Below are 115,343 nucleotides of genomic sequence, written 5' to 3'. Positions count from 1 at the left end.
ACTATTGGTTGGGGTGAAAGAAATAATGTGACCACCACCAACACATTTTACCAGGCTATTCTGACACTACGTAACGCGCTGGCAGACGTGGGGTTGCCTCGTGATACGGTGAAAACTATTTCCCGACGCGGGCTCAGATTAAATGAAAATACGCAAGTAGAGACAATAACGCTTCAACAGAGTGAAGTTTCCCCGCCACCGGTTATTGAAGAAATCACACCCGCAAAGATAATTCCTTCAACACCACAACAAACGATGCAGATACCCTGGTTTGAGGTTTTATTTAGCGCCAGTGTCGTGATTGCCACGCTGATCATCTGGCTGGTGTGGTATCAAACGCGCCCTGTTATGCCGTTTAGTAAATTTGTCCCGGTCTCTATGCAGACCCCTTCGCGGCAAAATTGCAAAATCTATTACTCACCAAATGAACACGACCAGCAAGGCTATTTCAATCTGATGCAGTTACATCCCTATCTCTGTGAAAACAACAAACATGTTTTTCTTTCCGGCTACAGCAAAGCAGAGAGAATCGTAGCATTTGTCTGTGATAAAGATGCACGGGTGGATGCTAACGCGTTTTGCACTACTCATTATTACTGGATGCGCGGGCAATGAAAAAAACACACCACCTTATTTTGCTCGTAATCGGTCTTGCGATATTGCTCGGTTCAGGTGGGTGGCTATGGTATTCACGCTATGCCGACAAGCCGCTGAATTGCATCGGTAACATGGAATGGAACATTGGCAGCAATCGCTTTACCGGTACGTTATCGTTTCGGATGTACAACAGTGAAGGCCTGGCCACCATTACCGGCAAACTGTACGGGCGTAATACCTCAGATATCAGCAGGAACATCTATTTTAACTACACCCAAAAACGCGATGCGCGAGTGCTACAGGCGATGCAGGTCGTCAAAACCTTCGCCGACACCGCTGATGAAGCGGATATTAACAACACATTACCTGGATTTTATCGTCAAAGCGGACGAAGCCTGAGCCTGGTCATGGAGGAGTATAAAGGTGCATGGATTTTTGCCAGCTCCAATGTGCCCTCGCTGTATTGCCGCAAAAGGTAGCGTCATATCCGGAAACAAAAAGTACAGCCCCTCAACGAAATTCACATTTGTCATCATTAACTTACGCGACATGGGTCACTGAATCCACACATAACCCATTGCTATTCTTCATCGCGAATCAGGAAACATCCTGAATATCACAATATCCGTTGCGTAATAATTAAGCGAAATGGGCGTTTTATTTTGCTCAGAAGACTTCAACCTACGGATGGGTATTTGGAGAAGACGTGGGCAGGGGCGTTTATCTCTCTCGCGAGCAATGTCTGAGCATTCAGGCGTTATCGCATTTCAGGAAACGATGTGTTTCCGGTGTATTTTTGGCGTACATATGAGGGATACGTAATGTTTACTTTTAAAAAGTGCCTGATTGCACTTTCTATAAATTTGGCCGTTGTTTCATCAGGTTTTGCGTGTACGACCCTGCTGGTCGGCAACGAAGCATCAGCGGACGGCTCCATGCTGGTCGCCCGTAGCGCAGACAGCGATGCCCTGAAAGCACAGCATTTTGTCATTCATCCGGCAAAGCAAAATCAAACCGGGATATACAGCACCAAAGCACATAATGGTGCGAATGATTTTACCTGGCCACTGCCGAAAAACTCTCTGCGTTATACCACTGTCCCAAACTGGAAAACCCAACTGCACGGCGCGACCGGATTTAACGAGCTGGGCGTTGGCGTGAGCGGTACAGAATCCATTTTTGCCTCACCAAAAGCGCTGGCTGCCGACCCGTACGTTGAGGATAAAGGGATCACCGAAGACGATATCCCGGATATTCTGCTGTCGCAGAGCAAAACCGCGCGTGAAGCCGTGGCGCTGTTGGGCCATATCGTTGAGACCGTCGGCGCAGGCGAAGGTTTTGGCGTTGCCGTCGTCGACGATAACGAGATCTGGTACCTGGAAACCGGTAGCGGCCACCAGTGGATGGCGCAGCGTCTGCCGAATAACCAGTATTTTGCCACCGGTAATCAGGGCCGCTTACAGGATTACGATCCTAAAAATCCGGACATGATGGCGTCAAAAAACCTGATTCAATTTGCGACCGAAAAAGGTCTGTACGATCCGGCGAAAGATGGCAAATTCAACTTCTCCAAAGCCTATACCCGTGATGACGAGCGTGACCGCACGTATAACGACCCTCGCGTATGGACCATCCAGAAAGAGTTTAATCCTTCCGTAAATCAGGATATGGCCAAAGGGCGCGAATTCCCGGTCTTCATGACGCCAGAGAAGAAAATGACGCTGGACGATGTGAAGGCCGTACTGCGTAGCCACTATGAAGGCACCAGCCATGACCCATACACCAATGGTTTGAACGGCAAAGAGCCATGGCGTCCAGTTAGCGTTTTCCGTACCTATGAAGCGCACGTTATGCAGGTCCGTCCGTGGTTGCCAAAAGAGATTGGTGAAACGACCTACATTGGTCTGGGCATGGCTGACCTCACCGCCTTTGTTCCGTACTACAGCGGCCTGAAAGCGTATCCGGCAAACTACACGATGGGTAGCGATAAAGCGGACGATCAATCCATTTACTGGAAATACCGTAAGTTACAGACGCTGACGATGACCGATTATCCGAAGCTCGCGCCGATCGTCAAAAAAGCCTACAAAGCGTGGGAAGATAAAGTAGCGAAGGAGCAAAAAGAGGTCGAAGCAGAGTATCTGAAGATGGCGAAAACCGATAAACCTGCCGCCGATAAGATGCTGAATGACTTCAACCTGCGCATCATGGCCGATGCTGAGAAGCTGACAGAGGACCTGACAAATCAGCTGTTTACCATCCGCACCAAAGACATTCAGTCTGATATCTTCTTCGCTAACGCCGCGAAGAAAGACTGAGTAACGACACGATAGTATTCTGGCGTAAAGCGCTTATTAGCTTTGCGCCAGCATTTCACACCGCGCCTTCACCGCGTCGTGCAGCAGACGAACCGCCGTTGAAAGCTGCTTCCGATGCGGGCAAATCATATTCAGCGGAACTTTCTCTCCCTGATAATCCGGCATCAGCAGTTGTAATCGACCGTCACGCACATCCTCGCTGACATCCAGCCACGACTTGTACGCCACACCTTCTCCGGCAATCGCCAGGCGTCGGATCACTTCCGCATCGTCGCTCATAATGGTGCCGTTAACCTGCACACTACTGACCTCGCCGTTGCGCGTAAACGTCCAGCGATCGTGCAGGCGGCCGCGTAATACGAAAGTCATGGCGTTGAGCTGTGTTAAATCATCCGGTTTTTGCGGCGCGCCGTTTTGCTCAACCCATTCCGGTGATGCCACCAGCACGCGTCGGTTACCCGGTGCAACGGGCAGCGCAATGTAAGACGCGTCTTCGGTGTTGCCATAGCGAAACGCAACATCGACGGGGTCTTTAAAGACATCCGTTACCTGGTCGGAGAAAAAAATCCGCAGGCGCAGCGCGGGATAGCGGCGTCGAAACGACTGAAAGACCGGCAGCAGCAGGTTACGACCAAGATCGGAAGGCACGGCTATTTGCAGCGTGCCTGAAACTTCATCTTCCGGGGTCTGAATTTTTTGCAGCCCGGCATGCATCACGTCCAGCATCTGGCGGGCATAGGGTAACCAGACCTCACCTTCTGGCGTCAGGCGCAGGCTGCGCGTGGAGCGGGCGAACAAGCGGATAGCCAACGTAGACTCCAGGCGCTTGATAGCAGAACTGACCTGAGCAGGCTGAACGCCGACTTCGCGCGCAGCATCACTAAAACTATTCAGCGCCGCGGCGCGGACAAACAACGTGAGATCTTCAAGCCGGAACATTTTCACTCCCCGAGTATAAGTCCTGTCGCCATAGGGCTATTTTTCCCGTTCTGTTACCGGTTTACCATCGAATTATTCAACTGATTCCTGTGACCGGAGAGAATATGAAAGCCATCGCCATTACCCGCGCCGCGACCGACGGTAATAACATTGAATTTTTACAAGAGATTGACCTGCCCATGCCAGTTGCTACCGGGCACGATCTGCTGGTTGAAGTGAAAGCCATTTCCGTCAACCCCGTGGATACCAAGGTCCGCGAAGGTTTTAACGCTGATGTGCCGCGCGTACTGGGCTGGGACGCCGTTGGCGTGGTGAAGTCCGTGGGTGAATCCGTCACCCTGTTCGCACCTGGCGATGAAGTCTGGTACGCCGGAGCGCTGGGCCGCGCTGGCAGTAACAGTGAATTTCAGCTGGTTGATGAACGTATTACCGCGCTGAAGCCAAAAACGCTGGATAACGCTTCCGCTGCGGCGCTGCCGCTGACCGCCATCACCGCCTGGGAAATGCTGTTCGACCGTCTGGGCGTTGAGGAAAATGGCAATGAAGATGATGTGTTATTGATTGTTGGTGCGGCTGGCGGCGTCGGTTCTATTCTGACGCAACTGGCCAGTAAGCTGACCAAAATGACCGTCATCGGCACCGCATCACGTCCGCAGAGCCAGAAATGGGTACGTGAAGCGGGTGCTCATCATGTGATTGATCACAGCAAGCCGTTGACGGAAGAGCTGGCACGGATAGGCATTAAAGAGGTGACGCACGTTGCCAGCCTGAACAATACCGAGCAGCACTATTCGCAAATTATTGCTGCCCTGGCGCCGCAGGGCAAACTGGCGCTGATTGACGATCCGCAAACTCTCGATGCGCGTCCGCTGAAGGCCAAAAGCATTTCGCTGCACTGGGAGTTTATGTTTACCCGTTCGATGTTTACCACCCACGACATCATTGCGCAGCATCAGTTACTGACCCGCGTGGCGCAGCTGATCGATAACAACACTCTTCGCACCACGCTGGGCGAGCATTTTGGTGCTATCACTGCGGCAAATCTGCAAAAAGCCCACGCGCAAATTGAAACCGGTCGCTCGGTCGGCAAGATTGTGCTGGAGGGGTTTTAACATGTCTGATTCTGACGTGATTTCAATTATTGCGGTACTGAAAGCCAAACCAGGGAAAATCGATGCACTGAAGCAGGCGCTACAGGCTCTGCTGCTGCCCACGCACCGGGAGCCGGGCAATATTGAATATGCCCTGTTCCAGTTACGCGACACGCCGGATGTGTTCTACGTGCGCGAATCCTGGCGCGGTCAGGCCGGTCTTGACGAGCATATCGCTCTGCCACATTTCCAGGCGTTCATTCTGCAAATGAACGATCTGCTGGCCGAACCGCTACGGCTGGATTATCTGACGCCGATTGCGCCTTAATGTCTCGACGCTCCCCCGCGGCTATGCGGGGGATTTACATCAGATATTCCGCCCGGCCATAACACCACCATCCACATCCCAGACAGCACCGGTCACCCAACCCGTTTTATCAGACAACAGGAAGGCGACGGATTCAGCCACATCACACGGCGTACCGATCCGACCAATCGGATGGAAACTGTCAAAGCTGCTCATCACACCTTGTATGTCTTCTTTCGGGATAAATCCTTCGTAGATAGGTGTATGCACCACTGCTGGCGAAACCGCATTGACGCGAATCCCATTCGCCCCCAGCTCGATGGCCAGATTTTTAGTTAATGCATGCAGGCCTGCTTTTGCCATTGAGTACGCTGAAGAAGGTGTTGCGCCAATTGCTTGTTGTGCCCACATCGAACCAATATTCACAATGGCACCCTGGATGTTAGCCGCCACCATATTACGCACGACATCGCGGGTAATAAAAAACGTCGCGCGGTTGAGGCTCATGTACAGCTCATAATCTTCAACTTCATGATCAGTGAAAGGTTTTGGGAAGAAAACCCCAGCGGCATTGACCAACAGGTTGATGTCTTTGTGCTCAGTATTCACCGTTGCCATCACCTGCTTAACGCCCGCTTCTGACATCAGATCCGCCACAATGACGGAGACGTCACCCAGCTCCACCAACGCCCGACGAGCCCGTTCCGCTTTCTCGGCACGATTGCCAACCAACACCACTCGACCACCACCCTGGAGGATTAGTTTTGCAGTTTCAAATCCGATACCACTGGTGCCGCCTACCACTAACAGTTTTTTACCGACAAATAATGTGTTCATCGCTAGCCTCGTTTCACGTATTCGTTAATGCGCTAACAATGCCACTCCCCTGAGGCGCTGACGAATGAGAAGAAATAGCGATCCGAGAAAGAAAATCTATCTCGTTGACATATACTGAGGATATTCACAAAACGGGAAATGATCTGATGCGATCGCTGAATCGGCTTAAATGGTTACACGCTTTTGAGGCCACTGCCCGCCACGGCAGTTTTACCGGGGCGGCACAGGAACTGGGGGTCACTCCGGCTGCCGTTGGGCAACTGGTACGTGCGCTGGAAGACTGGGTTGGCCACCCGCTGCTGCATCGTACCCGTTCAGGCAAAGAGCGCCTGACGCTGGTCAGCGAAGCACAGGACGCGTTGCGTGAGATAACCCAGGGACTGGATAGTCTGGAATCCGGGCTGAACAAGTTACGCGGTCGGCGGGCGCGCTCGGTGGTGATCATCACGGCCTCTCAGGTACTGGTGATGAACTGGCTGATGAGCCGCCTCAACCGTTTCTCACAAGCGCATGAAAACATAGAATTACGCCTGAACGTGACGGAAAAGCTGATGGATGTTGCTCATGGCGAAGCGGATTTGGGCGTACGTTGCGGCAAAGGCGACTGGCCTGGGGTAAATAAAACCTGGCTGATGGATGAAGAAGCGGTTCTGGTCTGTAGCCCACGTATTGTGCCAGTAGATAAAATATCCTGTGGTGAATGGTTGGCCGGACAGAAGCTTATCCATGATGACACTCCCCACCCCGGCGCCAATTTCCCGGACTGGAATGATGTCCTGACCGCCACCCAGGCACCTGTCGTTCGCGACAGTGGATTGCACATCAACTCTACCTCCGCGGTGATTCTGGCGGCGCTCAGTGGTCAAGGTGTCGCCATTGTGCGCAGGGCATTGGTGCAGCAGCTACTGACAGACGGGCAACTGGTTCAGCTTCATCCCAACACCCGCTGGCCTCTGGCATGGTCTTACTACATTGTTACGCCGCAGCACGCGGTAATGCGCCCGGAGGTAAAAGTCTTTAATGACTGGCTGATTGCGGATGTGCTGGCAGAAATCACAACCATCTCTGCTATGATGCCTGCACACAAATAAAACAAAACAACATGCCGAGGGAAAGATGAGTTCCACCAGAAGAGGGATGATGAATGTCCTGATTGCCGCAGTATTGTGGGGAAGTTCAGGCGTTTGCGCGCAATACATCATGGAGCAAAGCCAGATGTCATCGCAGTTTCTGACCATGACGCGCCTGATTTTCGCCGGGCTCATTCTGCTGATGCTCTCTTTCGTTCACGGCGACAAAGTGTTCTCCATTATCAAAAATCGCAAAGACGCCATCAGCCTGCTGATTTTTTCCGTGGTTGGCGCACTCACCGTACAGCTAACCTTTCTGCTGACCATTGAAAAATCCAACGCCGCCACCGCGACGGTGCTGCAATTTTTGTCACCGACCATTATCGTGGCGTGGTTCTCCGTGGTGCGCAAAGCGCGACCGGGGATTTTAGTGCTGACCGCGATCTTCACCTCGCTTATCGGCACCTTCTTGCTGGTCACCCACGGTAACCCGACGTCGCTGTCTATCTCACCTGCCGCGCTTTTCTGGGGAATTGCCTCGGCGTTTGCCGCTGCGTTCTACACCACCTATCCCTCAACGCTTATCGCGCGCTACGGCACGCTGCCGGTCGTCGGCTGGAGTATGTTAATCGGCGGCATGATCCTGCTGCCGTTTTATGCCGGGCAGGGCACTAATTTCGTAGTGAATGGCAGTTTGATTCTGGCGTTTTTCTATCTGGTGGTCATCGGCACATCGCTGACATTTAGCCTGTATTTGAAAGGCGCGCAGATGATTGGCGGACCGAAAGCGAGCATTTTAAGCTGCGCAGAACCGTTGAGCAGCGCGTTGCTGTCCCTGCTGTTGTTAGGTATTACTTTTACCCTGCCAGACTGGCTGGGCACGCTTTTGATCCTCTCTTCGGTAATACTTATCTCAATGGACTCACGTCGCCGCGCCAGAGCGGTTTAGCGCCAACCGGCGCGGCAAAGGGTCATGATTACCAGCCCGGAACCGCGCCGCCGTTAAAGATAGTTTCTGCCGCCTTCGCCACTTCAGGTGACTGATAAGATTGCAGGAATTCTTTCACATTCACGGCATCTTTGTTGTCTTCTCGCGCCACCAGAATGTTCACGTACGGTGAGTTTTTGTCTTCAATAAATACGCTGTCATGTACCGGGGAAAGCCCGGTTTGCTGGATGTAGGTGGTACTGATAATCGCCACATCCACTTTCTGATCGTCCAATACGCGCGGCAGCTGCGCACCTTCCAGTTCCATAATTTTCAAATGCCGCGGATTATCCGTAATATCCAGCGCTGTTGGCAGCAGGCCAGTATCCGCTTTAAGGGTGATTAACTTCTCTTTTTGCAGTAGCAGCAGCGCCCGACCCAGATTGGTCGGGTCGTTAGGTATCGCTATCGTTGCACCGTCTTTTAGTTCGGCGACAGTTTTGATTTTCTTCGAATAACCAGCCATCGGGAACACAAAGGTATTGCCCACCGCAACCAGCTTATAGTCGTGTGCTTTATTATCTTGTTCGAGGAACGGACGGTGCTGGAAGACGTTAGCATCCAGCTCACCATGATTGGTGGCATCGTTGGGCAGCAGAGAACCGCTAAACCCCACCAGCTCCACCTCCAGGCCATATTTTTCTTTAGCGACTTTCTTCGCGACCTCCGCCACATCCTGCTCTGCGCCGTTAATTACACCCACTTTTATATGCTTTGCATCACTGCTCTGTTGATCGCACCCTGCCAGCAATAATCCCGCCAGTAATACCGCCGCCCCGGCCCCGAAATAAGGTATCTTCAGCTTCACGTTTTATCCTTTTGCAATAACCGCCTGATGAGTAATGAAATGACTATAGCGGGAAGGTCGCTGCGGTTTAAAAAACGAAAAAGCATCAGCAAGAAGAAAAAAGCATAACGAGAAAAGAGATAATTAGCCGGAATACGCCGTTAGCTCATCAATGGAAAGCCCGGTAATAACTAGCACCAGTTCACGATCGATCCCCTTCTCAAGCATGGCATGGGCTATCCGCAACGCTTCGTCCTTTTTGCCCTCTAGCAAACCCTTTTGCAGTCCCTCCTGCAGGCCACTGCGATGACCCGACTCACGTAAGCATTCTGCAATCGTCATTAATCTCTCCTTATGCTGTGGAACGCGCAGGGCAACCTGTCGAATAAACGCCTCAAAACGCGATGCGCTGCCAGACTGCACCAGGTAATTAAATAGCGTTTCTACCTGACTGTCATTAGCGTGTCCCTTAATCAATAGGGCAACCAGTTTATCGACCAGCACCATCAAATCGCGCTCGCGTATATGCTTCTGGACAAGTTCCAGGAGCGCCACTCGCCGGTGCTGCATAATCTCATCATCAGAGACCACTGTGATATCGACCAGCGGGAAGGCCGCGCCATAAAGCTGCCGCGCAGTTTCTGGATCGTCAAATTCATCCAGCCAGCACAGTGAAAAAGGGTACGGACTGGCGATGCCATGATAAAAAAGTATCGGAATCACCAGCGGCAGCGTTTTGTGCCCGGCATCAAGGTGATTCTGCATCGCGGCAATGGCGTAACGCATCATCCGAAATGCCATATGGGCATCCGGTGAACTCTGGTGTTCAATCAACGCGTAGATATAGCCTTTACCGGTTCTCGTTTTTAGCGACCACAGAACATCGGAATAACTGGCACGCAGGTCTTCCTCAATAAAGCTCCCTGGCTCCAGCTTCAGTGTGTTCAGATCGCAAAGTTCACGTAATGGTGCGGGGAGATAGCTATCAAGAAAATCCCGTGCCGTTTCTGGATGACTTAAGAATTTTTTAAATACCGCATCATGCGGCGTAGAAGTTGTTGGTTTTTTCATGGCGGTCCGTCACCAGAAGAACAAGATGACGGAACCTTACTCGCCAGTCGCACACACAACATCTGGGAACTTTTCTATCTGCGAGGCGGCTTGGCGGATAAATACATGCTTTTGCAATGTATTCATTTTCAGGGAATAGCGTTCGCAAAAATGCCCGGTAAGCGTGATCACCTCCGGGCATTTTTTATGAACCATCCGGCAATGGCGACATCACACCAGGGCTTTGACTATCTCCATCAACCTGACGACATCTGCAGGCCGGGTCTTGCCTGTCTGTGGGTCGATAATCGAGCTGTAAACATGCGGCATGACGCGCGGTACTCCCGCCTCCAGACAGGATTGCAGGATAACGCCGAAGTTATCGAGATCGATACCGCCGGTCGGCTCAATCAGCGTCATGCCGTTACGTGCAGCGGTCGTCGCCAGTGCGTACAGCTCTGGCAGCGACTGCTCACCGCCCATCGGGAAGAACTTCGCCGCATGGGCTCCTGAATCCAACATCATACGGACCGCTGCATCGCAGGAAACGCGGGCTGGCGTGCCCTGGCTGCTGCTGACCCCGGTCGAGATCAACACTTCCCCCGGCGTGCCCGTGGGACTGACTAACGCGTTGATATGGGTCTGTTCACCACCCGTTGCCGCCAAGGCGCCTGCCGCAAACCCACAGCCGGTAAAGGTCTGGTTGACGTGTGCCGGATGGACCTGTGAGGCAATCATCGCCGCTTTGTAATACTGCGCCGGATCGCCCGCCCCCAACCCCACGGAAATCGACGGCACGTCGGCCATCCAGCGTTTTACTTCCTTAACCCCTTCCTCAACCGAGGAGAACTGTGCCGAAAGAATGCCGATCACCGCGTGGCCTTCGGCAGCATCATAGATTTCCCGCGCATTGGCGATATCCTTCGCCAGCACGTTAATAGCCACTTTATTGCGATAAAAATTAATGTGCTGCATGTTCTGCAATCTCCTTTAGTCGGGCCACGATCAGCGCCATTTCCCCTTCTGCGACCGTACGCGGGTCAAGACTAAATACGCCCTGATGAAGGTTGTAACGGCGAGCGTAGATCGCGATAGCGCCCTCTCGCAGTTGCGTTTCTACGGCGTAAGCATCCATTCCCAGCACCTGCGCATTCACCCGAATACGAATCCGCCAGATGGCGCGCCCGGCTTCGTCCTGCTCAATATCCGCATCCAGTCCGCGAATCTCTGAAATCGCCTGCGCCACAGGGTGGAGCGCTTCGGCAGTGACCACGGTTTGTCCCTGATGGTAGTTTTCCAGGGCATACACCAGTCCAACCATATTCTCTTTGCCGATTTTCATCGCACGGGCAATCCCGTGGTGCTGTGCTTTACACGCGGCAATCCACTGTTTCTTCCCGGTGATAAATCCGGAGGTCGGCGCGTTAAAAGCTTTTGCCCCGCTGTAGACCACCATATCCGCCCCGCTCGCCACCCAGGCGTGTAAATCTTCCTCGGCGGCGGCATCGACAATCAGCGGTAGGTTGTGAACCTGCGCGACCTGCACAAAATCCGCAATGTTCAACATCCCTTTCTGCACGCAGTGGTGCGACTTCACGTACAGCAGCGCGGCGGTGTTGTCGGTAATCGCGCTCTCCAGCTGCCAGCGGGCCGCCAGATTACTTGAGCCAACCTCCACCACCCGCCCACCGCCCAAACGGATGGCGCTGGTAATGGGTGCACCGTAGTCAACGTTATGCCCGCGCAGCATAACCACTTCATTGGCCATACCTGAGCTATCCGGCATCAGCGTGACTCGCGCCTGGTCACCACGAGTAATAGCGGCGGCAACAGCAATAGCAATACCCGCCGATGCACAGGAGGTGACATAGCTGTCTTCAGCCCCGGTGTAGCGGGAAACCAGTTCTCCGGTGCGATCCACCAGTCGATCAATTTCAACAAAGGCTGAAGCAGCTCGCGCGGTGGCTTGCATCACTTCCGGCGCCACGCTGGAAACGCCCAGAATCGTCATCTTGCCGCAGGCGTTAATGACCTGTTTTAGCCCCAATTGTTGGTAGATGTTCTGTGTCATGGCTTACAGCACTCCCAGCAGCGAACAGACCACGCTGAGCGCGACAATCGACAGTAAAATCGTGGTGTAACGCGGTCCTTTCTTCACCAGATAGAAATAAATGGCGAACACCGCCGCCAGCGGCAACAGGCCGGGGGCAATAGAGTCGAGGATTTGCTGAACCACCACTTCAGAGCCTTTCAGGGCGCTAAGTTTTAACGGCGTGGTGATCTTGACGTAACTTGCCGACAGCGCACCCATCATGATCAAGCCCAGCACGTTCGCGCCGTAGATAAGCTCCTTTATTCGCCCTCCCTGCAGCAGCCCAATTATCGAGTCACGCCCCAGCGTATAACCTTTGTGCACCATACCGTAGCTGATTGCCAGCGTAATGGCGGGGTAGAGGATTAACGGTACAATTCCGCCCATCGCGCTGCCATTGGCGGCAAACGGGATGAAAATAGCAATTAACAGCGGCATCACGGCGGCCCAGATAATGGAGTCCCCCATCCCGGCCAGTGGACCCATCAAGCCCGTTTTTATCCCGGTAATTGAGGCGTCACTGATTGGCTCGCCGCGCGTTTTCTGCTCCTCCATCGCGATGGAGATCCCCTGAATCACCGCCCCGAACGTCTGCTCTGAGTTGAAGAAGTTCAGATGACGTTTCAGTGCTTCCACCTGCTCCTCTTTTTGCGGGTAGAGTTTTTTGATGATCGGCGTCATCGAGGCGCAGAAAATCAGGCTTTGCAAACGCTCATAGGAGCTGGAAACTTCCGCGCCCAGCCAGTAGATAAACCAGGCTTTGGTGATGTCTGCTTTGGTCAGCGTGCCGCTTTCGCGCGCGCGCTCCACCAGTTCATGCTGCATTACGTCGCTGCTCATCATGCTGCTCCTTCATTTTTCGCCAGACCTTTAATCAGGAAGGCCACGCAGGTACCAAAGATTGCCATCGCCATGATGTCTACCTTCAGGTACAGCACCGCAAAGAAACCGCCGATAAACCATGGCAACAGGCTCTTTTTACCGATCACCATAATGGTGATGGCGAAGCCCAGCGCCGGCAGAATGCCGCCCATAATTTCAAAGGAGTGCGTCAGCCAGTGCGGCATCAGCTTAAGGAAGCTTTCCACAACGTCCTGACCAAAATAGTTAGCGGCGAAGACCACCGGGAAACGCAGTACCAGTCCGAGCAACGCCGGGTAGAGAAACGCACAGCGCATAATGCCCGCCATGTTTGCCGTTTCCGCATGCTTGTCGGCCATATGCACCCACGCTGCGTTTAACGTGCGGCGCAACTGGTCGAGGAACACGCCGATCACGCCAAACGGGATCGCCAGTGCGATAGCCAGGTTCGGGTCCATTCCGGCCTTCACGGCGATAGGAATTGAAATGCAGGCAGCCAGCGCCGGATCCGACGGGACGTTGCCGCCTGGCGTGGAGGTCACGCCGAGATAAACCAGCTGCATACCTGCGCCGATGATCATTGCCGTTTCCATGTTGCCTAACAGCAGGCCAACGAATACAGCAATCACGACGGGTTGTAGCAGCATGGCGGAGAAGGTGTAGCCAAGGCGTAATCGGGCAAACCAGTAATACAACCCCATCAGGCTTGCGAAGACTAAAGTATCCATAATTAAGTACCCTGTTATCAAAGAATTAGAATTTTTTCAGGATATCGTCCAGCGACTGCGGCTTATCTTCCGGGATAGTCTGGAAGAACACCTGAATCCCACGATTTTTCAGGTCGCTCAGGATGCCGACGTCTTTATCATCCAGCGTAATGTTCTGGAATACTGCTTTGCGGTTTGGCCCACCGCCCAGCCCACCGACCTGAATGGTGGTGACATCAAATCCCAACTGAACCGCTTCCTGAACCGCAGCCAGAGAGGGGAACAGCACCAGCACTTTGCCGTCACCAAGCTGGTTTTCTTTCCAGGCTGCCGCAAAACTTTGGTTACCGAAACAATCCACTTTGATATTCGGCGGCGCGGCCATCAGGTAGATATTTTTCATAAATGGATCGGCATCCAGCTCATCGCTGACCACCGCAATCCGGTTTGCCTGAGATTGCCCAACCCATTTGGTCACCACTTGTCCATGAATCAGACGGCTATCGATACGACATAAGACGATGTTTGCCATGATGTTTATTCCTTATTGTGATTGTTGTAATTGACGTACGTGGGCAACAACGTCCAGGCAGCTGCTACGCCCGGCCTCGACCAGTTCGGCCACGCAGGTGGTCAGTTGGCCATGCTCGCGTTTGTCGAGCGCCTCCAGTAACAAAGAGGCGTTGAGCCCGGAAATGACAGCCACCGGGTAATCGGCGCTCAGCCGTGCCGCCACGTTAGACGTGGTGCCGCCAATAAAATCGGTCAGGATCAGTGAGCCTTCCGGCATAGCTTTCACTACGGCTTCGACGCGCTGATAAAACTCGCCGAGCGTATCAACAGGCATCAGGGCAATTTCCGTCACGCCTTTGATTTCACCCATCACCATGCGCAGGCTGTTGCAAAGCTGTTGCCCCCAGCCGCCATGGGTCAGCAGCAGGATCTGGGGCAAGGATTCAGTGGTAGTCAAAATGGCCTCCTGGCTCGATTACATAGACATAGGTAAACAGAGCAAAGGCTGTGCCAGAATTTGTGTCACGCGGGGGAGTTGTGGATGCAGGCGGGGCGCAAAGCCCCACCGGGCAAGGGATTAGCTATACAGCAATTCGTAGATATAAAAATATTCCGCGTCCGATAAGCGAATGGCATAGGCCTCTTCAATCGGCAGGAAAGCAGATTTAATGACACTAAACGCGCGAACATCCAGATCCGGCTTGTTCTCCAGCGCCATCTGTAACGGTTTGCGGTTAATCACGATACGCTCGACCATACAGCAGCAGTGGATCAGGAAGCGCAGTGTCACCTGGCGGCTCGGTTTCAGCGAAAGCGCGGTGGTCAGATGATTCAACACGCCTTCCATCTCTTTCAGAATACGCTGCGGGTTGAGCACCGAAATATGATTAATGATGCTCTCCATGGTCAACGCGCTGATAAAGCGCATCGCGCTGCGCTCCATTTCCAGTCGGCGCTCGCTGCTGGAGAGATCTGGCGTCAACAGGCTGAGCACCAGCTCAGGGCCTTGCTCAGAGAACAATTCTTCGAGCGAGATAAACGGAATATCCGGCAGTCCCGGCTGGAAAGTACCCACTATGCCTGCCAGACGCTCACTGGCGTTAATCGCCTGCTGAACGCGCTCCAGGCTGCGAACTTCGTTGTAATCGAGGATCACCATCCGCGTATCCTGCGACATCAGTTCGCCGAAGCTCTCTTCCAGCACCTTTTTGATTTTTTCTGCCGTTCCCATCCCGGTGATGCAGGAGATAACCAGCACTTTACCGCTGTTTTCCTGCTGCGGCGTACAGAGCTGACAGGGAATATTTTTGCTCTGCATCAACGCCGCCAGCTGCGGTAAGTCACTGGTTTCGTAGCTCAAATCCAGCCCTATCTCCAGCAGACTGGTGAGCGTGATATTGGGCATCAGCAGAACGTCTATCTGGAATAATTTGCTGATCGTACTGCCAAAATGGACCAGTGAGCCAATATCCACCATCAGGATCAATCGGCGATATTGCCGGGTCTGGATCATCTGCGTCAGGGCCTCCAGCGTGTCATGCACCGACTGCTCGAAAGGCATATCAATAGCGCTGAACACCTCGCGCTCCAGCACGCGATTCACGTACTGCGCCTGGCTTGTGGCGGTCGTCGCGCCGTGGGCAATCAAAATCACCCCGCAGTCCGGACTGGCGTCAATCCGTTGGCGATAATGACGGCACTCTTTGAGGAACAGGCACAGCCAGACCACTTCCGTCGCCGGACACTGAATATGCAGCAGTTCATTGATTTTTCGGCATAACAGCGTGGCGTTTTCATATTCATCTTTGCAGCGATCGAGGATCAGGCTGGAAGAATAAAGTTGCGGAATAAGGCCGCGCTGCACGTAACCAATCAGCGCCAGAAAGTGTTTACGCAGCGGGTTAACCAGATTTTCCGGCAGCGTAAAACCAAGCACCTGCTCAACGCAGCCGATCAGCAGCGTGACCCGCTCTTCAATCTGATCGCCATAGCGCGGGGGATGCGCCACGCTATCGCGGCTATAGAGACCATATTCAAAAATCGAGCTGAGTTTGTTTTTGAGGATTGCCAGCGTTTCGGCTGGCGGTACGTTGCTGTTACGCAGGTTGATGTATTCCCGGGTCAGGAAGCTGTAAAAGAGATCGCTCTCCTCAATTTCAGCTCCGGTGGCCAGCGAATTTTTCAGTGCCGGCAACGTGCGGGCATCAATGCTCAGGTGTTCTTTGCCTTCGAACAACGCCCCAACCAGCAGACGTTGTTCCGGCGTGGCGTTAAAGGGGATCTCGGTCAGACGTTTATCCAGCTGTAGCGTATCGCTGTGCTCCGTCATCCCCGAGGCCCAGGCCTGGGCGCAGAGAAACTGAATGTCGCTCTTGAGCTGACCAATATTGCCTTCCAGCGGCTTATTCAGCAGCCAGAGCAGCAGGGTACGGTCGATGCTTATCGTACGCTCGATTTTGCGGCTCTCACGCTGTAAGAAACCAACAATCAGTTCAACCTGCTCTTCCACCGAACGCTGGCGGATACCGGGGAGATCGATACATACCTGAATACGTCGCTGGAAGGTACGCAGCAACGCCGAGCTTACCGGTTCGGTGGTCGCACATATCAGGCGAACTGAAATAGACCGCGCCACAGCGCTTGAACCCAGCGGCCGGTATTCGCCTTTGTCGAGAATAGAAAACAGCTTTTCCTGACCTTCATACGGCAGGCGATGCACTTCATCAAGCAGCAGATAGCCGCCATCAGCCTGTTCGACCAAACCGGGTTTATTCTCGTTTGCGCCGGTAAACGCCCCCTGTCGATGACCAAACAGGTGCGAAGAGAGCAGTTCCGGGTTATGCGCATATTCCGCGCAGTTAAAATAGACCAACGGTGGAGGCGTTCCCGCTGCACGTTCACAGGCGAAACGGTGCATCAGTTCGGCAAAAAAGGTTTTGCCCACGCCGGAGGGACCGGTCAGCAGAACATGCAGTCCGTGGGGATACAGCACCGCCGCGCGGCCTTTTTCCACCGCATCACGCAGGCTGCGATCGTAACCAATCAGGCCGGAAAAGGGGTCGTCTGTTGCCTGGTTTTCCTGAACAGGCAACAGGTCAGCAACGGTTTACACTTCACGCTCTGACTCATCCAGTTTGCGCCCCAGCAGCGTTTCAATTGCCTGACGATGCAGAAAGAATACCGGACGCCCGCGGCTTTTAATCGCCAGGCCGTCGTTCCAGAGCTGATTGAGATCTTTACTGACTGAGTTGCGCGCCAGCCCGAGGTTAAAGCCGATGGCCTCCGCTGTGAACGCCGTTTCCTGCGCCAGATGGGCAAGATTCAGTCCTCGCGTCAGCCGTTCCAGCTCTCCCAGTATTATCTCAATCCGTCTCATCTCTTTACCGCTTAAGAAATAAATGATTGTTCAGAACATACACTATTCTGCTACGCAAGAAAGTGAGGCGGCATCCAGACCTTCCGGTCATCAAAACGTTTTCGACAAATAATGGCGTGCGGAACCGGTTTCCGGGAAGTTATCGAGGGTCATTTGCAGCTGATAGCCGTTTTTCTGATAAAACGGCAGCGCCTGGAAACTCATGGTATCCACCAGCGCATGCAGGCATCCTCTCTCACGCGCCGTCTGTTCGGCGGCCTGCATCAATTGTGTGCCATAACCGCCTTTACGCAGCGAGTCATGCATCCACAGAAAATCTATACACAGCCATTCACCTTTGATTTTGCCGATCAGCCCACCCAGAATTTCATTGCGATCATCACGCCAATACACCGCCAGGTCACCAAAATTGGTGGTTCTCAGGAACTGGCGATTGTAAGCACGCAATCCGGCAAGCAGGGCATTTTGATCATCTTCGGTAATCGTATCTGTAATCTGAATTTGCATCCTATCCTCCTGAAATAACTACAACTTCTGGCTGATTTATTTTTAGACATTAACACAGGGTGCTGAGTGAATCGTATGCCGTCTACACTTACTCTTGAGATGATGCGCATAGACAACAAGGATTATTATCATGAAACAAATTATTTTTCCGATTATTGCCGTCCTTTTCACGCTACCCAGTCTGGCGCAAGCCGACTCGGCTTATGGCAGTCTGCAGGCTGTACACGAAAAGAATACTGTTATGAAGGACTTGCGCAAGATTTGCACCCCGCAAGGGTCGCCATCTGATGAGGTGTGGGAAAAAACGATTATGGCTGATACGCGTAATCAGCAGCACATCCGCGAAGCCATTCTGGCAATTCAAAGAAACAATCAGAACAACTACTGGGAAGCGCTTGGCAAAGTTGAATGCCCGGATTTATAGGCATCTGGTTGAGAAATGAGTACTGTAACCGGTTTCTGTATCGCAAAAACACGTATTGTTGCCAGAACGTATAAATAGCAATGGAGCAACAACAATGCGATACCGTTTTCCAGAAAACTTCTGGTGGGGCAGTGCCTGCTCGGCACTGCAAACCGAAGGGGATAGCCTGAACGGCGGCAAAAGCCAGACCACGTGGGACGTGTGGTTCGATCGTCAGCCAGGTCGTTTCCATCAGGGCGTTGGCCCGGCAACTACCTCGACCTTTTATCAGCACTGGAAACAGGACATCGCACTGCTCAAACAGCTGAAGCACAACAGCTTCCGTACATCTCTGAGCTGGTCGCGCCTGATCCCGAACGGTACGGGCGAGGTTAATCCTGAAGCCGTAGAATTCTATAACAACGTCATCGACGAGCTGCTGGCACAAGGCATTACGCCATTTATCACCCTGTTCCACTTCGACATGCCGATGGTGATGCAGGAGAAAGGCGGCTGGGAAAACCGTGAAGTGGTCGAGGCGTTTGGCCGCTACGCACAGACGTGTTTTACATTGTTCGGCAACCGGGTGAAGCACTGGTTTACCTTTAACGAGCCAATTGTCCCGGTTGAAGGCGGTTATCTGTATGACTTCCATTACCCTAATGTGGTGGATTTCAAACGTGCAGCCACCGTGGCGTATCACACCGTACTGGCACATTCGATGGCGGTTCGGGCATATCGCGCTGCAAACCTTGACGGTGAAATCGGCGTGGTGTTGAATTTAACGCCGTCCTACCCGCGATCGCAAAATCCGGCGGATGTGAAAGCCGCACACTATGCTGATCTGCTGTTTAACCGCAGCTTCCTCGACCCGGTGCTGAAGGGTGAATATCCAGCGGATCTGGTTGAACTGCTGAAAGAGTACGATCAATTACCGGCATGCCAGCCAGGCGACAGCCAGTTAATCGCCGAGGGCAAAATCGACCTGCTCGGCATCAACTACTATCAGCCACGTCGCGTGAAATGTCGCGATAGCGCCGTAAACCCGGATGCACCGTTTATGCCGGAGTGGCTGTTTGATTATTACGAAATGCCGGGGCGTAAAATGAACCCCTACCGTGGCTGGGAAATTTATGAGCCGGGTATTTACGATATTATTACCAATTTGCGTGATAATTATGGCAACCCGCGCTGTTTTATTTCTGAAAACGGTATGGGTGTCGAGAATGAGCAGCGTTTTATTCAGCAAGAGCAAATCAACGACAGCTACCGTATTGAATTTGTTTCAGAGCATCTTAAATGGCTACATAAAGGAATTAGCGAAGGCTGTAATTGTCTTGGCTACCATATGTGGACCTTTATTGATAACTGGTCATGGCTCAACGGATATAAAAACCGCTACGGTTTTGTTCAGTTAGATTTAGCAACGCAAAAACGCACGGTGAAAAAGAGCGGCGAATGGTTTGCCCATACCGCCGAAAATAATGGTTTTAATTAAAACCAACCAGGATACCGGATAGCGATCCGGCATACCGTGCTTTAGTTTATTGCATATCTTTTATGCGAACTTTTGCGGCCACCAGAAGCGCCGTCAGCAGCATCAGGCTACCGGAAATCATCAGGGGCGACAGCAGTCCGAGGGTATCGAGCGCATAGCCTCCCACCGCTGCCCCGCAGGTATTGGCAAGCTGGATCACGGCGACCTGGACGGATCCGGCTTTTTCTGCCTGATCGGCAAGCGAACGGGTGATCCACGTCGACCAGCCGACCGGTACCAGCGCAAACAACAGTCCCCAGATAATCGCAATACCCGCCGCCACCACTTTGTCGCTGCCCCACAGGATCAGGACCAGCGCACTGAGCGCCAGCACCAGTGGCGCACCGGCTAACGCCAGTTTGACCGAACGCTTCAAAATCATCGACGAGAACGACGTACCGACAAAGCTGGCAATACCGAAGCTCAGCAGCACCAGCGTCAGGCCATCAACGTCAAAACCCGCCAGATTCATATAGATCGGGCGAATATAGGTAAAGAAGGCAAACTGCCCGGCAAAGGACATGAAGATGGCAATCATCCCGGCCATCACCCCTGGACGCTGCAACAGGCTGAACATGTTTTGTTTCTGATGCGAAGGTTCGCCAGGCAGCGAAGGCAACGCTCTCACCACCCAAATCGTGCACAGCACGCCCATTACAGCCGCCGCATTAAACACGTTGCGCCAGCCGATAATGCCGCCCAAAAAGCTCCCCAGCGGCGCGGCAATTACCAGCGCGATGGAGACCGCGCCAAAAATAACCGACAGCGCTTTCGGCACCGTACGTGCAGGTACCAGACGCATGGTCAGCGACGCCGACATCGCCCAGAAGCCGCCAAGCGCCAGACCGAGGCAGGCGCGGCCAACGAGCAGCAGCGAAAAAGAGTTAGCAAAGGAAACCAGCAGGCAGGAGAGCGTCAGTAGCACTGAAAACAGGATCACCACATAACGACGATCGGTCGCCTGAATAATTTGCGTCACAAACAGGCTGGCGAACATGGCGACAAATGCCGTCACGGTCACCGATTGCCCCGCCACACCTTCAGAAATCCCCAGATCCTGAGCCATCGGCGTTAACAGGCTAACGGGGAGAAATTCAACGGTTATCAGGCAGGCAACGCAGAACGCCACGGCAAATACCGCCGACCAGTTAGGTCGGGAATTTGCCTCAGCGCGGGATTTTTGTTCAACAGCTTCACTCATTTTGTTACCTGCGTGGGGTTATTGTAGAAAAGTTACGCAGTGTAACATTAAATTTGTGACGCATTTAACGTTTCAGCAACTGTTTATCGCCGGATGGCGACGTCGTCTTATCCGGCCTACGATGGGACACTGCGTTAGGCCTGATAAGCGTTGCGCCATCAAGAGGACTATCAGTGCAGCCAATGCACGCCATCTTCAGGCTGGAAAAAGGCGTTATAGCGCATCTGGAACGCATTAAGCTCCTGCATATCCGGCTCCATCTCGCGTAGAAAACCGAGCGCCAGACGCACCTGCGCGTCGGTAATCGGTGCAGCCAGCCGGGCCTTTTGCAGCCAGCGGTGCCATTGCAACAGGTTCTGCTCACTGCCGTCGACAATAACGATTTGCCAGATCAACAGCACCTGGGCAGCATTTTGTAGATGCGATTCATCAGGACGGTGGAGGTACTGTAAAAAAGCCTCACCCTGTACTTTTCCCATCTGATCGATCATCGATTCTACCGGCACGACATCAATGTTCAGTCGCTCGCTCAGACGACGAATTGCCCGCCGCGACCCGGACGTTAGCACCCGAAATCCCACCACAAAAACAACCACCAGCGTGGCCAGCATTATCCAAATCATGCGAACATCCATTACCAGACAGGACGCCCATCATAGCGGCAAATTCACCTCTGTCGACGACTGAACGTGTTAACGCTGTTCAGGACGGGTTACGAGGAATAAAAAAGCCCGCCATTAAGGCGGGCAAAAGTTACCAATGCACACTTAACTTAAGCTACTTTCAATTGTTGAATCTTTTTCTCGCGGCGAATTTTACGTTCTTCAAATACGGCCACGACGGCCATCAGACAGATACAACCGATGGCGGCAGCATCCAGCGCGGCGAAAGTGCCCGCCCAGCCGGTGAGGCCGAAAATCGGCGTGCCGTCGGCAATCATCCCCAGACCTAACTTGGCGAAGCTGTCACCAATCAGATAGGCGAAGGTGCCTTTAATCCCATCGGCTGCGCCGATCGCTTTTTTCGGTACAAAACCGACGGCTGCTACACCGATTAACAGCTGCGGACCAAACACCAGGAAGCCCAGCGCAAACAGCGAAGCCAGATAAACGTACTGGTTGCTGGCGTGCTGATAAACGCCCAGAGTAGCGATAATCAACGCCAGCGCTACGCAGGCCACCAGCGCACGACGACCGTTAGCCAGGTCAGAGAGCCAACCCCACAGCAACGTGCCAACCAACGCGCCCACTTCAAACAGGGTAAAGCCCTGAATTGCCACTTCTTTGGAGAGCTTCAGCTCCTGGAAAGCGTAGACGGTGGACCACTGGTCGATACCGATACGCACCACGTACAGGAAGATGTTCGAGAAACATAACAGCCAGATCACTTTGTTTTTCAGCACGTACTCAACAAAGATCTGCCATTTGGTCATCTCGTTTTCTTCGGTTTCTTTGTCTTCTTCGCTGATCTCCTCACCGAACAGCTCTTCAGCTTTACCAAGACCATAAGATTCCGGGGAGTCGCTGCCGTAGCGCAGGCCGATAAAGCCAACAATCAGGGCGATTATCGACGGGAAGATAAACATACCGATGACGTGACCGTCGAACAGATAGTTTGCGCCAAACAGCGCCACGCCTGCCGCACCCGCACCGCCGAGGTTGTGGGAGATATTCCACATGCCGAGGTAAGAACCCCGCTTGCGACGCGGTGTCCATTTGGTAATGGTGGAATAGCTACATGAGCCACCGGTACTCTGGAAGAAACCGCTCAGCGCGTAGAAAGCGATCATCAGGAACAGGCTGGTTGAACCCGCGCCCATGCTGGCGCTGAAGCCAAGCATACAGATGGCGGAGAGGATCAGCATAAACGGCAGGAACTGCTTGGTGTTTTTGCCGTCCGCGTAGTAGGAAACCAGGGTTTTACCCACGCCGTAGGTGATAGAGAAGCCCAGACCAATCATCCCCAGCTGCGTCATGCTCAGCCCGTAGGTGGAGATCATGTCGTTCTGTGCGATGTTGAAGTTTTTGCGGATCAGGTACATGGTCAGGTAGCCGATAAAGACCACCAGATAGGACTGCATGAACGGTTTGAACCACATTTTGCGCCGCACATCGAGCGGCAGATCCAGGGTCGGCTTGCGCACCTGGTTGAGAAAGGCCAGCATTTGACACTCCCGAGCTAATTTTTATACCTGCGAATGGCAGGCATTGTAAAAATCAGCCGCGGGACGCGCCTGAGACAGCGTCCAGGTGAAACCGGGAAAATTTCTTAGTTTTGCCCCACTCAGGGCAAAAAGGTGAGGTGCATCACGCTTCGTTGAGATCGCGCGGGGCCTGGGCGTTCAAAAACGGCAGCAGCAATAGCGCGGAAATCCCCGCCGCAATAGCAATCACCACAAAGAATCCTGTCCAGTGCCAGACCTCCATCACCTTCGCCAGCGGCCAGCCGGAGAGCGATGCTCCCAGATAAGCAAACAGCCCGACAAATCCGGTTGCCGCGCCCGCCGCCTCTTTGTGCGAACACTCCGCCGCCGCCATGCCGATCAGCATCTGCGGGCCGAAGACGAAGAATCCAGTGGTGAAAAAGCACGCGGCCTGCATCACGTAGCTGGCGAACGGCATCAGCCACAGCGAGCCAACTGAGAGCAAAATTCCGGCGGCAAAAATCAGGTTCATTGGACCGCGGTTACCGTTAAACAGCTTGTCCGAACCCCAGCCCGCCACCAGCGCACCGACAAATCCGCCCAGTTCAAACATTGTCACGGCGGTATTGGCGGTCACCAGATCCACGCCGAGCGTTTCCGACATGTACAGATTGCCCCAGTCGTTGATCGCGGCACGGACCACGTACACCAACACATAACACAGTGACAGCAGCCAGATATAAGGATTCAACAGCACATAGCGGGTGAGGATCTCTTTGCGGCTCAGCCCTGCGCCTTCCTGCTGCTGGGCAATTTCCAGTTCATCATGCCGCCAGTCGCCAATCGGCGGCAGACCAATCGCCTGCGGCCTGTCGCGCAGCCGCCAGCAGAGAAAAACCCCCACCACAATCGCCAGCAGCCCGGCGATCATCATCCCGGCGCGCCAGCCGTAGTGCAGCGCTGTCGCCGCCATCACGATAGGGATCAGCGCCCCGCCGACGTTGTGCGCGGTGTTCCATAGCGCCCACCAGCCGCCGCGCTCGGTACGCGAATACCACGCGGTCAATAAACGCGCGCAGACCGGCGATCCCCAGCCCTGGAAAAAGGCGTTCAGCGCCCACAGCACCGCAAAGGCCCATAGCGAGGTGGAAAATCCAAACAGAATGTTTACCACGCCCGTGGCAATCAGCCCGATGCCCATAAAATAGCGAGCGTTGGATCGGTCGCTGACGATACCGGAAACAAACTTCGACAGGCCGTAGGTGATGTAAAACAGCGTCGCCAGCAGCCCAATATCGCTGCGAGTCAGCACGCCGCTGGTGAGGATATCCGGTACGGCGGCATTGAAGCTCTTGCGTGTGAAATAGAACAGCGCGTAGCCGAGCCAGATGGTGGTCAGGATATGCCGCCGCCAGTAGCGGTAACGGGCATCCACTTCACGCTTATCAGTAATGAGCGGCGCACTGGCCGGAGCTTTTAAAAACGAAAACATGACCACGCCTTACACATATCGCTGGGGCAACGACACGCTGACCCGCGTGCCGTGTGTACAGGAAATCGAGAGCGATCCGCCGAGGGCGCTAATCCGCTCACGCATCCCCGTAAGGCCAAATCCCTGCTGATTCGACCCTGGTGGCAGGCCGCTGCCGTCGTCCTCAATCACCAGCATTAGCCGTTCATCCTGTTGCCAGCCCTGAAGCGTCACCGCGCTGGCGTTGGCGTGCTTAACGATGTTGTTCAGCCCTTCCTGACAGACGCGAAACAGCGTCACCCGCTGGCTTTCGCTAAGTGCAGATTCATCAATTCGCCAGTCGAGATGGCTGACGATGCCACGGCTTTCCAGCTCCATTTCGCGCATCAGTGAGCGGATGGCCTGCTCCAGCGTGAGATCGTCCAGCTGGCGCGGTCGCAGACGGCCTAACAGGCGACGCACCGAATCGTATACGCCGAGAGAAAGTTGTTCGATATGCGCCCCGCTGCGCTTCACTCCTGCGTTTTCCGGCGCCAGCCGCTGGACAATACCCGCCTGAGTGCGAATGGCGGTGATGGTCTGGCCGATATCATCGTGCAGTTCGCGCGCCACATCACGGCGCACGCTCTCTTCAGTTTCCAGCAGGCGTTCCGCCAGACGATGGTTGCGCGCTAATTCGTTTTGCAGCGACTGGTTAAGTTCGCGCAGACGCTGAATACCCGCACCGAGCAGCAGCCCTGTCAGGCTTTGCACCAGCAGCGAGAGCAACAGATCGACGGGATGATCGTGCCAGGTCTGGCTGGCAATCAGCGCAATGGCGTTCATCAGCGTGGCAATCAGTGCCCCCTGCCAGCCGTAGTGCCAGGCCAGCGCAATGATCGGCAACGCGAGGCAAAACGGCGTGAAGCGCGAAAGCTCGGCGGGTAAACCGAGCTGTAGCCACAGGCTGACGCTAAACAGCAGCAGGTACCAGACCAGATGCCGCCCGCGCCAGTTCACCGGCTGCGACACCACCGCCGGGCCCAGCGGCAGCCAGGTCGTGCTGGTCAGATAGTGCCAGAACACCAGGCAGATCGGCGCCAGCGTTAATCCGCCGGTGAGCGTCAGCAGCAGCGCGTTCCACGCCACTTCGCCTTGCCCAAGCCAGGGCAGCGATTGCAGCAATGCCGCCGCCGTCAGCGCCGCGCCCTGCAACAGCAGCGTGCGCCAGTCGCGCTGATGACGGTATCGCGAAATCAACATCACCGGGAGTAACGTGAGGAAGCTGCCGATCATCAAAAGTGGTAAATGGGCCAGCGCCACTTCCTGCGCCAGCCAGAAAAGAAGCAGCCATTCCGCGCCCAGCAACACCGGCCAGTAGCCGCGTGGACATTGCAGCATCAGCCCCAGACGTAGGCCAAACGGAAACAGCAGTACCGCCAGCTCCGGGCGCTCAACCAGATGCAGGCTGATGCTCCACAGGCAAAACCACGCGGCAGAGAAGATAAAGAAGCAGGCAACAACGGTGATTAACCGGGAACAGAGCGTGTTCATTGCCAGCCGTCAAACATCCGGCGGGCCAGTTCGACGTCGTTGCTGACCCCCAGCTTTTCCATCAGGTTGGCGCGATGCACGTGCACCGTTTTCGGCGACAGACCCAGTTCAGCGGCAATCTCTTTGACCGCCATACCTTGCGCCAGTTTTTCCGCCACCTGACGTTCGCGTTTGGTGAGCGGATCCTGGCGACCAGCCGCCAGTTTGACAGCGATGTCCGGCGTCAGGTAACAGCCGCCGGTCGCCACGGTATGCACCGCCGCGATCAGCTCATCCGGGCTACAGCGTTTAGAAAGGAAACCACGTGCGCCCGCGTTGAGCGCCTGCTCCACCAGCGCCGGACTGTCGTGGACAGAGAGCATGATAATCGCCATTCCTTTTGGCAACTGGCTTAACAGTTCAAGACCGGAGATATCAGGCATCGAGATGTCGCAGATACACACCTGCACGCCGCGTCCCGGTAATCCCGCCAGCGCCTCACTGCCTGAGCCAAACTCAGCTACCACCTGCAAATCAGGTTCCAGCCCCAGCAGTTGGGCAAAGCCGGAGCGGACGATAAGGTGGTCGTCAATAAGGGCAACGGTAATCATGGGTTCATCCTGGCGCTAAGACATGCCTGATGGCGCTGCGCTTATCAGGCCTACGGGCGGGTGCCATTGTAGGCCGGATAAGGCATTAATGCCGCCATCCAGCAAAAGCGCTTACCTTAACGATAAGCGCGTCGCTGTTCAAGCCTTGAGCGATCAGGCTATGCCTGTCGTGACGGTAAATGTCCGGGTGTGCTGCGGTTCTATTTCAATCAAAGTGCCATTGCGTTGTGCTGCCAGGAATCCTTCGGGTCGACAAGTTGCAGGCAAGGCGAATGCCGCAACCTGTTGATCGCCGTTATAGAGGATCCAACGCGTCACATAATTCAGCTCCGCGCTGGAGAAACACGTAACGAACGTGGTGCCATCGGGGGCGATCATGCTAAATTCTGGCTTATCGGTGTACCTGTCCAGTTGATCAGCAAAGAAGACAATTTCCGGATCGTAAAAATGGGGTTCGTTGAGCCGCGCCAGAGAAGCCTCGCCCTGCAAAATCCGCTGATTAAACGCCAGCCACTGCTCGGTAGGCTTAACATGCGCGGGTATCGACTCACGCAGCTTCATGGCCTCATCAGGAATATTCTGGCTGAAGGTGGCTTCCGGTACGTAGGCATAGTTCATATGGCACATGTACTGCAACGGCATTGCCACTGAGGCGAGGTTGGTAACCGCCATCTGAATATCAAACAGCGCGCTCGCTTTGTGCATTACCACCGCAGGATGCGCCTGATAATGATGACCGAATCCCATCACATACTCATAGCGTCCGCCCACGCGCAAATTCTCCCCCTCCAGCTCCAGCCAGGCGTCATCCATCGCGGCACAAGCCATTTCACCGTGCAAAGGATGTGAATCTTCTGGCGATGGGCAGCCATTAGCCAACAGACCTGAGTGGAAGGCAAAACAGCCGTAGGTCGCCACCACTTCCGCCGCCGGTTTCGGCTGACTGAACATGTTACGCATGGTCAGGTCATGGCCATCAAACTGAGCATCCCAGATCATCTGCCCCATCCAGGGCAGAATAACCAAGTGCCCGCGACTGTTTTCTACCTTCAGCCCTTCCACACCGCTGGCGTAACGAAATGCGGTAACCGTGAAGTCGTTATTCTTCAGTAAGATTCGCGGATGCTCTGCAAAGAGTTCCCGCCACAGCGTTATACGTGTTGTCATGATCGCTCTCCTCAGGAAACTGTCGCTTCAGCCAGGTTGTTGCGCGCTTTGCTTTCACGCCAGAAGTAGATCCCGACGTACACGAAGCACAACATGGAGACCAGGAACGAGAGTTGCAATGAATGGAACATATCGGCCACATAGCCCTGAATCGCCGGAACCACCGCCGCGCCGACAATCGCCATGACAATGACGGCACCTGCCATTTCGGTATGCTCGTTATCCACGGTATCAAGCGTACCCGCATAGATTGTCGCCCAGCAGGGTCCAAACAGGACGCTCACCAGCACTGCGACATACACCGCGCTGAAGCTTGGCGCCAGCGCAACATAGACGAGGAACAGCGCACCAATGATGGAATAGAGAATCAACACTTTTTCCGGATTGAAGCGCGTCATCAAAATGTTGGCGATAAACTTGCCGATAAAGAAGCAGGCGAAGCTATAGACCATGAAGGTTGAGGCGTCGCGCTCGTTGATATCGCCTAATTCCAGCGCCAGACGGATGGTGAATGACCACACCGCGACCTGCATCCCCACATAAAGGAATTGCGCCACAATTCCACGACGGAAACGGGCATTGCTGGCCAGATAACGCAGTGTATCCATCGCTGACGGGCGTTTATGACTCGTGGTTTGCGCGACTTTACAGGTCGGGAAGCGGGTCAGCAGGAATAACACCATCACCACAACCAGCACCATAATCATGTACTTGTATGGCTCAAGGGTATTTTCCAGCATCAACACTTTAAAGTTATGGATCTGCTCGGCGTTCATCCCGGCCATCTGTTTTTCCAGGCTTTCGCCTTCAGAGAAGACCAGGTATTTACCCAGCAAAATACCGGCAGCCGCACCAATGGGATAAAAAGTCTGACTGATGTTCAGGCGTAAAGTGGCATACGCTTTTGGTCCGATCATTGAACTGTAGGTGTTAGCTGCTGTTTCCAGGAAGCTCAGACCAATCGCAATCGCGAAAATCGCCGCAAGGAACATGGTGTAGGTGGCCATGTGCGATGCCGGGAAAAAGAGCGTACACCCAACGATATAAAGGGTCAGCCCCATTAAGATGGCGACTTTATAACTGGTCTTTTTAATCACCAGAGATGCCGGAATCGCAATTAAAAAATAACCGCCATAAAAGGCACTCTGAACTAATGCCGAGGCAAAGTTGCTGAGTGAAAATACGCTTTTGAATTGCGTAATCAGAATATCATTTAATGCGGCTGCGCATCCCCATAACGGGAATAAACAGGATAACAAAATAAACTGGAACAGAGGGGTCTTATTCAAATAGCCGTCAGGCATCTGAATGATGTTTTTATCGTTCATAGTGCTACCTTTTACAGTGCAGGAGTATTATTCGTTTAAGGTAAGAAACTCATTAAATTGTTCGATGCTTGGATAAGATGATTGAGTGCCTTTCCCGGTAACGCTGAAAGCAGCGAAGAGAGCAGCTTTTTTCATGGCGGCTTCCACATCACCGCTTTGAACGTAATAGTGAGCAAAACAACCGATGAAAGCGTCGCCTGCGCCACTGGTATCGACAGCGTTCACTTTAAACGCTGGAACATGGACTTCCTGGTCACGCGTCATCCACAGCGCACCTTTCTCACCCATTGTGACGATAATATTGTTCAGACCTTTATCAACCAGAGAACGTGCGGCAGCGCGAATATGGTCATATGTATCCACTGGCATACCGGTTAATATTTCCAGCTCGGTTTCATTCGGCACGAAGAAATCGCATTTACAGGCATAAGACATATCTAATTCCCGTAATGCAGGAGCGGGATTTAGTAACACTTCAATACCGTGTTTTTTGCCAAATTCAATCGCGTGATAAACAGTTTCCAGCTGCACTTCCAGTTGCAGGACAATAAGTTGACATTTTTTCAGATCTTCCGCCGCACGATCGATATCTTCCGGGGAGAGAAATTTGTTCGCTCCTTTAATAATCAGAATGCTGTTACTGGAGTTCGCATTAACAAAGATCGGTGCGACACCGCTGCTGGTGCAGGGTACCTTTTCGACATAGGTGGTATTAATTCCCCAGGATTCGAGATTGCGAATGGTGTTATCCGCAAAAATATCATCACCGACTTTTGTCAGCATCAGCACTTTGGAATTGAGCTTAGCAGCCGCAACGGCCTGATTTGCGCCTTTGCCCCCGCAGCCAATTTTGAACGCCGGTGCTTCCAGCGTTTCCCCTTCTTTGGGCATCTGGTTGATGTAGGTGATGAGATCCACCATGTTGGAGCCAATAACCGCGATATCCATTTTACTACCTCTCAGAAACAATCACACAACAATGATATTAAAATAACATTATCATGTTACTTTCGTATCATTTGTGACTAGGATCGCGATTGGAAGATCATTTTATTGTTTATTTATTGCGCTAAATGTTGCATCCACATCACACTACAAATGATGAAGTTGCTTACAATTGACTGAAAGTTAACTGGATATAATCAATAAAACGTGAAAAAACACGCTTTTATTTCCGAATAGTCAGACGTATAGTAATGCGGCAATGCCATGTTCTCAGAAACACAAAAATGTTACTGAAGGAACATGGGAACATGATTCGTGGAGAAGCACATGGAAACTAAGCAAAAAGAACGTATTCGACGTCTGATGGAATTGTTGAAGAAGACCGACCGAATCCATCTGAAAGAGGCGGCACGAATGCTGGAAGTTTCCGTGATGACTATTCGTCGGGATCTCAGTCAGGATGACGAGCCGTTACCGCTCACGCTGCTCGGTGGTTACATTGTGATGGTGAACAAACCTGCCGCCATCGTTAACGCGCCACTCCCCGCGCAAAAACAGTATCACCGCGACGATTTACCGGTTGCCATTCTGGCTGCGGGACTGGTAAGTGAAAATGATCTGGTCTTTTTTGATAATGGTGCGGAAATGCCGTTGGTGGTCAGCATGATCCCGGACGATATTTCTTTTACCGGGATTTGCTACTCGCACCGGGTGTTCGTAGCGCTAAATGAAAAGCCCAACGCCACAGCGATTCTTTGCGGGGGGACCTACCGGGCGAAAAGTGACGCCTTTTACGACACCAGCAATCCCTCCCCGCTGGATGCACTCAACCCACGGAAAGTCTTTATCTCCGCCAGCGGAGTCCATGAGCATTTCGGCGTTAGCTGGTTCAATCCGGACGATCTGGCCACAAAACGCAAAGCGATGGAACGCGGATTACGCAAAATTCTGCTGACGCGCCACGCCCTGTTCGATGAGGTCGCCCCCGCCAGCATTGGTCCACTCTCCACCTTTGACGTACTGATAAGCGACCGTCCGTTACCGGCAGATTACGCAACCCACTGCCGGAACGGCTCTGTCAAAGTGATCACCCCGGATTCAGACGGCGACTAATTCACTCAAAGAACACGGTGATTTTGTTAAACATCGACGGATCGGACTGGTTGCGGGCCACTTTCACCACATCTTCCAGCTTGTCGATCTGGCTTATCATCTGCTCAAGACGTTGATCGTCATTGACCAGTAGCCAGATGCGGCTCTTATCGCTGTCCTGAATCGGTAGACAGAGAATACCTTCCACGTTGAATGCGCGGCGGGCGAAGAGCCCGCAGACGTGAGTCATTACGCCCGGATGGTTGCATACGGTGAGTTCCAGGATTACGTTGTCATGAGTGTGCTGTTGCATGGCTTATTCCCCCACCATTTCTGTGTTTGCCGCACCCGGCGGCACCATCGGGTACACTTTTTCGTCGGCATCGATGCGCACGTGGATCAGCGCAGGTCCAGGGCGATTAATAATCTCCTGCAATGCTGCCTGTGGGTCCGCTTCGTTATTCAAATCGCAGGTTTCAAGACCAAACCCGGCGGCGATTTGCATAAAATTAATCATTCCCGGATAGGTCGCCGCAAAAACACCCTGCTTATAGAACAGACTCTGCTGCTGATACACCAGACCCAACGCTTCGTTATTCATCAGGATGATTTTAATATCCAGCTGATTTTCGCTGGCGGTCGCCATTTCCTGAATATTCATCATCAGGCTGCCGTCGCCGGAGAAGCACAGCACTTTTTTGTCCGGGTTGGCCAGCGCTGCACCAATCGCCGCTGGCAGGCCAAAGCCCATAGTTCCCAGACCGCCGGAGGTCAGCCACTGACGCGGACGGTTCAGCGGGTATGCCTGTGCCGCCCACATCTGATGCTGGCCTACATCGGTGGTGATAATAGCGCTGTCATCCACGCAGGCAGCCACGGCGTTGATCAGCCCATAATGGCTGAGCGGGTCGCTTTCCTGCGGAATAGTGCAAGGGAATTCGCGTTGTAAATCAGCCACCGTCTGATGCCACAACTCTCGCGGCTGCGCGTCAATTAATGGGATCAATTGCGCCAGCACCTCATCGACATCCGCCTGAATCGCCACGTGCGGTTGTTTGATTTTACCCAGCTCCGCGCGGTCGATATCCACGTGAATGATTTTGGCGTTCGGGCAGAACTGCTCCGTTTTACCAATCGCCCGGTCATCAAAACGTGCGCCCAGAACAATCAATAAATCCGCTTCTTGCAGAATAAAGTTAGTGCTGCGCGCGCCGTGCATGCCCAACATCCCTAACGACAGCGGATGCGCTTTCGGCAGCATACCGAGCGCCATTAAGGTCATGGTGGTGGGCAGCGTCGCTTTTTCTGCCAGTTCGCGCACGCGCTCAGGTGCGTTAATCACGCCGCCGCCGAGGTACAGCACCGGACGCTGTGCGGCGTTAATCATGGCTGCGGCATCGCGAATGCTGTCCTGGCTGAACGCTGGTGCCGCCATTTTCTGCGCGGGCTCCGGCATCTCTTCAATATCAAAAACGGCGGTTTGAATATCCTTAGGAATGTCTATCCACACCGGGCCTGGACGTCCGGACTGCGCAATGCGGAACGCATCGCTCATGACCTGCGGTAATTCACTGATATGGCGGACCAGATAGTTGTGCTTAGTGATGGGGATAGAGATGCCGTAGGTGTCGACTTCCTGGAAAGCGTCGGTGCCGATCATTGAGGCCGGAACCTGCCCGGTGATACACACCAGCGGGATGGAATCCAGACGTGCGTCGGCAATGGCGGTTACCAGGTTGGTTGCGCCCGGTCCGCTGCAGGCCATACAGACGGCGGGTTTGCCATCGGTTCTCGCCATTCCCTGCGCGATAAACCCTGCACCCTGCTCGTGGCGCGCCAGGATATGACGGATTTGCGTGCTTTGGCTTAAGGCGTCATAGACGGGAAGAATCGATCCGCCGGGAATACCGGTAACAACCTGAATACCCTGACGTTCCAGGAAATGAACGATGAATTCTGCGCCCGTAAAACGCGTACGCTTGGATGTTATGCCCGAACTTGCCATGCTCCAGTCCTTTTATTCTGGGCCTTTGCTCCGGGCAGGTCTCTGAAACGAAAAACCCCGCCCGGTTTGCGCCGGCGGGGTTTTGGAATCGTGTGTTGATTCGGACCCTACGGCGCATTGCCGACGACCACCACCACACGCACGACGACCGCTGCGCGAGATGGCGCAGTTTTTAGTAGGGTCGCAGTCAGCATGGAAGGGTTCATTAGGGACCTGTCTGTTTGTTGATTAACTGGATTTATACAAACACAGGTTTTTCAGCGTGACAATGGAAAAATTTTCATCTGCATAAAAATGCGTCAACGATCACATTTCGTTGCGCATTGCTGAAAAACAAAAAACCCCGCCGGAGCGAGGTTTTTTTTAGCGCGGTGCGGTTGGTAGCCGCCGAACACACTGTGTTATGTCAACGAAAAAAGTATACGCGTTCTACGAAGAACACGCAATTTCGGCACGAATTTTGATGGTTTTGAGTATGGAATATGAAAGGCGTAACGTCCACAAAATACTGTTAATTTATACAGTATTTATCTATAATGTCTCGGTACGCAATGTGTTATGCGGGGGCCGCATCGTAAACCGGCGCATCAAAGTCCTGGCTGAAACGGGTGGTGCCGTCAGCGCCTTAACCCCCGTGTGAGCACACTGTGTTATGTCAACAAAGGTGCTGGCAACAGGCAGCGGCGAGGTACGTCAGCACCGTGCTCCTTGTACCAAAAGGAGAGCGTATGAGCCTCGTGGATATCGCTATTCTTATCCTCAAACTCATTGTTGCAGCACTGCAACTACTTGATGCCGTTCTGAAATACGTTAAGTAATTCAGATTCAAGTCGCACCTAAGGGGGGCGGGCAACACTCCGCTCCCCTTTCACCTTCTCCCTGGTGCTTGTGTCGCGCCAATATGTTACGTTTTTATGACATTCTCAGGGAAGAATTCCACCATGACGCTTTCTGTTTTCTGCATTTTGCTGTTCGCCGCACTGCTGCATGCCAGCTGGAATGCCATTGTTAAAGCTGGAAACGATAAACTGTACTCAGCGATCGGTGTCAGCGGTTCTGCCGCAATTATGGCGTTGATTTGCTTACCCTTTGCGCCGCAACCTTCCGCCGCCAGCCTGCCGTTTTTGGCCGTCTCAACTGCGTTGCAAATTGTATATACCGTCCTGGTCGCCAAAACCTATCAGGTTTCGGATATGAGCCAGACCTATCCGTTAATGCGCGGCACAGCGCCACTGCTGGTCGCGATTATCAGCGTCCTGTTTCTTGGCGATAGCCTTTCTATGTTGGCCTGGGTAGGGATTGCCACAATCTGTCTGGCGATCCTCGGTATGGCGTTTAACGGACGCAGCAGCTCGCAACGCGGGATCGTACTGGCGCTCATTAACGCCTGCTTTATCGCCGGATATACGCTGGTTGACGGCACCGGCGTACGTTTATCAGAAACCGCGCTGGGTTATACACTGTGGACCTTCTTTCTGAACGGTTCCTGCCTGCTGGGTTGGGCGATGATTGCCCGACGCCGGGAAGCGTCACGCTATCTGGTGCAGCAATGGAAGAAAGGTATTCTTGGCGGGATTGGCACGATGGGTTCTTACGGCCTGGCGCTGTGGGCCATGACCCAGGCTCCGTTGGCGGTAGTCGCTGCGCTGCGTGAAACCTCCATCCTGTTTGGCGCGCTGCTCGCGTGGCTGTTGCTGAAAGAGAAGGTTGCCGGAATACGTCTTGTTGCGGCTGGAGGTATTGCCATAGGTGCGGTTTTGCTACGCTTATCATGACCTCTGTAAACCCGATGCAATCCGGCAACATTTGTTGCCGCTTTTTGTTTACATTTCCTGCCGATCATCGCGTAAACATTCCAGCCTACTATCTGGCCTTCTTTTTCTGATGTGGTAGATTCCACGCGCATTTACGGGAAAGTGCAGCACCTTATTCTTCTTTTTTCTCTTTTTTAAAAGTAATCAGCGAAATGAAAAGGCATAGAAGCGTCAATTTGTTGTTGATGTTGGTATTACTGGTGGCGGTAGGTCAGATGGCGCAAACCATTTATATCCCCGCGATTGCTGATATGGCGCGTGAATTGAACGTTCGCGAAGGGGCGGTGCAAAGCGTGATGGCCGCCTATCTGTTGACTTACGGCCTGTCACAACTGATTTACGGCCCACTTTCCGATCGCGTTGGCCGCCGCCCGGTGATCCTCGCCGGGATGTCCATTTTTATGCTGGCTACGCTGGTCGCCATAACCACCCACAGCCTGACGGTACTGATTATCGCCAGCGCAATCCAGGGGATGGGAACGGGCGTCGGTGGTGTGATGGCGCGAACCTTACCGCGGGATCTGTACGAAGGCACGCAACTTCGCCATGCTAATAGTTTGTTAAACATGGGGATTCTGGTCAGCCCACTGCTGGCGCCATTGATTGGCGGTATGCTGGATACCCTGTGGAACTGGCGTGCCTGTTACATCTTCCTGCTGGTGCTGTGCGCAGGTGTCACGTTTAGCATGGCGCGCTGGATGCCGGAAACGCGCCCCGCAGGTGCGCCGCGTCCACGGCTTATCGCCAGCTACAAGACCCTGTTTGGCAACAGCTCTTTCACCTGTTACGTGCTGATGCTGATCGGCGGCCTGGCGGGCGTTGCGGTCTTCGAAGCCTGTTCCGGGGTCTTGTTAGGCGCGCGGCTCGGCTTAAGCAGCATGGTGGTCAGCATCCTGTTTATTCTGCCCATCCCGGCGGCGTTTTTCGGCGCCTGGTTCGCCGGTCGCCCGAATAAGCGTTTCTCGACGCTGATGTGGCAGTCGGTTATCTGCTGTCTGATCGCCGGTTTGATGATGTGGATCCCGGGGCTGCTTGACGTGATGAACGTCTGGACGCTGCTGGTTCCCGCCGCACTGTTTTTCTTCGGTGCCGGGATGCTGTTTCCGCTGGCAACCAGCGGCGCAATGGAGCCTTTCCCGTTCCTGGCCGGTACTGCTGGTGCGCTGGTCGGGGGATTACAGAACATTGGTTCCGGCGTGCTGGCGTGGTTCTCTGCCATGCTGCCGCAGACCGGACAAGCCAGTCTGGGCCTGCTGATGACCCTTATGGGGCTGTTGATTTTTGTTTGCTGGCTCCCGCTGGCGTCACGCGTGTCGCATCAGGGACAGGCGGTTTAAGCGTATGATGGCCCGGCTTCTCGCCGGGCTTTTCACATTCTGGCGCAATCATCGTCGTCAACAACGGCTCCAGCGCCGGACGCCAGGCCCCCTCCTCGCCATCATAGAACTGCGTATCCGCATTGATAGCATAGGGAATTTTCGCTTTCTTTAGCTCGCACGCCATAAAGCGGGCAAACGCCATTTGTGAGGCTGAAGGCGCGTTCCTGATGGTTTCTCCCGCCGACCAGCCACCTACCCAGCTGACATGACCGGTTTTCTGCTGCCAGTGAATAGCGGTATTAATTCGGGCGCGAATGGCGGCCTTTTCTGACGCAGTCCCAGAGGTCCACGGGTATTTGCCGTTATTTTTCAGCGGTCCCCACGGGAAAATATGCCATTGGGCCAGCACGGTATTCTGACTTTGCGGCGGCAACTTTAGGTTGACCAAATCTTCCGGAGCGGCATGCAGTCGCGGCGCGATAAAAATCATTCGCTGTGGATCGATGGCATGGATGGTACGGATAGTTTTGTCATACACCCGATTGAGCGACGCCTGATTATGGGTGAGCTTATCGGCAGGTTCGTAAATCAGGTCGAAACCCAGCAACGGCGAGCTTTGGCCAAAGTAATGCGCCACCGCCACCCACCAGTTAACCACCTCCTTTTCGTTACTGGCACTGGGGTCTTTTTTATACTCATCAGCCTGATAGGCAATTATCGGGATCACGCCATACTGCTCGCAGGCCTCCACCAGCTTGCGCAGATGAATGAGCCGCGCCTCCGTAGGCTCTCCCGCCACGCGAATGCGCACGTGGGTCAACCCTTTAGCCTTATAATCCCGCACCACCAGCGGATCGAATTCACGGATGCCCCGATCGGTACGCGCCCAATCTACGTCCATCCCAACCCCAAGCTGCTGCACATACTGCGCCGCCGTCAACGCAGGTTGCGCGGCACACACGGTGGCGCTGGCCAACAGTAAAAGGGAAACAATCGGCTTTAACACGGTCGTCCTTACGCAAATCATCAGGAGTGATATCACGTATTTAGCACGCTTTTTCACTTTCCGTGTAGAGAGAAAGCGTAAAAAATATTCGCGACCCGTTTATTTAACCTGCTCCTGTAGCCAGCCAATAAACGCCTCGATTTTCGGCCACTGCCTGCCGGGCAGCGTGGTGATGTAGTAATGCTGATGGCATTTCAGCGCCATATCGCCAAAAGGCGCTACAAGCTCTCCGCTGTCGAGACGTTTTTGCACCAGCCGTTTTCGGCCCATCGCCACGCCGATATGGTTCATTGCCGCAATCACCGCTAAATCAGAACGATCAAAACCAATCCCCGACGATGTCGGCAAATTCGCTGCAAAATGCTGCGCCCAACTGTGCCATTCATCGGTCCCGGAATCGTTACTCCACGCCTGTCTGTCGTGCAGCAACGTACAGTGCGGCAAATTCACCAGCGAACCGGTAAGGTCATGGCGACGAGCGTAGTCCGGGCTGCATACCGGCAGGATCTCTTCATCCATCAGGAAGTGATGCGTGAGTTGCGCGGAGGGTGCATCGTCAAAATAGATGGCGAGATCGATTCCCGCACGCTGTAGATTGACGTTGTCGTTCCCGGTCAGCATGGTCAGCGAAATTGACGGGTAGCGACGGGTAAAGTCACCGAGCGCCGGAACCAGCCAGCACTGGGCGATAGAAGGCCGTGAGTAGACGGTGAGCGTCCCCGAGAGCTCCTGATTTTTAATATCAAGAATCTCCTGGTTGAGCGTATCCAGCGACGACTTCAGCGCCCAAAATACCCGCTTGCCCTCGTGAGTGAGTTCCACTTTGCGATGAGAACGAACAAATAATTGGATGCCAAGCTCATCTTCAAGCTGATTTATGCGATGGCTGACGGCGCTGGGGCTCAATGACAGCTCGTCTGCCGCCAGCGCAAACGACTGATGCCGGGCCGCCACTTCAAACGTATACAGCTTTGACAACTGCCAGCCGTTGAGCAGCCGGTTTCTGACCTCGCGCAGGGGATCCATACTCACCTCTTTCATCCTGATTCCTCTTCGGCGGAGTGTAAAAAAGTTCGCTGCAAAAATCAGCTCAAAGATGAATTAGAGTGAACCATATCGCATAAACAAAGCGCAATTAGACATAAATCACTCATTTGATGCAATCTGGCTCATGTGAAGGGGGATTTATATCGTTTGTCAGACCATGCCTTATTTTTGTCCAATAACCCTATATTAATCACAGGGCAAGGTGAGTTATGCACTCTCAAATCTGGGTTGTGAGCACGCTGCTGATAAGCATCGTGTTAATCGTTTTGACCATCGTGAAGTTCAAATTCCACCCGTTTCTGGCGCTGCTGTTAGCCAGCTTCTTCGTGGGTACGATGATGGGTATGGGGCCGCTGGATATGGTCAATGCCATTGAGAGTGGCATCGGCGGTACGCTGGGCTTCCTCGCCGCGGTTATCGGCCTTGGGACCATTCTGGGCAAAATGATGGAAGTGTCCGGCGCGGCTGAACGCATTGGCCTGACGCTCCAGCGCTGCCGCTGGCTATCCGCCGACGTCATTATGGTACTGGTTGGGTTGATTTGCGGGATCACGCTGTTTGTTGAAGTCGGCGTGGTGCTGTTGATTCCGCTGGCTTTTTCGATTGCCAAAAAGACCAATACCTCACTGCTGAAGCTGGCGATCCCGCTGTGTACGGCGCTGATGGCGGTGCACTGCGTGGTCCCGCCGCATCCGGCTGCCCTGTTCGTGGCGAACAAGCTGGGCGCAGACATTGGCACGGTGATTGTCTACGGCTTACTGGTTGGTTTGATGGCTTCGCTGATCGGCGGTCCGCTGTATCTGAAATTCCTGGGTAACCGTCTGCCGTTTAAACCGGTTCCGGCTGAGTTTTCCGACCTTAAAGTACGCGACGAAAGTACGCTACCGTCGCTGGGTGCTACGCTGTTTACCGTTCTGCTGCCGATTGGCCTGATGCTGGTTAAAACCGTTGCTGAGCTGAACATGGCGAAAGGCAGCACGGTATATACGCTGCTGGAGTTTATTGGTAACCCGATCACCGCGATGTTTATTGCCGTTTTCGTGGCCTATTACATCCTCGGCCTGCGTCAGCACATCGGTATGGGTACGTTGCTGACTCACACAGAAAACGGTTTTGGCTCCATTGCTAACATTCTGCTGATTATCGGTGCAGGCGGCGCGTTCAACGCTATCCTCAAGAGCAGTGGGCTGGCGGATACGCTTGCACTGATCCTCTCGAACATGCATATGCACCCGATTCTGCTGGCCTGGCTGGTGGCGTTAATCCTGCATGCCGCGGTGGGTTCCGCCACGGTGGCGATGATGGGCGCCACGGCAATCGTTGCACCGATGCTGCCGCTCTATCCCAACGTCAGCCCGGAGATCATCGCCATTGCTATCGGTTCTGGCGCTATTGGCTGCACGATCGTCACCGATTCCCTCTTCTGGCTGGTGAAGCAGTACTGCGGCGCTACCCTGAATGAGACATTCAAATATTATACGACCGCGACATTTATCGCGTCCGTGATTGCACTGGCTTGCACATTCCTGCTTTCCTTTATTATCTAAGCGCAAAGAGACTGACTATGGAAAACATTCAAACACTTATCGCCCAGTATCCTTTAGTGGAAGATCTGGTTGCTCTCAAGGAGACAACCTGGTTTAACCCTGGCACCACCTCTCTTGCGGAAGGTTTACCGTACGTTGGCCTGACAGAGCACGATGTTCAGGATGCTCACGCCCGTCTGACGCGCTTTGCACCATATCTGGCACAGGCATTTCCGGAAACAGCGGCCACCGGCGGCATTATCGAATCTGAGCTGGCCGCGATTCCGGCCATGCAAAAGCGGCTGGAGAAAGAGTACGGGCAGCACATCAATGGCGAAATTCTGCTGAAGAAAGACAGTCACCTGCCAATTTCTGGTTCGATTAAAGCCCGTGGTGGCATTTATGAAGTACTGACCCATGCGGAAAAACTGGCGCTGGAAGCCGGTCTGCTGACCACACAAGACGATTACAGCGTTCTCCTTTCGCCCGAGTTCAAACAGTTCTTCAGCCAGTACAGCATCGCGGTAGGCTCCACCGGTAATCTCGGCATGTCGATTGGCATTATGAGCGCCCGTATCGGCTTTAAGGTGACGGTGCATATGTCTGCCGACGCTCGCGCATGGAAAAAAGCCAAACTGCGCAGTCACGGCGTAACGGTCGTGGAGTATGAAGAAGATTACGGTGTGGCGGTTGAACAGGGCCGTAAGGCGGCGGAGTCCGATCCAAACTGCTTCTTTATCGATGATGAAAACTCCCGCACGCTGTTTTTAGGCTATGCGGTAGCCGGACAGCGCCTGAAGGCGCAGTTTGCCCAGCAGGGGCGCGTGGTGGATGCAGACCATCCGCTGTTTGTTTACCTGCCGTGCGGAGTCGGCGGTGGCCCTGGCGGAGTGGCGTTTGGCCTGAAGCTGGCGTTTGGCGATAACGTGCACTGCTTCTTCGCCGAACCAACCCATTCACCGTGCATGCTACTGGGGATTTATACCGGGTTGCACGATACGATTTCCGTGCAGGACATTGGCATCGACAACCTGACGGCGGCTGATGGGCTGGCTGTCGGCCGTGCGTCTGGCTTTGTTGGCCGGGCAATGGAACGTTTGCTCGACGGTCTGTACACCCTGGACGATCAGACTATGTACGACATGCTGGGCTGGCTGGCGCAGGAAGAAGGTATTCGCCTCGAACCGTCAGCACTGGCAGGGATGGCAGGTCCGCAACACGTTTGCGCCTCTACGGACTATCAGCACATGCACGGCTTCAGCGCGAACCAGCTCAATAACGCCACCCACTTGGTGTGGGCGACCGGCGGCGGAATGGTGCCGGAATCTGAAATGGCGCAGTATCTGGCCAAAGGACGTTAAATACCACTGAGCTTAACGCAGCATCGCCATCAGCTCCATCGGTGAGCGATGCTGCTTAAGCAGGTCACGCATCACCCGCATATGCGGTGCGGTATGGTTGAAGAAAGCCTGATATCCTGCACACAGCACGCCCTTTCCATTTTCCTCGCAGTACGCAGGACAATCACCATGGTAATATTGAAACAATGAGCATGTCTGGCAACGCGTATTCATTGATGACATGGTCTGTCGTTCAATCTGTGCTGCCAGACCACACCACTGGCGGAGCGTTTTGTCGAAAAGCTGGATAGATATCTGATTAATATCTTCACGTACCCAGATATCAAATATCGTAATTAAAAATCGGCCCCACGCCTCAGACGTAACCGATTCGTCTGTCAGATGACCTGAACCATCATGCTTAACCAGCGGAATAAACTGTACCAGGCGAACATTTCCTTGTTGCAAACCACGGTACACTTCGACCGGTTGTAAACACTTCTGGTGGTCAATCACCACGTTTAAAACATCATCACTAACATCCATGTTCTCACATCCTGTCATGCAAAATTCCCGATAAATACGATAAGTTGGCGAACATGCGTTACAGCAAACAGTATTGCGAGGGATAACACCGCGAGGGAGATCATAAATTTGTCACGCACCGCGCGAGATTCAGAAAAATCGCTATGTGTAACATCCATCAGATTACGGCTGCGGGTATAGCGCCAAAGTACGATTCCCACCATCGCCAGCACCACAATTGAAACCCAAAACAGGAAGCCCGCCTGATGCCAGTTGTGCTTCAGCGCCAGCGCCATTAACGCACCATAACCCAGCAGGGTACGAAACCAGGCCAGCGATGTTCGCTCCGGTTGTAACCCGGGGTCGGCGATACGTCGCGATTTGCGGCTATCCGGCATACAGCACCAAAGTCATGACAATCACCGCCACAATAGTCAGCATAACGCTGATAATCAGCAGGCTGTGGGTGTAGGGCAAGTCCTCTTTCAGTCGCATCGCCTTTTCGTTACGTAGCCAGCGCAGGTAGCCGTAGATCGCCAGACCGCCGGCAAACAGACACAGCAACAAGGCAAGCGCCTCACGGATGACCGGCGTGGCAAAATCCGGAGCCAGTTGATCAAGGCCAACCCCCGCCGCCAGAAATCCGAGCGCGGTGCGGATCCACGCCAGAAAGGTACGTTCATTTGCCAGCGAGAAGCGATAGTCCGGTGCTTCCCCAAGGCGAGAAATCTTCATGACAGCTCCTTAAATATTGTTGTCTGGTCGTTATACCGGAACAGTTAAGGAGTATGAACCTGATTCTCAAGCGAAAGGGCGGGTCGGGTGATGAGACAATGGAAAAGAGAGAGGGTGTTTGTAATGCCGGATGGCGAGTTGCGTCTTATCCGGCCTACAGGAGATGCAGGCCGGATAAGTCAGTTTTAACCTAATCCCCAGAAGAGCACCGCCAGCAGTTGCGGGGTGATAATCCTCAAGAACATGACCAGCGGATAAACGGTAGCGTAGGAGAGCGCTGCCGCCCCGCTGGTGGCATGCAGGTTGTTAGCAAAAGCCAAAGCTGGGGGATCGGTCATTGAGCCAGCCAACATGCCGCACAGCGTCAGATAGTTCATTTTGGCGAAGATTCGCGCCAGCAAGCCCACGGTAATGAGCGGAATCGCGGTAATGAAAATGCCATAACCCACCCAGCTCAGGCCATCTCCCTGCGTCAGGGTATGAACAAAATCACCGCCTGACTTCAGACCAACCACCGCGAGAAACAGCACGATCCCCAACTCTCGCAGCGCAAGGTTAGCGCTGGGAGGCATAAACCAGTACAGCTTACCGATGCTACCAATACGCCCCAGGATCAAGGCCATAATCAGCGGCCCGCCGGCCAACCCCAGTTTCAACGCCACCGGGAATCCCGGGATGAACAGCGGGATTGAACCCAGTAGAACACCCAACCCGATACCGATAAATACCGGCAGCATCTGCACCTGCTGCAGTTTTTGCTGCGCGTTACCCACAACATTGGCAACAGCATCAATGGACGAAGGACGCCCCACCAGATTAAGGATATCGCCGAATTGCAGGCTGGCATCGCTGCTGGCTACCAGCTCAACACCCGCACGGTTCAGGCGGGAGATAACCACGTCGTAACGTTCTTTAAAGTGCAGGTCGCGGATACGTTTACCCAGCACCTGCTCGTTGGTCACCACCACGCGTTCAACGCGTAAGTCGGTACCTCGCGTCGACAGCGATGTGTCAACCTCCTGCCCAATCACTACCTGCGCATTGTGCAAATCGCCAGGCTGACCAACCAGGTGTAGCAGGTCGCCCATCTGGATAATCGTCCCCGGTGACGGCACCATCAATGTCTCGTCACGTTTAAGACGCGAGCAGATGATTTTATCGCTGTTCAGAATCGGGACATCCTGAATCGCCATATTATTGATGTTTGGATTTTCCACGCGGATGTTCATCGTCTGAATCAGCGCGTGCCCGTTGGTCAGCGTGGATTCATGCTGCTGGGCTTCAGCATCGACGTTAACGCGGAAAATAAGGCGCATCAGCCACATGGTGAGTAAAATTCCGCAAATGCCGAAAGGATAAGCCATGGCATAGCTCATCCCCATCAGGTCAACCACATCACCAGGCGTACCCAGATCGCGCAGAATTTGCTGCCCCGCACCCAACGCCGGGGTATTGGTGACCGCACCAGAGAATATTCCCAGCACCACAGGGAGAGGAATGGCAAAAATCTTATGCAGGATCGCGGTGACCAGGCCACCCATGATGACAATCAGCACAGCAAACAGATTCAGCCGCAGGCCCGAAACGCGCAGAGAAGCAAAAAAGCCCGGCCCCACCTGAATACCGATGGTGTAGACGAAAAGAATCAGGCCAAATTCCTGAATAAAATGCAGCATGTCGCCGCTCAGGGTCATCCCTGCCTGATCGACAAAATGCCCGACGATAATACCGCCGAACAGCACGCCTCCAATGCCAAAACCCACACCACGTATTTTTATGTTGCCGATCCATAACCCGACAACTGCCACCAATGCCAGAACGCTGACCGTCAATGCTATATCACTCATTATCCTGTTCCCTGTGAATAACATCATTAAGTAAATGGATTCTCGCAGAGTACAGTCGCAATGTATGGGTGGTAAAGCACAAAAAAGCCCCGTCATTTCTGGCGGGGCAAAGGCATGGAGCTATTTAACTGTCTAATGCGGGACGTTCGCTGATGGCGATACGTTGTGGAGCAATGGTTTCAGGTTCATTCCGGGTCAAATCAATATGCAGCAAGCCGTTAGTGAAGCTTGCGCCGGAAACCTCCATATTTTCAGCCAGCGTAAAGCTCAGGCTGAACGGCTGAGTGACCAGCCCCTGATGCAACCATTTGGTCTCTTTTTCCGGCTGCTGCGGCGTACCTTTCACGGTCAGGCGCGTGCCTTCCAGTTGAATATCCAGATCTTCCTGGCGGAAACCGGCTAACGCAAGGGTAATGCGGTAGTGGTTATCATCGCTCTTTTCGATGTTATAAGGCGGGAAGCTCTGGCTTTCACCGGTGTTTTGCAAGGCATTGGCCAGTTTGTCAAAACCGATCCATTGACGCAGCAGTGGGGATAAATCGTAGTTACGCATAATAATCTCCTTCTAAGAAGCGAGTAGGTACCTTTCGGCTCCCTGACGGCGAGCCGATGACTTAGCAAGGCCGCCTGAAGCGGCCTACAGAATTAGTTGATTTCGATGCGGCGCGGTTTGTTCGCTTCAGGAATCACGCGCTCAAGATCGATATACAGCAGACCATTTACCAGGTTTGCGCCGCGAACATGAATGTTCTCCGCTAACTGGAACTTGCGTTCAAAGTTGCGCTCGGCAATACCCTGATACAGGTAAGTACGTTCTTTTTGATCGTCCGCATGGGCGCCTTTTACCACCAGCAGATTGTCCTGGGCAGTAATTTCCAGTTCGCTTTCAGCAAAACCGGCAACGGCAATTGCAATGCGGTAATGGTTTTCGTCTACCAGCTCAACGTTGTACGGAGGGTAGCCGCCATTGCTTTGGCCCTGATTGTTTTCCAGCAGGTTAAACAGGCGATCAAAACCAATAGCAGAACGGTACAGTGGGGATAAATCAAAGTTACGCATAATCAATAGCTCCTGAAATCAGCGAGAATAATTGACCTTCCATCATGGACAGGTCAGGTAGCCAGGACACCCATCAGGCATGCCCTTCATTTGTCTACACTCTAAAAATGGGTCTTAATACAAACTTTTCAAGCGTATTCATCTGACTTTTTTTGCAGTTTGTTGTCTATTGCATACACTGGGGGGAGCAGTTGTTCTCGTTAAATCGCGATAGCCGCCACAGTGCGACGAAATGGTGATGTTATTTTCGCAACGGATCGCTTTAACTCACCATGCAAACACGATAAATACAGATGAATAAATGATGATTAAAAAAATGTTGGTAACACTGACGATGTGTAGTGGGATGGCGTTTGTAAGCGGCTGTTCCAGCATCATGTCGCATACCGGTGGCAAAGAAGGGACGTATCCTGGCACGCGAGCCAGTGCCACAATGATTAGCGAAAGTGATACGAACTGGGGAACCAAGTCGCTGGCGATTCTGGATATGCCTTTCACCGCGGTGCTCGATACGGTATTGCTACCATGGGATCTCTTTCGCAAAGATAACTCGGTGAGATCCCGCGTAGAAAAGAGCGAGGAGAGAACCCAGGCCACGAACGCCGTTATTCCTCCGGCAGAAATGTCCGCTCCATAAATTAACGCCCGGTTTCAGTCACCCACAGCTGGCGAAAACCCTCGACGTCTTCCATCCACGCAACCTGTCTACCATCAGGGGAGAAGACGATCGCATCGGCCGATGGTGGGTTACCATGACGTTCCGTTAAAAAATCAATCTCGCCCGTTTGAACATCACAACAGGCTATTCTGTTCTCCAGTACAAATCCCAGCCACTTCCCCGATGGGTGCCAGTTAAAGGCTGACTGAATATTCGTAGCGCACTGGGTAAGCTGACGCGGCTCTCCCCCCTGTGGGGAAATCAGCCATAGCTGCACAATACCATTGTCATCACGCATTAAAAACGCAATCTCAGATGCCTTTGGATTACTGCGTACCCAGTGGCGAGGTTGGTTCACCAGCCCCGGAAAGCCGCGCTCATGGGTAAACGTCAGACGGCGTTGGCAAATACCGGATGGCGGCGCAGGCATGGTCATGTCAGTCCCCTCCAGAGGCGCGTCCCCCGGCTGTTTCCAGCCGCTTTCATCCTGTGGCAAATCGACAATAAACAGCTCCGGTACTTTCTCGCCAGTGGCTGATAGCGTATCGCCGATAAACGCCAGCCTGTTTTCGCCTACCCAGCCCTCTTCATAGGCGCGGTTAATCTCATCGCTACTCGGTTTTGGCGTTGGTGTCGTCTGGCTCACCAGCACGCACCAATGGCTGCCACTGTATTCACGCGGATGCTGCGCGGAGACCTTCACCGGACCATACGGTGCAGCCACGCCGACGTTGCGTAAATCGAGCGCCGGAGAACGCTCATGCAGTACATGGTCGTTATAAGTGAAGCTAACAAACTCGCCGTTCGGGCTAAAAACATGCACATGAGTGCCGCCGCGCAGCGCGCCTGGCGTGTACGGCGCGGTAATATCCATCGCATCCAGATTAACCACCTCCGCCTGCGAAGCAATCACCCCACGACGATGATGGAAGTCGTAATGCCATGTTTCATCGGGATTTTCAGGCCCGTGAATGAATACATATTTTTCCGACTTTGGATGAACGGTCACCACGCCAACATGCGATCCCTGAGTAGCTCGGTAAATCACCTCCAGCTCGCCAGTATGGATATTGACGCGCTCAATTGTTTCACCAGTAAAAGAGGCGCCGGAAGGACGTACATCAAAGACTAGCCACTGGCTGTCCGGTGTCCAGGTGTTGATATTGGTAAGCTGATGATTACGCGGCGTAAAGGTGATTTGCTTCATGGGATGCCCTGATACAAGACGATTTCAGCAATCATACTTCACAAGCACTTCACTTTCAGGCTTTAGCGTATCGCCATCTTCATTTTTGCGGACAGAAAGATGGAACATTTTGACGTAGCGATTATCGGATTAGGCCCGGCAGGCGCAGCGCTGGCGCGGCAGTTGAGCGGAAAAATGCGCGTGATTGCGTTGGATAAAAAACGCCAGTGCGGTAACGAAGGTTTCACTAAACCCTGCGGCGGTCTGCTGGCCCCGGACGCCCAGCGTTCGTTTATCCGCGATGGGATAACCTTACCCGTTGATGTCATCGCTAACCCGCAGATTTTTAGCGTTAAAACGGTTGATGTTGCCGCTTCTTTGACGCGTAACTACCAACGCAGCTACATTAATATCAACCGCCATGCTTTTGATTTATGGCTTAAATCCCTCATCCCTGATGATGTGCAGGTATACCACGACAGCCTGTGCCGGAAAATCTGGCGCGAGTGCGATAAATGGCATGTTATCTTCCGCGCCGACGGTTGGGAGCAGCAGATCACCGCGCGTTATCTGGTGGGGGCAGACGGTGCAATTCACTGGTACGCCGTCATCTCTATCCCCAACACCAAATCCGTAAATATGTCGCTATTCAACAATGGTTTGCGGAAAAACATCCCGTACCGTTCTATTCCTGTATTTTTGATAACGATGCAACTGACTGTTATTCCTGGAGTATCAGCAAAGATGGCTATTTTATCTTTGGTGGCGCCTACCCCATGAAGGACGGCCAGGCACGCTTTGACGCGCTGAAAGAGAAGCTGGAAGCGTTCCATTTCCAGTTCGGCAAACCGGTGAAAAGTGAAAAATGTACGGTGCTATTCCCCTCACGCTGGAAAGACTTCGTCTGCGGAGAGGACAACGCATTTTTGATTGGCGAAGCGGCCGGTTTTATCAGCGCCAGCTCGCTGGAAGGGATTAGCTATGCGCTGGACAGCGCGGAGATCCTCAAATCGGTACTGCTGCGGGATACGCCAGATATGAATCACGCTTACCGTAAAGCCACCCGTAAGTTACGTCTCAAACTGTATGGCAAAATCCTGAAAAGTCGCGCCCTGACATCGGCGTTTTCCCGTAAATGGATAATGCGCAGCGGCGTGGCGCATATTCCCTTGAGTCAGGAAGAGCAGCCCGCCATAACGTCTGACGGGCTGGTTAAAGAACATTAACCGACGCGCTTCACATCCCCCACCAGCAGTATATAAGACAACGCGCCAAGCAGGGCAACGGCTGAGATGTAGACCAGCGCAGGCGCAAACCCATAATCCTGCGCAAGGTAACCGACCACCAGTGGTACGGTGATTCCGCCCAATCCCCCAACAAAGTTAAACACGCCGCCAGTGAGACCAATCAGGCGCATGGGGGCCAGTGAAGAGACCAGCGACCAGGTGATAGAAGCAAAACCATTGCCGAAGAACGCGATGGCCATCAGGGTCATAATCCATACCGGATCGTTGGTGTAGTTCGCGCCCATAATGCAGGTGGAGATCAGCAATCCGCAGATAATCGGCGTTTTACGCGCCACACCCAGCGAGAAGCCTTTTTTCACCAACTTGTCTGCCAGCCAACCAGAAAGCAACACGCCAAAGAAAGCCGCCAGGAACGGGACGGTAGTCATAAATCCCGCTTTCAGCGCAGTGATTCCTTTCTCCTGGGTTAAATAGTTGGGGAACCAGGTCAGGAAGAACCACAGCGTGGAGGTCACCGCAAACTGGCCCAGATAGACGCCCACCAGCTTACGATGGAACACCAGCTTCCAGTCGGCTTTAGTCAGCGGCTGACGTGCCTCTTTCTTGACGGGCGCATCACCATCAACCAAGCCACCACCGTCACGAATGTAATCGAGTTCAGCCTGAGTGATACTTTTCGTCAGACGCGGCGGTTGGTAAACCTTGAACCAGATGAGTGACCAGATAATACCGATCCCACCGGTAACAATGAATACCCAGTGCCAGCTCAGCATCTCCTGGATCCAGATCAGCAGCGGCGTGAGGAATGCCAGACCCACAAACTGCCCGGATGTGTAGAAACCAACGGCGGAGGCGCGTTCATGTTCAGGGAACCAACTGGTCACCATGCGGTTATTGGTGGGGAACGCGGGGGCTTCAAAAATGCCGGTTATCGCACGCAGGCCAATTAACGACATTAGTCCGGTTGCAAACCCCTGAAACAAGGTTGCCACCGACCAGCCAAAGATGGCGATAAAGTAGGTCAGGCGAGAACCCACACGATCGAGGAACCAGCCACCGGGGATTTGGCATAATGTGTAAAGCCAGGCAAACGCAGAAAAGACATATCCCATTTCCGCTTTGGTAATACCGAATTCTTCCTGAATATGTGCCGACGCCACGGCGAGATTAGCGCGGTCAACATAACAAATAACCACAGTAATAAAGATCATAATCAGCGTCAGATACCGACGACGCCCGGGTTTTGCAGTAGTAACTGAAATATCCATCGCAATCTGTCTCCAGATTTTGGGCATAGCGAGACCGCTCACCATGCCCTGTAATTTACAGAGGGTGTGTTGAAATTTTTTTATTAATAACTTAACCGTAATGCGCTAAATAATTTGTGCTGGGGAAAGGCGGCAAATTTTCACATTCCCGGGAGCATATATAAGTGCGTGATCGGGGTAAAAAACGCAGCCAACGCATCACCAGTGCAAAGTATGACGCGCATTTACCATTCAGCGACAGAACCATCCTCATGCCGCCATAACGGATTACGCCAGTCTGGTGCATTTTTGCTGAGTTCGATCACCCGGGCTTCATCAATTTCTACGCCCAGACCCGGTTTCATTAGCGGTTTAAAGAATCCACCTTCCATATTGAAATCTTCTTTGTTTTTCACAAAGTCGAGCAACTCAGCGCCCTTATTGTAGTGAATGCCCATGCTTTGCTCCTGGAATACCGCGTTGCGAGAAACGAAGTCGATATGCAGGCAAGCAGCCAACGCAATTGGCCCCAGCGGGCAGTGAGGTGCCAATGCCACATCATAGGCTTCCGCCATCCCAGCTATTTTGTAGCATTCAGTTATACCGCCCGCATGAGACAGGTCCGGCTGCAAAATAGCCAGGCCACCTGCTTCCAGCACGCGTTTAAACTCAAAACGCGAGAACATACGTTCACCGGCAGCAATCGGAATATGCGTTTGTGCAGCCAGCCTCGGATAATATTCCGCCTGTTCAGCTAGTACCGGCTCTTCAATAAACAGAGGGCGGTATTGTTCCAGCTCTTTAATTAATACTTTCGCCATCGGGGCACTAACACGACCATGGAAATCAAGGCCAAACTCAATTTCATTGCCAAAGGCTTCGCGAATTTGCGCCACAGTATTTACCGCAGCATCCACTGCGCGAGAATTATCAATGACGCCCATTTCTTCACAGCCGTTCAGTTTGAAGGTATCAAAGCCAATGCTGCGCAGCTTCTTGATACCGTCGATCACTTCTGCCGGACGATCGCCGCCAACCCAGCTGTAGGCTTTAATTTTATCGCGAACCAGCCCCCCCATCAGTTGCCATACCGGTGCGTTCAGCACTTTGCCTTTAATGTCCCACAACGCCTGGTCGATACCGGCGATTGCACTCATCATGATCGGACCACCACGATAAAAACCAGCCCGGTACATCACCTGCCAGAGATCGTTAATACGCGCGGGATCCTGGCCAATCAGGTAATCACCAAGCTCGTGAACCGCCGCTTCCACAGTGCGTGCTCGCCCTTCAATAACCGGTTCACCCCAGCCAACAATCCCCTCATCTGTTTCAATCTTTAAAAACATCCAGCGCGGGGGTAAACGGTACGTAGTGATTTTAGTAATTTTCATTTCATTGCCTCTCGATACGCTTTTACAAATGCCGCAGCCTGCTGCGCAGTACGTTCAATAGACTGCCCAGCACGATAGAGATCGCTGCCCAGTCCAGCTCCTGCACAACCTGCATTGATCCATTGAGTCAGATTTTCCGGCGTCACACCGCCAACGGCAAACACAGGAACATCCGGTGGAAGTACCGCTTTCAGTGCTTTGATATAGTCAGGGCCAAAAGCGGATGAAGGGAATATTTTTAGCGCCTGCGCGCCAGCATCCAGCGCGGTAAAGGCTTCACTGGCGGTCGCGCAGCCAGGACAAACGGTCATGCCATAGCTCACCGCTCGGCGGATCACCTCAGGCTGAATATTGGGCGTGACGATAAGCTTACAGCCCATTTGCGCAAGCTGGTCCACTTGCTCTGGTTTGAGCACTGTTCCAGCGCCAATTAGAGCCTTGTCGCCATACGCATCCACAATTTCCGGAATGCTCTTTTCCCACTGTGGGGAATTAAGCGGGATCTCTACCGCATCGAAACCCGCGTTAATGACCGCACCGACGTGCGCCAGCGCTTCATCGGGCGTAACACCACGTAATATTGCAATTAACGGAAGATTAGTTTGCCACTGCATGAGCGATACTCCTTATGCCTGCCTGAAATGCCGTGTCGCCGGATACGGTTGATACCTCGCGTCCAATGGCGTGAAATGCCTGCTGATAACGTGAGGTCAGGGCTGAACCTGCGACGAGAGTAATAGCCAGCCCGGCAGCAAATTGTTCGCTCATGCTGGCGACTTCTGCACCAATCAGCAGGCCGGAGAGAAATTCGCTAACCTGCTCGCGTGGGAGGGTTCCCAGGACATGCGAGGCTCGAACTTCAAAGAGTTGCGGCAGAATGGCTGGCGTGGCGAGACCGTGCATCAGTCCAGCGGAGAATGCTCCGGCAGAGGCTTCCTGCTCCGGTAAGCCCGCCCCCAACAGTGAATGGCGTAGCAATAAATGATGTAATTCACCTGTCATCACGGTACGGAAATCATGAATTTGCTGTGCATCCGCCAGTACCCATTTGCAGTGAGTACCCGGCATGACATAGACGGGAGATGGTGAAAGTGTCCGGGCGCCCAATAGTTGGGTCTCTTCGCCGCGTATCACATTATGGTTATCCTCACGAGAGACGCAAAGTCCGGGAATAATCCAGATATTGTCGCCAACAGAGGTTAACTGCTCGCCAATGGCAGAGAAATGGGCGGGAACGGTCAGATAAGGAGCCACTTTCCAGCCCACGTTACTGCCGACCATTCCCGCCATCACCACAGGGGTGGCGCTGTTGCGCCAGTTTTGCGTAACTTCAGCTAACACCGCTGCAGGAGATTTACCGTTCAGGCGCGTAACACCTGCTTCTGATTGCCTGCTCTCCAGGCATTTGTCGCCCTGGTAAAGCCAGGCGCGCAAATTGGTCGATCCCCAGTCAATTGCGATGTAGCGAGCTGTCATGTGATGTCCTTGAGCCTTCGTGTTGAGCTGGCGATCATAGTTAAAGCCGCCTGCTCTGCCGCATTGCTATCCTGGTGCCGTATCGCATCGAATAGCGCCTTATGTTCCTGGAGCGTCTTCGGCATGTTAGCCTCATCCCCCATCCAGGTTCGTTCAAAAACCGCGCGTTGTAGCGAACTAATCGCTATGCTAAGTTGTTGTAAAACAGGGTTATGTACTGACTGTAAAACCGCTTCGTGATAGCGGATGTCAGCTTCATTAAAAGCATCCCTGTCCTGGTTATTGGCGATCATGTCATTAAGCGCCGACTCGATTTCAGCCAGATCGCTCGAGTTCGCCCGCTCCGCTGCCCAGCGTGCAATCGCCGGTTCCACCAGATTACGAACCTCACTCATCGCGCTAATCAGACGCGGGTCGTAGTCGTTTTCCAGTACCCATTGCAGTACATCTGTATCGAGATAATTCCACTGGTTTCGCGGTGCAACAAACGCTCCGCGGTAGCGTTTCATTTCAATGAGTCTCTTTGCCATAAGCGAACGGAACACTTCACGAATGATGTTGCGCGAGGTTTCAAATTCCTCGCATAAATCCGCTTCTGCCGGCAGTGCTGAACCCGGTACGTATTTGCCGCTAACAATCTGCTTGCCCAGCGTGATAACAATGCGATCGGTTTTATTGAGAGTCATGAAGAGTCCTTGTGCCCTGAATGTATTGCTCTACTTTACCGTCATCGCTGAAATTCACCTCAATTTTGTAGTACGACTGTGATATTACACATCGTTGCCATGCGCACAATGTAGTACAACCAACTAGCATTGTACTACAATTTAGATCACAAAAACGACAAACGGTAAAAGGAATGTTTTTTGGAAGGTAAAAAGAGGCATAAAAAAACCCGCGATCGGCGCGGGTTGTAACCTGACGGAGCGGACTTAATTCAGCGCAAATTTCTCAATGGCATACGCGACGCCATCTTCAAGGTTGGATTTCGTCACGAAGTTGGCGATTTCTTTGACTGATGGAATAGCGTTGTCCATGGCAACGCCCACGCCTGCGTATTCAATCATCGCGATGTCGTTTTCCTGATCGCCTATCGCCATCACCTCTTCGGCTTTAATACCTAACGCATCGGCCAGCGATTTTACACCTGTCCCTTTATTGACGCGTTTATCGAGGATTTCGAGGAAATACGGCGCACTTTTCAGCACGGTGTACTTCTCTTTTACTTCCGCAGGTATACGCGAGATAGCTTTATCAAGGATCTCCGGCTCATCAATCATCATAACTTTCAGGAACTGGGTTGCAGGATCCATTTTCTCGGCTTCACAGAACACCAGCGGGATGGTCGCGACAAACGATTCGTGCACCGTGTAGTAGCTGATATCACGGTTCGCGGTATACAACGTATTGCGATCGAGAGCGTGGAAATGTGAGCCTACTTCCCGTGAAAGCTGCTCCAGGTAACGATAATCATCATAGCTCAGCGCGGTTTGCGCCACGGTACTGCCATCCCCTGCTTTCTGCACCAGCGCACCGTTGTAGGTAATGCAGTAGTCACCGGGTTGTTCCATATGTAGTTCTTTCAGATAGCTGTGAACGCCGGCATACGGGCGTCCCGTGGTCAGCACCACATTCACGCCACGCGCGCGCGCCGCGGCAATCGCCGTTTTGACCGCAGGTGAAATGGTGTGATCGGGCAGCAGAAGTGTGCCATCCATGTCGATAGCAATAAGTTTGATAGCCATGAGTTCCCCGGATTAAATGAGTCCGTCCTCATGCTAACGCGATTCCGCTCAAAAAACAGCTACGAAAAGGGGGATAGAAAGGGGAATCGAGATTCCCCTTTTTGTAGATTAGTTGTCGTTTGTAGGCCTGATAAGCAACGCGTCATCAGGCACAGCCGGATGGCGGCGTAAACCGCCTTATCCGGCCTACAGATTGGCTTAAATATCGATGTTCGCCGCTTTCAGGGCGTTCTCTTCGATAAATGCGCGACGCGGTTCAACGGCATCGCCCATCAGCGTAGTGAACAGCTGGTCGGCAGCAATAGCATCCTTCACGGTAACGCGCAGCATACGACGGCTTTCCGGATCCATGGTGGTTTCCCACAGCTGTTCCGGGTTCATCTCGCCCAGACCTTTATAACGCTGGATAGCGAGGCCACGACGAGACTCTTTCTGCAGCCATTCCAGCGCCTGCTCGAAGCTGGCAACCGGCTGGCGACGCTCGCCACGTTCGATAAACGCATCGTCTTCGATCAGTCCGCGCAGCTTCTCGCCAAGCGTACAAATACGACGGTATTCGCCACCGGTCACAAATTCATGCTCCAGCGGATAATCGGTATCCACACCGTGGGTACGGACGCGAATCACCGGCTCGAACAGGTTCAGTTCAGCGTCTTTACGCACAAAGCTGTTCCAGGTGCTGCCGTGCATTTCGTTTTCATTCAGCACGTTAACCAGCTGAGAAACCCAGGCAGTGACTTTCGCCTCATCAGCGAGATCGGCTTCATCTAGCGTCGGTTGATAAACCAGTTCTTTCAGCAGCGCTTTCGGGAAACGACGTTCCATACGGCCAATCATTTTCTGCGTCGCGTTGTATTCAGAAACCAGTTTCTCTAACGATTCACCTGAAAGGGCTGGTGCGCTGGCGTTGGTGTGCAGCGATGCGCCATCCAGAGCGATAGAGATCTGGTACTGATCCATCGCTTCGTCATCTTTAATGTACTGTTCCTGCTTGCCTTTTTTCACTTTGTACAGCGGTGGCTGTGCAATGTATACGTGGCCGCGCTCAACGATTTCCGGCATCTGACGATAGAAGAAGGTCAACAGCAGCGTACGGATGTGCGAGCCGTCGACGTCCGCATCGGTCATGATGATGATGCTGTGATAACGCAGTTTATCCGGGTTGTACTCGTCACGACCGATGCCGCAGCCAAGCGCGGTGATCAGCGTCGCGACTTCCTGAGAGGAGAGCATCTTGTCGAAGCGCGCTTTCTCAACGTTGAGGATTTTACCCTTCAGCGGCAGAATCGCCTGGTTCTTACGGTTACGTCCCTGCTTCGCAGAGCCGCCCGCGGAGTCCCCTTCCACCAGGTAGAGTTCAGAGTGGGCCGGGTCACGTTCCTGACAGTCTGCCAGTTTGCCCGGCAGGCCCGCTAAGTCCAGCGCGCCTTTACGACGGGTCATTTCACGCGCGCGACGCGCAGCTTCACGGGCGCGCGCAGCATCGATAATTTTACCGACGACGATTTTCGCGTCAGACGGGTTTTCCAGCAGGTATTCGCTCAGCAGTTCGTTCATCTGCTGTTCTACCGCCGATTTCACCTCAGAGGAGACCAGCTTGTCTTTGGTCTGTGAGGAGAACTTCGGATCCGGTACTTTCACGGAAACAACGGCAATCAGGCCTTCACGGGCATCGTCACCGGTGGCGCTGACTTTCGCTTTTTTGCTGTAGCCTTCTTTGTCCATGTAGGCGTTCAGGGTACGGGTCATCGCCGCCCGGAAGCCTGCAAGGTGAGTACCGCCGTCACGCTGCGGAATGTTGTTGGTGAAGCAGTAGATGTTTTCCTGGAAACCATCGTTCCACTGCAGCGCAACTTCAACGCCGATACCGTCTTTTTCGGTGGAGAAGTAGAAGATATTCGGGTGGATCGGCGTTTTGTTTTTGTTGAGGTATTCAACAAACGCCTTGATGCCGCCTTCGTAGTGGAAATGGTCTTCTTTGCCGTCGCGCTTGTCGCGCAGACGAATAGAGACGCCGGAGTTCAGGAATGACAGCTCGCGCAGACGCTTAGCCAGAATGTCGTATTCGAACTCAACGACATTGGTAAAGGTTTCGTGGCTTGGCCAGAAACGGACCTGAGTCCCCGTCAATTCAGTTTCGCCAGTTACCGCCAGCGGCGCCTGCGGCACACCGTGCACGTAAGTTTGCTGATGCACTTTGCCTTCACGACGAATCACCAGTTCCAGTTTCTGTGACAGGGCGTTAACGACGGAAACACCCACGCCGTGCAGACCGCCGGAAACTTTATAGGAGTTATCATCGAATTTACCGCCTGCGTGCAAAACGGTCATAATAACTTCCGCTGCCGAAACGCCCTCTTCCGGATGAATACCGGTTGGGATACCACGGCCATCATCAGTAACGGACACGGAGTTGTCAGCGTGAATCGTTACCACGATATCTTTACAGTGACCCGCGAGCGCTTCGTCGATAGCGTTATCTACCACCTCGAATACCATGTGGTGCAGACCGGTGCCGTCATCCGTGTCGCCGATATACATACCCGGGCGCTTACGCACCGCATCCAGTCCTTTCAGGACTTTGATACTGGAGGAGTCATAAGAATTCGACATCAACGTTTCTCGCTCATTTTATCTTGGGTTAATCCGTTATTTTACCCTTTTCCACGGTAAACATCTTCGAATTTTCATCGGACATGTCTATAACGTGTTCAGCGCTGATTGCGCTGACAAAGACCTGAGATTGCGTGGCTTTTAAGCGGCTGGCCAGCAGTCCGCGACGCGCGTCATCCAGTTCAGAGGCAAAATCATCTATCAGGTACAGGCAGCGCCGCCCGCTTTCACGGGTCAGGAACTCCCCTTGCGCCAGACGTAAGGCGCACATCAGCAGCTTTAGCTGCCCACGCGACAACGTATCTTCCACCGGCGCACCGTCGGCGCGAATGCGGAAATCCGCCTTATGCGGGCCGTGCGCAGTGTAGGTCAACATGCGATCGCGTTCAAAACTGCGTTCCAGCACTTCGGCATAATCCGTCTCTTTCTCCCAGCCGCGCTGGAATGAGAAGGAGAGAGAAAACTCAGGAAGAAACTGCTGGCAGGTATCCGCCATATCCTGCGCGATGCCAGCGCTGTACTCCGCGCGCCAGGTGCTGATTTGTTCCGCCAGTGGGATCAGTTCTTTATCCCACGGGCGCAGTTGCTCATAACGACTCACCTGGCGCAGTGCTGCATTGCGCTGCTTGAGCAGTCGCTTCAGGTTGCTCCAGGCGGTGAAAAATCCGGCTTCATTGTGAAAGCATCCCCAGTCAAGGAATGCTCTTCTGTATTTGGGGCCGCCATTGAGTAAAGTAAACCCCTCAGGCGTGATCAGCTGCATCGGCATCAGGTGCGCCAGTTCTGCGACCTTGTGCCCGTCAGTGCCGTCAATGCGCACTTTGCTGTCGCCCAGCTTGTCTTTCGTCAGGCCAATCGACGTCTCACGTTCTTCACCCTGCAAACGCCCGTGTAAAACAAACGACTCCTGCTCGTGGCGAATCACGCGGCCAATCTGCAAACTACGAAACGCCCGACCGTGGCCGAGCGTATAGATAGCTTCCAGTACGCTGGTTTTGCCGCTGCCGTTCGCGCCAACCAGGAAGTTAAAGCCGGGGGATAAAGCGAGATCCGCATTTTCAATATTGCGGAAATCTTTGATTAGCAGTCGGGATAGCGACATATCAACTCATAACCAGGGCGTTATCGTCGCAGTTAGTCTGGTTACGGCCAGCGCACAGCAACCGGAGCGTACTGAAGTACGTGAGGATTGCGAGCACTGCCCGGAGCCAGAATAACAAGTAAGATAGCCCGATATTTTTTACAAGCGCATAGGCATGACAACATAGGCCGCGCTTTGGCTGGCTGCATCTTCAATCTGTACGCTCGATACGGAATCGGTCAGCAGAATACGCACGTTTTCGCACTTCAGCGCATTCAGAACATCCAGTACGTAGCTCACGTTAAAGCCGATTTCCAGTTCTGTACCAGGATAGGAAACATCCAGAATTTCTTCCGCTTCTTCCTGCTCCGGGTTGTTGGCAGTGATTTTGAGCTGATTTTCGCTGACATACAGACGCACGCCGCGGAATTTCTCGTTAGAGAGGATCGCCGCACGAGCAAACGCCTGTTTGAGGATATCGCAACCGGCTTCCAGATGTTTGTCCGGATTCTTCGGCAATACGCGGCGATAATCCGGGAAACGGCCATCAACCAGCTTAGAGGTAAAGATGAAGTCACCAACGTGCGCACGAATGTTGTTGCTGCCAATCTGCACGCGCAGCGGGTTATCGCCGCCGTCGAGCATACGCATCAGTTCAATCACGCCTTTACGCGGTACGATCACCGAATGGCTAGGCAACGGCTGACCAACCGGCATTGAACAGACCGCCAGGCGGTGACCGTCGGTCGCCACGGTACGCAGCTCTTCCCCTTCGGTTTCAAACAGCATGCCGTTTAAGTAGTAACGTACGTCCTGATGCGCCATCGAAAACTGCGTGGCTTCAATCAGGCGCTTCATCGTCGCCTGCGGCAGGGTGAATTCGACTTCGCTCTGCCAGTCGTCCAGATTCGGGAAGTCGGCGGCAGGCAGCGTAGACAGCGAGAAACGGCTGCGGCCAGAACGCACCAGCATACGGTCGCCTTCCAGTTGAACGGCAATTTCCGCGCCTTCCGGTAATCCACGGCAAATATCGAAGAATTTACGCGCCGGAACGGTGGTCGCACCAGGTTCATGAGGCTGGATTAGCGCCACGCGCGCCACCATCTCCATCTCGAGATCGGTACCGGTCAGCGAAAGCGTGCCGTCAGCAACCTGCAGCAGCAGGTTTCCGAGAATAGGCAGTGTAGGACGTCCACCCAGCGGGCCGCTGACCTGCTGAAGCGGTTTTAATAAATGTTCACGTTCAACGGTAAATTTCATAGCGTCACGAAGATAATGTTCTGATTAAATTGGAGAAATCTTCTTTAATATCATGGCTTTCTTCACGCAACTGCTCAATCTTGCGGCAGGCATGAAGCACGGTAGTATGGTCACGCCCACCAAACGCGTCGCCAATTTCCGGCAGACTATGGTTAGTGAGCTCTTTTGCCAGCGCCATCGCCATCTGGCGCGGACGAGCTACCGAGCGAGATCGACGCTTAGAAAGCAGATCCGCAATTTTGATTTTGTAATACTCCGCCACCGTCTTCTGAATATTGTCGATGGTGACCAGCTTTTCCTGCAAAGCCAGCAGATCGCGCAGCGCTTCGCGCACGAAATCGATAGTAATCGCCCGGCCGGTAAAATTGGCGTTGGCGATCACGCGGTTCAGTGCACCTTCCAGCTCACGTACGTTAGAGCGTAGACGCTTGGCAATAAAGAACGCGACTTCACCCGGCAGACGAATGTCGTTTTCGTCGGCTTTTTTCATCAGGATCGCAACGCGCGTTTCCAGTTCAGGCGGTTCGATCGCGACAGTCAGTCCCCAGCCGAAACGGGATTTCAGACGATCTTCAACGCCGTTGATCTCCTTCGGATAGCGATCCGAGGTAAGGATGATCTGTTGATTGCCTTCCAACAGGGCATTAAAGGTGTGGAAAAACTCTTCCTGCGATCGTTCTTTATTCGCGAAGAATTGAATATCGTCAATCAGCAGCGCGTCAACGGAACGGTAGTAGCGTTTAAACTCTTCGATCGCGTTGTTTTGCAGGGCTTTGACCATGTCCTGCACAAAACGCTCGGAGTGCATATACACCACTTTGGCGTTTGGCTTACGCGCCATAATGCCGTTACCGACAGCGTGCAACAGGTGGGTTTTACCCAGACCCGTACCGCCATAAAGGAATAACGGATTGTAGGCGCCGCCAGGATTGTCCGCCACCTGACGTGCCGCCGCGCGCGCCAGCTGGTTAGATTTACCTTCAACGAAGTTATCAAACGTGTGTTTGACGTTGACGTTAGAACGATAGGTAGGTTCTGCCGGAGCCGGGACGTTATCCCAGCCTGGACGCGCCGCCGGAGCTGCGCGTTGTGGTTGCACTTGCTGAGCCACGTGGGCGGGCGCAACAACGTTGTTGACCGGCGTTTTCAGCGTTTGCGTGACGGGTTTAGTACCGACTTCAAAGCGCAGCTGTGGGGCATCCGCTCCACAGAAATTATTGAGTAATCCATTAATATTATTAAGGTATTTATCCCTTACCCAATCGAGCACGAAACGGTTTGGCGCATACAAAGCCAGCGTGTTATCGCTCAGTTCCGCCTGCAACGGGCGTATCCACATACTGAACTCTGTGGCTGGTAACTCATCCTGCAATCGGGCAAGACACTGCTGCCAAAGCGAAAGTGACACGGCGGACTCCACTCGAACAAAAGTCGATAAATGACAAAGGCTGAAACATTCATGATTGTTGACGCACATCGACAAGACCCTATGCAAAGGGTGACGTGCGAATTGCTATCTGCAATTTTTACCCGATCAGGATCCATTGAAACGATCAGGACCGCGGATCATAGCGTAAACTGAGAAAGAGATCTTCTGTTTCTCACAGATTCTTCCCGATTTATCCACAGGATGATCCAGAATCGGCTAAGTGTAAACGATCCTGGAGAAGTGCTGCAGGTTTTAGCGCGCATATTGAAAAAATTAATGAGTAAAGATGCTTTACTGCTTAAACGATCTAATAAAGATCCCGAGCGATCCTTGCGCTTTATCCACCAGCCCGTATAATTCTTACCCCCAGCGAGTAACGGTCGCCTTACGGCGTCAACGCTGCCTGTTTTTTACGCGAAACCATGCGGAAAAAAGCGGGAAATAAGGAAAGAGAATTGACTCCGGAGTGTACAATTATTACAATCCGGCCTCTTTAATCACCCACACTGTGGCGTAAGTCGTTCGAAATTCGTTCGGGTATACGCAAAAGTCAGTGAATTTATTCAAGTTTAGGTAGAAATCGCCATGAAACGCACTTTTCAACCGTCTGTACTGAAGCGCAACCGTTCTCACGGCTTCCGTGCTCGTATGGCTAATAAAAATGGTCGTCAGGTTCTGGCACGTCGTCGTGCTAAAGGCCGTTCTCGTCTGACCGTTTCTAAGTAATAAAAGCTAGCCCCTGAGTGGTTAAGCTCGCATTTCCCAGGGAGTTACGTTTGTTAACTCCCACTCATTTCACATTCGTCTTCCAGCAGCCACAACGGGCTGGCACGCCGCAAATCACCATCCTCGGCCGCCTGAATTCGCTGGGGCATCCCCGTATCGGTCTTACAGTCGCCAAGAAAAATGTTAAACGTGCGCATGAACGCAATCGGATTAAACGTCTGACGCGTGAAAGCTTCCGTTTACGTCAGCACGAGCTTCCAGCAATGGATTTCGTGGTGGTGGCGAAAAAAGGGGTTGCTGACCTCGATAACCGTGCTCTCTCGGAAGCGTTGGAAAAATTATGGCGTCGCCATTGTCGCCTGGCTCGCGGGTCCTGATAGCCCTCATTCGGGTCTATCAACGCCTGATCAGTCCGCTGCTTGGGCCGCATTGCCGTTTCACTCCAACCTGTTCGAGCTACGGAATTGAGGCATTGCGCAGGTTTGGAGTGATAAAAGGCAGTTGGTTGACGGTGAAACGCGTATTAAAATGCCACCCTTTACACCCTGGTGGTGACGATCCCGTCCCGCCCGGACCATTTGATACCAGAGAACACTAACGATGGATTCGCAACGCAATCTTTTAGTCATCGCTTTGCTGTTCGTGTCTTTCATGATCTGGCAAGCCTGGGAGCAGGATAAAAACCCGCAACCTCAGGCCCAACAGACCACGCAGACAACGACCACCGCAGCGGGTAGCGCCGCAGACCAGGGCGTACCGGCCAGTGGCCAGGGGAAACTGATTACGGTTAAAACTGACGTGCTTGATCTGACCATCAACACCCGTGGTGGTGATGTGGAACAGGCTTCACTGCCAGCTTACCCGAAAGAACTCGGTTCTACCGAACCGTTCCAGTTACTGGAAACCACGCCACAGTTCATCTACCAGGCACAGAGTGGCCTGACAGGTCGTGACGGCCCGGATAACCCGGCTAACGGCCCACGTCCGCTGTACAACGTCGATAAAGACGCGTTTGTACTGGCTGACGGTCAGAACGAACTGCAGATCCCGATGACCTATACTGACGCAGCGGGTAACACATTCACTAAAACGTTTGTTCTTAAGCGTGGTGAATATGCTGTCAACGTTAACTACAGCGTGCAGAACGCCGGCGAAAAACCGCTGGAAATCTCCACCTTTGGTCAGCTGAAGCAATCCATCAATCTGCCATCTCATCGTGACACCGGTAGCAGCAACTTTGCGCTGCACACCTTCCGTGGCGCGGCGTACTCCACGCCGGATGAGAAGTATGAGAAATACAAATTCGACACCATTGCTGAAAACGAAAACCTGAACGTCAATGCTAAAGACGGCTGGGTCGCAATGCTGCAACAGTATTTCGCAACGGCATGGGTTCCGCGTAACGACGGCACCAATAACTTCTATACCGCTAACCTGGGTAACGGCATTGCCGCTATCGGCTATAAATCACAGCCGGTACTGGTACAGCCTGGCCAGACTGGCGCGATGACCAGCACCCTGTGGGTCGGCCCGGAAATTCAGGATAAAATGGCGGCCGTTGCACCGCACCTGGATCTGACCGTGGATTACGGCTGGTTGTGGTTCATTTCTCAGCCGCTGTTTAAACTGCTGAAGTGGATCCATAGCTTCCTGGGTAACTGGGGCTTCTCCATCATCGTTATCACCTTTATCGTTCGTGGCATCATGTACCCGCTGACCAAAGCGCAGTACACCTCCATGGCGAAGATGCGTATGCTGCAGCCGAAGATTCAGGCTATGCGTGAGCGTCTGGGCGATGACAAACAGCGTCAGAGCCAGGAAATGATGGCCCTGTACAAAGCTGAGAAGGTTAACCCGCTGGGCGGCTGCTTCCCGCTGATCATCCAGATGCCAATCTTCCTGGCGTTGTACTACATGCTGATGGGCTCCATTGAACTGCGTCATGCGCCGTTCGCTCTGTGGATCCATGACCTGTCTGCACAGGACCCGTACTACATCCTGCCGATTCTGATGGGCGTGACGATGTTCTTCATTCAGAAGATGTCTCCGACCACTGTAACCGACCCGATGCAGCAGAAGATCATGACCTTTATGCCGGTCATCTTCACCGTGTTCTTCCTGTGGTTCCCGTCAGGTCTGGTGCTGTACTATATCGTCAGCAACCTGGTAACCATTATTCAGCAGCAGCTGATTTACCGTGGTCTGGAGAAACGTGGCCTGCATAGCCGCGAGAAGAAAAACTCCTGATTCGGTGTAGGCCGGATTAGGCGAAGCCGCCATCCGGCAGACGGAATATAAAGTAAAGGGCGGTCATTAGACCGCCTTTTTTATTGCATTAAGAAGAGACAAACCATGAGCCATAACGACACCATCGTCGCTCAGGCCACCCCACCGGGACGTGGTGGCGTGGGTATCCTGCGTATCTCCGGCCTGAAAGCGCGTGAGGTCGCAGAAACTGTACTGGGGAAACTGCCCAAACCACGTTATGCCGATTATCTGCCGTTTAAGGACGCGGATGGCAGCGCGCTGGATCAGGGGATTGCCCTGTGGTTCCCCGGCCCAAACTCCTTTACCGGCGAAGACGTTTTAGAACTTCAGGGCCACGGCGGTCCGGTGATTCTTGACCTGCTGCTCAAACGTATTCTGACCATTCCTGGGCTGCGCATTGCCAGACCAGGTGAATTCTCCGAGCGCGCGTTTCTCAATGATAAGCTCGATTTAGCCCAGGCAGAGGCGATTGCCGACCTGATCGATGCCAGCTCAGAGCAAGCCGCTCGCTCGGCGCTGAACTCGTTGCAGGGCGCATTTTCCGCACGGGTAAATCATCTTGTGGAAGCGCTCACTCACCTGCGCATCTATGTCGAAGCGGCGATCGACTTCCCGGATGAAGAAATCGACTTCCTGTCTGACGGCAAGATTGAGGCGCAACTCAACAGCGTTATCAGCGATCTTGATGCCGTGCGTGCGGAAGCGCGTCAGGGCAGCCTGCTGCGCGAAGGGATGAAGGTGGTGATTGCCGGGCGTCCAAACGCCGGGAAATCAAGCCTGCTGAACGCGCTGGCTGGCCGTGAGGCGGCCATTGTCACCGACATTGCCGGGACGACCCGCGACGTACTGCGTGAGCATATTCATATCGACGGCATGCCGCTGCACATCATCGACACCGCCGGTCTACGTGATGCCAGCGATGAAGTTGAACGCATCGGTATCGAACGAGCCTGGCAGGAAATTGAACAGGCCGACCGCGTACTGTTTATGGTTGATGGCACCACCACCGACGCCGTGGACCCGGCTGACATCTGGCCAGACTTCATTGCCCGTCTGCCAGCCAAACTGCCGATCACCGTGGTGCGTAACAAAGCGGATATTACCGGTGAGACGCTGGGCCTTAGCGAAGTAAATGGCCACTCACTGGTTCGTCTCTCAGCACGAACCGGTGAAGGCGTTGACGTACTGCGTAACCATCTCAAACAGAGCATGGGCTTTGAAACCAATATGGAAGGAGGTTTCCTGGCGCGTCGTCGTCACCTGCAGGCGCTGGCAGAAGCGGCGGAGCATCTCGAGCAAGGAAAAGCCCAACTGCTCGGAGCATGGGCCGGAGAATTGCTGGCAGAGGAGCTACGTCTGGCGCAGCAGAACCTCAGTGAAATCACCGGAGAGTTTACCTCCGACGATCTGCTGGGACGGATTTTCTCCAGCTTCTGTATTGGGAAGTAACGTTGTGTTGCCCGGTGGCGTCATGCTTACCGGGCCTACAGGCCCCGCAGGCCGGATAAGGCGTTTACACCGTCATCCGGCAACAACAATTTCCCATGTGGAAATCACTGTTGTCCAAATGGCAACTCGTGCAGTTGACTCTCTGACCGTATGCTTAGCGCCACATTTCTCATGAGGTCGCTATGACACGCTTTCTAATCTGCAGTTTCGCCCTGGTTCTTCTTTATCCTGCCGGTATTGATATGTATCTGGTAGGGCTGCCCCGTATTGCTGCCGATTTACAGGCCAGCGAGGCGCAACTGCATATCGCGTTTTCGGTTTATCTGGCGGGAATGGCGACGGCGATGCTGTTCGCCGGAAAAATTGCCGACCAGTCAGGTCGCAAACCTGTCGCCATTGTCGGCTCCCTCATCTTTATTTTCGCCTCTGCACTGTGTTCGTTTGCCGAAAGCGGAACGCCGTTTCTCATAGGTCGCTTTATTCAGGGCGTAGGTGCGGGCTGCTGCTACGTGGTAGCTTTCGCCATCCTGCGCGACACACTCGACGATCGCCGTCGGGCGAAAGTACTGTCGTTGTTGAACGGTATTACCTGTATCGTGCCGGTGCTGGCTCCGGTGATGGGGCATCTGATCATGCTCAAATACCCATGGCAGAGCCTGTTCTACACGATGATGGGTATGGGTGTGGCTGTTTGCCTGCTGTCTGTGTTTATCCTGCGAGAATCGCGCCCAGCAACGCTTATAGCGACGACGGAAAAGAACCACACAACCGAATCACTGGTAAACCGCTTTTTCTTAAGCCGTCTGGCCATTACCACCCTCAGCGTGTCGGTGATCCTGACCTTCGTGAATACGTCTCCGGTACTGCTGATGGAAGTGATGGGCTTCGACCGTGGTGAGTACGCCACCACGATGGCCATGACCGCAGGCATCAGTATGGCGGTCTCTTTCTCTACGCCATTTGCGCTGAGCGTGTTTAAGCCTCGCGTTCTGATGCTGACCTCACAGGTGCTATTTCTGTGTGCAGGCGTGGTGTTAACCCTTGCCACTTCACACGCAGTAACGATTTTCGGGTTAACACTAATCTGCGCTGGGTTCTCGGTCGGCTTCGGTGTTGCGATGAGCCAGGCGCTGGGGCCGTTCTCGCTGCGCGCGGGCGTCGCCAGCTCTGCATTAGGTATTGCGCAGGTTTGCGGTTCCTCGTTGTGGATATGGCTGGCGGCAGTGCTCGGCCTTGATGCGCTGAATATGCTGATCGGGATTCTGATTGGCTGTAGCATAGTCAGTATCATGCTGATTATCACTGTTGCACCTAACCGGTCCGCGCCAACTCATGAAGAAATCCCTCAGCAGTCTCGATCTTAATTTATTGCTCTGCCTGCAGCTGTTGATGCAGGAGCGCAGCGTCACCAAAACCGCCAAACGGATGAACGTCACGCCGTCGGCGGTCAGTAAGTCGCTGTCGAAGCTGCGGGTCTGGTTTGACGATCCCTTGTTTGTGAACACCCCGCTGGGGCTATCGCCGACGCCGCTTATGGTCAGCATGGAGCAGAGCCTTGCTGAATGGATGCAGATGGGCAATCAGCTGCTCGATAAGCCGCACCATGAGTCTCCGCGCGGCCTGAAGTTTGATCTGGTGGCCGAAACGCCGTTAGTGATGATCATGTTCAACGCGCTCTCCCGGCAGATTTACCAGCGCTATCCCCAGGCGACGATCAAAATACGCAACTGGGACTATGATTCGCTGGATGCCATTATTCGCGGTGAAGTGGATATCGGGTTTACCGGGCGCGAAAGTCATCCGCGTTCGCGCGAACTACTGAGTTTGTTACCATTGTCGATCGACCATGAAGTGCTGTTTTCCGATCTGCCCTGCGTCTGGCTACGTGAAGATCATCCCGCACTGCAGGAAGAGTGGAATCTGGACACCTTTCTGCGCTATCCGCACATCAGTATTAGCTGGGAGCAAAGCGATACATGGGCGCTGGATGAAGTCCTGCAAGAAATGGGGCGCGCACGCAATATCGCGTTATGTCTGCCTGGTTTTGAGCAATCGCTGTTTATGGCCGCGCAACCGGATCACGCGCTGATAGCCACCGCACCTGTCTATTGTCAGCGTTATAACCAACTCCACCAGCTCCCGCTCGTGGCGCGACCGATGCCATTTGATACAGCGCAACTGGAAAAAATGCGCGTCCCGTTCACCCTTCTTTGGCATAAACGCAACAGCCACAATCCTAAGATCGTCTGGCTAAAAGACACGATCAAGGCACTTTATCGCGATATCTCCTGACGATCCGTCATTTTAGTGTTGCTAAATCGACCATTCTGGCAACAGAAATGTAAATATCGCGTAATGTATCCCATTTCCGCTTACTTTTTGGGCAGCAAAGCCTGCCCGGAAGCCGTGTAAATGTTACTCTGGTAATAATCACGGACCATTAATCACGGAGCGACAAATGGCGACACATTTTGCCAGAGGGATTCTTACGGAGGGACACCTGGTTTCAGCTCGCCTCCCTTCTCCATGTCATATCGAAGCAAGAGATCTACCCGCTCATCGCCGGACACGTTTCCTGGCTTCCCGAAGTCTTCTCGCTGAACTGATGTTTATGCTTTACGGCACCGGCACGCTGCCCGAAATTGTTACTCAGGCCAAAGGTAAGCCCGTTTTTCGCGATAAGAACCTGCCGGGATTTTCGATTTCTTATGCCGGGAATATCGTCGGCGTTGTGCTAACAACTGAAGGAACGTGCGGCCTGGATATGGAACTTCAGCGGGCTACCCACGGGTTTCACAATCCGAATGCAGCGGAAACCTGGCGTTTCTCCAGCAACGAAAATCTGTGGATCAACAATCAAAACGACCCCAACGAAGCACGCGCGCAGCTCATTACGTTGCGCCAGAGCGTACTCAAACTCACCGGCGATGTGTGCAATGACGATCCGCGCGAACTCCAGCTTTTACCTGGTGCAGGACGCCTGAAATGTGCCCATGTGGCGCAGGTTGAAGCCATTTGCGATGCGGAGGATGTACTGGTGTGGTCGGTTGCGGTTACGCCAACCATTGAAAAACTCAAAGTTTGGGAGTTTGATGGTAAACAGGACTGGAAAAGTTTGCCTGATATCCAGACTCGCGCCAATGAGCCAACGGGTCGTCTGATCCGGTTCTCTCAATTATGTGCAGCGAAGAGCCATACGCTTTGATTTAACCTTCATGATGAAACAGGAGTCACCATGTCTGAAACATTGAATGTTGTTACGTTACTGGGAAGTCTGCGCAAAGGTTCGTTTAATGGAATGGTTGCCCGTACGCTGCCCAAGATTGCTCCAGCGGGAATGGAAGTGAACGCGTTGCCATCGATTGGTGATATCCCTCTGTACGATGCCGACCTCCAGCAGGAAGAAGGTTTTCCGGCCAGCGTAGAAGCGCTGGCTGAGCAAATCAGAAAGGCTGACGGTGTCGTCATCGTCACACCAGAGTATAACTATTCTGTTCCGGGTGGACTGAAGAACGCCATCGACTGGCTGTCCCGCCTGCCAGATCAGCCATTATCCGGTAAGCCGGTACTGATCCAGACCAGTTCCATGGGCGCTATTGGTGGCGCGCGCTGTCAGTACCATCTGCGTCAGATCCTGGTATTCCTCGACGCCATGGTAATGAACAAGCCGGAATTTATGGGCGGCGTCATTCAGAACAAAGTTGATCCGCAAACGGGTGAAGTGATTGACCAAAGCACGCTGGACCATCTGACCGGTCAATTGACCGCATTTGGTGACTACATTCAGCGCGTGAAAGCGTAAAAGAAAAAGCCCGGCGATATGCCGGGCTTATTTATATATGGGCAAATAAGCAGCGATTAGTGCGCGTCGATAAACACAATCTTCAGCACAAACAGCAGCGCGACAATGATGACGCACGGGCTGAGATCGCGGAAACGACCGGTACCAATCTTCATCACGCAGTAAGAAATAAAGCCCAGCGCAATACCTTCGGTAATTGAGAAGCTAAATGGCATCATCACGGCGGTAATAAACGCCGGAACCGCTTCAGTCAGGTCATCCCACTTCACACGTGACAGGCTTGATGTCATCAGGACACCAACGTAAATCAACGCACCCGCGGCAGCATAACCCGGTACCATTCCTGCCAGCGGAGACAGGAAGATAACCAGCAGGAACAGCAGACCAACGACCACAGCGGTCAGACCGGTACGTCCGCCGACAGAAACGCCGGAAGAAGATTCGATATACGCAGTAACGGAAGAAGTCCCGATAAACGCCCCGGTAACTGACGACACGCTATCCACATACAGCGCTTGCTTCATGCGCGGGAACTTGCCCTTCGCATCCGCCAGACCGGCTTTATCCGTAACGCCAATCAGCGTACCGGAGGAGTCGAACAGGTTAACCAGCATGAACGAGAAAATCACACCAGCCAGGCCAATGTTAAACGAACCGGCCAGATCGACATGTCCGATAACGGACATCACGCTCGGTGGCGCAGAAACGATACCGTTGTAATGGACATCGCCCAGCATCCAGCCCAGCAGCGTGGTTACAATGATAGAAATCAGCACCGCCGCGTGAATGTTACGTGACGCCAGAATCGCGATGATAAAGAAGCCCAGAATACCAAGCAGTACGCTGTGAGACGTCAGGTTGCCGATCGACACCAGCGTGTCTTTGTTAGCGACGATAACGCCAGCGTTTTTCAGCCCCATCATGCCGATGAACAGACCAATACCGCTGGTGATGCCTACGCGCAGGCTAACCGGGATATTGGCAATCATCCAGTAACGTACGCGGAAAATCGTCAGCAGCAGCAGGCCTACCGCGCCCCAGAAGATAGCGCCCATACCAATCTGCCATGACAGGCCCATCGCGCCAACGACCACGAAAGCGAAGAATGCGTTCAGGCCCATAGCAGGCGCAAGTGCGACCGGCAGGTTGGCAAATAGCCCCATCAGGATGCTACCAAATGCAGCAATAAGGCAGGTGGTAACAAAGACGGCGCTGGTATCCATGCCAGCCACGCCAAGAATTTGCGGGTTAACAAAAACGATATACACCATCGTCAGGAAGGTGGTTAAACCGGCGATCACTTCGGTCCGTGCCGTCGTGCCATGTTCGCGCAGTTTGAACACGCGTTCCAGCATCCCCTGACCAGAAGCCTGGGTTGTGTGTTGTTGACTCATTATCAATTTCCGAACAAGGAGGGAAAATTCGTCGCTATCCTATACCAAAATGCGACAATAGGGTTGGGTTATGAGCAACTTTTTTCATTGATTTTGCTTATACGGCAACGATTGCGTCGCCCAATAATGCATTACGAAAACGTTAAACTTGTTAAAACGGAAATGACATGTCCCAGATAGAAGCCGTATTTTTTGACTGTGACGGTACCCTTGTCGACAGTGAAGTGATTTGTTCTCGCGCGTATGTCAGCATGTTCCAGGCGTTTGGCATTACGCTCGATCTTGAAGAAATTTTCAAACGCTTCAAGGGGGTAAAGCTGTACGAGATCATCGACATTATCAACGAAGAGCACGGTGTCGAACTGGCAAAAGCCGATTTAGAACCGGTTTACCGCGCTGAGGTCGCACGTCTGTTCGATACGGAACTGGAGGTGATTGCAGGTGCCAATGCGCTACTGGACAGCATGGCCGTACCAATGTGTGTGGTATCTAACGGTCCGGTCAGCAAAATGCAGCATTCGCTGGGTAAGCTGGGCATGTTGCACCATTTCCCTGATTTACTGTTCAGCGGCTACGATATTCAGCGTTGGAAGCCCGATCCGGCCCTGATGTTCCATGCGGCGAAAGCGATGGACGTTAACGTTGAGAACTGCATTCTGGTTGATGATTCCAGCGCAGGCGCGCAGGCGGGGATTGCAGCCGGGATGGAAGTGTTCTACTTCTGCGCCGATCCGCACAACAAACCGATTGATCATCCAAAAGTCACCACGTTTACCGATCTGGCACAATTGCCGGAATTGTGGAAGGCGCGGGGTTGGGATATTACACGGTAGTGAATAAATGGCGACGCTCAAGCATCGCCATCCTGCGTGTTTTAACGCGTTAATGCTGAAACTGCTGCTTTATCTGCAATCACAATCAATGACGGATGTAGTTGCAACACAGAGGCCGGTACATTTTCCGTTACCGGTCCTTCCAGCATGTTTTTCAACGCTTGTGCCTTGGCCTCTCCACTGACAATAACGATCAGATTTTTCGCCGCCATAATACTCTTCGGCCCCATCGTCACATAACTGTCCGGAACAAGAGAAAAATCACCGCCCAGCTCACCATGAGCAACAATTTCAACCATCTCCCCTTTAATAGGGAACTCTACTGTCGTGTCGTGAAAATGGGTTGTATTGGGTAAATTGCCACAAAAGTGTCCATCAGCGCCCAGCCCCATCAGGACGAGATCCAACCCCCCTTCATGATCAATTTTTTGATCGTGCTGTTTGAAATTATCGAGGGTCAACTTCTGAATTAACTCTTCTTTAATGCCTGCTGGCGTAAAAAAAAGATTTCGTAAGTTGGTGATGGTTACGCCATCACCCGATCGACCACGAAATGGAATTTCATCAAAATTATAGAAATATGCTTGCTGATAATATGCTTTGCCCTTTACAGCTTCTGTCAGGTACTCATACATTCTTTTTGGCGTACTACCAGCGGTAATAGCCAAATTAACTCTGCGCGGTTGCGTCATGTACCCCAACAGATGTTGCGCCGCAACCCGACTCATTTCTTCAAAATCTTCCGTTACGATTAACCGCATAAAATAGCTCCTTTATCTTATTTAAATAGCTTCTGTACAAATTCAGCATACGCGGGTCGCCAGACATCCATCTCATGATTCAAGCCTGGATAAACGCGATAATCGAATTTGATATTTTGCTTCTTAAGTTCCGTTACCAGGCCTGCAATATCCTTTCCGGTAACAACGTCTTTATCACCAACCACAACGGTGAAATTACGTAGTTGTTTATTGATAGCCTCAGGCTCGTTCAAGCGGGCATGAACACCGGCATCAGGAACCGTAGTGGTCGTGACGCCACTAAACGTTGCCAACCAGGCAAAGCGATCCAGATGATTCATCCCGGAGACCAAAGCCTGATACCCGCCCTGAGATAACCCAGCCAATGCACGACCTTCGGCATCTTTTCGAACGTTAAATCGTTTATCGATCAAGGGAATAATATCGTTCATCAACTCGTTATCGGCGGCTTTAGCATTCATGGGATAAAACACTTTACGCCTGTCCTGTGGAACAAAATCTTCAGGAACAATACCCTTCGCATCGGTCTCAGTATCAGGAACCACGACCAACATTGGTTTAATGCGCCCTTCCGCCTGTAGATTGTCCATCATCTGTGCAATACGTCCCTGATCAATCGCGGAACGTCCGGTATCACCAAAACCATGATAGAAATAGAGAACAGGTAATGGCTCTCCCTGTCCGTTATAGCCAGGAGGTGTCCAGACGTACATCTGACGCTCAGCGTTGAGGGCATGAGAATGGTAGGTCAGGGTTATCAGATCGCCGTGTGGAACAGCTTTGGTATCAAGAATACTGCCAGGAACCAGGAGCATACTAGTATTAACCTGACGCTGTGGTTTGGTCATTGCCGTTCCGGTATCAATACTGCGGACGCCATCTACGTTAAAAAAATATTCATACAGATTAGGTTGTTGTACCGGTCCCTGCCAGCTCCATACGCCTGAGGCATCCCTCGTCATAAGATGAATTGATTCCGGCCCTGGGATCCCAACCACGACAGAAACACTTTTTGCCGATGGTGCAAAAAAGCGATAAGTCACACTGTTGTCGGCGTTTACCTGGGTCACATATTGATTAACGGGTATAGTAGAGTCAGGGTTAGCAGGAAGGTCTGCCGCGAAGCTCCATTGCGTAATAAATACCCCAGCCAACGCCAGCGACAGAGCTGATATTTTTAGGTTCATACTAATAATCCTTTTAATTTCCATTTACCACCAGATTTCAGCCTGTGCACCAACTGCAAACTGATCGTTTTTCTCATCTTCAAAAGTAAAATTATCCAGATCGGTATCTGTCGCTTTAATGTAAGTGGCATAAAAACGGATTTCCGGACGGGAAGTCAGCATACTGGTGTTAACTTTGAAGGTATGGAACAGCGTTGTTTTATATCCAGACTCGTAGTATTTATTACCCACAACGTCTTTGTTTTGCTGCGTAAAATAACCTAATTCAACACCCGTTTGATTAAATTTGTCCCAAATATAAGCAGGCCGAACAACAGCACGAATAGACTCAAAATCAGTATGCGCTCCGGTTTCATAGCTATAAACATCATTACCAAAGGAATAGACTAACGCATTAGCAACAATAAAATGATCGCCAATGTAAGCTTCTCCCTGCGAGGCTAAGCGTATGGCGGTACCGTTGGTATGATCGCCATAATATTTACCATTAAAAGTGGTATAAGGACTTGAGCCTGCATAGCGAGAGAAACTACTCGCAATAGAGTTATTTGCTAACAATAAAGAAAACTCGTTAAAGCCACCGTTTTCAAATTTCTGGGTCAGCGATGTGCCCACCATCCAGGTATCTTTCCACTGATAATAATCATTATTATCCTGATTATATTTTTCTGATGAGCTTTGATTAGCAGCAACATAACGACCACTGACCATTAATGATGCTTTATCCCATACGGGAATTTCTTTATAGCGCATATCAATGGTGTTGGTGTTGATCTGCTGTTTATTCGTTAGCGTGCGATCATAATCGTCTACATCCTCACGCACCAGTGCAATATCGATTTTACCCGGCCCCATTTGCCAGTTTTCCAAACCAACCCCAGCGGCTGCATCTGTACGCTGAGTTTTCCAGTCGAGCATCTGGATCTCAATTTTCGGTGCGCCGTGTTTACCTACCCAAAAATCCGCATCAGGCGCAAAAGGCAAAAAACCCTTGGTATTGACGTAGAGATCAGAGAACTGCATATAGTTCTCATTACCCGCGTTATCACCAAACCAACCTGTGGAATATTGCTGTCCAACGTTGCCATCCAGCATAACAATGGCATCAACACGCTTATTCCCTTCGTTAAACACGCGCTGTTTCAACTGCAGATCAAACCAACCAGAATATTCGTTCCCCAGTCGTCCCAGCGATCCTATAGCCCATGACTTCGGCGAACCATGTGAGGCCGAACCCCAACCTGAGCGATAATAGCCGTTGTAGCTAAAGCCGATTTCATCTTTAACAAATTTACTGAAATCCTTTATGGTCATTGCCGAGTAAATAGATTCCGTACCATTACCACCTGTTTGCTCATTTTTGACCAGAACAGCTTCAGGTTTTGTCGATGAAGGAGCAGGAAATGGGTTAGCTGCATACCCTTTATCGGTATTTTGTTTTTTATCAGTTTTTGACCATACGATATTTTTTTTGCGTTCTTCCTCTTTGTACTTTTTAAGTTCATTTTGGGTATCTTTCAACTCACGTTCAAGCAACTCAAGGCGTTGCTCTACGCTCAGCGTAGAGGCATATGCCTCAAAAGAGAAAGAAATTGGGGTCATTAAAATCAGAGCAGAGGTAATAACATTCTTTCTAAACATAATAATCCTTTACTTTTTATTATTCACAGTTCCGTTTTAACGATAACCCTCTGCTCCGAATAACTTCTGCATACCAGTAAAAACTCTGCTTGCGAATTCGGGAAAGTGTACCCAGTCCGTTATCATCACGATCAACATAAATAAAACCGTAACGTTTCGACATTTGCGAATGTGAAGCGCTCACCAGATCGATAGGTCCCCAACTGGTATAACCCATCACCTCGACACCATCCTCAATGGCTTCGCTAACCTGAACCAGATGATCGTTTAAATACTGAATGCGATAATTATCCTGAATGGTGCCGTCAGGTTCGATGCTATCTCTGGCACCTAATCCATTCTCAACAATAAATAATGGTTTCTGATAACGATCCCAGAGCTGATTCATTAATATTCGCAATCCCGTAGGGTCGATCTGCCATCCCCACTCCGAACCTTTCAGGTTAGGGTTAGGAATCATATTAAGAATATTACCTTGCGCATTTTTATTGATCGTTTCGTCGTGAGAAACGCATCCTGTCATGTAATAGCTGAACGAGATAAAATCAATGGTGTGCTGTAAATCTTGTTTATCGTGATCGGTTATCTCAATATTTATTGCTTGCTCGCGAAAGAAACGTTGCATATACCCAGGATACGCGCCGCGCGCCTGGACATCACCAAAGAAAATCCAACTACGGTTTTCCTGCAATGCTTGTAACATATCCTGTGGATGGCAGCTCAACGGATAAACTAATCCGCCTAATAGCATATTGCCAATTTTCGCGTCAGGAACAATATGATGACAAGCTCTCACCGCTCTCGCACTGGCTACTAATTGGTGATGAATTGCTTGATATACTTCGCCTTTATTACTGTTTTCAGATAATCCAACACCGGTAAATGGCGCATGCAGCGACATGTTTATTTCATTAAATGTCAGCCACAACTTCACCTTATGTTGGTACCGGGTAAATACCGTCTTGGCATAATGTTCAAAATACCCAATAACAGATCGATTTGCCCATCCTCCATAATTTTCCACCAGGCCATAAGGCATCTCATAATGCGATAACGTCACCAGAGGTGTAATACCTGCAGTAGACAGTTCATCAAACAAACGATCGTAAAATGCCAAACCCGACTCATTCGGTTCACGCTCATCACCCAACGGAAATATCCGTGCCCAAGCAATAGATACGCGTAAACAGGTGAATCCCATTTCAGCAAATAGAGCAATGTCTTCAGGGTAGCGATGATAGAAATCAATCGCCGTATCTTTAATATTTTCTTTCCCGGGAATGCGCGCCTCCATTTTACCCATTACACCATGAGGCTGCAGATCGGCAGTCGTTACTCCTTTTCCATCAGTTGACCACGCACCTTCAATTTGATTCGCGGCGGTCGCACCGCCCCAAAGAAATGATTGCGGAAATTCTTTCATTATATTGAACTCCTTTTTCTGTTTATTGAATAACGGATAACAATGGCTCTCCGCCTTTGACATTTTCTGCATTCAGAGATAACACATCGCAAAAATCATCACTGTTGCTAATAACAATGGGTGTAGTGAGATCAAATCCTGCTGCATGAATGGATGAAATATCAAATGAGATTAAACAATCGCCAGATTTAACATAATCACCTGCTTTAATATGTGCATTAAAATGTTGCCCATTAAGCTTTACCGTATCGATCCCGACATGAATCAATATTTCTATACCTTCATCTGATTCGATGCCAATAGCATGGAGAGTTTCAAATAAAGAGGCTACTCTGCCATTTACTGGGGAAATAACTTCCCCCACCGAGGGTTTTATCGCGATACCTTTGCCTAATAAACCACTGGCAAAGGTTGCATCGGCAACACCTGACAGAGGAACAATTTCACCGGTTAACGGGGAGCAGATTGTCGCCAAATTGTTACTCTTTCTCCCCGCGCTACAAATAACTTGCGATGCAGCGGGAGTAGGGGCAGACATTTGCTTTTTAAATATGAGGTGGAGAATAACCGTCCCAAATAGTGCACAACCAATCGCTATCGTCCCGCCCATCACGCTAGCCCATACAGTGTAATCAATACCCGTCGGGGGTATGGTTTGCATAAAAGTAAAAATACTTGGTAAACCAAAGGAATATACTTTCGTTTGGGCATGACCAATCAGTGCAGCGCCCAGAGCGCCACTAATACAAGCAATAACGAAGGGGTACTTACGCGGCAGATTAACGCCATAAACCGCAGGTTCGGTAATGCCAAATAATCCTGTTAACGCAGCAGAACCGGCAACTACTTTTTTCTGCGCGTCGCGCTCACAGAGAAAAACGCCAAGCGCCGCACCAACCTGCGCCATAATGGCTGGCATCAGCAACGGCATCATGGTGTCATAGCCCAGAACGGTAAAGTTGTTAATACATAACGGTACTAATCCCCAATGAAGACCAAACATGACGAAGATTTGCCATAACCCACCCATCACCGCGCCAGCAAACCAGGGAACTGCGTTATAGAGATATAGATAGCCTGCCGCAATCAATTCACTGACCCATGTCGATAGAGGCCCCACGACCAAAAAGGTAATTGGCGTGATAACGACAAGGCAACACAGCGGTGTGAAGAAATTTTTGATTGCCGAAGGAAGGAAGCCGTTTAACTTTCGCTCAAGCATGCTACAGAGCCACGCAGAGAAAATAATAGGAATAACTGACGAGGTATAGTTAATGAGAGTGACTGGAATCCCCATAAAATGATGAATCAACGCATCTGCACTCTGCTCACTTTCAAATGCTTTGAGGATTAGCGGATGAACCAGCGCCCCACCAATAACCATTGTCACAAACGGATTACCGCCAAACCGTTTTCCTGCCGTATAGCCTAAGATAATGGGGAAGAAGTAGAACAGTGAATCGCTGGCGCTAAAAAGGATTAAATAGGTTCCACTTTGCTCAGTAGTCCACTGACAGGTTAACGCAACAGCTAGAAGCCCTTTTAAAATACCGGTAGCAGCCAGCAGACCAATTAATGGAGTAAAAATACCAGAAATGACATAAATAAATCGGTTCAATAAATTTTCATTATTGTCTGCCGATGTAGTTTGTTGCGATTTTTCACCCAACCCTGCTACGTCATTCACTGCATGGAAGACATCTGCGACATGATTTCCAATTACAACCTGAAATTGCCCGCCACTTTCCACAACCATAATAATGCCAGCCGTTTTTTTTAGCACATCGGCCTGCGCTTTACTCTCATCCTTTAATTTAAAGCGTAACCGTGTAGCGCAGTGCATTAGACTAATAATATTATCAGCCCCACCTACGCCCGCCACAATTTTCCTGGCTAAATCCGTCATACTTAGTCCTCGACCGCTTTACTGCGGCAATGCTCCAAAAAAAAACCTGAAGAAGATTGCTTGAATTTCAAAAAGCAATCTTCTTCAGGTTTTGCCCGCATAGCGCGGTAACAATCCTTAGATTTTAATCACTAACTATTCGTGATCTTTGCGTACTCGTTCGATATTAATTGCTAAAAACATAATCTCCGCTGAAGATATTTTCCGCTGATGCTGCAGACCAACATATATGGCTATTCGCTCCGCACAGCGCCATGCCTCCAGGTAGTTTTGCCTCACAGCCTGCTGCAATGCTTCATCATCATCGTCAATTGATGCTTGCTCTAAAATGCGCCAGGATAAAAATTTCAAATGTGTCACGAGACGCTGGTAACTCAAGCTCTCCTCCTGATAGCTAATGCCAAATTGAAATTTTATAAGTTGTAGCATTTCTTGCATCATCTGCGTCACCCCAGCAACATCCGTCATATTGCCATTCATTTGTGCACTGACGAAATGTACCGCGATAAAACCAACTTCATCCTTTGGCAGTCGAACGCCCAGACGTTGCTCAATAATAGCCAACGCCTCTTCTCCCAATTGAAATTCTTTCGGATAAAGTCGCTGGATATCCCACAATAAGGGATTTGCCAAAAAAATATTCTGGTGGAAACGCTGAATAGCAAACTGACAGTGGTCAGTTAATGATATAAAAATACTATCCTGCAACTTACCTAACCGCTCAGCAGCCAGAGATATTATGCGATCGCAGGTAGTCATCACTTCAAGCGGAATATGGCTGAGCAGTTCACTAAACCGCCCCATCAACTCGTGACTGCTTAATGCATATTCTTTCTCAACCAGAGTCGAGTTAATCCGGTCGCCCATTTTTTTTTGAAAGCCAATACCACGTCCCATGACAACCTTTTCGCGTTGATTTTCATCAACAATCACCAGAACATTATTATTCAAAACTTTGGTGATTCGCATATTCATGAGCATGACCTTTCTTATAAACAAAAAAACCCGACGTCACCAGGTTGGTCTGGCTCAATCAGGTTTTGCCTGCGAATGCAGTAACAATCCAGTCATTCAATAATTTTACATTTTTCCTTCGAACGAATCTAATTGGCAGGAGAAGAAAAAGCAATGCGCATTGTTGCGAAATATGATGTTATTCGCAGATATTAAAACCAATTAATTTTTAGGAATATATAAAGAAAATATAAATAATCCCGATAATTTGCTTACCGGGATTATTTATAATGATTATTCTTTCGGATCTTTGCCCGCAAGCAGCTTATCCAGTTCATCGCCGCCCACGTGACGGAAGTCTTGTCCCTTCACGAAGTAGAAGATGTATTCGCAGATATTCTGGCAGCGGTCACCGATACGTTCGATGGAACGTGCGCAGAACAGCGCGGTCAGTACGCTTGGAATGGTACGTGGGTCTTCCATCATATAAGTCATCAGCTGTCGCACGATGCCTTCATATTCCTGGTCAACTTTCTTATCTTCGCGATAAATACGTATCGCTTCGTCCAGATCCATACGCGCAAACGCATCCAGCACATCATGCAGCATTTGTACGGTGTGGCGGCCCAGTGATTCCAGACTTACCAGCAGCGGCTGATGCTGTTGCGAAAACTTCTCCAGCGCGGTGCGGCAAATTTTGTCCGCCACGTCGCCAATACGTTCCAGCTCAGCGATGGTTTTGATAATCGCCATTACCAGACGCAGGTCGCTCGCTGTCGGTTGACGCTTGGCGATGATGCGCACGCAGGCTTCGTCGATCGCCACTTCCATCATGTTGACGTTCTTATCGCCTTCAATGACGCGCTTCGCCAGCTCGCTGTCCTGGTTATGCATCGCCGTGATTGCATCAGAAAGCTGCTGCTCTACCATGCCGCCCATGGTCATCACCTGGGTACGGATGCTTTCCAGCTCTGCATTGAACTGGCCGGAAATATGTTTATTAAGGTTAAGGTTATCCACAACAAGCTCCTGAATCAGCCGTAACGACCGGTGATGTAATCTTCAGTTTGTTTCTTCGCGGGCTTGGTGAACAGATCGTCCGTGTTGCTGAACTCAATCAACTCGCCCAGGTACATAAATGCCGTGTGATCGGAACAACGCGCAGCCTGCTGCATGTTGTGGGTAACGATAACGACGGTGTAATCCTCTTTCAGCTCAGTGATCAGCTCTTCGATACGCCCGGTAGAAATAGGGTCGAGCGCTGAACATGGCTCATCAAGCAGAAGCACTTCCGGGCGAATGGCGATACCACGCGCAATACACAGACGCTGCTGCTGACCACCCGAGAGAGAGTACCCGCTCTGGTGTAATTTATCTTTGGTTTCGTTCCACAATGCGGCCTTGGTCAATGCCCACTGCACACGCTCGTCCATATCCGCACGCGAGAGTTTCTCAAACAGACGTACGCCAAAAGCGATGTTGTCGTAGATGGACATCGGGAACGGCGTTGGCTTCTGGAATACCATGCCCACTTTGGCACGCAGCAGAGCGATATCCTGGGTATTGGTGAGAATATTGTCGCCATCCAGCAGGATTTCACCTTCCGCACGCTGCTCCGGGTACAGTTCAAACATTTTGTTGAACGTACGCAGCAGCGTCGATTTACCACAGCCTGACGGCCCGATAAACGCCGTTACCTGGTTTTTAGCAATATCCAGGTTGATGTTCTTCAGGGCATGGAATTTGCCATAGTAGAAGTTCAAATCACGAACCTGAATCTTACCCGGGGCAGTATCAACCATACTCATTTCAATCTCTTCCTCATCCGGCGCCGCATCAGCCACGCCGTAAAAATTAACCGTGTTTCTTCTTCGCGAAAATGACGCGCGCCAGAATGTTCAGCAGCAGTACGCACAGGGTAATAATCAGTACCCCGGCCCAGGCCAGTTGCTGCCACTCAGCAAACGGGCTCATCGCAAACTTAAAGATAGTGACTGGCAGGTTGGCGATAGGCTGCATCATGTCGGTGCTCCAGAACTGGTTGGAGAGCGACGTAAACAGCAGCGGAGCCGTTTCACCTGCGATACGTGCAATAGCCAGCAGAACCCCTGTAATGATGCCTGAGACAGATGCCTTCAGGGTGATCGCAGAAATCATCTTCCATTTCGGCGTACCCAGTGCATAGGCGGCTTCACGCAGGCTATCCGGCACCAGCTTGAGCATGTTCTCCGTGGTACGGATAACAATGGGCACCTGCAGCAGCGCCAGCGCGATAACGCCCGCCCAGCCTGAAAAGTGCTCCATTTTTGCTACCACGATGGTGTAAACGAACAGACCGACCACGATTGATGGCGCAGACAGCAGAATGTCGTTGATAAAGCGGATGACCTCAGCCAGCCAGGACTTACGTCCGTACTCTGCCAGGTAGATACCCGCCATAATGCCAAGCGGTGTACCAAACACGGTCGCCCACAGAATTAACAGTCCACTACCGGCCAGGGCGTTCGCCAGACCACCACCCGCCGTATTCGGCGGAGGCGTCATTTCGGTGAACAGCGCCAGCGACATACCGTCGATACCGCGGGTGATGGTGGACATCAGGATCCACACCAGCCAGAACAGACCGAATGCCATGGTCGCCATAGAGAGCGTCAGCGCGATGCGGTTCTTCAGACGGCGACGTGCCTGCATTTTACGGCGGGACTCCGCCAGCGCAGTGGTGTTTTGCATTTCAAGCGTAGCCATTAGCGTGCCCCCTCGTTCTTCGCAAGGCGCATGATCATGAACTTAGACGCCGCCAGTACGATGAAGGTGATCACAAACAGAATCAGACCCAGCTCCATCAACGCAGCAACGTGCAGCCCCGATTCCGCTTCGGCAAATTCATTCGCCAGCGCAGAGGTAATACTGTTGCCCGGCATGTACAGCGAGGCGCTATCGAGCTGGTAGGTGTTACCAATGATAAAGGTCACCGCCATGGTTTCACCCAGCGCACGGCCCAGCCCCAGCATCACACCGCCGATCACACCATTTTTGGTGAACGGCAGGACGATACGCCAGATAACTTCCCAGGTGGTACAGCCAATGCCGTAGGCCGACTCTTTCATCAGCACCGGCGTTTGTTCGAACACATCACGCATAACCGCCGCAATGTATGGGATGATCATGATGGCGAGGATCACACCAGCCGCCAGAATACCGATACCAAACGCCGGGCCGGCAAACAGTGCGCCAACAAACGGAATGTTGGAAAGGATGTTTCCGACCGGCTCCTGGAAGTACGTCGCAAACAGCGGGGCAAAGATAAACAGGCCCCACATGCCGTATACGATACTTGGAATTGCTGCCAGCAGTTCAATAGCGATACCCAGCGGGCGACGCAGCCAACCGGGTGCAAGTTCTGTCAGGAACAGCGCAATGCCGAAACTCACCGGAACGGCAATCAGCAATGCAATAAACGAGGTGACCAGCGTACCGTAAATCGGTACCAGCGCGCCGTAGATATCGTTCGGCGCATCCCAGTCTTTGGTCCACAGAAAGGAGAAACCAAATTTCTGAATGCTTGGCCAGGAGGAGATAACCAGAGAAACAATAATGCCACCCAACATCAATAGCACAATCAGCGCAGCCAGTTTTACCAGCGCGCTGAATATCATGTCACCCTTTTTACCCGGTGGGTTAAAAGCAGGCTTGGTTGCAGCCATAAATCACTCTTTAAGTTTGGGCCAGGAAGCACGCATTTTATCGTGCTTCCCGGCTAACGTAATGCCATACCCTTAATAATTCGAGTTGCAGCAAGGCGGCAAGCTTGTGAATACCCAGGAGCATAGATTCACTATGTGACTGGGGTGAACAAGCACAGCCAACACAGCTGCGGCTCGAAGTATGACGGATATTTAGTACAGCGCTTTACCGCTGCTGTCCTTCACGTTGGTCTTCCATGCAGCACGAATCTGCTCAACCACGCTGTCCGGCAGGCTGGCGTAATCCAGGTCATTAGCCTGTTTGCCGCCATTTTTGTATGCCCAGTCGAAGAATTTCAGCACTTCAACGCCCTGCTCAGGCTTCTTCTGCTCTTTATGGACCAGGATGAAGGTGGTGGAAGTAATTGGCCACGCATCGTCACCTTTCTGGTTAGTCAGATCCTGAGCGAAGGTTTTGCTCCAGTCAGCGCCTTTAGCGGCGTTGGCAAAGTTTTCTTCGGTCGGGCTTACCGGTTTGCCATCAGCAGAGACCAGCTTGGTGTACGCCAGGTTGTTCTGCTTAGCGTAAGCGTACTCAACGTAACCGATAGAACCCGGCAGACGCTGTACGAACGCGGCGATACCGTCGTTACCTTTACCGCCCAGACCGGTCGGCCAGTTTACGGTAGAGCCGGAACCAATTTTAGATTTCCACTCTTCGTTCACTTTCGCCAGGTAGCTAGTGAAGACGAAGGAAGTACCGGAACCATCAGCGCGACGCACAACGGCGATATTCTGCGAAGGTAGCTTCAGACCCGGGTTCAGTTTGGTGATGGCTTCGTCATCCCACTTCTTAATTTTGCCGAGGTAGATGTCGCCCAGCGTTTTACCGTCCAGCACCAGCTCGCCGGATTTCAGTCCAGGGATATTCACCGCCAGCACTACACCGCCGATAACGGTCGGGAACTGGAACAGGCCTTCTTGTGCCAGTTTCTCGTCAGACAGCGGGGCATCAGAAGCGCCGAAATCAACGGTATTGGCCGTAATTTGTTTTACACCACCGGAGGAGCCGATACCCTGGTAGTTTACTTTGCTACCGGTCTCTTTCTGATAGGTATCTGCCCATTTGGCATACACTGGCGCAGGGAAGGTTGCACCTGCACCTGTCAGGCTCGCTGCTGCAAACGCAGAGAACGCGCTCATGGATAAGGTCGCGGCGACAACAGTTGCGACAGTGGTACGCATAACTTTCATAATGTCTCCTGCACGGTTTTCGTAAATCGTTGTTTGAGTTGCTACTGTGAGCAAAATAGGACAAACAGGTGACAGTTAAATGTACGAAATATGACAGTTTTATGACAATGAAAAACACAGAGGGTTTTTTAGATAAAAACACATTTAAAACAAAATGTTATGCATTACTATGACAATAACATTTCGCTAAAATTTTCTTTTTATGACACTGCAAACAGTAGCTGAAGATGACGGTTTGTCACATAAAACAGGCGGGATAATTGATTAAAAACAGAACAAGTTTAAAAAAAATGCCCCACTTATAGCAGGGCATGTTCAGTTCAGTACGGATTACTCTACGGTAACCGACTTCGCCAGGTTACGCGGCTGATCCACGTCGGTGCCTTTAATCAGCGCCACATGATACGCCAGCAGCTGCAGCGGAACGGTGTAGAAGATAGGTGCAATAACCTCTTCCACATGCGGCATCTCGATGATGTGCATGTTTTCGCTGCTGGTAAAGCCAGCATCCTGATCAGCAAAGACGTACAGCTGACCGCCACGGGCGCGAACTTCTTCAATGTTGGATTTCAGTTTTTCCAGCAGTTCGTTGTTCGGCGCAACCACGATAACCGGCATATCGGCATCAATCAGCGCCAGCGGACCGTGTTTCAGTTCGCCTGCGGCATATGCTTCAGCGTGAATATAAGAGATCTCTTTCAGCTTCAGCGCGCCTTCCAGCGCAATCGGGTACTGATCGCCACGGCCCAGGAACAGCGCATGGTGTTTGTCAGAGAAACCTTCAGCCAGAGCGGCAATTCGTTTGTCCTGAGACAGCATCTGCTCAATACGGCTCGGCAGCGCCTGCAGACCGTGAACGATTTCCTGCTCAATAGATACATCCAGGCCTTTCAGACGAGACAGTTTCGCCACCAGCATCAGCAGAACAGTCAGTTGGGTGGTAAATGCTTTCGTGGAGGCCACGCCGATTTCGGTACCGGCATTGGTCATCATCGCCAGGTCGGATTCGCGTACCAGAGAAGATCCCGGTACGTTACAAATAGCCAGCGAGCCCAGATAGCCCAGCTCTTTAGATAAGCGCAGACCCGCCAGGGTATCCGCCGTTTCACCAGACTGGGAAAGGGTGATCATCAGGCTGTTACGACGCACGGCAGATTTGCGATAGCGGAACTCGGAAGCGATTTCGACATCACAAGGAATGCCAGCCAGCGATTCAAACCAGTAGCGGGACACCATACCGGAGTTGTACGACGTACCACAGGCGATAATCTGGATATGCTCAACCTGAGACAGCAGCTCGTTGGCATGCGAACCCAGCTCGCTTAAATCCACTTCACCGTGGCTAATGCGCCCGGTCAGCGTGTTTTTAATTGCGTTCGGCTGTTCGTAGATCTCTTTCTGCATGTAGTGGCGATAAATACCTTTTTCGCCCGCATCGTATTGCAGATTAGATTCGATATCCTGACGTTTCACTTCCGCGCCAGACTTGTCGAAAATAGAGACCGAACGACGGGTTACTTCCGCGATGTCGCCCTCTTCCAGGAAGATAAAGCGACGGGTTACCGGCAGCAGTGCCAGCTGATCGGAAGCGATAAAGTTCTCACCCATACCCAGCCCAATCACCAGCGGGCTACCAGAACGTGCCGCCAGCAGGGTTTCCGGGTTACGGGTATCCATGATCACTGTGCCGTAGGCACCACGTAGCTGCGGAATAGTACGCAGCACGGCTTCACGCAGCGTACCACCCTGTTCCAGCTCCCAGTGCACCAGGTGAGCAATCACTTCGGTGTCGGTTTCAGAAACAAAGGTGTAGCCACGCGTTTTCAACAGCTCACGCAGTGGTTCATGGTTTTCAATGATGCCATTATGCACCACAACAATGTGTTCAGAAACATGGGGATGCGCGTTCGCTTCTGAAGGTTCACCGTGTGTCGCCCAGCGGGTGTGAGCGATACCTGTACCACCATGCAGCGGATGTTCTTCCGCAGCAGCAGTCAGCATCTGCACTTTACCCAGACGACGCAGACGGGTCATATTGCCTTCAGCATCGACAACGGCCAGACCAGCAGAGTCATAACCACGATATTCCAGACGACGTAAACCTTCGAGAAGGATTTCAGCTACATCACGCTGCGCGATAGCGCCAACAATTCCACACATATTTTTTTGATTCCGAATTTAGGCATTGTGCCTGTCGTTGTCGGTCAACCTGTTTCCCCTTCGTCTTTCACTCCGTAGCTACGTTGGCTACGCTTGCTCACTACGGTCACTTACTTTAGTAAGCTCCCGTAGATTCCCAAGCTTGCCGCCTTGCTACAGCGCGAAATACTTTGGGTAATACCCGTATTCCGGGCGCCCCGAGCCTTGTAGAGAGTGGGGTTATTTTTATAGGTACTGCTTGTTGAGCGGAGGATTATATTATCCCCTCATCTCTTGTCTGCCTGATGGCGCTTACGCTTATCAGGCCTACAGAACGTCACCGCACGTAGGCCGCCATCCGGCAAAAATAAATTACTTCTTCTTCACCGGACGCTGCCAGCCCTGTTTATGGACCTGAGGTACACGGCTTAATACCAGTTCGTTATCGGCGACATTACGCGTTACTGTGGTTCCTGCGGCAATCGTCGCACCTTTACCCACGGTGACAGGCGCCACCAGCTGAGTATCTGAACCCACAAACACATCATCACCAATAATGGTTTTAAACTTATTGGCGCCATCGTAGTTGCAGGTAATCGTACCCGCGCCAATATTCACGTTATCGCCAATTTCCGCATCACCCAGATAGGTCAGATGACCGGCTTTAGAGCCTTTACCCAGACGCGCTTTTTTCATTTCGACGAAGTTGCCCACGTGTGCGCCTTCCTGCAGCTCAGCACCCGGGCGCAGACGCGCGAATGGACCGATGGTGCAAGCGGCTTCCAGATGGGCATCTTCCACCACGCTGTACGGGCTAAGCTCACAACCCTCACCAATCACGCTGTTTTTGATGATGCAGCCAGCGCCAATCTTGACGCGATCCCCAACGGTTACGTTACCTTCAATGATAACGTTAGTATCAATTTCAACATCGCGCCCGTGAATCAGCGTACCGCGAAGATCAAAACGTGCAGGATCGCGCAGCATCACGCCCGCCAGCAGCAGTTTTTCTGCCTGCTCGGACTGATAAACACGTTCCAGACGGGATAACTGAAGACGGTTATTTACCCCTTCCGTTTCACTGATTCGTGCCGGATGTACCGCAGCAATTTCACGTCCTTCCTGATACGCCATCGCGATGATATCGGTGATGTAGTATTCACCCTGCACGTTGTTGTTGGTCAGTTTAGACAGCCAACGCTTCATGTCAGCGCCGTTGGCAATCAGAATACCTGTGTTGATTTCCTGGATTTGACGCTGCTCGTCGGTTGCATCTTTATGCTCAACAATGCCAGTAACTTTGCCGTTATCACGGGTAATACGCCCATAGCCGGATGGGTCGTCCAGTTTTACAGTTAACAAACCGATACCGCCCTGCGGTTTGGCTTCACGCAGGCGACGTAAGGTATCGGTAGAGATCAGCGGCACATCGCCATAGAGCATTAAAATGTCTTCGTCATCACTAAAGAATGGCGCCGCCTGCTGCATTGCATGGCCGGTACCCAACTGCTCAGCCTGCAGAACCCAATTCAGATTGCCATCTTTCAGTGTCTGTTTAAGCAGATCGCCACCGTGTCCGTAGACAAGATGTACGTGAGTCGCACCTAATTCATTAGCAGCATCAATGACATGCTGAACCATCGGTTTTCCTGCGAGGGTGTGCAGCACTTTAGGGAGATCGGAATACATACGCGTGCCTTTGCCTGCGGCAAGGATCACGACGCTCATAGCATTATTCAACATACACGTCCTGACTGTAATTTGAGAACGAATTTATACCGTTTCACATTGAAAATACTACATTTTTTTCAGCGTGAAATGGACCGAAGATAAAACGTTCAATCGGGGAAATTTCCCCTCTGATAGCTCTCTATTTTCATCTATTTCGGCGTCTTTTGTCTCCCAAAAACCTGGAGTCTGCTCTTATTAAAGCCTTAGGTTAATGTTTTTGCTATTTTTTTGCCCCATGAATAAAGAATTGGGTAAGCAACGTACGATTTTTTTATATGATTCAGTGAGAAGCAGAAAAACGGGTAGAGAAAATAGAGGGGGAAAGATAAAGAACAAATTATACAGCGAAGGAGGGGGATTTTATAACGGATGGCGCTAGCAGATAAACCGTATTAAGCATCGCGCCACAGAGCAGGTAGGGAACGACTAAACGTCCATGCTGCTGAAAAGGGCGATGATTTTGTTAAACAATTTCATGTTGGTATCCTGTTTTTATCTGAGTTAATTCTGTGACACGCATCACATAAAAAGAGTCTACGCCTCATTATTTAACCGATCAACATTTTTTGTGATGTAAATCACAAAATAATAAAACAGCTTTTTAGTTCCACTTTTACTGAAACAAATCCATAAAAAAAGCCAGCCTGGAAACCAGACTGGCCTTTGTGATTTTCAAGCCGGTGTTACATCGCTTTTTTGGTCAACTCGATAACGCGCAGTTTCGCGATCGCTTTGGCCAGTTCCGCAGATGCCTGAGCGTAATCCACGTCACCATGAGAGCTCTTAATGTGCTCTTCAGCCTTACGCTTCGCTTCCAGGGCTCTCGCTTCATCGAGATCCTGTCCGCGAATCGCGGTATCAGCCAGTACGGTCACGCTGCCAGGCTGCACTTCGAGAATGCCGCCGGACAGATAGATAAACTCTTCATGACCGAACTGTTTAACGATGCGGATCATACCAGGCTTAATGGCGGTGAGCAGCGGTGCGTGACCCGGGAAAATACCCAGTTCACCTTCACTACCCGTTACCTGGATTTTCTCGACCAGACCAGAGAACATTTGTTGCTCTGCGCTGACGACGTCCAGGTGGTAAGTCATTGCCATATCACCCTCCGATTAAGGCGTTAAAGTTTTTTGGCTTTTTCTACGGCTTCGTCGATAGAACCAACCATGTAGAACGCCTGCTCTGGCAGGTGGTCGTATTCGCCTTCCATGATGCCTTTAAAGCCACGGATGGTGTCTTTCAGGGAAACGTATTTACCCGGAGAACCGGTGAATACTTCCGCAACGAAGAACGGCTGGGACAGGAAGCGCTGGATCTTACGCGCACGTGCTACCACCAGTTTATCTTCTTCAGACAGTTCATCCATACCCAGGATGGCGATGATGTCTTTCAGTTCCTGATAACGCTGCAGCAGGGACTGTACGCCACGCGCGGTGTCGTAGTGTTCCTGACCAACAACCAGCGGATCCAGCTGACGGCTGGTGGAGTCCAGCGGGTCAACTGCCGGGTAGATACCCAGAGATGCGATCTGACGGCTCAGTACCACGGTTGCATCCAAGTGAGCAAAGGTGGTTGCTGGGGATGGGTCAGTCAAGTCATCCGCAGGTACGTATACCGCCTGAACGGAGGTGATAGAACCGGTTTTGGTAGAGGTGATACGTTCCTGAAGAACACCCATCTCTTCCGCCAGGGTCGGCTGGTAGCCTACCGCTGATGGCATACGACCCAGCAGTGCAGATACTTCTGTACCGGCCAGGGTGTAACGATAGATGTTATCGACGAACAGCAGAACGTCACGACCTTCGTCACGGAACTTCTCAGCCATGGTCAGACCGGTCAGCGCAACGCGCAGACGGTTTCCCGGCGGCTCGTTCATCTGGCCATATACCAGGGATACTTTGTCCAGAACGTTGGAGTCGGTCATTTCGTGGTAGAAGTCGTTACCCTCACGAGTACGTTCACCTACGCCCGCAAACACAGAGTAACCGGAGTGTTCGATCGCGATGTTACGGATCAGCTCCATCATGTTTACGGTTTTACCTACACCCGCACCACCGAACAGACCGACTTTACCGCCCTTAGCGAACGGACACATCAGGTCGATAACTTTGATGCCGGTTTCCAGCAGTTCCTGAGAGCTGGACAGCTCTTCGTAGGAAGGTGCTGCGCGGTGGATAGCCCAACGCTCTTCTTCACCGATATCGCCTTTCATGTCGATAGGGTGACCCAGGACGTTCATGATACGACCCAGAGTTGCTTTACCTACCGGGACTTCGATCGGGTGTTCGAGGTCTTTTACTTCCAGACCACGACGCAGACCGTCGGAAGAACCCATGGCGATGGTACGTACGATACCGCCGCCGAGCTGCTGCTGAACTTCCAGCACCAGGCTCTCTTTACCATTCATAACCTCAAGAGCATCGTACACGCGCGGTACGGCATCCTGAGGGAATTCGACGTCAACCACGGCGCCGATTACCTGGACAATTTTTCCAGTAGCCATCTTGAATCCTCTACGAATTAACCTGGTTATACCGCGGATGCACCACCGACGATTTCGGTGAGTTCCTGAGTAATGCTGGCCTGACGAGCTTTGTTGTATACCAACTGCAGCTCTTTAATCAGGCTGCCGCCATTGTCGGTCGCGGCTTTCATCGCCACCATACGTGCGGCCTGCTCGCTGGCCAGGTTTTCTACCACGCCCTGATAAACCTGAGACTCGACATAACGACGCAGCAGGGTATCCAGCAGCGCTTTCGGGTCTGGCTCATACAGGTAATCCCAGGATTTACGCTTCAATTCATCATCATCTGATGCCGGCAGAGGCAGCAGTTGGGTGATGGTTGGCGTCTGAGACATGGTGTTAATAAATTTGTTGCTGACAACGTACAGTCTGTCCAGACGACCTTCATCGTAGGCCTGCAGCATCACTTTAACCGGACCAATCAGTTCGGACAGGGAAGGGTTATCCCCCATACCGGTTACCTGAGCGATCACGTTACCGCCAACGGAGTTAAAGAAAGACACGCCCTTAGAGCCGATCATTGCGATATCGCACTGAACGCCTTTATCGGACCATGTTTTCATATCCGCCAGCAGCTTTTTGAACAGGTTAATGTTCAAGCCACCGCACAGACCACGGTCGGTCGACACCACCAGGTAGCCCACGCGTTTAACGTCGCGTTCTTCCAGGTAAGGGTGCTTATATTCCAGATTACCATTCGCAAGGTGACCAATCACTTTGCGCATGGTCTCTGCATAAGGACGGCTGGCCGCCATGCGATCCTGCGATTTACGCATTTTGGAAGCGGCGACCATCTCCATCGCTTTAGTGATCTTCTGCGTGTTCTGGACGCTTGCGATCTTACTACGTATCTCTTTTGCGCCGGCCATGAGCTTCTCCTCAATGCCTTGCGGTCCGCCCTAAAGCAGACCGCCAGACGTTACCAGGACTGGGTTGCCTTGAAGGAATCGAGGATAGCTTTCAGCTTGCCTTCGATTTCATCGTTATAGCCACCGGACTGGTTGATCTCTTGCATCAGCGGAGCGTGGTCACGGTCAACGTAAGCCAGCAGAGCGGCTTCGAAGCTACCGATTTTCGCCAGTTCCACATCTTCGAGGTAACCGCGTTCAGCCGCAAACAGCACCACACCCTGCTGTGCAACAGACATTGGCGCATACTGTTTCTGCTTCAGCAGTTCAGTTACTTTCTGACCGTGGCTCAGCTGCTTACGCGTAGCTTCATCCAGGTCGGAAGCGAACTGAGAAAACGCTGCCAGTTCACGATACTGTGCCAGAGCGGTACGAATACCACCGGACAGTTTCTTGATGATCTTGGTCTGCGCTGCACCACCTACACGAGATACGGAGATACCCGGGTTAACTGCCGGACGAATACCGGAGTTAAACAGGTTGGTTTCCAGGAAGATCTGACCATCGGTAATGGAAATTACGTTGGTCGGAACGAACGCAGAAACGTCACCCGCCTGGGTTTCGATAATCGGCAGAGCGGTCAGGGAGCCGGTTTTACCTTTAACTTCACCATTGGTGAACTTCTCAACGTATTCCGCGTTTACGCGGGATGCGCGTTCCAGCAGACGGGAGTGGAGGTAAAATACGTCGCCCGGGAATGCTTCACGTCCTGGCGGACGACGCAGCAGCAGGGAAACCTGACGGTAAGCAACGGCCTGTTTAGACAGGTCATCGTAAACGATCAGTGCATCTTCACCGCGGTCACGGAAGTATTCGCCCATCGCGCAACCGGCATATGGCGCCAGGTATTGCAGTGCAGCAGATTCAGACGCGGTCGCCACAACAACGATGGTGTTGGACAGTGCGCCGTGTTCTTCCAGTTTACGAACCACGTTAGAAATGGTGGACGCTTTCTGGCCGATAGCCACGTACACACATTTGATGCCGGAATCACGCTGGTTGATGATGGCATCGATTGCCATCGCAGTTTTACCTGTCTGACGGTCACCGATGATCAGCTCACGCTGGCCACGACCGATTGGGATCATGGCATCAACAGATTTATAACCGGTCTGTACTGGCTGGTCGACGGACTGACGTTCGATTACGCCTGGTGCGATAACTTCGATTGGCGAGAAGCCATCGTTATCAACCGGACCTTTACCGTCAATCGGGGAACCCAGAGTGTTCACCACACGACCCAGCAGGCCACGGCCAACCGGAACTTCCAGAATACGACCCGTACACTTAACCTTCATGCCTTCGGCGAGGTCAGCGTATGGACCCATCACAACTGCACCTACGGAGTCGCGCTCCAGGTTCAGTGCGATAGCGTAACGGTTACCCGGCAGGGAAATCATCTCACCCTGCATACAATCGGCCAGGCCGTGAATGCGGATAACACCGTCACTTACAGAAACAATAGTACCTTCGTTATGAGCTTCGCTCACAACACTGAACTGAGCAATGCGCTGCTTGATCAGTTCGCTGATTTCGGTGGAATTCAGTTGCATGCTCCAGTCCCCTTAAGACTGCAAGACGTCTGCAAGGCGCTCAAGACGGCCGCGTACGCTGCCATCAATGACCATATCACCCGCTCGGATGATTACGCCTGCCATTACAGACTTATCGATTTTGCAATTCAGCTTAACTTTGCGTGACAGACGTTTTTCCATCGCAGCACTAATCTTCGTAAGCTGTTCATCACTCAGTGCATTGGCAGAAGTGACTTCTACCTCAGAGATAGCCTCACTGGCTGCACGCAGGTGAATAAACTGCTCAAGAACATCCGGGAGCGCATTCAGACGGTTATTTTCAGCCATAACCCTAATCAGGTTTTGGCCGCTTTCGTCCAGCTGCTCACCGCACACGGCGATAAACGACTCAGCGAGCGTTTCCGGCGCCAGCGCGCCAGAGAGAAGCTCTGCCATTTGTTCGTTTTTTGTCACCTCAGCGGCGAACGTCAACATATCCTGCCAACGGTCAATGCTTTGGTGCTCAACGGCAAAGTCAAAAGCTGCTTTGGCGTAGGGGCGAGCTACCGTAATAAATTCAGACATCAGCCCCTCCCTCCTTACAGTTCAGCGACAAGTTTGTCCACGATGTCGCTATTAGCAGCTTCATCCACGGAACGTTCGATGATCTTCTCGGCGCCAGCAACAGCCAGGATAGCAACTTGCTTACGCAGCTCTTCGCGAGCACGTTTACGCTCGGCGTCAATTTCCGCCTGCGCCTGTGCCACGATTTTAGTACGTTCCTGCTCTGCTTCAGTTTTAGCTTCGTCCAGGATCTGAGCGCGGCGTTTGTTCGCCTGCTCGATGATTACCTGAGCTTCCGCCTTCGCTTTTTTCAGCTGGTCGGTCGCGCTGGCCTTTGCAAGGTCAAGATCCTTATGTGCTCGTTCTGCAGAAGCAAGGCCGTCAGCAATTTCTTTTTGACGTTTTTCGATGGCAGCCATTAAAGGCGGCCATACGTACTTCATGCAGAACAGAACGAACAGGACAAACGCGATGGCCTGGCCGAGGATTGTTGCGTTAAGATTCACAGCACAATGCCTCTATCTAGTTAACGTTCTGATATTGCTCTTAATTCAAGCAACGCTTACTACGCGACAGCAAACATCACGTACAGACCCAGACCTACAGCGATCATTGGGATTGCATCCACCAGACCCATAACGATAAAGAACTGAGTACGCAGCAGAGGAATCAGATCCGGTTGACGCGCTGCGCCTTCCAGGAATTTACCCCCGAGGATGCCGATACCGATCGCAGCACCGATTGCCGCCAGACCCATCATCACAGCGGCAGCAATGTACAGCAGATCCATATTCAGGTTTTCCATGACAGTCTCCAGTTTGTTTCAGTTAAAACGTAGTAGTGTTGGTAAATTAATGCTCTTCAGATGCCATCGACAGATAGACAATCGTCAGAACCATAAATATGAAGGCTTGCAGCGTGATAATCAGTATGTGGAAAATGGCCCAAGGCACATTCAGGATCCACTGTGACCACCACGGCAACAGACCAGCAATCAGAATGAAAATCAGCTCACCGGCATACATGTTGCCGAACAGTCGCAGACCAAGAGAGATTGGTTTGGACAGCAGGCTTACCCCTTCAAGGATTAAGTTGACAGGGATGAACGCCCAGTGATTGAACGGCTGCAGCGTCAACTCTTTCGCGAAGCCACCGATGCCTTTCATTTTGATGCTGTAGAACAGAATGAGGATAAATACGCCCAGCGCCATCGACAGGGTGATGTTCACGTCAGCAGACGGAACCACACGCAGAGCCGGTAGGCCAAAGATATGCTCACCGATGTACGGCAGCAGGTCGATAGGCAGCAAATCCATCAAGTTCATCAGGAATACCCAGACGAAAATCGTCAGGGCCAGCGGAGCAATCAGCTTGCTTTTGCCATGGTACATGTCTTTCACGCTGCCATGCACAAAGCCGATTACCAGCTCAATCGCGGTCTGAAATTTACCTGGTACGCCGCTGGTCGCCTTTTTGGCTACGCTACGGAACATAAGCAGGAACAACAGACCCAGAACCACCGAGAAGAAAATGGAGTCAATATTGAGCGTCCAGAAGGTGGCTGGGGGGTTGTGCGGATCCACCAGCGAGAATGTACGTAGGTCCAACTGAAGGTTATTCAGATGGTGTCCTATGTAATCCTGCGGCGTCATATTTTCTGAAGCCATGATGCCTTTACCCTTTGTTGTTAATTACAGCCGGCGCCAGTATCTGAACCACCAGCACCAAAACCCACGTAACGATCAGCGGCATGAATACCGCTTTCAAAACAGCCAACGCCACCACCAACAACACCAGCATCGCTAAGACCTTAAAGGCTTCGCCGAAAACGAACGACCAGGCTACTCGGCCCTTCGCTGGTGTATGTACCTGGTGACGCCAGGCAAATATCATAAACAACACATTCGGCAGTAGCACTGCCAATCCTCCACACAACGCGGAGATGCCCCAGAAAGGGTCTTTGAGGCTAAACAGCAATCCACTTGCCATTACTACCAGAAGCTGTGTGAGCAAAAGCTTACGAGCAACGTTTCGACTCAAGAGCGACATAGACATCACGTTTTTACTCCTGCTCCCTTCGAGGTATGCCGCGTGTCGTATAAAACGTTCTTTATGGCTTAGAGTCAAGCATCAAAAAGCGGACAAATTATACGGTGCGCCTTCGTGATTTCAAACAATAAGTAGCTAAAAAGTGAATAAATGTTTAAATATTTTTCGCTGCCCCACATTTATTACTTTTAGGCAAACTGTGAACGATCATGCAAAACTGCAAATGCCGCGAAAACACTGGCGTCAAAGCGTGCACCAGATCACATATTGAACATATTCACCTTCGCATAATTTATTTACGTGGCAAATGATGCCTTTTCATCTTTTTGATATTTAAGCGTAAAAATAGCCACTATTTCAAAAACAACGCCTAACAACAAAAAAACCGCTCATTGACATTTATAATAAAAAATTAACAAGAGCGGTGATTCTTACGTTCTATTTTTAGCAGACTGATATTTTCACAGCTGACTTGTTTCGCTTTTAACAAAAAACGGGACGTTATAGTTATGATGCAAAACCGTAAGGCACTGGTGAAATGTAACGACATTTAACCACACTATTCCTTATGACTTTTAACACCTGAGCACCCGTTTTTTCTCTATTTTTTTTGATGAAAATTAAATTTTGTTTGGCTTAATAACCACCAGATGACGTTCGCCATCCAGTTGCGGAACGCGTAATTTTTCGACGGACTCAACGCTGAATTCTGCTGGCAGCGAGTCAATTTCATCTGCAGGCAACTGCCCTTTTAGCGCATAAAAACGCCCATCCTGGCCCGGCAAATGATGACACCAGCTCACCATATCATTGAGTGACGCAAAAGCGCGGCTAATCACCCCATCAAACGGCGGTTCTGAAGGAAATTCTTCAACGCGGCTTTGTACTGGAGTGATGTTAGTAAGCGCAAGCTCATGCTGCACCTGACGCAAGAAACGAACACGTTTTCCCAGACTATCCAACAGTGTGAAATGCGCTTCTGGGCGTACGATAGAGAGCGGAATTCCCGGCAGGCCGGGTCCCGTACCTACATCGATAAAACGCTCACCCTTCAGATACGGTGCAACGACAATGCTGTCCAGAATATGGCGCACCAGCATTTCGTTGGGATCCCGCACCGACGTCAGGTTGTACGCTTTGTTCCATTTGTGCAGCATATCGACATACGCAATCAGCTGATTTTTCTGGTGATCGGTAAGAGAAATACCGGCATCAGCCAGCAGACGAGAGAGTTTGTTGAGCACGGTCGTTACCTGTTAATAATCAAATGCCCGATGCGCTTTCGCTTATCGGGCCTATAAATTTGTACGGCGGGCAAGCGAAGCGCCCCCGCCAAAATAGTGTTATCAAGCGCTGCGGCGCAGCATACCTTGTTTTTTCAGCCATACCAGCAGAATGGAGATGGCGGCAGGCGTTATGCCGGAAATACGCGATGCCTGACCGATCGAGACGGGTTTGTGATCGTTCAGCTTAGCGATAACTTCATTCGACAAGCCAGAGACCTGACGATAATCCAGCGTTGCAGGCAACAAGGTGTTTTCATTGCGCTGTTGTCTTTCAATTTCTTCCAGCTGACGGGCGATATACCCTTCGTATTTCACCTGAATCTCAACCTGTTCCGCGGCCTGAGCATCGTCAAGCGCGGGTGCGAACGCAGATAAAGAGGTCAACTGAGCATAGGTCATATCCGGGCGACGCAGCAGATCTTCACCGCTCGCTTCACGTGACAGAGGTGTCGCCAGGTGAGCATTCACTTCTGCTGCGGACTCCGCTAACGGATTCACCCAGGTTGATTTAAGACGTTGGCGTTCCTGCTCGATGCGCTCCAGCTTCTCGTTGAAGCGAGCCCAGCGCTCATCGTCCACCAGACCCAGTTCACGACCAATTTCGGTCAGACGCAGATCGGCGTTATCTTCGCGCAGCATCAAGCGGTATTCAGCGCGAGATGTGAACATACGGTACGGTTCTTTGGTGCCCAGCGTACACAGGTCGTCCACCAACACGCCAAGATAAGCCTGATCGCGACGCGGCGCCCAGCCGTCTTTCTCAGCAGACAAGCGTGCAGCGTTCAGACCTGCCAGCATGCCTTGCGCGGCGGCTTCTTCATAACCGGTTGTACCGTTAATCTGGCCCGCAAAGAACAGACCCTGGATGAATTTGCTTTCCAGAGTGGGTTTCAGGTCGCGCGGATCGAAGAAATCATACTCAATCGCGTAGCCAGGGCGGACGATTCTGGCATTTTCCATCCCTTGCATGGAGCGGACAATTTGCATCTGCACATCGAACGGCAGGCTGGTGGAGATGCCATTCGGGTAAATTTCGTTAGACGTCAGTCCTTCCGGTTCGAGGAAGATCTGATGCTGGTTACGATCGGCAAAGCGCATCACTTTGTCTTCGATCGACGGGCAGTAGCGTGGACCGATACCTTCGATCACGCCAGCATACATCGGACTACGATCGAGGTTATTGCGGATCACGTCATGGGTTCTTTCATTGGTATGCGTGATGTAACACGGCATCTGGCGCGGATGTTGAGAAGCATCGCCCAGGAATGAGAAGACCGGCATCGGGTTATCGCTGTTTTGCTGGCCGAGCACGCTGAAATCAATCGTGCGCGCATCGATACGCGGCGGTGTACCCGTTTTCAGGCGGCTGACGCGCAGCGGCAGTTCACGCAGACGGCGTGACAGCGGGATGGACGGCGGATCGCCAGCACGGCCACCGCTGTAGTTGTCCAGACCAATATGAATTTTGCCGTCGAGGAAAGTCCCCACGGTTAATACGACCGCTTTAGCACGGAACTTCAGTCCCATTTGGGTCACTGCGCCCACGACACGATCGTTTTCAACAATCAGATCTTCAACCGCTTGTTGGAAGATCATCAGATTGGGTTGATTCTCCAGTGCGGTGCGTACCGCCTGACGATAGAGCACACGATCGGCCTGAGCTCGGGTAGCGCGAACGGCTGGCCCTTTGCTTGCGTTTAGTATCCTAAACTGGATACCCGCATGGTCGATCGCTTTTGCCATTAACCCACCAAGCGCATCCACTTCTTTTACCAGGTGTCCCTTCCCAATACCGCCGATTGCCGGGTTGCAGCTCATCTGCCCCAGAGTGTCGATATTGTGTGTCAAAAGCAGAGTCTGTTGACCCATTCGCGCCGCGGCCATTGCGGCCTCGGTGCCTGCATGACCCCCGCCAATGATGATGACGTCAAAAGGATCCTGATAAAACATGGTAATTGCCTCGCATAACGCGGTGTGAAAATGGATTGAAGCCCGGGCCGTGGATTCTACTCAACTTTAGTCGATGGAGAAAGACCTGGGATCCTGGGTATTAAAAAGAAGATCTTTTTATTTAGAGATCTGTTTTATTGTGATCTCTTATTAGGATCGCACCTTTCTGTGGATAAGGACGATCCTTTAAGTAAGATCAACAGGTTGCTGAGGATCATTAGCTGTGAATGATCGGTGATCCTGGTCCGTATAAGCTGGGATCAGAATGAAGGGTTATACACAACTCAAAAACTGAACAATAGTTGTTCTTGGGATAACTACCGGTTGATCCAAGCTTTTAACCAGAGTTATCCACATAAAAAAGTACGATCTTTACAAATCTCTGAGCAACGGATGCCACGATCCCAGCCAAATTTCAGCCGGATCTTCCGGAATTTCATGTTCCAGCACGTTGATCCTGAGCGTTTCGCCGATCTGTTTTGCCCCACAGGCCTTCAATTCGGCTTCAAGCTTGTCGATTGCGCCGCAAAAGGTGTCATATTCACGACTACCGATCCCGATTGCACCAAAGCGCACTTGTGACAGGTCCGGCTTTTGCTCGCGTAACGCATCATATAAAGGTTGCAGATTGTCAGGAATGTCTCCCGCACCGTGCGTGGAGCTGATAATCAGCCAGATCCCGTCAGTCGGAACCTCTTCAAGCATTGGCCCATGCAGTATTTCGCTGGAAAAACCGGCGTCGTCCAGCTTTTCAGCCAGATGCTCTGCTACATATTCCGCACTGCCAAGCGTACTACCGCTGATAAGAGTGATGTCTGCCATGATCGCCCACCTTTATAAAGAGGGCGTATTGTACGCTGTGAGCGAGCTGGGATCTACCTGTGGAAAAATAGGGGATTAAAAAACCCGATCATGGCTTGATGGTACGCATGATCGGGTTTTGCAGGACGATCAGAGTTTCCGTGGACTGAATTTCGTCAATTGTTTGGATCTTGTTGATAAGTACCTGCTGCAATGCGTCGATCGACTTGCACATCACCTTAATAAAGATGCTGTAGTGTCCGGTGGTGTAATACGCTTCGGTCACTTCATCGAGGCTTTCCAGTCTGGCCAGCGCTGACGGATAGTCTTTCGCACTTTTCAGGATGATGCCGATAAAGCAGCCGACGTCATAACCCAATTGTTTGGGACTAACATCAATCCGCGCACCGGTAATAATCCCGGCCTGCTTCATCTTTTCTACGCGAACGTGAATTGTTCCTGGGCTGACGCCGAACTGTTTGGCTAATTCTGCGTAGGCGGTACGAGCATTTTCCATTAAGGCGTCAAGAATGCCGCGGTCCAGATTGTCGATCTGATAATTTTCCATAGGTTTTTCTTATGTAGATTAATGATTCCCTCTATTTTAGACGTAATTTTTAACGAATCAAAATCGAAGTCGGCTTTTTGTTTGTTGATTATTGAATATTACCTCCATTCTGTTGCTTAATCATAGGCAACAGGACACAGGAGTACACATAATGAAAACCGCTTACATTGCCAAACAACGTCAAATTAGCTTCGTAAAATCTCATTTTTCTCGCCAGCTGGAAGAGCGTTTAGGCCTGATCGAAGTTCAGGCTCCGATCCTCAGCCGCGTTGGAGATGGCACGCAGGATAACTTGTCGGGTTGTGAAAAAGCGGTGCAGGTGAAGGTTAAAGCATTGCCAGACTCTCAATTCGAAGTGGTTCATTCACTGGCGAAGTGGAAGCGTCAAACGTTAGGACAACACGACTTTAGCGCAGGCGAGGGGCTGTACACGCACATGAAAGCCCTGCGTCCCGATGAAGATCGCCTCTCCCCGCTGCACTCAGTGTACGTTGACCAGTGGGACTGGGAGCGCGTGATGGGCGACGGTGAGCGTCAATTCTCCACTCTGAAAAGCACGGTAGAGGCTATCTGGGCGGGAATTAAGGCCACTGAAGCTGCGGTTAGCAAAGAGTTTGGTCTGGCACCGTTCCTGCCAGAGCAGATCCACTTTGTTCATAGCCAGGAGCTGTTAACTCGTTATCCGGATCTTGATGCAAAAGGTCGTGAACGTGCGATCGCTAAAGAGCTGGGCGCGGTATTCCTGGTGGGAATCGGCGGTAAGCTCAGTGACGGTCACCGTCATGACGTACGTGCGCCGGATTATGATGACTGGAGTTCAGCGTCCGAGCTGGGTCACGCCGGTCTGAACGGGGATATTCTGGTCTGGAACCCGGTACTGGAAGATGCGTTTGAGCTGTCTTCTATGGGGATCCGTGTGGATGCTGACGCCCTGAAACACCAGCTGTCTTTGACCGGTGATGAAGATCGCCTGAGTCTGGAGTGGCACCAGGCGCTGCTGCGTGGTGAAATGCCGCAGACAATTGGTGGCGGGATTGGGCAGTCGCGTCTGACCATGCTGTTGCTGCAATTACCGCACATTGGTCAGGTTCAGTGTGGCGTATGGCCGGCCCAGGTACGTGAAAGCGTCGCCTCTCTGCTGTAATAATTAACGCCGCCAGCGTCTGAGCAGGCGGCTTCGCATCCCGGTATCAAAGCGCCAGATATGATCGAAAATGCGCATGATGCCGGGTTTGCCATGTGCTGACATCGCCACCGCGTGAAAACGGTGCTGGTGCACCCGCTGTAATTCCCCCACTTTGCTGACGACTTCATCGGGCAATCGCTGAGCGATAAAATCTGAGATCACCACCGCATCGGCATCAAACCATTCCCGACCCTGCATGCGTTCAATAATGGCGCGAAAACAGCTGGCAATATCAGTGCCGCCACGAAAGCGCTGACTTAAAAAACGAATTGCCTGTTCAATACCCTCCGGGCCGGACAGCTCATAGCGCACCACTTCTGTTGAAAACAGCATAATGAAACAGCGCCGGTTATCGGCAAGAGCGACGCGCATTAACGCCAGACAAAAGGCTTTCGCACACTGCTCATTAAACCCGCCCATCGATCCCGAGGTATCGACGCAGACGATAAAAGGCCCACGCGGCTGCTCGTCAAAATCCTGATGCACCACCGGACGTTCCGTTACTTTCTCACGCCATGCTTCGCCGTGCAGGCGGTAGGTCAACAGTTGCTTTTCCACCAGCCGTCGGTAGAACTCGTATTCCAGTTCGGTAATGCCCAACGTGGCCAGTTCTGGCGGTAACAGGCGCAGGATATCGTCACTTTGCTGGATGCCATCCACCTGCTCCGGGACGGTTGCCGGTTCGCGCACCAGCGTACGGAAGGTTTCCATTGGCGCATCTTTACGCGGCACGGATTTCGCTTCTCTGGAACGACCTAACTGCTCGGCCAGGCGCTGGAGTTCGGGTTGTTGCGTCAGGAATTCGCCATACTTCACCATCAACTGATAATCACCGCGCTTGATTTGGCCCGCGCTCATATCCCACAACCGGCCTGCGGCGTTGTCATTTTCCGCCAGTACAGGTTCCAGTTGCCCGCTAAGGGTCATCCGTTCCTGTACTTCACTGAGCAAATGTTCGCGCTCTTCTTCCAGAAGTTGCTGATTAAGCGTTGTGGTTTGCACCACCAGGCTCAGGCGCCAGCGCTGGAGAAAAAGCGTATGTAGGGCGGGCGTAAAGGTGCTGTTGTCATTGACCAGTTGCTGCGCTTGCCCAGCCCAGGGCGAATGGAGTCGATGCAATAGCGATAATATTTGCGGTAGTTGAACGATAAACTGCGCATGAGAGAGAAGCTGGCTTTGTTGATAACAAATGACCTCTTCTGCCAACTCTGGCGGCACATGGGTATCTTTGAGGCGGCTACGCAAAGATTCACGCCAGCGCGGTATATCTTCAGCGATCGCTTTTTTGAGGCGCGGGAATTTTTTAAAAAAGACCACCATCTTTGGAGAAGCCAGCAGGGCGACGATCATCTCTTCGATCATCGCCTCTTCGCTGACTGCCAGCATGATGTTGAGTGTATCAAGGGTCAGCATTGTTGCGCCTGGCGGATTTGCGCCCCGACATCCTGAAGGCTGGCTTCAATACGGCCTAACCAGTCGCTATGAATAAACAGGCATTTTTGCTGTTCGCTAAATGCGCTGTGCTGCTGATGCCACTCGTTATCGAGCGCTTCAAGCTCCTGTTTTATCTCTGCGGGCATACTCTCTTGCGAAGTACCCGGCAGCGCCAGGCGAGAACCTTGTAAACTGACATCGCGCACAACCAGATGCTGTGCGCTATCGACTTCCATATTCAGTGTTTGGGCAAAGCCGATCCCGTTTAATTTTCCGCGGATTTCACCGCCTTTTGTTAGCCAAAGTTCCAGCGCACTGCGTTCGAAGGCAATATGGATAACTTCCATATCATGCAGCTTTAAAGGCTTTTGTAGCAGTAATGTCACGACTGAAGACGTAGCTTCTGGCGGTAAATCATAATGAGGGCGGCGACTGAACATTCCGCCCTGACGGATTACCGTGAACGCCGTTTTGTCGCTTTGTTGCTGCTGGAGTTGAATGCGGCGCTGCACAATGCTGCCCAGGCGCGTCAGCATGGCTTGCTGCTGCCAGGCGTGTCCGGTCATCAATATTTCCAGCTGCTGTTGCATCAGATTCAGGCTTTGCGCGTCATACCACAGGCAATCTTTCAGCAGGATCAGGTCGATAGGTACTACGGCATCACGTCCGCTAAAGAAAGCGCTGGCCTGGAGTAAGCGGATCGCTTTTTTCCAGCGACGATCGGACACATAAGGAGCATTCGGTAACACGTCCAACTGCTGGCGCAGCGTGAAAATGAGCTCAAACACGCGATCGGGAAGCTTGATCGCACCAATGTCCTTTTGCCACTGGTTATACTCTTCATCCGTCACCTGCAATGATGGTGGGACCGGATTATCACTTTCATCCTGCTGACTTAGCAGCATGGAGCGGAAATTGGCCTTGTCCTGAACTTTATCCAACCACAGACGAATCAGCATACGGTCGTAGAGCGCTTCCAGGCTGCTGTCTGCTTCAGGCAGTTCGTTGGAAGCAGCCACCAGCAGACGCATCGGGATTTTCTCTTCATGCGCGCCGTTGCGGAAGTGACGTTCGTTGATGGCAGTCAACAGGGTGTTAAGAATTGCCGGGCCTGCTTTCCAGATTTCATCGAGAAAAACGATTTCAGCTTCAGGAAGATAGCCCGCCGTTAAGCGTTCATAGCGACCTTCGTCTTTAAGGGCTTGAATAGACAACGGGCCGAAAACCTCTTCCGGCGTAGAGAAGCGCGTCATCAGGTATTCAAAAGCGCGTGCATTTTGGAAGGCAAACTTCAGTCGGCGGGCTATTAAGCTTTTTGCGATCCCCGGGGGGCCTAATAAGAAAACACTCTCGCCGCTGAGCGCAGCCAGCAGACACAGACGAATGGCGTGGCTACGTTCATAAAGTCCCTTTTCCAGCGCATTGCTCAGACGGGAAATTCTTTCCGCTAATAAATGTGGGTGAGCCATAATGAAGTGGCGTCCTTTCGCCAAATGTACTGCATAAACTGCGAGTATAGATGCTTCACACCATTGCAGTAATAGACTGAAGGTGCGCTTATTTTTCTTTGAGCCAGATTAATCTGGTCTCATTTAGGGGTACGATTTTGTGATTAATCGTGCATACTGTGCGCCTTTTTGTGGGCCAAGGGACGACGCACACATTTCTTATATATACACCAAATCAATCAAGCTGCACCAAGGCGGCAATGGAGTTTTCTTCTGGGATGGGGGGAATAACGAATGCAGCCCACACGGAGTGGCTTGAAAGATGATGTGTATAAACGAAAGACGAGTCTATGAGCACTGATAATAAACAATCATTGTCTGCGATTACCCTTGCGGCCATTGGGGTTGTCTACGGTGATATTGGTACCAGCCCACTTTATACGCTTCGTGAATGTTTGTCCGGCCAGTTTGGTTTTGGCGTTGAACGTGATGCCGTGTTTGGTTTTCTCTCGCTGATTTTCTGGCTGCTGATCTTTGTTGTCTCCATTAAATACCTGACGTTTGTCATGCGCGCAGATAACGCCGGAGAAGGCGGGATCCTGACGCTGATGTCATTGGCCGGGCGCAATACCTCGGCGCGAACAACCTCCATGCTGGTCATTATGGGATTGATAGGCGGCAGCTTCTTCTATGGTGAAGTGGTGATAACGCCTGCCATTTCTGTGATGTCGGCAATTGAAGGTCTGGAGATCGTTGCCCCGCAACTGGATACCTGGATTGTTCCGCTCTCGATAATTGTGTTGACCCTGCTATTTTTGATTCAAAAACACGGTACCGGCATGGTCGGTAAGCTGTTTGCGCCGATTATGTTGCTGTGGTTCCTGACGCTCGCGGTTTTAGGTGTACGCAGTATTATTGGCAATCCGGAAGTGCTGCAGGCGCTCAATCCGTATTGGGCGGTGCATTTCTTCCTCGAATTTAAAACGCTGTCATTTATCGCACTGGGTGCGGTGGTGCTGTCGATTACCGGTGTTGAAGCGCTGTATGCGGATATGGGCCACTTCGGTAAATTGCCGATTCGTCTGGCGTGGTTCTCCGTGGTATTGCCTTCACTGGTGCTGAACTATTTTGGGCAGGGCGCGTTGCTGTTAAAGCATCCTGAAGCGATCAAAAACCCGTTCTTCCTGCTGGCGCCGGACTGGGCATTAATCCCATTGTTGATCCTCGCCGCGCTGGCAACGGTCATCGCCTCTCAGGCGGTTATCTCCGGCGTCTTCTCGCTGACGCGTCAGGCCGTACGTCTTGGGTATTTATCGCCGATGCGTATCATCCATACCTCGGAAATGGAATCGGGCCAGATCTACATTCCTTTCGTTAACTGGATGCTCTATTTTGCGGTAGTTATCGTGATAGTGAGCTTTGAACACTCCAGTAACCTTGCCGCAGCGTACGGGATTGCGGTGACGGGAACGATGGTGCTGACCTCAATTTTGTCGACCACCGTGGCGCGCAAAAACTGGCACTGGAATAAATACTTCGTCTTCCTGATCCTGGTGGCGTTCTTGTGCGTCGATGTTCCGCTGTTCTCCGCGAACCTCGATAAACTGATTTCCGGCGGTTGGCTGCCTCTGACGCTGGGTCTGGTGATGTTCACCATCATGACCACCTGGAAAAGCGAACGCTTCCGTCTGCTGCGTCGCATGCATGAGCACGGTAACTCTCTGGAGGCGATGATAGCTTCTCTGGAGAAATCGCCACCGGTACGCGTGCCGGGAACGGCGGTGTATATGTCCCGCGCACTGAACGTCATCCCGTTTGCGCTTTTGCATAACCTCAAACACAACAAGGTGCTGCATGAGCGCGTTATTCTGCTGACGCTGCGCACGGAAGATGCGCCCTATGTTCACAACGTGCGTAGGGTACAGATTGAGCAGTTATCGCCCACCTTCTGGCGCGTGGTGGCCAGCTACGGTTGGCGCGAAACGCCGAACGTGGAGGAAGTGTTCCACCGCTGCGGTCTGGAAGGCTTAAGCTGCCGGATGATGGAAACGTCCTTCTTTATGTCGCATGAGTCGTTGATTGTCGGTAAACGACCATGGTATTTGCGTCTGCGCGGCAAGCTGTATCTGCTGCTACAGCGCAATGCGCTGCGTGCGCCGGACCAGTTTGAAATCCCACCGAACCGGGTTATTGAGCTCGGTACTCAGGTAGAGATTTAATCTCATCGACGCCCTCTTTCATCGCGAAAGGGGGCGTTTTGTTTTGCCCCTCCCAGTTTTCATTTCATCAAATGATAATCCTTGCGAAACGTTTCGATGACGATCACATTTTCGCAACGTCGCGGTGGTTTTGTGTCCACTCTTCGCACTACACTTATCTCCAGCGAAACGTTTCGCTAGTGGGGAAAGAAAATGAAGAAAGGCACGGTACTCAACTCTGAAATTTCAACGGTGATCTCCCGTCTGGGGCATACCGATACGCTGGTGGTGTGTGATGCAGGTTTACCCATCCCGAACAGCACAACGCGTATCGATATGGCATTAACCCAGGGCGTACCTTCTTTTATGCAGGTACTGGATGTGGTTACACGTGAAATGCAGGTCGAGGCGGCCATTCTCGCGTCGGAAATTAAACAACATAATCCGCAACTCCACGAAACGTTGCTCAACCATATTGAGCAACTGCAACAACACCAGGGAAACACCATAGAAATTCGTTACACCACGCATGAACAATTCAAAAAACAAACCGCAGACAGTCAGGCGGTAATTCGCAGCGGAGAGTGTTCTCCGTATGCGAATATCATTCTCTGTGCTGGCGTCACGTTCTGAGGCCATCATGAACGCATTACTGCAACTCAAAGGGATCGATAAAGCGTTCCCGGGCGTAAAAGCGCTGTCCGGCGCCGCGCTGAATGTCTATCCAGGCCGCGTAATGGCGCTGGTGGGCGAAAACGGCGCGGGAAAATCCACCATGATGAAAGTGCTGACCGGGATCTATACCCGTGATGCCGGTTCTTTATTGTGGCTGGGGAAAGAAACCACATTTAATGGCCCTAAATCCTCCCAGGAAGCCGGAATCGGCATCATCCACCAGGAGCTGAACCTGATCCCGCAACTCACCATCGCTGAGAACATTTTTCTCGGTCGTGAGTTTGTGAATCGCTTTGGCAAAATTGACTGGAAGAAGATGTATGCCGAAGCCGATCTGCTGCTCGCCAAACTGAATCTGCGTTTTAAAAGCGACAAACTGGTTGGTGAGCTGTCGATTGGCGATCAGCAGATGGTTGAAATTGCCAAAGTGCTGAGCTTTGAATCGAAGGTCATCATTATGGATGAACCGACGGATGCCCTCACCGATACCGAAACCGAATCCCTGTTCCGCGTCATCCGCGAGCTGAAATCCCAGGGACGCGGCATTGTCTATATTTCTCACCGCATGAAAGAGATCTTCGAGATTTGCGATGACGTAACCGTTTTCCGCGATGGGCAGTTTATTGCCGAGCGTGAAGTTGCAACGCTTACCGAAGACTCGCTGATTGAAATGATGGTGGGACGTAAGCTGGAAGATCAGTACCCGCGCCTGGAAAAAGCACCGGGTGATATTCGCCTGAAGGTCGATAACCTGTGCGGCCCTGGCGTAAACGATGTCTCGTTCACGCTGCGTAAAGGCGAGATCCTTGGCGTATCGGGGCTGATGGGTGCTGGACGTACCGAGCTGATGAAAGTCTTGTACGGCGCACTGCCACGCACCAGCGGCTACGTCACGCTTGATGGACATGAAGTTGTCACCCGTTCGCCGCAGGATGGGTTGGCTAACGGCATCGTCTATATTTCTGAAGACCGTAAACGCGATGGTTTAGTGCTGGGCATGTCGGTGAAAGAGAACATGTCACTAACCGCGCTGCGTTATTTCAGCCGCGCCGGTGGAAGCCTTAAACATAAAGATGAGCAGCAGGCGGTGGGTGATTTTATTCGTCTGTTCAATGTTAAAACCCCATCAATGGAACAGGCTATCGGTCTGCTCTCCGGTGGTAACCAACAGAAAGTGGCGATTGCGCGCGGTCTGATGACCCGGCCAAAAGTCCTGATCCTTGATGAACCAACGCGCGGTGTTGATGTTGGGGCCAAGAAAGAAATCTATCAGCTTATCAACCAGTTTAAGGCCGATGGGCTGAGCATCATTCTGGTCTCCTCTGAGATGCCAGAAGTATTGGGTATGAGCGATCGAATTATCGTTATGCATGAAGGGCATCTCGGCGGTGAGTTCACTCGCGAGCAGGCCACTCAGGAAGTATTAATGGCTGCCGCTGTGGGCAAGCTTAATCGCGTGAATCAGGAGTAAAAAAGATGACTACCCAGGCTGTTTCTGGTCGCCGTTATTTCACTAAAGCATGGCTTCTGGAGCAAAAGTCGCTCATCGCTCTGTTAGTGCTGATCGCGATTGTTTCCACCATGAGCCCTAACTTTTTTACCGTTAATAACCTGTTCAACATTCTCCAGCAAACGTCGGTGAACGCCATCATGGCCGTCGGTATGACGCTGGTTATCCTGACGTCGGGTATCGATCTGTCAGTCGGTTCTTTGCTGGCGCTTACCGGCGCGGTAGCGGCTTCGATTGTAGGGATTGAGGTCAATGCACTGGTGGCTGTTGCTGCGGCCCTGGCGCTCGGCGCGGCCATTGGCGCGGTAACCGGAGTGATTGTTGCGAAAGGCCGGGTGCAGGCGTTTATTGCAACGCTGGTGATGATGCTGCTGCTGCGCGGCGTGACCATGGTGTACACCAACGGCAGTCCGGTTAATACCGGGTTTACTGACAATGCCGATCTGTTTGGCTGGTTTGGTATTGGTCGTCCGTTAGGCATCCCTACGCCAGTGTGGATCATGGGGATTGTCTTCCTCGCGGCGTGGTACATGTTGCACCACACTCGTCTGGGTCGTTATATCTATGCGCTGGGCGGTAACGAAGCGGCAACGCGTTTGTCCGGTATCAGCGTCAGTAAAATCAAAATTATCGTTTACTCACTGTGCGGTCTGCTGGCATCGCTGGCGGGCATCATTGAAGTAGCGCGCCTCTCCTCTGCGCAGCCAACGGCAGGTACTGGCTATGAGCTGGATGCTATCGCAGCGGTAGTGTTAGGCGGTACCAGCCTGGCGGGTGGTAAAGGACGTATTGTTGGGACGCTGATCGGCGCATTGATTCTTGGTTTCCTCAATAATGGTTTGAATTTGTTAGGTGTATCCTCCTATTACCAGATGATCGTCAAAGCGGTGGTGATTTTGCTGGCGGTACTGGTAGACAACAAAAAGCAGTAACAACGATTACAGGACATCTTAAATATGAACATGAAAAAACTGGCTACCCTGGTTTCTGCTGTTGCGCTGAGCGCCACCGTGAGCGCGAATGCGATGGCGAAAGATACCATTGCGCTGGTGGTCTCCACCCTCAACAACCCGTTCTTTGTTTCTCTGAAGGATGGGGCGCAAAAAGAGGCGGATAAGCTGGGTTACAACCTGGTGATTCTGGACTCGCAGAACAACCCGGCGAAAGAGCTGGCTAACGTTCAGGACTTAACGGTTCGTGGAACTAAAATTCTGCTGATCAACCCGACCGACTCTGATGCCGTTGGTAACGCTGTGAAAATGGCTAACCAGGCAAAAATTCCGGTTATTACCCTTGACCGTGTTGCCTCCAAAGGCGAAGTGGTAAGCCACATTGCGTCTGATAACGTGCTGGGCGGCAAAATTGCGGGTGATTACATCGCGAAGAAAGCAGGTGAAGGCGCGAAAGTTATCGAACTGCAGGGTATTGCCGGTACTTCAGCGGCGCGTGAGCGTGGCGAAGGTTTCCAGCAGGCCGTTGCGGCACACAAATTTAACGTACTGGCCAGTCAGCCGGCAGACTTCGACCGCACCAAAGGCCTGAACGTCATGCAGAACCTGCTGACCGCGCATCCTGATGTGCAAGCCGTATTTGCCCAGAACGATGAAATGGCTCTGGGTGCGCTGCGCGCACTGCAAACCGCGGGTAAATCTGATGTGATGGTGGTTGGATTTGACGGCACTCCAGATGGCGAAAAAGCAGTAAATGATGGCAAACTGGCTGCGACTATTGCTCAGCTGCCGGATCAGATCGGCGCGAAAGGCGTTGAGACTGCGGATAAGGTCCTGAAAGGCGAGAAGGTTCAGGCTAAATATCCGGTTGACCTGAAGCTGGTCATCAAGCAGTAATACCGATTCAGGTCGCTCGCGGCCTGATGGAGACATAAATACGCCATCCCTGAACTCGGTTCTGCAGATGAAAGCGTAAAAAGAAAAGCAGGGCACGCGCCACCCTAACCCGGTGGCGCACTTTGACTTGGAACACCAAATATGAAAACCGCAGGCAACCTCGTTGTTCTTGGCAGCATCAATGCCGATCACATCCTTAACCTTAACTCTTTCCCTACTCCTGGTGAAACCGTAACCGGTAGCCATTATCAGGTCGCATTTGGCGGTAAAGGCGCGAATCAGGCTGTTGCTGCGGGTCGCAGTGGCGCGAATATCGCATTCATTGCCTGTACGGGCGATGATGATATTGGCGAAAGTGTGCGTAAACAGTTAGCCAAAGACAACATCGATATTGCGCCGATTAGCGTAATTTCGGGGGAATCGACCGGTGTGGCGTTGATTTTTGTGAATGGTGAAGGTGAGAACGTTATCGGAATTCATGCTGGGGCGAACGCAGCTCTTTCGCCAGCGTTGGTGGAAGCACAGCATGAGCGTATTGCTCAGGCGTCCGCCTTACTTATGCAGTTAGAATCGCCGATCGAAAGCGTATTGGCTGCGGCAAAGATTGCACATCAAAATAAGACCATGGTCGCCCTGAACCCTGCACCGGCACGTGAACTTTCTGATGAACTGCTGGCGCTGGTGGATATTATTACCCCGAATGAAACCGAGGCTGAAAAGCTGACGGGGATCCGGGTCGAAAACGATGAAGACGCGGCCAAGGCGGCGCAGGCATTGCACGCTAAAGGTATCCATACTGTACTGATTACCTTAGGTAGTCGCGGTGTGTGGGCCAGCGTTAATGGCGAAGGTCAGCGTGTGCCCGGTTTTAAAGTGGAAGCCGTTGATACTATTGCCGCTGGAGACACCTTTAATGGCGCGTTAATTACAGCGTTACTGGAAGAGACTCCGCTGCCTGAAGCGATCCGTTTTGCGCATGCTGCTGCGGCGATTGCGGTTACTCGTAAAGGCGCACAGCCTTCCGTTCCGTGGCGCGAAGAAATAGAAGCGTTTTTAAGTCAACAGAGGTAACGCTTGGCTACAATGAAGGACGTCGCCCGCCTGGCGGGTGTTTCCACGTCGACGGTTTCTCACGTCATTAATAAAGATCGCTTTGTCAGTGAGTCTGTCACTGACAAAGTAGAAGCTGCGATTAAAGCGCTTAACTACGCGCCCTCAGCGCTGGCGCGTAGCCTCAAGTTAAACCAGACCCGCACGATTGGCATGTTAATTACTGCCAGTACCAACCCCTTCTATTCTGAGCTGGTGCGCGGCGTTGAACGTAGCTGTTTTGAGCGCGGCTACAGCCTGGTACTGTGCAATACCGAAGGCGATGAACAGCGCATGAACCGTAACCTGGAAACGCTGATGCAAAAACGCGTGGACGGCTTGCTGCTGCTCTGCACGGAAACACATCAGCCTTCCAGAGAGATAATGCAGCGTTATCCTTCTATACCGACCGTGATGATGGACTGGTCGCCTTTTGATGGTGAAAGTGATCTGATTCAGGATAACTCCTTGTTGGGCGGGGATTTAGCCACACAACATCTTATTGAAAAAGGTTTTACGCGCATTGCCTGCATCACTGGCCCGCTGGATAAAACCCCGGCGCGTTTGCGTCTGGAAGGATATCGGGCAGCAATGAAGCGGGCGGGGTTGCCTGTCCCGGAAGGCTACGAGATTACCGGTGACTTTGAGTTCGGTGGCGGCTTTGCAGCTATGCAAACGTTGCTGTCGCATAAACAGCGACCGCAGGCCGTTTTTACCGGCAATGATGCAATGGCGGTTGGCGCGTATCAGGCTCTGTACCAGTCGGGATTGCGCATTCCGCAGGATATGGCGGTGGTGGGGTATGATGATATCGAGCTGGCGCGCTATATGACGCCGCCCCTGACGACCATCCATCAACCAAAAGATGAATTGGGCGAACTGGCCATCGATGTCTTAATTCACCGGATGGCGCAGCCCGCATTACAGCAACAGCGTTTGCAGCTTACTCCTGTTTTGATTGAGCGGGGGTCGGTTTAGGTTTGTGCCGATCTTTGATCAGGTTACGTCCATCTTTGGCTTTTAGCAGCATAAACATCAGCGCGGATATTACCGTGATAGCGCCCATCGTCATAAAGGTGTAGTGGAACTGCTCGACCGTATTGGTTCCTTCCATACCTTCATAGATACGCAGCACGGCGGCGCTGATGGCAACCCCTAAACTGATTGATAACTGCTGAGTAACGGCCAATACGCTGTTGCCGCTGCTGGCGTTTTCATCGGTCAGATCCGCCAGAGTGATGGTATTCATTGAAGTAAACTGGGTGGACATCGCCATACCTAAAATGAACAACGGCAGGATTAGCATCCAGACCGGCATGGCAGGAGATTGCAAAGCGAACTGCGCAATCATCAGGCCGATAAATACCGTAACACCCACCAGTGTGGTCCTGTAGCCGAGTTTGCGCAGAACCTGCGTCACCATGGATTTTGCCAGAATTGAACCCAACGCCGTTGGCGCCATCATGCAACCGGCTATCAGAGCCGGATATCCAAAGCCTACCTGCAGCATGAGCGGCATTAAGAAGGGCACACACCCTGTACCCAGGCGAGTGGCGAGGTTTCCGGCGATCCCAACAGAAAATGTCCGAGTCTTAAATATCGGAAGCGATATAAGCGGCGTTGGGTGACGACGCGCATGGCGAATATAGGCGAGTAGTAACAACACACTGGCAAGAATAATACCGAGTGCGACCCAGGTCTCGACAAGCTTCTCACCGAACAATTCAACGCCGCTGGAAAACAACACCAGGCTTAAACCAAACAGAAAGAAACCGGTCATATCAAAACCGCGGCGTGGCGTGGTGAAGTTCGGCATATATTTGCGGGCATAGAAGATACCGGCAATGCCAATTGGAATATTAATCAGGAAGATCCAGTGCCAACTGGCCCATGTAACCAGTACACCGCCCAATACCGGACCTAAAATCGGCCCCACAAGTCCAGGCATGGTGACGAAGTTAAGCACCGGAAGCAGTTCGCTGCGGGGGTAAGCGCGTAACAGTGCCAGACGGGCAACGGGCATCATCATGGCGCCACCGATACCCTGAATGACACGGAAAATCACCAGCTCGCTTAAGGAACTGGATAGCGCACAGGCCAGCGATCCCAGTGTAAACAGGCTAACGGCAATCATAAAGACGCGCCGAGTGCCGAACCTGTCTGCCAGCCATCCACTCACCGGGATAAGCATGGCGACCGTCAGGGTGTAGCTGATAATGGCCGACTGCATGGCGAGTGGAGAGCGGTTAAGACTATGTGCTATTGCGGGTAGGGCGGTATTGAGGATAGTGGCGTCTAGTGCCTGCATAAAAAAGGCCATGGCTGCTATCCACGGTAGCCCGGCCATACTGCGTGATTTCTTTTCCGACATATTATTTATCCGGTAGCACGTTCGGTGCTATCAGCAATGCCTGACAGGCAGCAAAGGCGCGATCGCCATCGCTATCATCTATTGCATCGACAATGGCCTGGTGCAAATCCAGTTTCACCACATCGTTATAGGTAATAGAGGTAAAGTAGGTCTGGTAAACCGAATGGAACAGAGATGCAAAGGAAATAAGGAACGGATTCGCACTCATTTCATAGATGTGCTCATGCCAGGCGATATCAACCTCAATCCAGCGTTCGCGTCTGAAATTTCTTTTCAGCTCGACCATCTCTTCCATTAGCGTGTTGAGATGCGCTTTCTGTTCAGCCGTACCTATGGTCGCCGCCAGTAAGCACGCCTGAGGCTCCAGGCTGATACGCATCACCAGAAAATGTTTAATAACCTGCGGGAAATTATCTTCCGTCATCCACCAGGTGAGTAGCTCCTGGTCGAGGAAGTTCCAGTTTGCTTGCGGCATAACGCGTGTACCAATACGTGGGCGCGGTAATACCATACCTTTTGCCGTTAATGTTTTTACCGCCTCTCTTACCGCAGTGCGACTCACGCCAAACTGATCGCCCAGCTCTATTTCGCCAGGCAATATAGCGCCCGGCGCGTATTCACCTTTTAATATTCGCTGAGCCAGCTTTTCGGCCAGAACGTAGGACAAGTTTTTCTGTGCGGCTAGCTGTTGGGCATTTAACGGCATGAATGTTCTTCCTTACTCTTTTTCTTATTCATTAGTATGCCACCTGGAAGTGTGATTGCGGCTGCAAAAACGGCAATTTGCTTATTTTATGGCATGTTAATGGTTGTTTTGGTGAAAAAACACGCACTCAGAAAGTTATTTTAAATTTCCCCTTGTCAGCCTGAAATAACTCCCTATAATGCGCCTCCACTGACACGGAACAACGGATTACAAGCCGCCGGGTCAGCGGGGTTCCACTGAGAACTTCGGCGAAGAAAGCGAAATTAAATGCTTGACTTCGTAGCGGGATGGCGTAATATGCACACCCCGCGCCGCTGAGAAAAGCGAAGCGGCACTGCTCTTTAACAATTTATCAGACAATCTGTGTGGGCACTCGAAGATACGGATTCTTAACGTCGCAAGACGAAAAATGAATACCAAGTCTCTGAGTGAACATACGTAATTCATTACGAAGTTTAATTCACGAGCATCAAACTTAAATTGAAGAGTTTGATCATGGCTCAGATTGAACGCTGGCGGCAGGCCTAACACATGCAAGTCGAACGGTAGCAC

At 52.0% G+C, this 115,343-nt stretch carries 109 protein-coding genes, 1 rRNA gene, 1 pseudogene and 1 other annotated feature (1 of these 112 running past the window's edge); of the genes and pseudogenes, 36 read left to right on the top strand and 75 right to left on the bottom strand.

The features are described 5' to 3' along the window. From BZK41_RS16675 to BZK41_RS16665, 3 genes are all read left to right on the top strand, one after another. Positions 1 to 615 carry the 3' portion of a transcriptional regulator gene (locus BZK41_RS16675; protein ID WP_079938880.1) on the top strand. It extends 159 nt beyond the left edge of the window, so the window shows 615 of its 774 coding nt (coding positions 160-774); its start codon lies off the left edge, out of view; its stop codon occupies positions 613 to 615. Continuing rightward, entirely contained in the window at positions 612 to 1,076 is a 465-nt protein-coding gene (locus BZK41_RS16670) for a hypothetical protein (protein WP_079938879.1), read from the top strand. Before BZK41_RS16675 ends, BZK41_RS16670 begins: the two co-directional genes overlap by 4 nt. A gap of 342 nt (positions 1,077 to 1,418) precedes the next feature. After that, complete coding sequence (locus BZK41_RS16665; RefSeq protein WP_079938878.1) at positions 1,419 to 2,915, top strand: C69 family dipeptidase; 1,497 nt, start codon at positions 1,419 to 1,421, stop codon at positions 2,913 to 2,915. A gap of 36 nt (positions 2,916 to 2,951) precedes the next feature. Here the strand turns inward: BZK41_RS16665 and BZK41_RS16660 are convergent, their stop codons facing one another. Then, positions 2,952 to 3,854 (bottom strand): LysR family transcriptional regulator, encoded by a 903-nt coding sequence (locus BZK41_RS16660; RefSeq protein WP_079938877.1) that lies wholly within the window; start codon positions 3,852 to 3,854, stop codon positions 2,952 to 2,954. A 104-nt stretch (positions 3,855 to 3,958) separates the two neighbouring features. Between BZK41_RS16660 and BZK41_RS16655 the strand changes: the two genes are divergently transcribed. Next, complete coding sequence (locus BZK41_RS16655; RefSeq protein ID WP_079938876.1) at positions 3,959 to 4,966, top strand: zinc-binding alcohol dehydrogenase family protein; 1,008 nt, start codon at positions 3,959 to 3,961, stop codon at positions 4,964 to 4,966. A gap of 1 nt (position 4,967) precedes the next feature. Beyond that, on the top strand, positions 4,968 to 5,273 hold the full coding sequence (locus BZK41_RS16650; RefSeq protein WP_079938875.1) for a putative quinol monooxygenase: 306 nt from the start codon (positions 4,968 to 4,970) through the stop codon (positions 5,271 to 5,273). Positions 5,274 to 5,312: 39 nt separating this feature from the next. Here BZK41_RS16650 and BZK41_RS16645 read toward each other — a convergent pair whose 3' ends face one another. After that, a complete protein-coding gene (locus BZK41_RS16645; RefSeq protein ID WP_079938874.1) occupies positions 5,313 to 6,089 on the bottom strand; it encodes an SDR family oxidoreductase in 777 nt (258 codons plus the stop codon). A 146-nt stretch (positions 6,090 to 6,235) separates the two neighbouring features. Here BZK41_RS16645 and BZK41_RS16640 point away from each other — a divergent pair, with 146 nt between their 5' ends. Both BZK41_RS16640 and BZK41_RS16635 read left to right on the top strand, forming a co-directional pair. Further along, positions 6,236 to 7,180, top strand: coding sequence for a LysR substrate-binding domain-containing protein (locus tag BZK41_RS16640; protein WP_079938873.1), 945 nt, complete (start codon positions 6,236 to 6,238; stop codon positions 7,178 to 7,180). Between the two features lie 25 nt (positions 7,181 to 7,205). Continuing rightward, positions 7,206 to 8,108 (top strand): carboxylate/amino acid/amine transporter, encoded by a 903-nt coding sequence (locus tag BZK41_RS16635; protein WP_003827166.1) that lies wholly within the window; start codon positions 7,206 to 7,208, stop codon positions 8,106 to 8,108. Between the two features lie 28 nt (positions 8,109 to 8,136). On the opposite strand, the gene nlpA is transcribed toward BZK41_RS16635, so the two are convergent. The 11 genes from nlpA to BZK41_RS16580 all read right to left on the bottom strand — a co-directional run bounded on the left by nlpA (position 8,137) and on the right by BZK41_RS16580 (position 18,040). Beyond that, positions 8,137 to 8,955, bottom strand: a complete 819-nt coding sequence (gene nlpA / locus BZK41_RS16630; RefSeq protein WP_079938872.1) for a lipoprotein NlpA — start codon at positions 8,953 to 8,955, stop codon at positions 8,137 to 8,139. A gap of 123 nt (positions 8,956 to 9,078) precedes the next feature. Continuing rightward, positions 9,079 to 10,005 (bottom strand): Rpn family recombination-promoting nuclease/putative transposase, encoded by a 927-nt coding sequence (locus BZK41_RS16625; RefSeq protein ID WP_079938870.1) that lies wholly within the window; start codon positions 10,003 to 10,005, stop codon positions 9,079 to 9,081. Positions 10,006 to 10,215: 210 nt separating this feature from the next. Then, complete coding sequence (locus BZK41_RS16620) at positions 10,216 to 10,959, bottom strand: 2-dehydro-3-deoxy-phosphogluconate aldolase (protein WP_079938868.1); 744 nt, start codon at positions 10,957 to 10,959, stop codon at positions 10,216 to 10,218. After that, positions 10,946 to 12,055, bottom strand: coding sequence for a D-glucosaminate-6-phosphate ammonia lyase (gene dgaE / locus BZK41_RS16615; protein WP_079938866.1), 1,110 nt, complete (start codon positions 12,053 to 12,055; stop codon positions 10,946 to 10,948). Before dgaE ends, BZK41_RS16620 begins: the two co-directional genes overlap by 14 nt. 3 nt (positions 12,056 to 12,058) lie before the next feature. Continuing rightward, complete coding sequence (locus BZK41_RS16610) at positions 12,059 to 12,919, bottom strand: PTS system mannose/fructose/sorbose family transporter subunit IID (RefSeq protein ID WP_005121522.1); 861 nt, start codon at positions 12,917 to 12,919, stop codon at positions 12,059 to 12,061. Continuing rightward, positions 12,916 to 13,665, bottom strand: coding sequence for a PTS sugar transporter subunit IIC (locus BZK41_RS16605; RefSeq protein WP_003023960.1), 750 nt, complete (start codon positions 13,663 to 13,665; stop codon positions 12,916 to 12,918). Before BZK41_RS16605 ends, BZK41_RS16610 begins: the two co-directional genes overlap by 4 nt. Positions 13,666 to 13,690: 25 nt before the next feature. Beyond that, positions 13,691 to 14,176 (bottom strand): PTS system mannose/fructose/N-acetylgalactosamine-transporter subunit IIB, encoded by a 486-nt coding sequence (locus BZK41_RS16600; protein WP_079938864.1) that lies wholly within the window; start codon positions 14,174 to 14,176, stop codon positions 13,691 to 13,693. Positions 14,177 to 14,188: 12 nt separating this feature from the next. Continuing rightward, positions 14,189 to 14,614, bottom strand: a complete 426-nt coding sequence (locus tag BZK41_RS16595; protein WP_079938862.1) for a PTS sugar transporter subunit IIA — start codon at positions 14,612 to 14,614, stop codon at positions 14,189 to 14,191. A gap of 120 nt (positions 14,615 to 14,734) precedes the next feature. Then, positions 14,735 to 17,248: a sigma 54-interacting transcriptional regulator gene (locus BZK41_RS16590; RefSeq protein ID WP_253193771.1), complete on the bottom strand. Its 2,514-nt coding sequence runs from the start codon at positions 17,246 to 17,248 to the stop codon at positions 14,735 to 14,737. Between the two features lie 15 nt (positions 17,249 to 17,263). Beyond that, positions 17,264 to 17,533 (bottom strand): hypothetical protein, encoded by a 270-nt coding sequence (locus BZK41_RS27295; protein WP_079938858.1) that lies wholly within the window; start codon positions 17,531 to 17,533, stop codon positions 17,264 to 17,266. A gap of 90 nt (positions 17,534 to 17,623) precedes the next feature. Next, on the bottom strand, positions 17,624 to 18,040 hold the full coding sequence (locus tag BZK41_RS16580; protein ID WP_079938856.1) for a GNAT family N-acetyltransferase: 417 nt from the start codon (positions 18,038 to 18,040) through the stop codon (positions 17,624 to 17,626). A 130-nt stretch (positions 18,041 to 18,170) separates the two neighbouring features. On the opposite strand from BZK41_RS16580, the gene BZK41_RS16575 reads away from it, so the two are divergent. After that, positions 18,171 to 18,464 carry a YicS family protein gene (locus tag BZK41_RS16575; RefSeq protein ID WP_079938855.1) on the top strand — a complete coding sequence of 98 codons (294 nt, stop codon included), beginning with the start codon at positions 18,171 to 18,173 and terminating at the stop codon, positions 18,462 to 18,464. Between the two features lie 94 nt (positions 18,465 to 18,558). Next, positions 18,559 to 19,941: a glycoside hydrolase family 1 protein gene (locus BZK41_RS16570; protein ID WP_079938853.1), complete on the top strand. Its 1,383-nt coding sequence runs from the start codon at positions 18,559 to 18,561 to the stop codon at positions 19,939 to 19,941. A gap of 46 nt (positions 19,942 to 19,987) precedes the next feature. Here the strand turns inward: BZK41_RS16570 and nepI are convergent, their stop codons facing one another. The 9 genes from nepI to rbsK (BZK41_RS16525) form a co-directional block, all read right to left on the bottom strand. After that, positions 19,988 to 21,181: a purine ribonucleoside efflux pump NepI gene (gene nepI, locus BZK41_RS16565; protein ID WP_003827145.1), complete on the bottom strand. Its 1,194-nt coding sequence runs from the start codon at positions 21,179 to 21,181 to the stop codon at positions 19,988 to 19,990. A gap of 170 nt (positions 21,182 to 21,351) precedes the next feature. Next, a complete protein-coding gene (locus BZK41_RS16560) occupies positions 21,352 to 21,804 on the bottom strand; it encodes a DUF1198 family protein (RefSeq protein ID WP_003827141.1) in 453 nt (150 codons plus the stop codon). Positions 21,805 to 21,953: 149 nt separating this feature from the next. Continuing rightward, the gene (uhpT, locus tag BZK41_RS16555; RefSeq protein WP_047407748.1) at positions 21,954 to 23,345 is read right to left on the bottom strand and encodes a hexose-6-phosphate:phosphate antiporter; all 1,392 of its coding nucleotides are present in this window, start codon (positions 23,343 to 23,345) and stop codon (positions 21,954 to 21,956) included. 142 nt (positions 23,346 to 23,487) lie between these two features. Further along, positions 23,488 to 24,816 carry an MFS transporter family glucose-6-phosphate receptor UhpC gene (uhpC, locus tag BZK41_RS16550; protein WP_079938851.1) on the bottom strand — a complete coding sequence of 443 codons (1,329 nt, stop codon included), beginning with the start codon at positions 24,814 to 24,816 and terminating at the stop codon, positions 23,488 to 23,490. A gap of 9 nt (positions 24,817 to 24,825) precedes the next feature. Then, entirely contained in the window at positions 24,826 to 26,328 is a 1,503-nt protein-coding gene (uhpB, locus tag BZK41_RS16545) for a signal transduction histidine-protein kinase/phosphatase UhpB (RefSeq protein WP_079938849.1), read from the bottom strand. After that, entirely contained in the window at positions 26,325 to 26,918 is a 594-nt protein-coding gene (gene uhpA, locus BZK41_RS16540) for a transcriptional regulator UhpA (RefSeq protein ID WP_003023923.1), read from the bottom strand. The genes uhpB and uhpA overlap by 4 nt, the downstream gene beginning before the upstream one ends. 153 nt (positions 26,919 to 27,071) lie before the next feature. Further along, positions 27,072 to 28,085 (bottom strand): aldose 1-epimerase family protein, encoded by a 1,014-nt coding sequence (locus tag BZK41_RS16535; protein WP_079938848.1) that lies wholly within the window; start codon positions 28,083 to 28,085, stop codon positions 27,072 to 27,074. An 11-nt stretch (positions 28,086 to 28,096) separates the two neighbouring features. Continuing rightward, positions 28,097 to 29,413, bottom strand: coding sequence for an L-fucose:H+ symporter permease (gene fucP, locus BZK41_RS16530; protein WP_079938846.1), 1,317 nt, complete (start codon positions 29,411 to 29,413; stop codon positions 28,097 to 28,099). Between the two features lie 27 nt (positions 29,414 to 29,440). Continuing rightward, the gene (gene rbsK / locus BZK41_RS16525; protein WP_003827124.1) at positions 29,441 to 30,361 is read right to left on the bottom strand and encodes a ribokinase; all 921 of its coding nucleotides are present in this window, start codon (positions 30,359 to 30,361) and stop codon (positions 29,441 to 29,443) included. Between the two features lie 324 nt (positions 30,362 to 30,685). On the opposite strand from rbsK (BZK41_RS16525), the gene BZK41_RS16520 reads away from it, so the two are divergent. Further along, positions 30,686 to 31,471 (top strand): DeoR family transcriptional regulator, encoded by a 786-nt coding sequence (locus BZK41_RS16520; protein WP_003827122.1) that lies wholly within the window; start codon positions 30,686 to 30,688, stop codon positions 31,469 to 31,471. Position 31,472: 1 nt separating this feature from the next. Here BZK41_RS16520 and ilvN read toward each other — a convergent pair whose 3' ends face one another. From ilvN to ivbL, 3 genes are all read right to left on the bottom strand, one after another. Then, on the bottom strand, positions 31,473 to 31,763 hold the full coding sequence (gene ilvN, locus BZK41_RS16515; RefSeq protein WP_079938845.1) for an acetolactate synthase small subunit: 291 nt from the start codon (positions 31,761 to 31,763) through the stop codon (positions 31,473 to 31,475). 3 nt (positions 31,764 to 31,766) lie between these two features. Then, positions 31,767 to 33,455 carry an acetolactate synthase large subunit gene (gene ilvB, locus BZK41_RS16510; protein ID WP_079938843.1) on the bottom strand — a complete coding sequence of 563 codons (1,689 nt, stop codon included), beginning with the start codon at positions 33,453 to 33,455 and terminating at the stop codon, positions 31,767 to 31,769. A gap of 107 nt (positions 33,456 to 33,562) precedes the next feature. After that, on the bottom strand, positions 33,563 to 33,661 hold the full coding sequence (ivbL, locus tag BZK41_RS16505; RefSeq protein WP_003827118.1) for an ilvB operon leader peptide IvbL: 99 nt from the start codon (positions 33,659 to 33,661) through the stop codon (positions 33,563 to 33,565). Between the two features lie 522 nt (positions 33,662 to 34,183). Between ivbL and tisB the strand changes: the two genes are divergently transcribed. The 3 genes from tisB (at position 34,184) to emrD (ending at position 36,606) form a co-directional block, all read left to right on the top strand. Then, positions 34,184 to 34,273, top strand: a complete 90-nt coding sequence (gene tisB, locus BZK41_RS16500; RefSeq protein WP_003023909.1) for a type I toxin-antitoxin system toxin TisB — start codon at positions 34,184 to 34,186, stop codon at positions 34,271 to 34,273. A 123-nt stretch (positions 34,274 to 34,396) separates the two neighbouring features. Continuing rightward, positions 34,397 to 35,230, top strand: coding sequence for a DMT family transporter (locus BZK41_RS16495; protein ID WP_048227355.1), 834 nt, complete (start codon positions 34,397 to 34,399; stop codon positions 35,228 to 35,230). A 191-nt stretch (positions 35,231 to 35,421) separates the two neighbouring features. Then, positions 35,422 to 36,606: a multidrug efflux MFS transporter EmrD gene (emrD, locus tag BZK41_RS16490; RefSeq protein WP_079938841.1), complete on the top strand. Its 1,185-nt coding sequence runs from the start codon at positions 35,422 to 35,424 to the stop codon at positions 36,604 to 36,606. On the opposite strand, the gene BZK41_RS16485 is transcribed toward emrD, so the two are convergent. Both BZK41_RS16485 and dsdC read right to left on the bottom strand, forming a co-directional pair. Beyond that, on the bottom strand, positions 36,533 to 37,615 hold the full coding sequence (locus BZK41_RS16485; RefSeq protein ID WP_079938923.1) for a cellulase family glycosylhydrolase: 1,083 nt from the start codon (positions 37,613 to 37,615) through the stop codon (positions 36,533 to 36,535). The genes emrD and BZK41_RS16485 overlap by 74 nt on opposite strands. 78 nt (positions 37,616 to 37,693) lie before the next feature. Further along, positions 37,694 to 38,620: a DNA-binding transcriptional regulator DsdC gene (dsdC, locus tag BZK41_RS16480; RefSeq protein ID WP_079938922.1), complete on the bottom strand. Its 927-nt coding sequence runs from the start codon at positions 38,618 to 38,620 to the stop codon at positions 37,694 to 37,696. Between the two features lie 230 nt (positions 38,621 to 38,850). Here dsdC and dsdX point away from each other — a divergent pair, with 230 nt between their 5' ends. Together dsdX and dsdA are read left to right on the top strand one after the other, a co-directional pair. Beyond that, positions 38,851 to 40,188: a D-serine transporter DsdX gene (dsdX, locus tag BZK41_RS16475; RefSeq protein WP_003827107.1), complete on the top strand. Its 1,338-nt coding sequence runs from the start codon at positions 38,851 to 38,853 to the stop codon at positions 40,186 to 40,188. A 17-nt stretch (positions 40,189 to 40,205) separates the two neighbouring features. Then, positions 40,206 to 41,528 (top strand): D-serine ammonia-lyase, encoded by a 1,323-nt coding sequence (dsdA, locus tag BZK41_RS16470; RefSeq protein ID WP_079938840.1) that lies wholly within the window; start codon positions 40,206 to 40,208, stop codon positions 41,526 to 41,528. A gap of 12 nt (positions 41,529 to 41,540) precedes the next feature. Here dsdA and BZK41_RS16465 read toward each other — a convergent pair whose 3' ends face one another. The 6 genes from BZK41_RS16465 to ibpA all read right to left on the bottom strand — a co-directional run bounded on the left by BZK41_RS16465 (position 41,541) and on the right by ibpA (position 45,673). Then, complete coding sequence (locus BZK41_RS16465; protein ID WP_003023893.1) at positions 41,541 to 42,053, bottom strand: radical SAM protein; 513 nt, start codon at positions 42,051 to 42,053, stop codon at positions 41,541 to 41,543. A gap of 14 nt (positions 42,054 to 42,067) precedes the next feature. Beyond that, positions 42,068 to 42,430, bottom strand: coding sequence for a DUF202 domain-containing protein (locus tag BZK41_RS16460; RefSeq protein WP_003023890.1), 363 nt, complete (start codon positions 42,428 to 42,430; stop codon positions 42,068 to 42,070). After that, the gene (locus tag BZK41_RS16455) at positions 42,420 to 42,767 is read right to left on the bottom strand and encodes a YidH family protein (protein WP_003023888.1); all 348 of its coding nucleotides are present in this window, start codon (positions 42,765 to 42,767) and stop codon (positions 42,420 to 42,422) included. The genes BZK41_RS16460 and BZK41_RS16455 overlap by 11 nt, the downstream gene beginning before the upstream one ends. A 185-nt stretch (positions 42,768 to 42,952) precedes the next feature. Then, complete coding sequence (locus tag BZK41_RS16450; protein WP_079938839.1) at positions 42,953 to 44,614, bottom strand: putative transporter; 1,662 nt, start codon at positions 44,612 to 44,614, stop codon at positions 42,953 to 42,955. 124 nt (positions 44,615 to 44,738) lie between these two features. Then, positions 44,739 to 45,167: a small heat shock chaperone IbpB gene (gene ibpB / locus BZK41_RS16445; protein ID WP_003827096.1), complete on the bottom strand. Its 429-nt coding sequence runs from the start codon at positions 45,165 to 45,167 to the stop codon at positions 44,739 to 44,741. Between the two features lie 92 nt (positions 45,168 to 45,259). After that, positions 45,260 to 45,673: a small heat shock chaperone IbpA gene (gene ibpA, locus BZK41_RS16440; protein ID WP_003023882.1), complete on the bottom strand. Its 414-nt coding sequence runs from the start codon at positions 45,671 to 45,673 to the stop codon at positions 45,260 to 45,262. Continuing rightward, positions 45,667 to 45,739 (bottom strand) — a sequence feature (ROSE (Repression Of Heat Shock gene Expression) occurs in the 5'-region of heat shock genes and acts as an RNA thermometer to modulate expression.). It overlaps the preceding gene by 7 nt. A 238-nt stretch (positions 45,740 to 45,977) precedes the next feature. Between ibpA and BZK41_RS16435 the strand changes: the two genes are divergently transcribed. Next, positions 45,978 to 46,310 carry a YceK/YidQ family lipoprotein gene (locus tag BZK41_RS16435; protein ID WP_003023879.1) on the top strand — a complete coding sequence of 111 codons (333 nt, stop codon included), beginning with the start codon at positions 45,978 to 45,980 and terminating at the stop codon, positions 46,308 to 46,310. 1 nt (position 46,311) lies between these two features. Here BZK41_RS16435 and BZK41_RS16430 read toward each other — a convergent pair whose 3' ends face one another. Then, complete coding sequence (locus BZK41_RS16430) at positions 46,312 to 47,538, bottom strand: DUF3748 domain-containing protein (RefSeq protein ID WP_079938837.1); 1,227 nt, start codon at positions 47,536 to 47,538, stop codon at positions 46,312 to 46,314. Positions 47,539 to 47,637: 99 nt separating this feature from the next. On the opposite strand from BZK41_RS16430, the pseudogene cbrA reads away from it, so the two are divergent. Next, positions 47,638 to 48,743: pseudogene (cbrA, locus tag BZK41_RS16425) on the top strand (colicin M resistance lipid reductase CbrA). Here cbrA and BZK41_RS16420 read toward each other — a convergent pair. The 10 genes from BZK41_RS16420 to dnaA all read right to left on the bottom strand — a co-directional run bounded on the left by BZK41_RS16420 (position 48,740) and on the right by dnaA (position 60,988). Next, a complete protein-coding gene (locus BZK41_RS16420) occupies positions 48,740 to 50,077 on the bottom strand; it encodes an MFS transporter (protein ID WP_079938836.1) in 1,338 nt (445 codons plus the stop codon). The pseudogene cbrA and the gene BZK41_RS16420 sit on opposite strands and share 4 nt — an antisense overlap. Before the next feature lie 179 nt (positions 50,078 to 50,256). Next, positions 50,257 to 51,405 (bottom strand): galactonate dehydratase, encoded by a 1,149-nt coding sequence (dgoD, locus tag BZK41_RS16415; RefSeq protein ID WP_079938834.1) that lies wholly within the window; start codon positions 51,403 to 51,405, stop codon positions 50,257 to 50,259. Further along, positions 51,402 to 52,019, bottom strand: a complete 618-nt coding sequence (locus tag BZK41_RS16410; RefSeq protein WP_079938833.1) for a 2-dehydro-3-deoxy-6-phosphogalactonate aldolase — start codon at positions 52,017 to 52,019, stop codon at positions 51,402 to 51,404. The genes dgoD and BZK41_RS16410 overlap by 4 nt, the downstream gene beginning before the upstream one ends. Beyond that, positions 52,003 to 52,881, bottom strand: a complete 879-nt coding sequence (locus BZK41_RS16405) for a 2-dehydro-3-deoxygalactonokinase (protein ID WP_079938832.1) — start codon at positions 52,879 to 52,881, stop codon at positions 52,003 to 52,005. Before BZK41_RS16405 ends, BZK41_RS16410 begins: the two co-directional genes overlap by 17 nt. After that, the gene (dgoR, locus tag BZK41_RS16400) at positions 52,878 to 53,567 is read right to left on the bottom strand and encodes a D-galactonate utilization transcriptional regulator DgoR (protein ID WP_079938830.1); all 690 of its coding nucleotides are present in this window, start codon (positions 53,565 to 53,567) and stop codon (positions 52,878 to 52,880) included. The genes BZK41_RS16405 and dgoR overlap by 4 nt, the downstream gene beginning before the upstream one ends. A 246-nt stretch (positions 53,568 to 53,813) precedes the next feature. After that, entirely contained in the window at positions 53,814 to 54,626 is an 813-nt protein-coding gene (gene yidA, locus BZK41_RS16395; RefSeq protein ID WP_003023871.1) for a sugar-phosphatase, read from the bottom strand. A 198-nt stretch (positions 54,627 to 54,824) separates the two neighbouring features. After that, a complete protein-coding gene (gene gyrB, locus BZK41_RS16390; protein WP_079938829.1) occupies positions 54,825 to 57,239 on the bottom strand; it encodes a DNA topoisomerase (ATP-hydrolyzing) subunit B in 2,415 nt (804 codons plus the stop codon). Between the two features lie 28 nt (positions 57,240 to 57,267). Continuing rightward, a complete protein-coding gene (recF, locus tag BZK41_RS16385) occupies positions 57,268 to 58,341 on the bottom strand; it encodes a DNA replication/repair protein RecF (protein WP_003844434.1) in 1,074 nt (357 codons plus the stop codon). Between the two features lie 138 nt (positions 58,342 to 58,479). Further along, the gene (gene dnaN / locus BZK41_RS16380) at positions 58,480 to 59,580 is read right to left on the bottom strand and encodes a DNA polymerase III subunit beta (RefSeq protein WP_003023863.1); all 1,101 of its coding nucleotides are present in this window, start codon (positions 59,578 to 59,580) and stop codon (positions 58,480 to 58,482) included. 4 nt (positions 59,581 to 59,584) lie between these two features. Next, positions 59,585 to 60,988, bottom strand: a complete 1,404-nt coding sequence (gene dnaA, locus BZK41_RS16375; protein ID WP_003827078.1) for a chromosomal replication initiator protein DnaA — start codon at positions 60,986 to 60,988, stop codon at positions 59,585 to 59,587. A 606-nt stretch (positions 60,989 to 61,594) separates the two neighbouring features. On the opposite strand from dnaA, the gene rpmH reads away from it, so the two are divergent. The 9 genes from rpmH (at position 61,595) to BZK41_RS16325 (ending at position 69,254) form a co-directional block, all read left to right on the top strand. Further along, positions 61,595 to 61,735 (top strand): 50S ribosomal protein L34, encoded by a 141-nt coding sequence (rpmH, locus tag BZK41_RS16365; protein ID WP_003023858.1) that lies wholly within the window; start codon positions 61,595 to 61,597, stop codon positions 61,733 to 61,735. Positions 61,736 to 61,752: 17 nt separating this feature from the next. After that, entirely contained in the window at positions 61,753 to 62,112 is a 360-nt protein-coding gene (rnpA, locus tag BZK41_RS16360) for a ribonuclease P protein component (RefSeq protein WP_003844432.1), read from the top strand. After that, positions 62,076 to 62,333, top strand: a complete 258-nt coding sequence (gene yidD, locus BZK41_RS16355) for a membrane protein insertion efficiency factor YidD (protein WP_003023846.1) — start codon at positions 62,076 to 62,078, stop codon at positions 62,331 to 62,333. Before rnpA ends, yidD begins: the two co-directional genes overlap by 37 nt. Positions 62,334 to 62,335: 2 nt before the next feature. Next, a complete protein-coding gene (yidC, locus tag BZK41_RS16350) occupies positions 62,336 to 63,982 on the top strand; it encodes a membrane protein insertase YidC (RefSeq protein WP_003827058.1) in 1,647 nt (548 codons plus the stop codon). Positions 63,983 to 64,087: 105 nt separating this feature from the next. Then, positions 64,088 to 65,452, top strand: a complete 1,365-nt coding sequence (mnmE, locus tag BZK41_RS16345; protein ID WP_032945460.1) for a tRNA uridine-5-carboxymethylaminomethyl(34) synthesis GTPase MnmE — start codon at positions 64,088 to 64,090, stop codon at positions 65,450 to 65,452. 182 nt (positions 65,453 to 65,634) lie between these two features. Then, positions 65,635 to 66,816: an MFS transporter gene (locus BZK41_RS16340; RefSeq protein WP_079938828.1), complete on the top strand. Its 1,182-nt coding sequence runs from the start codon at positions 65,635 to 65,637 to the stop codon at positions 66,814 to 66,816. Continuing rightward, on the top strand, positions 66,785 to 67,744 hold the full coding sequence (gene yidZ / locus BZK41_RS16335; protein ID WP_079938826.1) for an HTH-type transcriptional regulator YidZ: 960 nt from the start codon (positions 66,785 to 66,787) through the stop codon (positions 67,742 to 67,744). The genes BZK41_RS16340 and yidZ overlap by 32 nt, the downstream gene beginning before the upstream one ends. A gap of 166 nt (positions 67,745 to 67,910) precedes the next feature. Beyond that, on the top strand, positions 67,911 to 68,657 hold the full coding sequence (locus BZK41_RS16330) for a 4'-phosphopantetheinyl transferase superfamily protein (RefSeq protein ID WP_079938824.1): 747 nt from the start codon (positions 67,911 to 67,913) through the stop codon (positions 68,655 to 68,657). A gap of 30 nt (positions 68,658 to 68,687) precedes the next feature. Beyond that, the gene (locus BZK41_RS16325) at positions 68,688 to 69,254 is read left to right on the top strand and encodes an NADPH-dependent FMN reductase (RefSeq protein ID WP_003827046.1); all 567 of its coding nucleotides are present in this window, start codon (positions 68,688 to 68,690) and stop codon (positions 69,252 to 69,254) included. A 56-nt stretch (positions 69,255 to 69,310) separates the two neighbouring features. Here BZK41_RS16325 and adeP read toward each other — a convergent pair whose 3' ends face one another. Next, positions 69,311 to 70,648, bottom strand: coding sequence for an adenine permease AdeP (gene adeP, locus BZK41_RS16320; RefSeq protein WP_003827042.1), 1,338 nt, complete (start codon positions 70,646 to 70,648; stop codon positions 69,311 to 69,313). Between the two features lie 167 nt (positions 70,649 to 70,815). On the opposite strand from adeP, the gene yieH reads away from it, so the two are divergent. Further along, positions 70,816 to 71,481, top strand: a complete 666-nt coding sequence (gene yieH, locus BZK41_RS16315; RefSeq protein ID WP_079938823.1) for a 6-phosphogluconate phosphatase — start codon at positions 70,816 to 70,818, stop codon at positions 71,479 to 71,481. A gap of 41 nt (positions 71,482 to 71,522) precedes the next feature. Here the strand turns inward: yieH and BZK41_RS16310 are convergent, their stop codons facing one another. From BZK41_RS16310 to asnC, 26 genes are all read right to left on the bottom strand, one after another. Then, on the bottom strand, positions 71,523 to 72,242 hold the full coding sequence (locus tag BZK41_RS16310; RefSeq protein WP_079938821.1) for a glucosamine-6-phosphate deaminase: 720 nt from the start codon (positions 72,240 to 72,242) through the stop codon (positions 71,523 to 71,525). Positions 72,243 to 72,259: 17 nt separating this feature from the next. Beyond that, the gene (locus BZK41_RS16305; RefSeq protein WP_079938921.1) at positions 72,260 to 73,429 is read right to left on the bottom strand and encodes an esterase family protein; all 1,170 of its coding nucleotides are present in this window, start codon (positions 73,427 to 73,429) and stop codon (positions 72,260 to 72,262) included. Between the two features lie 24 nt (positions 73,430 to 73,453). Further along, a complete protein-coding gene (locus BZK41_RS16300) occupies positions 73,454 to 75,070 on the bottom strand; it encodes a carbohydrate porin (RefSeq protein ID WP_079938820.1) in 1,617 nt (538 codons plus the stop codon). 19 nt (positions 75,071 to 75,089) lie between these two features. Beyond that, positions 75,090 to 76,493, bottom strand: a complete 1,404-nt coding sequence (locus tag BZK41_RS16295; protein ID WP_079938818.1) for a family 1 glycosylhydrolase — start codon at positions 76,491 to 76,493, stop codon at positions 75,090 to 75,092. Between the two features lie 22 nt (positions 76,494 to 76,515). Next, complete coding sequence (bglF, locus tag BZK41_RS16290) at positions 76,516 to 78,399, bottom strand: PTS beta-glucoside transporter subunit IIABC (RefSeq protein WP_079938817.1); 1,884 nt, start codon at positions 78,397 to 78,399, stop codon at positions 76,516 to 76,518. Positions 78,400 to 78,534: 135 nt separating this feature from the next. After that, a complete protein-coding gene (gene bglG, locus BZK41_RS16285; protein WP_079938920.1) occupies positions 78,535 to 79,374 on the bottom strand; it encodes a transcriptional antiterminator BglG in 840 nt (279 codons plus the stop codon). Positions 79,375 to 79,647: 273 nt separating this feature from the next. After that, positions 79,648 to 80,373, bottom strand: a complete 726-nt coding sequence (gene phoU, locus BZK41_RS16280) for a phosphate signaling complex protein PhoU (protein ID WP_079938816.1) — start codon at positions 80,371 to 80,373, stop codon at positions 79,648 to 79,650. Positions 80,374 to 80,387: 14 nt separating this feature from the next. Further along, on the bottom strand, positions 80,388 to 81,161 hold the full coding sequence (gene pstB, locus BZK41_RS16275; protein WP_003023821.1) for a phosphate ABC transporter ATP-binding protein PstB: 774 nt from the start codon (positions 81,159 to 81,161) through the stop codon (positions 80,388 to 80,390). Positions 81,162 to 81,207: 46 nt separating this feature from the next. Next, the gene (pstA, locus tag BZK41_RS16270; RefSeq protein ID WP_079938814.1) at positions 81,208 to 82,098 is read right to left on the bottom strand and encodes a phosphate ABC transporter permease PstA; all 891 of its coding nucleotides are present in this window, start codon (positions 82,096 to 82,098) and stop codon (positions 81,208 to 81,210) included. Continuing rightward, a complete protein-coding gene (gene pstC / locus BZK41_RS16265; protein ID WP_008786549.1) occupies positions 82,098 to 83,057 on the bottom strand; it encodes a phosphate ABC transporter permease PstC in 960 nt (319 codons plus the stop codon). The genes pstA and pstC overlap by 1 nt, the downstream gene beginning before the upstream one ends. A 192-nt stretch (positions 83,058 to 83,249) precedes the next feature. Beyond that, on the bottom strand, positions 83,250 to 84,290 hold the full coding sequence (gene pstS, locus BZK41_RS16260; RefSeq protein ID WP_003827033.1) for a phosphate ABC transporter substrate-binding protein PstS: 1,041 nt from the start codon (positions 84,288 to 84,290) through the stop codon (positions 83,250 to 83,252). A 330-nt stretch (positions 84,291 to 84,620) separates the two neighbouring features. Beyond that, positions 84,621 to 86,450: a glutamine--fructose-6-phosphate transaminase (isomerizing) gene (glmS, locus tag BZK41_RS16255; RefSeq protein ID WP_079938813.1), complete on the bottom strand. Its 1,830-nt coding sequence runs from the start codon at positions 86,448 to 86,450 to the stop codon at positions 84,621 to 84,623. A 351-nt stretch (positions 86,451 to 86,801) separates the two neighbouring features. Beyond that, positions 86,802 to 88,172 (bottom strand): bifunctional UDP-N-acetylglucosamine diphosphorylase/glucosamine-1-phosphate N-acetyltransferase GlmU, encoded by a 1,371-nt coding sequence (glmU, locus tag BZK41_RS16250; protein WP_008786550.1) that lies wholly within the window; start codon positions 88,170 to 88,172, stop codon positions 86,802 to 86,804. Positions 88,173 to 88,843: 671 nt separating this feature from the next. Next, positions 88,844 to 89,263 (bottom strand): F0F1 ATP synthase subunit epsilon, encoded by a 420-nt coding sequence (locus BZK41_RS16245; protein ID WP_003023809.1) that lies wholly within the window; start codon positions 89,261 to 89,263, stop codon positions 88,844 to 88,846. Positions 89,264 to 89,283: 20 nt separating this feature from the next. After that, positions 89,284 to 90,666, bottom strand: coding sequence for a F0F1 ATP synthase subunit beta (gene atpD, locus BZK41_RS16240; protein WP_003023806.1), 1,383 nt, complete (start codon positions 90,664 to 90,666; stop codon positions 89,284 to 89,286). Positions 90,667 to 90,692: 26 nt separating this feature from the next. Further along, positions 90,693 to 91,556, bottom strand: coding sequence for a F0F1 ATP synthase subunit gamma (gene atpG / locus BZK41_RS16235; protein ID WP_003023804.1), 864 nt, complete (start codon positions 91,554 to 91,556; stop codon positions 90,693 to 90,695). Between the two features lie 50 nt (positions 91,557 to 91,606). Continuing rightward, a complete protein-coding gene (gene atpA, locus BZK41_RS16230; RefSeq protein ID WP_003827026.1) occupies positions 91,607 to 93,148 on the bottom strand; it encodes a F0F1 ATP synthase subunit alpha in 1,542 nt (513 codons plus the stop codon). Between the two features lie 12 nt (positions 93,149 to 93,160). Further along, positions 93,161 to 93,694 carry a F0F1 ATP synthase subunit delta gene (gene atpH, locus BZK41_RS16225; protein WP_003827024.1) on the bottom strand — a complete coding sequence of 178 codons (534 nt, stop codon included), beginning with the start codon at positions 93,692 to 93,694 and terminating at the stop codon, positions 93,161 to 93,163. Positions 93,695 to 93,708: 14 nt separating this feature from the next. Beyond that, positions 93,709 to 94,179 carry a F0F1 ATP synthase subunit B gene (gene atpF, locus BZK41_RS16220; protein ID WP_003827022.1) on the bottom strand — a complete coding sequence of 157 codons (471 nt, stop codon included), beginning with the start codon at positions 94,177 to 94,179 and terminating at the stop codon, positions 93,709 to 93,711. 59 nt (positions 94,180 to 94,238) lie between these two features. Further along, a complete protein-coding gene (atpE, locus tag BZK41_RS16215; protein ID WP_003023794.1) occupies positions 94,239 to 94,478 on the bottom strand; it encodes a F0F1 ATP synthase subunit C in 240 nt (79 codons plus the stop codon). 46 nt (positions 94,479 to 94,524) lie between these two features. Next, a complete protein-coding gene (gene atpB / locus BZK41_RS16210; protein ID WP_003023792.1) occupies positions 94,525 to 95,340 on the bottom strand; it encodes a F0F1 ATP synthase subunit A in 816 nt (271 codons plus the stop codon). 7 nt (positions 95,341 to 95,347) lie between these two features. After that, complete coding sequence (gene atpI, locus BZK41_RS16205; protein ID WP_079938812.1) at positions 95,348 to 95,728, bottom strand: F0F1 ATP synthase subunit I; 381 nt, start codon at positions 95,726 to 95,728, stop codon at positions 95,348 to 95,350. A gap of 614 nt (positions 95,729 to 96,342) precedes the next feature. Then, entirely contained in the window at positions 96,343 to 96,966 is a 624-nt protein-coding gene (rsmG, locus tag BZK41_RS16200) for a 16S rRNA (guanine(527)-N(7))-methyltransferase RsmG (protein WP_079938810.1), read from the bottom strand. 102 nt (positions 96,967 to 97,068) lie between these two features. Continuing rightward, positions 97,069 to 98,958: a tRNA uridine-5-carboxymethylaminomethyl(34) synthesis enzyme MnmG gene (gene mnmG, locus BZK41_RS16195; RefSeq protein ID WP_079938809.1), complete on the bottom strand. Its 1,890-nt coding sequence runs from the start codon at positions 98,956 to 98,958 to the stop codon at positions 97,069 to 97,071. A 372-nt stretch (positions 98,959 to 99,330) separates the two neighbouring features. Next, entirely contained in the window at positions 99,331 to 99,780 is a 450-nt protein-coding gene (gene mioC / locus BZK41_RS16190) for an FMN-binding protein MioC (protein WP_003827013.1), read from the bottom strand. Positions 99,781 to 99,868: 88 nt separating this feature from the next. Beyond that, positions 99,869 to 100,327, bottom strand: coding sequence for a transcriptional regulator AsnC (gene asnC, locus BZK41_RS16185; protein WP_003023780.1), 459 nt, complete (start codon positions 100,325 to 100,327; stop codon positions 99,869 to 99,871). 151 nt (positions 100,328 to 100,478) lie between these two features. Between asnC and asnA the strand changes: the two genes are divergently transcribed. Continuing rightward, positions 100,479 to 101,471, top strand: coding sequence for an aspartate--ammonia ligase (gene asnA, locus BZK41_RS16180; RefSeq protein ID WP_079938807.1), 993 nt, complete (start codon positions 100,479 to 100,481; stop codon positions 101,469 to 101,471). A gap of 3 nt (positions 101,472 to 101,474) precedes the next feature. Here the strand turns inward: asnA and viaA are convergent, their stop codons facing one another. Continuing rightward, positions 101,475 to 102,926, bottom strand: coding sequence for an ATPase RavA stimulator ViaA (viaA, locus tag BZK41_RS16175; protein ID WP_079938806.1), 1,452 nt, complete (start codon positions 102,924 to 102,926; stop codon positions 101,475 to 101,477). Next, positions 102,920 to 104,416 carry an ATPase RavA gene (ravA, locus tag BZK41_RS16170; protein WP_079938804.1) on the bottom strand — a complete coding sequence of 499 codons (1,497 nt, stop codon included), beginning with the start codon at positions 104,414 to 104,416 and terminating at the stop codon, positions 102,920 to 102,922. The genes viaA and ravA overlap by 7 nt, the downstream gene beginning before the upstream one ends. 329 nt (positions 104,417 to 104,745) lie before the next feature. Between ravA and kup the strand changes: the two genes are divergently transcribed. From kup to rbsR, 7 genes are all read left to right on the top strand, one after another. After that, positions 104,746 to 106,614 (top strand): low affinity potassium transporter Kup, encoded by a 1,869-nt coding sequence (kup, locus tag BZK41_RS16165; RefSeq protein WP_003827003.1) that lies wholly within the window; start codon positions 104,746 to 104,748, stop codon positions 106,612 to 106,614. Between the two features lie 192 nt (positions 106,615 to 106,806). Further along, positions 106,807 to 107,226, top strand: coding sequence for a D-ribose pyranase (gene rbsD, locus BZK41_RS16160; RefSeq protein ID WP_079938802.1), 420 nt, complete (start codon positions 106,807 to 106,809; stop codon positions 107,224 to 107,226). 7 nt (positions 107,227 to 107,233) lie between these two features. Beyond that, positions 107,234 to 108,739, top strand: coding sequence for a ribose ABC transporter ATP-binding protein RbsA (gene rbsA / locus BZK41_RS16155; protein WP_079938801.1), 1,506 nt, complete (start codon positions 107,234 to 107,236; stop codon positions 108,737 to 108,739). A 5-nt stretch (positions 108,740 to 108,744) separates the two neighbouring features. Further along, on the top strand, positions 108,745 to 109,710 hold the full coding sequence (rbsC, locus tag BZK41_RS16150) for a ribose ABC transporter permease (RefSeq protein WP_003826999.1): 966 nt from the start codon (positions 108,745 to 108,747) through the stop codon (positions 109,708 to 109,710). Between the two features lie 24 nt (positions 109,711 to 109,734). Beyond that, positions 109,735 to 110,625, top strand: a complete 891-nt coding sequence (gene rbsB, locus BZK41_RS16145; RefSeq protein WP_003023760.1) for a ribose ABC transporter substrate-binding protein RbsB — start codon at positions 109,735 to 109,737, stop codon at positions 110,623 to 110,625. A gap of 141 nt (positions 110,626 to 110,766) precedes the next feature. Next, positions 110,767 to 111,696: a ribokinase gene (gene rbsK, locus BZK41_RS16140; RefSeq protein WP_003023758.1), complete on the top strand. Its 930-nt coding sequence runs from the start codon at positions 110,767 to 110,769 to the stop codon at positions 111,694 to 111,696. 3 nt (positions 111,697 to 111,699) lie between these two features. Further along, positions 111,700 to 112,692 (top strand): ribose operon transcriptional repressor RbsR, encoded by a 993-nt coding sequence (gene rbsR, locus BZK41_RS16135; RefSeq protein ID WP_139762615.1) that lies wholly within the window; start codon positions 111,700 to 111,702, stop codon positions 112,690 to 112,692. Here the strand turns inward: rbsR and mdtD are convergent. Both mdtD and BZK41_RS16125 read right to left on the bottom strand, forming a co-directional pair. Beyond that, positions 112,658 to 114,085 (bottom strand): multidrug transporter subunit MdtD, encoded by a 1,428-nt coding sequence (gene mdtD, locus BZK41_RS16130; protein WP_079938797.1) that lies wholly within the window; start codon positions 114,083 to 114,085, stop codon positions 112,658 to 112,660. The genes rbsR and mdtD overlap by 35 nt on opposite strands. Before the next feature lies 1 nt (position 114,086). Next, the gene (locus BZK41_RS16125) at positions 114,087 to 114,791 is read right to left on the bottom strand and encodes a FadR/GntR family transcriptional regulator (RefSeq protein WP_079938796.1); all 705 of its coding nucleotides are present in this window, start codon (positions 114,789 to 114,791) and stop codon (positions 114,087 to 114,089) included. Between the two features lie 477 nt (positions 114,792 to 115,268). On the opposite strand from BZK41_RS16125, the gene BZK41_RS16115 reads away from it, so the two are divergent. Further along, a 16S ribosomal RNA gene (locus tag BZK41_RS16115) occupies positions 115,269 to 115,343 on the top strand; the annotation flags it as partial.

Source organism: Citrobacter sp. A316 (assembly GCF_002042945.1).
In the GTDB taxonomy this organism is placed as follows: Bacteria; Pseudomonadota; Gammaproteobacteria; order Enterobacterales; family Enterobacteriaceae; genus Citrobacter; species Citrobacter portucalensis.
Note: the sequence above shows the minus strand (reverse complement) of the source record. Positions and strands in the feature narration are given on the sequence as shown.

Coding starts and splice junctions, on each gene's coding strand:
- BZK41_RS16670 (WP_079938879.1), top strand. CDS start 612: ATGAAAAAAACACACCACCTTATTTTGCTCGTAATCGGTCTTGCGATA.
- BZK41_RS16665 (WP_079938878.1), top strand. CDS start 1,419: ATGTTTACTTTTAAAAAGTGCCTGATTGCACTTTCTATAAATTTGGCC.
- BZK41_RS16660 (WP_079938877.1), bottom strand. CDS start 3,854: ATGTTCCGGCTTGAAGATCTCACGTTGTTTGTCCGCGCCGCGGCGCTG.
- BZK41_RS16655 (WP_079938876.1), top strand. CDS start 3,959: ATGAAAGCCATCGCCATTACCCGCGCCGCGACCGACGGTAATAACATT.
- BZK41_RS16650 (WP_079938875.1), top strand. CDS start 4,968: ATGTCTGATTCTGACGTGATTTCAATTATTGCGGTACTGAAAGCCAAA.
- BZK41_RS16645 (WP_079938874.1), bottom strand. CDS start 6,089: ATGAACACATTATTTGTCGGTAAAAAACTGTTAGTGGTAGGCGGCACC.
- BZK41_RS16640 (WP_079938873.1), top strand. CDS start 6,236: ATGCGATCGCTGAATCGGCTTAAATGGTTACACGCTTTTGAGGCCACT.
- BZK41_RS16635 (WP_003827166.1), top strand. CDS start 7,206: ATGAGTTCCACCAGAAGAGGGATGATGAATGTCCTGATTGCCGCAGTA.
- BZK41_RS16625 (WP_079938870.1), bottom strand. CDS start 10,005: ATGAAAAAACCAACAACTTCTACGCCGCATGATGCGGTATTTAAAAAA.
- BZK41_RS16620 (WP_079938868.1), bottom strand. CDS start 10,959: ATGCAGCACATTAATTTTTATCGCAATAAAGTGGCTATTAACGTGCTG.
- dgaE (WP_079938866.1), bottom strand. CDS start 12,055: ATGACACAGAACATCTACCAACAATTGGGGCTAAAACAGGTCATTAAC.
- BZK41_RS16610 (WP_005121522.1), bottom strand. CDS start 12,919: ATGATGAGCAGCGACGTAATGCAGCATGAACTGGTGGAGCGCGCGCGC.
- BZK41_RS16605 (WP_003023960.1), bottom strand. CDS start 13,665: ATGGATACTTTAGTCTTCGCAAGCCTGATGGGGTTGTATTACTGGTTT.
- BZK41_RS16600 (WP_079938864.1), bottom strand. CDS start 14,176: ATGGCAAACATCGTCTTATGTCGTATCGATAGCCGTCTGATTCATGGA.
- BZK41_RS27295 (WP_079938858.1), bottom strand. CDS start 17,533: ATGAGACGGATTGAGATAATACTGGGAGAGCTGGAACGGCTGACGCGA.
- BZK41_RS16580 (WP_079938856.1), bottom strand. CDS start 18,040: ATGCAAATTCAGATTACAGATACGATTACCGAAGATGATCAAAATGCC.
- BZK41_RS16575 (WP_079938855.1), top strand. CDS start 18,171: ATGAAACAAATTATTTTTCCGATTATTGCCGTCCTTTTCACGCTACCC.
- BZK41_RS16570 (WP_079938853.1), top strand. CDS start 18,559: ATGCGATACCGTTTTCCAGAAAACTTCTGGTGGGGCAGTGCCTGCTCG.
- nepI (WP_003827145.1), bottom strand. CDS start 21,181: ATGAGTGAAGCTGTTGAACAAAAATCCCGCGCTGAGGCAAATTCCCGA.
- BZK41_RS16560 (WP_003827141.1), bottom strand. CDS start 21,804: ATGATTTGGATAATGCTGGCCACGCTGGTGGTTGTTTTTGTGGTGGGA.
- uhpT (WP_047407748.1), bottom strand. CDS start 23,345: ATGCTGGCCTTTCTCAACCAGGTGCGCAAGCCGACCCTGGATCTGCCG.
- uhpC (WP_079938851.1), bottom strand. CDS start 24,816: ATGTTTTCGTTTTTAAAAGCTCCGGCCAGTGCGCCGCTCATTACTGAT.
- uhpB (WP_079938849.1), bottom strand. CDS start 26,328: ATGAACACGCTCTGTTCCCGGTTAATCACCGTTGTTGCCTGCTTCTTT.
- uhpA (WP_003023923.1), bottom strand. CDS start 26,918: ATGATTACCGTTGCCCTTATTGACGACCACCTTATCGTCCGCTCCGGC.
- BZK41_RS16535 (WP_079938848.1), bottom strand. CDS start 28,085: ATGACAACACGTATAACGCTGTGGCGGGAACTCTTTGCAGAGCATCCG.
- fucP (WP_079938846.1), bottom strand. CDS start 29,413: ATGAACGATAAAAACATCATTCAGATGCCTGACGGCTATTTGAATAAG.
- rbsK (WP_003827124.1), bottom strand. CDS start 30,361: ATGGATATCGCGGTTATTGGCTCCAACATGGTGGATCTCATCACCTAC.
- BZK41_RS16520 (WP_003827122.1), top strand. CDS start 30,686: ATGGAAACTAAGCAAAAAGAACGTATTCGACGTCTGATGGAATTGTTG.
- ilvN (WP_079938845.1), bottom strand. CDS start 31,763: ATGCAACAGCACACTCATGACAACGTAATCCTGGAACTCACCGTATGC.
- ilvB (WP_079938843.1), bottom strand. CDS start 33,455: ATGGCAAGTTCGGGCATAACATCCAAGCGTACGCGTTTTACGGGCGCA.
- ivbL (WP_003827118.1), bottom strand. CDS start 33,661: ATGAACCCTTCCATGCTGACTGCGACCCTACTAAAAACTGCGCCATCT.
- tisB (WP_003023909.1), top strand. CDS start 34,184: ATGAGCCTCGTGGATATCGCTATTCTTATCCTCAAACTCATTGTTGCA.
- BZK41_RS16495 (WP_048227355.1), top strand. CDS start 34,397: ATGACGCTTTCTGTTTTCTGCATTTTGCTGTTCGCCGCACTGCTGCAT.
- emrD (WP_079938841.1), top strand. CDS start 35,422: ATGAAAAGGCATAGAAGCGTCAATTTGTTGTTGATGTTGGTATTACTG.
- BZK41_RS16485 (WP_079938923.1), bottom strand. CDS start 37,615: ATGATTTGCGTAAGGACGACCGTGTTAAAGCCGATTGTTTCCCTTTTA.
- dsdC (WP_079938922.1), bottom strand. CDS start 38,620: ATGGATCCCCTGCGCGAGGTCAGAAACCGGCTGCTCAACGGCTGGCAG.
- dsdX (WP_003827107.1), top strand. CDS start 38,851: ATGCACTCTCAAATCTGGGTTGTGAGCACGCTGCTGATAAGCATCGTG.
- dsdA (WP_079938840.1), top strand. CDS start 40,206: ATGGAAAACATTCAAACACTTATCGCCCAGTATCCTTTAGTGGAAGAT.
- BZK41_RS16465 (WP_003023893.1), bottom strand. CDS start 42,053: ATGGATGTTAGTGATGATGTTTTAAACGTGGTGATTGACCACCAGAAG.
- BZK41_RS16460 (WP_003023890.1), bottom strand. CDS start 42,430: ATGCCGGATAGCCGCAAATCGCGACGTATCGCCGACCCCGGGTTACAA.
- BZK41_RS16455 (WP_003023888.1), bottom strand. CDS start 42,767: ATGAAGATTTCTCGCCTTGGGGAAGCACCGGACTATCGCTTCTCGCTG.
- BZK41_RS16450 (WP_079938839.1), bottom strand. CDS start 44,614: ATGAGTGATATAGCATTGACGGTCAGCGTTCTGGCATTGGTGGCAGTT.
- ibpB (WP_003827096.1), bottom strand. CDS start 45,167: ATGCGTAACTACGATTTATCCCCACTGCTGCGTCAATGGATCGGTTTT.
- ibpA (WP_003023882.1), bottom strand. CDS start 45,673: ATGCGTAACTTTGATTTATCCCCACTGTACCGTTCTGCTATTGGTTTT.
- BZK41_RS16435 (WP_003023879.1), top strand. CDS start 45,978: ATGATTAAAAAAATGTTGGTAACACTGACGATGTGTAGTGGGATGGCG.
- BZK41_RS16430 (WP_079938837.1), bottom strand. CDS start 47,538: ATGAAGCAAATCACCTTTACGCCGCGTAATCATCAGCTTACCAATATC.
- BZK41_RS16420 (WP_079938836.1), bottom strand. CDS start 50,077: ATGGTGAGCGGTCTCGCTATGCCCAAAATCTGGAGACAGATTGCGATG.
- dgoD (WP_079938834.1), bottom strand. CDS start 51,405: ATGAAAATTACTAAAATCACTACGTACCGTTTACCCCCGCGCTGGATG.
- BZK41_RS16410 (WP_079938833.1), bottom strand. CDS start 52,019: ATGCAGTGGCAAACTAATCTTCCGTTAATTGCAATATTACGTGGTGTT.
- BZK41_RS16405 (WP_079938832.1), bottom strand. CDS start 52,881: ATGACAGCTCGCTACATCGCAATTGACTGGGGATCGACCAATTTGCGC.
- dgoR (WP_079938830.1), bottom strand. CDS start 53,567: ATGACTCTCAATAAAACCGATCGCATTGTTATCACGCTGGGCAAGCAG.
- yidA (WP_003023871.1), bottom strand. CDS start 54,626: ATGGCTATCAAACTTATTGCTATCGACATGGATGGCACACTTCTGCTG.
- gyrB (WP_079938829.1), bottom strand. CDS start 57,239: ATGTCGAATTCTTATGACTCCTCCAGTATCAAAGTCCTGAAAGGACTG.
- recF (WP_003844434.1), bottom strand. CDS start 58,341: ATGTCGCTATCCCGACTGCTAATCAAAGATTTCCGCAATATTGAAAAT.
- dnaN (WP_003023863.1), bottom strand. CDS start 59,580: ATGAAATTTACCGTTGAACGTGAACATTTATTAAAACCGCTTCAGCAG.
- rpmH (WP_003023858.1), top strand. CDS start 61,595: ATGAAACGCACTTTTCAACCGTCTGTACTGAAGCGCAACCGTTCTCAC.
- yidD (WP_003023846.1), top strand. CDS start 62,076: ATGGCGTCGCCATTGTCGCCTGGCTCGCGGGTCCTGATAGCCCTCATT.
- yidC (WP_003827058.1), top strand. CDS start 62,336: ATGGATTCGCAACGCAATCTTTTAGTCATCGCTTTGCTGTTCGTGTCT.
- mnmE (WP_032945460.1), top strand. CDS start 64,088: ATGAGCCATAACGACACCATCGTCGCTCAGGCCACCCCACCGGGACGT.
- BZK41_RS16340 (WP_079938828.1), top strand. CDS start 65,635: ATGACACGCTTTCTAATCTGCAGTTTCGCCCTGGTTCTTCTTTATCCT.
- yidZ (WP_079938826.1), top strand. CDS start 66,785: ATGAAGAAATCCCTCAGCAGTCTCGATCTTAATTTATTGCTCTGCCTG.
- BZK41_RS16330 (WP_079938824.1), top strand. CDS start 67,911: ATGGCGACACATTTTGCCAGAGGGATTCTTACGGAGGGACACCTGGTT.
- BZK41_RS16325 (WP_003827046.1), top strand. CDS start 68,688: ATGTCTGAAACATTGAATGTTGTTACGTTACTGGGAAGTCTGCGCAAA.
- adeP (WP_003827042.1), bottom strand. CDS start 70,648: ATGAGTCAACAACACACAACCCAGGCTTCTGGTCAGGGGATGCTGGAA.
- yieH (WP_079938823.1), top strand. CDS start 70,816: ATGTCCCAGATAGAAGCCGTATTTTTTGACTGTGACGGTACCCTTGTC.
- BZK41_RS16310 (WP_079938821.1), bottom strand. CDS start 72,242: ATGCGGTTAATCGTAACGGAAGATTTTGAAGAAATGAGTCGGGTTGCG.
- BZK41_RS16305 (WP_079938921.1), bottom strand. CDS start 73,429: ATGAACCTAAAAATATCAGCTCTGTCGCTGGCGTTGGCTGGGGTATTT.
- BZK41_RS16300 (WP_079938820.1), bottom strand. CDS start 75,070: ATGTTTAGAAAGAATGTTATTACCTCTGCTCTGATTTTAATGACCCCA.
- BZK41_RS16295 (WP_079938818.1), bottom strand. CDS start 76,493: ATGAAAGAATTTCCGCAATCATTTCTTTGGGGCGGTGCGACCGCCGCG.
- bglF (WP_079938817.1), bottom strand. CDS start 78,399: ATGACGGATTTAGCCAGGAAAATTGTGGCGGGCGTAGGTGGGGCTGAT.
- bglG (WP_079938920.1), bottom strand. CDS start 79,374: ATGAATATGCGAATCACCAAAGTTTTGAATAATAATGTTCTGGTGATT.
- pstB (WP_003023821.1), bottom strand. CDS start 81,161: ATGAGTATGGTTGATACTGCCCCGGGTAAGATTCAGGTTCGTGATTTG.
- pstA (WP_079938814.1), bottom strand. CDS start 82,098: ATGGCTACGCTTGAAATGCAAAACACCACTGCGCTGGCGGAGTCCCGC.
- pstC (WP_008786549.1), bottom strand. CDS start 83,057: ATGGCTGCAACCAAGCCTGCTTTTAACCCACCGGGTAAAAAGGGTGAC.
- pstS (WP_003827033.1), bottom strand. CDS start 84,290: ATGAAAGTTATGCGTACCACTGTCGCAACTGTTGTCGCCGCGACCTTA.
- glmS (WP_079938813.1), bottom strand. CDS start 86,450: ATGTGTGGAATTGTTGGCGCTATCGCGCAGCGTGATGTAGCTGAAATC.
- glmU (WP_008786550.1), bottom strand. CDS start 88,172: ATGTTGAATAATGCTATGAGCGTCGTGATCCTTGCCGCAGGCAAAGGC.
- BZK41_RS16245 (WP_003023809.1), bottom strand. CDS start 89,263: ATGGCAATGACTTACCACCTGGACGTCGTCAGCGCAGAGCAACAAATG.
- atpD (WP_003023806.1), bottom strand. CDS start 90,666: ATGGCTACTGGAAAAATTGTCCAGGTAATCGGCGCCGTGGTTGACGTC.
- atpG (WP_003023804.1), bottom strand. CDS start 91,556: ATGGCCGGCGCAAAAGAGATACGTAGTAAGATCGCAAGCGTCCAGAAC.
- atpA (WP_003827026.1), bottom strand. CDS start 93,148: ATGCAACTGAATTCCACCGAAATCAGCGAACTGATCAAGCAGCGCATT.
- atpH (WP_003827024.1), bottom strand. CDS start 93,694: ATGTCTGAATTTATTACGGTAGCTCGCCCCTACGCCAAAGCAGCTTTT.
- atpE (WP_003023794.1), bottom strand. CDS start 94,478: ATGGAAAACCTGAATATGGATCTGCTGTACATTGCTGCCGCTGTGATG.
- atpB (WP_003023792.1), bottom strand. CDS start 95,340: ATGGCTTCAGAAAATATGACGCCGCAGGATTACATAGGACACCATCTG.
- atpI (WP_079938812.1), bottom strand. CDS start 95,728: ATGTCTATGTCGCTCTTGAGTCGAAACGTTGCTCGTAAGCTTTTGCTC.
- mnmG (WP_079938809.1), bottom strand. CDS start 98,958: ATGTTTTATCAGGATCCTTTTGACGTCATCATCATTGGCGGGGGTCAT.
- mioC (WP_003827013.1), bottom strand. CDS start 99,780: ATGGCAGACATCACTCTTATCAGCGGTAGTACGCTTGGCAGTGCGGAA.
- asnC (WP_003023780.1), bottom strand. CDS start 100,327: ATGGAAAATTATCAGATCGACAATCTGGACCGCGGCATTCTTGACGCC.
- asnA (WP_079938807.1), top strand. CDS start 100,479: ATGAAAACCGCTTACATTGCCAAACAACGTCAAATTAGCTTCGTAAAA.
- viaA (WP_079938806.1), bottom strand. CDS start 102,926: ATGCTGACCCTTGATACACTCAACATCATGCTGGCAGTCAGCGAAGAG.
- ravA (WP_079938804.1), bottom strand. CDS start 104,416: ATGGCTCACCCACATTTATTAGCGGAAAGAATTTCCCGTCTGAGCAAT.
- kup (WP_003827003.1), top strand. CDS start 104,746: ATGAGCACTGATAATAAACAATCATTGTCTGCGATTACCCTTGCGGCC.
- rbsD (WP_079938802.1), top strand. CDS start 106,807: ATGAAGAAAGGCACGGTACTCAACTCTGAAATTTCAACGGTGATCTCC.
- rbsA (WP_079938801.1), top strand. CDS start 107,234: ATGAACGCATTACTGCAACTCAAAGGGATCGATAAAGCGTTCCCGGGC.
- rbsC (WP_003826999.1), top strand. CDS start 108,745: ATGACTACCCAGGCTGTTTCTGGTCGCCGTTATTTCACTAAAGCATGG.
- rbsB (WP_003023760.1), top strand. CDS start 109,735: ATGAACATGAAAAAACTGGCTACCCTGGTTTCTGCTGTTGCGCTGAGC.
- rbsK (WP_003023758.1), top strand. CDS start 110,767: ATGAAAACCGCAGGCAACCTCGTTGTTCTTGGCAGCATCAATGCCGAT.
- mdtD (WP_079938797.1), bottom strand. CDS start 114,085: ATGTCGGAAAAGAAATCACGCAGTATGGCCGGGCTACCGTGGATAGCA.
- BZK41_RS16125 (WP_079938796.1), bottom strand. CDS start 114,791: ATGCCGTTAAATGCCCAACAGCTAGCCGCACAGAAAAACTTGTCCTAC.